Source organism: Paenibacillus sp. FW507-14B1B (genome assembly GCF_058781425.1).
The window spans coordinates 115,344-230,686 of sequence record NZ_JBYSWS010000001.1 but is presented as its reverse complement, the minus strand read 5'-3'; the positions used below and the strand labels follow the sequence as shown (position 1 = coordinate 230,686).

Annotated in this window: 96 protein-coding genes, 2 pseudogenes, 1 riboswitch and 1 other annotated feature (2 of these 100 cut by a window edge); of the genes and pseudogenes, 15 read left to right on the top strand and 83 right to left on the bottom strand. The window is 41.2% G+C overall.

Annotated elements, in window-relative coordinates; genetic code table 11:
• From treP to AC3WJJ_RS00970, 3 genes are all read right to left on the bottom strand, one after another.
• Positions 1–268 carry the start of a PTS system trehalose-specific EIIBC component gene (gene treP / locus AC3WJJ_RS00980; protein ID WP_492537195.1) on the bottom strand. The gene continues 1,772 nt to the left of window position 1, outside the view, so 268 of the gene's 2,040 nt are visible here — the first part of the coding sequence; its start codon is at positions 266–268; the stop codon falls past the left edge of the window.
• 41 nt (positions 269–309) lie between these two features.
• A complete protein-coding gene (gene treC / locus AC3WJJ_RS00975; protein ID WP_492537193.1) occupies positions 310–2,025 on the bottom strand; it encodes an alpha,alpha-phosphotrehalase in 1,716 nt (571 codons plus the stop codon).
• Between the two features lie 204 nt (positions 2,026–2,229).
• Positions 2,230–3,786 (bottom strand): ABC-F family ATP-binding cassette domain-containing protein, encoded by a 1,557-nt coding sequence (locus AC3WJJ_RS00970; RefSeq protein ID WP_492537191.1) that lies wholly within the window; start codon positions 3,784–3,786, stop codon positions 2,230–2,232.
• A gap of 234 nt (positions 3,787–4,020) precedes the next feature.
• On the opposite strand from AC3WJJ_RS00970, the gene AC3WJJ_RS00965 reads away from it, so the two are divergent.
• Both AC3WJJ_RS00965 and AC3WJJ_RS00960 read left to right on the top strand, forming a co-directional pair.
• Positions 4,021–4,455 carry a DUF6199 family natural product biosynthesis protein gene (locus AC3WJJ_RS00965; RefSeq protein WP_492537189.1) on the top strand — a complete coding sequence of 145 codons (435 nt, stop codon included), beginning with the start codon at positions 4,021–4,023 and terminating at the stop codon, positions 4,453–4,455.
• 101 nt (positions 4,456–4,556) lie between these two features.
• Positions 4,557–5,186 (top strand): type 1 glutamine amidotransferase family protein, encoded by a 630-nt coding sequence (locus tag AC3WJJ_RS00960; protein WP_492537187.1) that lies wholly within the window; start codon positions 4,557–4,559, stop codon positions 5,184–5,186.
• A gap of 85 nt (positions 5,187–5,271) precedes the next feature.
• Here the strand turns inward: AC3WJJ_RS00960 and AC3WJJ_RS00955 are convergent, their stop codons facing one another.
• The 6 genes from AC3WJJ_RS00955 to AC3WJJ_RS00930 all read right to left on the bottom strand — a co-directional run bounded on the left by AC3WJJ_RS00955 (position 5,272) and on the right by AC3WJJ_RS00930 (position 10,263).
• Entirely contained in the window at positions 5,272–6,036 is a 765-nt protein-coding gene (locus tag AC3WJJ_RS00955; protein ID WP_492537185.1) for an SDR family oxidoreductase, read from the bottom strand.
• Positions 6,037–6,198: 162 nt separating this feature from the next.
• Positions 6,199–7,326 carry an NAD(P)/FAD-dependent oxidoreductase gene (locus tag AC3WJJ_RS00950; protein ID WP_492537184.1) on the bottom strand — a complete coding sequence of 376 codons (1,128 nt, stop codon included), beginning with the start codon at positions 7,324–7,326 and terminating at the stop codon, positions 6,199–6,201.
• A 69-nt stretch (positions 7,327–7,395) separates the two neighbouring features.
• The gene (locus AC3WJJ_RS00945) at positions 7,396–8,169 is read right to left on the bottom strand and encodes a helix-turn-helix domain-containing protein (RefSeq protein ID WP_492537182.1); all 774 of its coding nucleotides are present in this window, start codon (positions 8,167–8,169) and stop codon (positions 7,396–7,398) included.
• Between the two features lie 157 nt (positions 8,170–8,326).
• Positions 8,327–9,097, bottom strand: a complete 771-nt coding sequence (locus tag AC3WJJ_RS00940) for a hypothetical protein (protein ID WP_492537180.1) — start codon at positions 9,095–9,097, stop codon at positions 8,327–8,329.
• Positions 9,090–9,641 (bottom strand): sigma-70 family RNA polymerase sigma factor, encoded by a 552-nt coding sequence (locus tag AC3WJJ_RS00935; protein WP_492537178.1) that lies wholly within the window; start codon positions 9,639–9,641, stop codon positions 9,090–9,092. The genes AC3WJJ_RS00940 and AC3WJJ_RS00935 overlap by 8 nt, the downstream gene beginning before the upstream one ends.
• A 43-nt stretch (positions 9,642–9,684) precedes the next feature.
• Positions 9,685–10,263, bottom strand: coding sequence for a YdcF family protein (locus AC3WJJ_RS00930; protein WP_492537176.1), 579 nt, complete (start codon positions 10,261–10,263; stop codon positions 9,685–9,687).
• 674 nt (positions 10,264–10,937) lie between these two features.
• Here AC3WJJ_RS00930 and AC3WJJ_RS00925 point away from each other — a divergent pair.
• Complete coding sequence (locus AC3WJJ_RS00925; RefSeq protein ID WP_492537174.1) at positions 10,938–13,646, top strand: M60 family metallopeptidase; 2,709 nt, start codon at positions 10,938–10,940, stop codon at positions 13,644–13,646.
• Between the two features lie 498 nt (positions 13,647–14,144).
• Positions 14,145–14,636: a DUF2798 domain-containing protein gene (locus AC3WJJ_RS00920; protein ID WP_492537172.1), complete on the top strand. Its 492-nt coding sequence runs from the start codon at positions 14,145–14,147 to the stop codon at positions 14,634–14,636.
• Positions 14,637–14,779: 143 nt separating this feature from the next.
• On the opposite strand, the gene AC3WJJ_RS00915 is transcribed toward AC3WJJ_RS00920, so the two are convergent.
• From AC3WJJ_RS00915 to AC3WJJ_RS00900, 4 genes are all read right to left on the bottom strand, one after another.
• Complete coding sequence (locus tag AC3WJJ_RS00915; protein WP_492537170.1) at positions 14,780–16,192, bottom strand: radical SAM protein; 1,413 nt, start codon at positions 16,190–16,192, stop codon at positions 14,780–14,782.
• A 16-nt stretch (positions 16,193–16,208) separates the two neighbouring features.
• Positions 16,209–16,994, bottom strand: coding sequence for a prolipoprotein diacylglyceryl transferase family protein (locus tag AC3WJJ_RS00910; protein ID WP_492537168.1), 786 nt, complete (start codon positions 16,992–16,994; stop codon positions 16,209–16,211).
• A gap of 74 nt (positions 16,995–17,068) precedes the next feature.
• Positions 17,069–17,254, bottom strand: a complete 186-nt coding sequence (locus AC3WJJ_RS00905; RefSeq protein ID WP_492537167.1) for a hypothetical protein — start codon at positions 17,252–17,254, stop codon at positions 17,069–17,071.
• A gap of 201 nt (positions 17,255–17,455) precedes the next feature.
• Positions 17,456–18,253, bottom strand: coding sequence for a cupin domain-containing protein (locus AC3WJJ_RS00900; protein ID WP_492537165.1), 798 nt, complete (start codon positions 18,251–18,253; stop codon positions 17,456–17,458).
• A 280-nt stretch (positions 18,254–18,533) separates the two neighbouring features.
• On the opposite strand from AC3WJJ_RS00900, the gene AC3WJJ_RS00895 reads away from it, so the two are divergent.
• Positions 18,534–18,809, top strand: a complete 276-nt coding sequence (locus AC3WJJ_RS00895) for a WXG100 family type VII secretion target (RefSeq protein WP_492537164.1) — start codon at positions 18,534–18,536, stop codon at positions 18,807–18,809.
• Between the two features lie 141 nt (positions 18,810–18,950).
• Here the strand turns inward: AC3WJJ_RS00895 and AC3WJJ_RS00890 are convergent, their stop codons facing one another.
• The 14 genes and pseudogenes from AC3WJJ_RS00890 to AC3WJJ_RS00825 form a co-directional block, all read right to left on the bottom strand.
• On the bottom strand, positions 18,951–19,202 hold the full coding sequence (locus AC3WJJ_RS00890; protein ID WP_492539526.1) for a DUF4176 domain-containing protein: 252 nt from the start codon (positions 19,200–19,202) through the stop codon (positions 18,951–18,953).
• 30 nt (positions 19,203–19,232) lie between these two features.
• Positions 19,233–19,931, bottom strand: coding sequence for a hypothetical protein (locus tag AC3WJJ_RS00885; protein WP_492537163.1), 699 nt, complete (start codon positions 19,929–19,931; stop codon positions 19,233–19,235).
• A complete protein-coding gene (locus AC3WJJ_RS00880) occupies positions 19,931–20,893 on the bottom strand; it encodes a hypothetical protein (RefSeq protein ID WP_492537162.1) in 963 nt (320 codons plus the stop codon). The genes AC3WJJ_RS00885 and AC3WJJ_RS00880 overlap by 1 nt, the downstream gene beginning before the upstream one ends.
• A gap of 32 nt (positions 20,894–20,925) precedes the next feature.
• The gene (locus tag AC3WJJ_RS00875) at positions 20,926–21,735 is read right to left on the bottom strand and encodes a hypothetical protein (protein ID WP_492537160.1); all 810 of its coding nucleotides are present in this window, start codon (positions 21,733–21,735) and stop codon (positions 20,926–20,928) included.
• 277 nt (positions 21,736–22,012) lie between these two features.
• Positions 22,013–22,774 carry a class I SAM-dependent methyltransferase gene (locus AC3WJJ_RS00870; protein WP_492537159.1) on the bottom strand — a complete coding sequence of 254 codons (762 nt, stop codon included), beginning with the start codon at positions 22,772–22,774 and terminating at the stop codon, positions 22,013–22,015.
• Between the two features lie 123 nt (positions 22,775–22,897).
• Complete coding sequence (pepF, locus tag AC3WJJ_RS00865) at positions 22,898–24,697, bottom strand: oligoendopeptidase F (RefSeq protein ID WP_492537157.1); 1,800 nt, start codon at positions 24,695–24,697, stop codon at positions 22,898–22,900.
• Positions 24,698–24,842: 145 nt separating this feature from the next.
• Positions 24,843–25,811: a hypothetical protein gene (locus AC3WJJ_RS00860; RefSeq protein WP_492537155.1), complete on the bottom strand. Its 969-nt coding sequence runs from the start codon at positions 25,809–25,811 to the stop codon at positions 24,843–24,845.
• Positions 25,769–26,383, bottom strand: coding sequence for an RNA polymerase sigma factor (locus AC3WJJ_RS00855; protein WP_492537153.1), 615 nt, complete (start codon positions 26,381–26,383; stop codon positions 25,769–25,771). The genes AC3WJJ_RS00860 and AC3WJJ_RS00855 overlap by 43 nt, the downstream gene beginning before the upstream one ends.
• 140 nt (positions 26,384–26,523) lie before the next feature.
• A complete protein-coding gene (locus tag AC3WJJ_RS00850) occupies positions 26,524–27,501 on the bottom strand; it encodes an N-acetylglucosamine kinase (RefSeq protein WP_492537151.1) in 978 nt (325 codons plus the stop codon).
• 18 nt (positions 27,502–27,519) lie between these two features.
• Positions 27,520–28,302 (bottom strand): GNAT family N-acetyltransferase, encoded by a 783-nt coding sequence (locus AC3WJJ_RS00845; RefSeq protein WP_492537149.1) that lies wholly within the window; start codon positions 28,300–28,302, stop codon positions 27,520–27,522.
• A gap of 14 nt (positions 28,303–28,316) precedes the next feature.
• Positions 28,317–28,853, bottom strand: a complete 537-nt coding sequence (locus AC3WJJ_RS00840) for a GNAT family N-acetyltransferase (RefSeq protein WP_492537147.1) — start codon at positions 28,851–28,853, stop codon at positions 28,317–28,319.
• 119 nt (positions 28,854–28,972) lie between these two features.
• Positions 28,973–32,671 (bottom strand): non-ribosomal peptide synthetase family protein, encoded by a 3,699-nt coding sequence (locus AC3WJJ_RS00835; protein ID WP_492537145.1) that lies wholly within the window; start codon positions 32,669–32,671, stop codon positions 28,973–28,975.
• A 42-nt stretch (positions 32,672–32,713) separates the two neighbouring features.
• Entirely contained in the window at positions 32,714–34,486 is a 1,773-nt protein-coding gene (locus AC3WJJ_RS00830; protein ID WP_492537143.1) for a methyl-accepting chemotaxis protein, read from the bottom strand.
• Positions 34,487–34,975: 489 nt separating this feature from the next.
• Positions 34,976–35,712: pseudogene (locus tag AC3WJJ_RS00825) on the bottom strand (aminoglycoside phosphotransferase family protein).
• 133 nt (positions 35,713–35,845) lie between these two features.
• Between AC3WJJ_RS00825 and AC3WJJ_RS00820 the strand changes: the two are divergent.
• Complete coding sequence (locus tag AC3WJJ_RS00820) at positions 35,846–37,291, top strand: DEAD/DEAH box helicase (protein WP_492537141.1); 1,446 nt, start codon at positions 35,846–35,848, stop codon at positions 37,289–37,291.
• Positions 37,292–37,357: 66 nt separating this feature from the next.
• Here AC3WJJ_RS00820 and AC3WJJ_RS00815 read toward each other — a convergent pair whose 3' ends face one another.
• Both AC3WJJ_RS00815 and AC3WJJ_RS00810 read right to left on the bottom strand, forming a co-directional pair.
• Positions 37,358–38,599, bottom strand: coding sequence for an ATP-binding protein (locus AC3WJJ_RS00815; RefSeq protein WP_492537138.1), 1,242 nt, complete (start codon positions 38,597–38,599; stop codon positions 37,358–37,360).
• Positions 38,600–38,780: 181 nt separating this feature from the next.
• Positions 38,781–39,608: a sugar phosphate isomerase/epimerase family protein gene (locus AC3WJJ_RS00810; RefSeq protein ID WP_492537136.1), complete on the bottom strand. Its 828-nt coding sequence runs from the start codon at positions 39,606–39,608 to the stop codon at positions 38,781–38,783.
• A gap of 126 nt (positions 39,609–39,734) precedes the next feature.
• Between AC3WJJ_RS00810 and AC3WJJ_RS00805 the strand changes: the two genes are divergently transcribed.
• Both AC3WJJ_RS00805 and AC3WJJ_RS00800 read left to right on the top strand, forming a co-directional pair.
• Positions 39,735–40,382, top strand: a complete 648-nt coding sequence (locus AC3WJJ_RS00805; RefSeq protein ID WP_492537134.1) for a TetR/AcrR family transcriptional regulator — start codon at positions 39,735–39,737, stop codon at positions 40,380–40,382.
• A 24-nt stretch (positions 40,383–40,406) separates the two neighbouring features.
• Complete coding sequence (locus AC3WJJ_RS00800; protein WP_492537131.1) at positions 40,407–41,609, top strand: MFS transporter; 1,203 nt, start codon at positions 40,407–40,409, stop codon at positions 41,607–41,609.
• 74 nt (positions 41,610–41,683) lie between these two features.
• On the opposite strand, the gene AC3WJJ_RS00795 is transcribed toward AC3WJJ_RS00800, so the two are convergent.
• The gene (locus tag AC3WJJ_RS00795) at positions 41,684–41,866 is read right to left on the bottom strand and encodes an H-type small acid-soluble spore protein (protein ID WP_492537130.1); all 183 of its coding nucleotides are present in this window, start codon (positions 41,864–41,866) and stop codon (positions 41,684–41,686) included.
• 233 nt (positions 41,867–42,099) lie between these two features.
• Here AC3WJJ_RS00795 and AC3WJJ_RS00790 point away from each other — a divergent pair, with 233 nt between their 5' ends.
• On the top strand, positions 42,100–43,296 hold the full coding sequence (locus tag AC3WJJ_RS00790; protein ID WP_492537128.1) for a multidrug effflux MFS transporter: 1,197 nt from the start codon (positions 42,100–42,102) through the stop codon (positions 43,294–43,296).
• An 86-nt stretch (positions 43,297–43,382) separates the two neighbouring features.
• Here AC3WJJ_RS00790 and asd read toward each other — a convergent pair whose 3' ends face one another.
• A complete protein-coding gene (gene asd, locus AC3WJJ_RS00785; RefSeq protein ID WP_492537126.1) occupies positions 43,383–44,468 on the bottom strand; it encodes an aspartate-semialdehyde dehydrogenase in 1,086 nt (361 codons plus the stop codon).
• A 198-nt stretch (positions 44,469–44,666) separates the two neighbouring features.
• Positions 44,667–44,930: a binding site (T-box leader), on the bottom strand.
• Between the two features lie 130 nt (positions 44,931–45,060).
• Between asd and AC3WJJ_RS00780 the strand changes: the two genes are divergently transcribed.
• The gene (locus tag AC3WJJ_RS00780; protein ID WP_492537124.1) at positions 45,061–45,903 is read left to right on the top strand and encodes a serine/threonine protein kinase; all 843 of its coding nucleotides are present in this window, start codon (positions 45,061–45,063) and stop codon (positions 45,901–45,903) included.
• Positions 45,904–46,301: 398 nt separating this feature from the next.
• Here the strand turns inward: AC3WJJ_RS00780 and AC3WJJ_RS00775 are convergent, their stop codons facing one another.
• From AC3WJJ_RS00775 to aroA, 4 genes are all read right to left on the bottom strand, one after another.
• Positions 46,302–47,513: an MFS transporter gene (locus AC3WJJ_RS00775; RefSeq protein WP_492537122.1), complete on the bottom strand. Its 1,212-nt coding sequence runs from the start codon at positions 47,511–47,513 to the stop codon at positions 46,302–46,304.
• 272 nt (positions 47,514–47,785) lie between these two features.
• Positions 47,786–49,186, bottom strand: a complete 1,401-nt coding sequence (gene nhaC, locus AC3WJJ_RS00770; RefSeq protein ID WP_492537120.1) for a Na+/H+ antiporter NhaC — start codon at positions 49,184–49,186, stop codon at positions 47,786–47,788.
• A 734-nt stretch (positions 49,187–49,920) separates the two neighbouring features.
• The gene (gene aroC / locus AC3WJJ_RS00765; RefSeq protein ID WP_492537118.1) at positions 49,921–50,976 is read right to left on the bottom strand and encodes a chorismate synthase; all 1,056 of its coding nucleotides are present in this window, start codon (positions 50,974–50,976) and stop codon (positions 49,921–49,923) included.
• A gap of 18 nt (positions 50,977–50,994) precedes the next feature.
• Complete coding sequence (gene aroA / locus AC3WJJ_RS00760) at positions 50,995–52,341, bottom strand: 3-phosphoshikimate 1-carboxyvinyltransferase (RefSeq protein WP_492537116.1); 1,347 nt, start codon at positions 52,339–52,341, stop codon at positions 50,995–50,997.
• Between the two features lie 103 nt (positions 52,342–52,444).
• Between aroA and AC3WJJ_RS00755 the strand changes: the two genes are divergently transcribed.
• On the top strand, positions 52,445–53,332 hold the full coding sequence (locus AC3WJJ_RS00755) for a LysR family transcriptional regulator (RefSeq protein WP_492537114.1): 888 nt from the start codon (positions 52,445–52,447) through the stop codon (positions 53,330–53,332).
• Positions 53,333–53,406: 74 nt separating this feature from the next.
• Here AC3WJJ_RS00755 and AC3WJJ_RS00750 read toward each other — a convergent pair whose 3' ends face one another.
• Entirely contained in the window at positions 53,407–55,794 is a 2,388-nt protein-coding gene (locus tag AC3WJJ_RS00750) for a polyprenyl synthetase family protein (protein WP_492537112.1), read from the bottom strand.
• 504 nt (positions 55,795–56,298) lie between these two features.
• Here AC3WJJ_RS00750 and AC3WJJ_RS00745 point away from each other — a divergent pair.
• Positions 56,299–57,765 (top strand): 4-hydroxyphenylacetate 3-hydroxylase family protein, encoded by a 1,467-nt coding sequence (locus AC3WJJ_RS00745; protein ID WP_492537110.1) that lies wholly within the window; start codon positions 56,299–56,301, stop codon positions 57,763–57,765.
• Between the two features lie 115 nt (positions 57,766–57,880).
• On the opposite strand, the pseudogene AC3WJJ_RS00740 reads toward AC3WJJ_RS00745, so the two are convergent.
• From AC3WJJ_RS00740 to AC3WJJ_RS00675, 14 genes and pseudogenes are all read right to left on the bottom strand, one after another.
• Positions 57,881–58,690 (bottom strand): annotated as a pseudogene (locus tag AC3WJJ_RS00740) (SDR family oxidoreductase); the annotation flags it as partial.
• Between the two features lie 253 nt (positions 58,691–58,943).
• The gene (gene thpD / locus AC3WJJ_RS00735) at positions 58,944–59,855 is read right to left on the bottom strand and encodes an ectoine hydroxylase (protein ID WP_492537108.1); all 912 of its coding nucleotides are present in this window, start codon (positions 59,853–59,855) and stop codon (positions 58,944–58,946) included.
• A 14-nt stretch (positions 59,856–59,869) separates the two neighbouring features.
• Positions 59,870–60,268 (bottom strand): ectoine synthase, encoded by a 399-nt coding sequence (locus AC3WJJ_RS00730; RefSeq protein ID WP_492537106.1) that lies wholly within the window; start codon positions 60,266–60,268, stop codon positions 59,870–59,872.
• Positions 60,265–61,557: a diaminobutyrate--2-oxoglutarate transaminase gene (gene ectB / locus AC3WJJ_RS00725; protein WP_492537104.1), complete on the bottom strand. Its 1,293-nt coding sequence runs from the start codon at positions 61,555–61,557 to the stop codon at positions 60,265–60,267. Before ectB ends, AC3WJJ_RS00730 begins: the two co-directional genes overlap by 4 nt.
• Positions 61,558–61,574: 17 nt before the next feature.
• A complete protein-coding gene (gene ectA / locus AC3WJJ_RS00720; RefSeq protein ID WP_492537102.1) occupies positions 61,575–62,087 on the bottom strand; it encodes a diaminobutyrate acetyltransferase in 513 nt (170 codons plus the stop codon).
• A 44-nt stretch (positions 62,088–62,131) separates the two neighbouring features.
• Positions 62,132–62,980, bottom strand: a complete 849-nt coding sequence (gene ehuA, locus AC3WJJ_RS00715; protein ID WP_492537100.1) for an ectoine/hydroxyectoine ABC transporter ATP-binding protein EhuA — start codon at positions 62,978–62,980, stop codon at positions 62,132–62,134.
• 12 nt (positions 62,981–62,992) lie between these two features.
• Positions 62,993–63,655, bottom strand: coding sequence for an ectoine/hydroxyectoine ABC transporter permease subunit EhuD (ehuD, locus tag AC3WJJ_RS00710; protein WP_492537098.1), 663 nt, complete (start codon positions 63,653–63,655; stop codon positions 62,993–62,995).
• Between the two features lie 3 nt (positions 63,656–63,658).
• Positions 63,659–64,312 carry an ectoine/hydroxyectoine ABC transporter permease subunit EhuC gene (gene ehuC / locus AC3WJJ_RS00705; RefSeq protein WP_492537096.1) on the bottom strand — a complete coding sequence of 218 codons (654 nt, stop codon included), beginning with the start codon at positions 64,310–64,312 and terminating at the stop codon, positions 63,659–63,661.
• 1 nt (position 64,313) lies between these two features.
• Positions 64,314–65,144, bottom strand: a complete 831-nt coding sequence (ehuB, locus tag AC3WJJ_RS00700; RefSeq protein ID WP_492537094.1) for an ectoine/hydroxyectoine ABC transporter substrate-binding protein EhuB — start codon at positions 65,142–65,144, stop codon at positions 64,314–64,316.
• A gap of 382 nt (positions 65,145–65,526) precedes the next feature.
• A riboswitch (cyclic di-AMP (ydaO/yuaA leader) is annotated at positions 65,527–65,670 on the bottom strand.
• A 300-nt stretch (positions 65,671–65,970) separates the two neighbouring features.
• Positions 65,971–67,194 (bottom strand): MFS transporter, encoded by a 1,224-nt coding sequence (locus AC3WJJ_RS00695; protein ID WP_492537092.1) that lies wholly within the window; start codon positions 67,192–67,194, stop codon positions 65,971–65,973.
• A gap of 18 nt (positions 67,195–67,212) precedes the next feature.
• Positions 67,213–68,241, bottom strand: coding sequence for an ROK family protein (locus tag AC3WJJ_RS00690; protein ID WP_492537090.1), 1,029 nt, complete (start codon positions 68,239–68,241; stop codon positions 67,213–67,215).
• A 143-nt stretch (positions 68,242–68,384) separates the two neighbouring features.
• On the bottom strand, positions 68,385–68,891 hold the full coding sequence (locus AC3WJJ_RS00685; protein ID WP_492537088.1) for a VanZ family protein: 507 nt from the start codon (positions 68,889–68,891) through the stop codon (positions 68,385–68,387).
• A 78-nt stretch (positions 68,892–68,969) separates the two neighbouring features.
• Entirely contained in the window at positions 68,970–69,653 is a 684-nt protein-coding gene (locus AC3WJJ_RS00680) for a serine/threonine protein kinase (protein ID WP_492537086.1), read from the bottom strand.
• Between the two features lie 370 nt (positions 69,654–70,023).
• Positions 70,024–71,559, bottom strand: coding sequence for a glycoside hydrolase family 31 protein (locus AC3WJJ_RS00675; protein WP_492537084.1), 1,536 nt, complete (start codon positions 71,557–71,559; stop codon positions 70,024–70,026).
• Positions 71,560–71,702: 143 nt separating this feature from the next.
• Between AC3WJJ_RS00675 and AC3WJJ_RS00670 the strand changes: the two genes are divergently transcribed.
• The gene (locus tag AC3WJJ_RS00670) at positions 71,703–72,602 is read left to right on the top strand and encodes a helix-turn-helix domain-containing protein (protein WP_492537082.1); all 900 of its coding nucleotides are present in this window, start codon (positions 71,703–71,705) and stop codon (positions 72,600–72,602) included.
• Between the two features lie 15 nt (positions 72,603–72,617).
• On the opposite strand, the gene gshAB is transcribed toward AC3WJJ_RS00670, so the two are convergent.
• The 24 genes from gshAB to uvrA form a co-directional block, all read right to left on the bottom strand.
• Positions 72,618–74,948: a bifunctional glutamate--cysteine ligase GshA/glutathione synthetase GshB gene (gene gshAB / locus AC3WJJ_RS00665; RefSeq protein ID WP_492537080.1), complete on the bottom strand. Its 2,331-nt coding sequence runs from the start codon at positions 74,946–74,948 to the stop codon at positions 72,618–72,620.
• Between the two features lie 19 nt (positions 74,949–74,967).
• Entirely contained in the window at positions 74,968–76,314 is a 1,347-nt protein-coding gene (locus tag AC3WJJ_RS00660; RefSeq protein WP_492537078.1) for an MATE family efflux transporter, read from the bottom strand.
• Between the two features lie 116 nt (positions 76,315–76,430).
• Positions 76,431–76,748 (bottom strand): ArsR/SmtB family transcription factor, encoded by a 318-nt coding sequence (locus AC3WJJ_RS00655; RefSeq protein WP_492537076.1) that lies wholly within the window; start codon positions 76,746–76,748, stop codon positions 76,431–76,433.
• A gap of 190 nt (positions 76,749–76,938) precedes the next feature.
• Positions 76,939–78,177 (bottom strand): alpha-L-fucosidase, encoded by a 1,239-nt coding sequence (locus tag AC3WJJ_RS00650; protein ID WP_492537074.1) that lies wholly within the window; start codon positions 78,175–78,177, stop codon positions 76,939–76,941.
• A gap of 123 nt (positions 78,178–78,300) precedes the next feature.
• The gene (locus AC3WJJ_RS00645; RefSeq protein WP_492537072.1) at positions 78,301–79,473 is read right to left on the bottom strand and encodes a glycoside hydrolase family 88 protein; all 1,173 of its coding nucleotides are present in this window, start codon (positions 79,471–79,473) and stop codon (positions 78,301–78,303) included.
• Positions 79,474–79,508: 35 nt separating this feature from the next.
• Positions 79,509–81,881, bottom strand: a complete 2,373-nt coding sequence (locus tag AC3WJJ_RS00640) for a helix-turn-helix domain-containing protein (protein WP_492537070.1) — start codon at positions 81,879–81,881, stop codon at positions 79,509–79,511.
• 95 nt (positions 81,882–81,976) lie between these two features.
• Positions 81,977–83,677: an alpha-L-fucosidase gene (locus AC3WJJ_RS00635; protein ID WP_492537068.1), complete on the bottom strand. Its 1,701-nt coding sequence runs from the start codon at positions 83,675–83,677 to the stop codon at positions 81,977–81,979.
• 10 nt (positions 83,678–83,687) lie between these two features.
• A complete protein-coding gene (locus AC3WJJ_RS00630) occupies positions 83,688–84,566 on the bottom strand; it encodes a carbohydrate ABC transporter permease (RefSeq protein ID WP_492537066.1) in 879 nt (292 codons plus the stop codon).
• A gap of 14 nt (positions 84,567–84,580) precedes the next feature.
• Positions 84,581–85,471, bottom strand: coding sequence for an ABC transporter permease (locus AC3WJJ_RS00625; RefSeq protein WP_422661478.1), 891 nt, complete (start codon positions 85,469–85,471; stop codon positions 84,581–84,583).
• Positions 85,472–85,603: 132 nt separating this feature from the next.
• Positions 85,604–87,208 carry an extracellular solute-binding protein gene (locus tag AC3WJJ_RS00620; protein WP_492537064.1) on the bottom strand — a complete coding sequence of 535 codons (1,605 nt, stop codon included), beginning with the start codon at positions 87,206–87,208 and terminating at the stop codon, positions 85,604–85,606.
• Between the two features lie 290 nt (positions 87,209–87,498).
• Positions 87,499–88,068, bottom strand: coding sequence for a helix-turn-helix domain-containing protein (locus tag AC3WJJ_RS00615; RefSeq protein ID WP_492537063.1), 570 nt, complete (start codon positions 88,066–88,068; stop codon positions 87,499–87,501).
• Positions 88,069–88,102: 34 nt separating this feature from the next.
• Positions 88,103–89,071, bottom strand: coding sequence for an NAD-dependent epimerase/dehydratase family protein (locus AC3WJJ_RS00610; protein WP_492537061.1), 969 nt, complete (start codon positions 89,069–89,071; stop codon positions 88,103–88,105).
• Positions 89,072–89,086: 15 nt separating this feature from the next.
• Complete coding sequence (locus AC3WJJ_RS00605) at positions 89,087–90,277, bottom strand: glycine C-acetyltransferase (RefSeq protein ID WP_492537059.1); 1,191 nt, start codon at positions 90,275–90,277, stop codon at positions 89,087–89,089.
• 255 nt (positions 90,278–90,532) lie between these two features.
• Positions 90,533–91,408 (bottom strand): phytanoyl-CoA dioxygenase family protein, encoded by an 876-nt coding sequence (locus AC3WJJ_RS00600; RefSeq protein WP_492537057.1) that lies wholly within the window; start codon positions 91,406–91,408, stop codon positions 90,533–90,535.
• Positions 91,409–91,519: 111 nt separating this feature from the next.
• On the bottom strand, positions 91,520–92,392 hold the full coding sequence (locus AC3WJJ_RS00595) for a helix-turn-helix domain-containing protein (protein ID WP_492537055.1): 873 nt from the start codon (positions 92,390–92,392) through the stop codon (positions 91,520–91,522).
• A 119-nt stretch (positions 92,393–92,511) separates the two neighbouring features.
• Positions 92,512–93,561, bottom strand: a complete 1,050-nt coding sequence (locus AC3WJJ_RS00590; RefSeq protein ID WP_492537053.1) for an aminoglycoside phosphotransferase family protein — start codon at positions 93,559–93,561, stop codon at positions 92,512–92,514.
• Positions 93,562–93,631: 70 nt separating this feature from the next.
• Positions 93,632–93,976, bottom strand: a complete 345-nt coding sequence (locus AC3WJJ_RS00585) for a hypothetical protein (protein WP_492537051.1) — start codon at positions 93,974–93,976, stop codon at positions 93,632–93,634.
• Positions 93,977–94,129: 153 nt separating this feature from the next.
• On the bottom strand, positions 94,130–96,418 hold the full coding sequence (gene metE, locus AC3WJJ_RS00580) for a 5-methyltetrahydropteroyltriglutamate--homocysteine S-methyltransferase (RefSeq protein ID WP_492537049.1): 2,289 nt from the start codon (positions 96,416–96,418) through the stop codon (positions 94,130–94,132).
• A 169-nt stretch (positions 96,419–96,587) separates the two neighbouring features.
• Positions 96,588–98,384: a right-handed parallel beta-helix repeat-containing protein gene (locus AC3WJJ_RS00575; protein ID WP_492537047.1), complete on the bottom strand. Its 1,797-nt coding sequence runs from the start codon at positions 98,382–98,384 to the stop codon at positions 96,588–96,590.
• Positions 98,385–98,522: 138 nt separating this feature from the next.
• Positions 98,523–99,140 carry a class F sortase gene (locus AC3WJJ_RS00570; RefSeq protein WP_492537045.1) on the bottom strand — a complete coding sequence of 206 codons (618 nt, stop codon included), beginning with the start codon at positions 99,138–99,140 and terminating at the stop codon, positions 98,523–98,525.
• Positions 99,141–99,206: 66 nt separating this feature from the next.
• The gene (locus AC3WJJ_RS00565; RefSeq protein ID WP_492537043.1) at positions 99,207–99,449 is read right to left on the bottom strand and encodes a hypothetical protein; all 243 of its coding nucleotides are present in this window, start codon (positions 99,447–99,449) and stop codon (positions 99,207–99,209) included.
• A 126-nt stretch (positions 99,450–99,575) separates the two neighbouring features.
• Positions 99,576–100,112: a hypothetical protein gene (locus AC3WJJ_RS00560; RefSeq protein WP_492537041.1), complete on the bottom strand. Its 537-nt coding sequence runs from the start codon at positions 100,110–100,112 to the stop codon at positions 99,576–99,578.
• Between the two features lie 105 nt (positions 100,113–100,217).
• Entirely contained in the window at positions 100,218–101,744 is a 1,527-nt protein-coding gene (locus AC3WJJ_RS00555; RefSeq protein WP_492537040.1) for an MDR family MFS transporter, read from the bottom strand.
• Between the two features lie 33 nt (positions 101,745–101,777).
• Positions 101,778–104,282 carry an excinuclease ABC subunit UvrA gene (gene uvrA, locus AC3WJJ_RS00550; protein WP_492537038.1) on the bottom strand — a complete coding sequence of 835 codons (2,505 nt, stop codon included), beginning with the start codon at positions 104,280–104,282 and terminating at the stop codon, positions 101,778–101,780.
• A gap of 213 nt (positions 104,283–104,495) precedes the next feature.
• On the opposite strand from uvrA, the gene AC3WJJ_RS00545 reads away from it, so the two are divergent.
• A complete protein-coding gene (locus AC3WJJ_RS00545) occupies positions 104,496–104,933 on the top strand; it encodes a MarR family winged helix-turn-helix transcriptional regulator (RefSeq protein ID WP_492539523.1) in 438 nt (145 codons plus the stop codon).
• Positions 104,934–105,019: 86 nt separating this feature from the next.
• Here AC3WJJ_RS00545 and AC3WJJ_RS00540 read toward each other — a convergent pair whose 3' ends face one another.
• From AC3WJJ_RS00540 to AC3WJJ_RS00530, 3 genes are all read right to left on the bottom strand, one after another.
• The gene (locus tag AC3WJJ_RS00540) at positions 105,020–106,504 is read right to left on the bottom strand and encodes a serine hydrolase domain-containing protein (protein ID WP_492537036.1); all 1,485 of its coding nucleotides are present in this window, start codon (positions 106,502–106,504) and stop codon (positions 105,020–105,022) included.
• Positions 106,501–106,998, bottom strand: coding sequence for a hypothetical protein (locus AC3WJJ_RS00535; protein WP_492537034.1), 498 nt, complete (start codon positions 106,996–106,998; stop codon positions 106,501–106,503). The genes AC3WJJ_RS00540 and AC3WJJ_RS00535 overlap by 4 nt, the downstream gene beginning before the upstream one ends.
• Positions 106,999–107,080: 82 nt before the next feature.
• On the bottom strand, positions 107,081–107,950 hold the full coding sequence (locus AC3WJJ_RS00530; protein ID WP_492537032.1) for a LysR family transcriptional regulator: 870 nt from the start codon (positions 107,948–107,950) through the stop codon (positions 107,081–107,083).
• A 126-nt stretch (positions 107,951–108,076) separates the two neighbouring features.
• On the opposite strand from AC3WJJ_RS00530, the gene AC3WJJ_RS00525 reads away from it, so the two are divergent.
• Positions 108,077–108,964: a DMT family transporter gene (locus AC3WJJ_RS00525; RefSeq protein ID WP_492537030.1), complete on the top strand. Its 888-nt coding sequence runs from the start codon at positions 108,077–108,079 to the stop codon at positions 108,962–108,964.
• A gap of 73 nt (positions 108,965–109,037) precedes the next feature.
• Here the strand turns inward: AC3WJJ_RS00525 and AC3WJJ_RS00520 are convergent, their stop codons facing one another.
• The 6 genes from AC3WJJ_RS00520 to AC3WJJ_RS00495 form a co-directional block, all read right to left on the bottom strand.
• Positions 109,038–109,547, bottom strand: a complete 510-nt coding sequence (locus AC3WJJ_RS00520) for a GyrI-like domain-containing protein (protein WP_492537028.1) — start codon at positions 109,545–109,547, stop codon at positions 109,038–109,040.
• 95 nt (positions 109,548–109,642) lie between these two features.
• Positions 109,643–110,815: an alanyl-tRNA editing protein gene (locus tag AC3WJJ_RS00515; protein WP_492537027.1), complete on the bottom strand. Its 1,173-nt coding sequence runs from the start codon at positions 110,813–110,815 to the stop codon at positions 109,643–109,645.
• A gap of 329 nt (positions 110,816–111,144) precedes the next feature.
• Positions 111,145–112,323 (bottom strand): GNAT family N-acetyltransferase, encoded by a 1,179-nt coding sequence (locus AC3WJJ_RS00510; protein WP_492537025.1) that lies wholly within the window; start codon positions 112,321–112,323, stop codon positions 111,145–111,147.
• Positions 112,324–112,905: 582 nt separating this feature from the next.
• The gene (locus AC3WJJ_RS00505) at positions 112,906–113,853 is read right to left on the bottom strand and encodes a carbohydrate ABC transporter permease (protein ID WP_492537023.1); all 948 of its coding nucleotides are present in this window, start codon (positions 113,851–113,853) and stop codon (positions 112,906–112,908) included.
• A gap of 42 nt (positions 113,854–113,895) precedes the next feature.
• Positions 113,896–114,780 (bottom strand): carbohydrate ABC transporter permease, encoded by an 885-nt coding sequence (locus AC3WJJ_RS00500; RefSeq protein WP_492537021.1) that lies wholly within the window; start codon positions 114,778–114,780, stop codon positions 113,896–113,898.
• Positions 114,777–115,343 carry the end of a DUF5696 domain-containing protein gene (locus AC3WJJ_RS00495; RefSeq protein ID WP_492537020.1) on the bottom strand. It continues 1,989 nt past the right edge of the window, so only the last 567 of its 2,556 coding nucleotides appear in the window; the start codon falls outside the window, past its right edge; it ends in the stop codon at positions 114,777–114,779. The genes AC3WJJ_RS00500 and AC3WJJ_RS00495 overlap by 4 nt, the downstream gene beginning before the upstream one ends.

The following is a 115,343-nucleotide window of genomic DNA, read 5'->3' as shown; positions in this document are numbered from 1 at the left end:
TACTTGCTCTAGAGCCTCCTGTTATGTCAATCATCTCATCATAGACCTGATCGACAAGTCCTGGTCCAATGACGACCTGAAACTGTCCTTGTGATGAGAACTGTCCTTTTACAAGATCATTGGCGTCCAAAGCCTGAGCATCCACCTTACTTTCATCAACAAGTGAAAATCTTAACCTGGTTACGCAATGTGTAGCAGCCTCAATATTATTCTTGCCGCCAACAGCTTCAATGATCCGTTCGACATTTTTGCGATTGATATTCGCCATAGCCATTCTCTCCTGACTCTATAGAATAAATAAGTATAATATTACGAATTCTTGATCAACCACATATAAGATCCGTACGGCTGGATATTCATTCGCTTTGAAAGCACTGGTTCTTCATCAGTATTGCCTATTAGAAGCTTCACACGACTAGCCCTTGAAACTCCTGCGGAGAACATCTCTGGAAGTTCAAAAGTTGCCTCTTCCTTACTAAAATTAGATATCACAACGATAGATTCTTCCTCATTTATTCTTGCATAGGCATAGATTTGCGGGTGACTTTCATCCAGGCGTATATACTTGCCGTCGATAAGGACCGGTAGTTCTTTTCGCAACTCAATTAGCTTTCGATAATGATGATAGATTGAATCGTTGTCCTCTACCTGCGCTTTGGCATTAATATGAGGATATCGTTCATCGATCTTTATCCATGGAGTTCCTGATGTAAATCCGGCTTGATCACTATCATCCCATAACATAGGAAGTCTTGAGTTATCCCTTGATCGGACACTGACAATGTGAGCTGCCTCCTCAGGTGTCTTACCTCTCTTCAGCAGAATATCGTACATATTCCGTGACTCGATATCTCGGAACTCGGATATATCCTTCCACTTGGGATCTGGCATACCGAGCTCTTCTCCTTGATAGACATAAGGTGTACCTTGTAAACCGTGTAGTGTTGTAGCAAGCAGCTTCGCACTTTCAACTCTGTATTCATCATCATCCGTAAAGCGGGTAAGAGCCCTTGGTTGATCATGATTGTTCCAGAACAATGCGTTCCAACCGCCACCCTCTTGCATTCCAATTTGCCAATCAGAAAGTACTGTTTTCAACTCTTCGAAATCGTAAGGCTTAAGCTCCCACTTTTGTCCATTGGGATAGTCCACCTTTAGGTGATGAAAGTTAAATGTCATAGAGAACTCGTGTTCCTCCGGATTCGAATAGCGGATGCAATGTACGAGTGTCGTGGATGACATCTCCCCTACCGTAATGATGTTGTATGGTCTGAACACTTTTTCATTCAGTTCTTTAACATATTCGTGTACTCGTGGCCCGTCGGTGTAGAATTTACGCCCATCCCCTGGTGGTATGCTGCCATCATCATTTGGGAAACACTGGTCTTTGGAGATCAAGTTAATGACATCCATTCTGAAACCGTCTACACCCTTCTTCGCCCAAAATGTCAGCAAATCCACAACTTCTTGCCTAACCTTCTCATTCTCCCAATTGAGATCTGCTTGTGTCTTATCAAAAAGCGTCAAAAAATACTGTCCTGTTCCTTCATCGAACTGCCAAGCTGGTCCACCGAATTTAGATTGCCAATTGTTTGGCGGCCCCCCATCTTCTGCTGGATCTTTCCAGATGTAATAATCACGATATGGATTATCACGCGAAGACCTCGCTTCTTTGAACCAGTGATGCTCAGTCGATGAGTGATTGACTACAATATCGATCATGAGATGCATGTTTCTCTTTTTCAGTTCATGAACAAGCTCGTCAAAATCCTCCATCGTTCCATAAGCTGGATCAATATTGTAATAATCCGCAACATCGTAACCGTTATCATTTTGCGGAGATACGTATACCGGTTGAAGCCATACGATATCAATTCCAAGCCCTTTTATATAATCAAGCTTCTCAGTTAGACCACGGATATCCCCCGTACCGCTACCCGTTGTATCATTAAAGCTCTTAGGGTACACCTGATAAACCGTTGAAGTTCTCCACCAATCTCGGGACTGGTTTCTCTGCATTTGCATGATTATTAGCCCTCCTCTTCATCTTGTATATACAAGTTGTCTATGGCAACATGGTATACCTGTATATACAGGAAGTCAACCACTTAACAATAAATACCCATTTCGGCACATATTAGACTACAATTTCGCATTATTTTTATATAAAAATAAAAAAAGCCGCATCGCTGCGGCTCTCTTGTATATTTATTAAATTCAAACTTCACTTTAAAATACTTTGGTTGTCCAGGATTCACAATTCCAAATGTCTGTTGCGATATCGTTATAAAACTCAGGTTCGTGAGAAATCATGAGAATACTGCCTTTGTAAGCTTTTAGTGCACGTTTGAGTTCATCTTTGGCATCGACATCAAGGTGGTTCGTAGGCTCGTCAAGTACAAGCAGATTTGTTTCACTATTAATCAGTTTACATAAACGAACTTTTGCTTTTTCTCCACCACTTAACACGGCGATTTTACTCTCAATATGCTTCGTTGTTAGTCCGCATTTAGCAAGAGCAGCACGTACTTCAAACTGGCTTAACGAAGGGAAGGTTTCCCATATTTCTTCAATACATGTATTGTAGTTGCCTTCCTTCATTTCTTGCTCGAAATATCCAATCTCCAGGTTGTATCCACGCTCCACGGAACCAGATATTGCTGGAATCTCACCTAGAATACTGCGCAGGAGTGTTGTCTTCCCGATCCCGTTCGCACCAACAAGCGCAATCTTCTGTCCACGCTCCATTCGCAGATCAAGCGGTCTGGAAAGAGGACTATCGTAACCAATCACCAAATCTTTAGTTTCAAAAATGTCCTTACCCGCGGTTTTACCTTCCTTGAAGTTAAACTGTGGTTTCGGCTTTTCCTTAGAAAGCTCAATAACATCCATTTTATCGAGCTTCTTCTGTCTAGACATTGCCATATTCCGAGTGGCTACACTAGCTTTGTTTCGTGCAACAAAATCTTTCAGCTCTGCGATTTCCTGCTGCTGGCGGTTATAAGCGGATTCGAGTTGTTGCTTTCTCATTTCATAAACCTGCTGGAACTGATCATAGTCACCGACATAACGAGTCAACTTCTGATTCTCCATATGATAGATCAGATTGATAACGCTGTTCAGGAACGGTATATCGTGAGAGATCAGAATAAATGCATTCTCATATTCTTGCAGGTAACGCTTAAGCCATTCGATGTGCTGTTCATCCAGATAGTTGGTAGGCTCATCGAGTAGTAGAATGTCTGGCTTCTCTAACAGAAGCTTGGCAAGTAGAATCTTCGTACGTTGTCCGCCACTTAAGTCATTCACATCACGATCAAGACCAATGTCTGTAATACCAAGTCCGCGTGCTGTCTCCTGAATCTTCGCATCAATCATGTAAAAGTCCTGGTTCGTCAGCGTATCTTGAATTGTACCGACTTCCTCCAGCAACTTCTCCAGCTCTTCCGGGGACACTTCACCCATCCGGTTATACATTTCGTTCATTTCCGTCTCAAGATCGAACAAATATTGGAACGCACCCCGAAGTACGTCTTGAATGGTCATCCCTTTCGTCAACACAGCATGCTGATCCAGATAACCTACACGAACACGCTTAGACCATTCTACCTTACCTTCATCAGGTTGAAGCTTATTCGTAACGATGTTCATAAAGGTAGATTTACCTTCTCCATTCGCCCCGATTAATCCGATATGCTCCCCTTTTAGAAGTCGGAATGAAACATCCTTAAAGATCGCTCGATCACCAAAACCATGACTTAATCCTTCAACATTTAATATGCTCATATATAGACACCTTTTTCTAATTTTATCGATCTATTATAAGCATGAAGGGGTAGAAATTTCAATAGAAGTAACAAGTAATAATGCATCAGCATGAAGTAGAAATCACTTCAATTGTCGAATTTTAAGTACCCATACAATCATCTGAACAAACTATTTCTTTTTCATTGTGTTTATATAAAGAGATCTTATACTGAGATCTTGACACCGTAATACTGAGTTAGGGGAGTTGGACACATGTTTTTTTTGTTCATTGGAATCGCGATTATAACATTCGGGGTACATCTATGCAGAGAGCCGGATTCTGACTGGGTCAGATGGTTGTCTCGAATTCCTGAGGACGTGGAACGGAATCGCAGCGAATTATTTAAAGAACAAATAGGGGGCCTCTTCAGTATCTTTCTTGGTGTGACACTCTCACTTCGAGGATTAATCACCTTTTTAGAGTCCTATTATATGTCTTCGTTTATTATTGTATCACTGCTAGGCCTTAGTATAATGATTCTCGGTATATTCTTAATTATACGCCCTAAGGTTTTGTGGAATAGTAATATATATAAAGATCAGCCTATAAGTGACTTAGAACTATGGTGTCTAAAGTTTGGCGGAAAAATAGCAATCGTACTAGGTATATTCATTATGATCCTTAGTTCACAGTATCTCTTTATATAAAATCTTATATTATTTTATCATTCTTAAAGCTTCCCTGACGGTAGATGTCAGGGAAGCTTTATTATAATAAATCTTATCAATTAGGAATGGAGCGTTGTAGAATGCAACCCAAAAAAGCTTATCTTTATGTTTTTAATACAATGTCAGATTGGGAATATGGATATTTAATCGCTGAACTAAATTCGGGAAGATATTTCAAAAAAGACATAGCGCCTTTTAAAATCGTTACCGTTGGCGCTACTAGAGAAATGATTACGACGATGGGCGGATTACGCATACAACCTGACATTTCAGTAGATACGTGTACTCTCGAGAATAGAGATCTACTGATATTACCAGGAGGCATCAACTGGGGAGAAGAATATCATCAACATATTCTAGACAAAGTTGGTGTAGCGTTAGAACAAGGTACTTTAATCGCAGCAATATGTGGAGCGACGGAAGGACTAGCAAAATGGGGATACCTCGATTCTAGAAAGCACACTAGTAATGACTTAGAATATTTAAAAATGGTCTGCCCTAACTATAAAGGTGAGCTCTATTATGAGATGGAACCTGCTGTGACAGGTGAGAATATGGTTACTGCATCTGGAGTAGCTCCGTTGGAATTTGCCAAAGAAGTGCTGAAACAATTAGATGTGATGGCACCCGCTACTCTAGACGCATGGTATAACCTCAATAAAACACAGCAACCAGAATACTTCTTTCAGTTAATGAATTCGATAAATTAATAAGGTAATAGCAAAATACAAGACTAAAGAAGTACGTTCAGTAGGTGGACGTTCTTCTTTGTGTTGAAAATCCAAAATCCATTCCTTACAAATGTGATCCCCCGCTTGCATCAATTAATTGTCCCGTTACCCAGCGACTATCCGTAGAGGCGAGAAAAGCTGCGATATCTGCCACATCCTCAGGCTCTCCCCATCTATTAAAGGTGGATAAGCCAGCAGCATATTTCTGACCATCAGGGTTATTCAATGTACCTTCATTCATTTCCGTATTAATAATTCCCGGGAGAATTGCATTTACGGTGATATTACGACCTCCAAGTTGCTTAGCCAATAAGAGGGTTAAGGTGTTTATTGCACCTTTCGAGATACTGTATGTAAAAACGCTTGGCGAGGCAGCTCGAGTCACAAATGAGGAGATATTAATGATTCGACCACTTTCTTTAAGTCGTGGAAGAGCTTGTTGAATCACAAAGAAAGGAGCTTTCACATTTAAATTCATGACCTCGTCAAAGGATTCCTCGGAAGCCTCTTCAAAAGATAGAATCTGTCCTACCCCGGCGTTATTGACTAAAATATCAAATCGATGATCTCCTATTTGTTGTTGAAGTGCTGCATCCATAGATACAAATAACTGATCAATCCCGTCAAGATCTCGGAAGTTCGCACCGATCGTGAAAGCTGATCCTCCCTGTTGAATAATCTCTTTAGCTACATTTTCTGCCTCCTCCTGCCTTCTTCCATAATGAATAGCGACTAAGGCCCCTTCCTTCGCTAGACGTAAGGCAATAGCCTTACCAATCCCCCGGCTTGCTCCGGTTACCAATGCAATTTTACCTTTCAGGTTGTTCATGAACTCATCTCCTTGTTCATCATTTCATGTTAGTTATAACACAAGGAATTATTCACTATGTTGCGCTCTCATTCGAGCTAAAACTCAAAAAGCTTTAAGCAAAAAAAGAACCGTGAGTACACGGTTCTCTTCGCTAATACATTTTCTTTTGACAAATAAGTATCAGTCTTCGTTCATTGCTGTACGAACATCATAATCTGCTACATCAATATCAAGTTCCATACCTAGTGCCATCTTTGCAAGCTGACTTCCAATAAAGGGGCCCATAGTTAGCCCGGAAGCCCCAAGTCCGTTTGCCGTAATAAGACCATCCCAGCCCGGAACAGTGCCTATAATAGGCAGGAAACCTGGAGTGAATGGACGGAACCCGACTCTTACTTCCTGAAAAGTACTATTCATTAAACCAGGTGCCAACGCTAACCCTTTGTCCAAAATTTCTTGCATTCCGCCTGCCGTCACCCGTGTATCATTACCTTCAATATCATTCTCATGAGTTGCCCCAATAACAATCTTCTGGTCGTCAAAAGAAAGCAGGTATTGATCCGAAGGCGGTATTATGACGGGCCAACTACCTGTGTCTTGATGATCATGAACCTGTAAATGCATGATTTGAGCTTTTTGGTAACTCACTTTAAAGTCAATACCCAATGGCTCTAATAGTTGATTGGCCCACGCTCCCGCACATATAATGATTTGATCTGCGTCATAGGAATCAGAACCCACGGTTACTCCAGTTACACGGCTCGACTCAAATTGAAGCTTTGCGTCTCCATTAATAAGGACAGCACCATTTCGCTGCGCGGATCGAATCAAAGCATCACGAAGTGCACGACCATCAATACGAGCAGCACCACTAATTTGGATCGAACGATATTCTTCCCTTAACAAAGGGAACCGATCATTCGTATCCTGCTCATCAAGTGGAGTAATATCCCCGATTTCAGGCGCATCCTCTCTTCGTAGTTGTGCCCTTTCTTCCATCTTGTTAAGCTTCTCTACCTCATGATGAATACTGAGCGCTCCGACTTGAGCGTATCCAGTATCGGTTTCCCCTTCACGTTCAAGTTCACGAATTAATTCAGGATAAAAGCGAGCACCCGCCTTTGCCAAACGATACCATGCCTGATTACGCCTCTGTGATAACCAGGGGCAGATGATCCCAGCAGCGGCATCCGTCGCCTGCCCTTTATCCTTGCGGTCTATAATAAGAACATCCGCACCCAATTTTGCTAATTGATAGGCTGTTGATGCCCCAAGGATTCCTGCTCCCACTACGATGACTTTCTTCATCCTTACATCCCTTTCCTAAATCACTGGTTCTATTATAGCGAATACAGGGGAAGAGTGTAATATTCGTAGTTATTGGCTTAACGAAAAATCTAAAGAAAATGAATCCGGTCTACTTACAACCCTATGCACGATTGAAAATAAACGTGTTGCAATATCACCTTTAATATTAAGTCTATATCCACCTCGAACTCTATCTACAAAACCAAGTTCAATGCATTCTATTATGACTTCATCAAAATTTATGTCCTTGGGTAACCGCGAGCGAAGAATCGAATCCTCTATTGGCGTAAAGTCCGGCTCAAAATTTTTATTATCAAGCAGTAACTCATATATAACAGTTAAAACATTAGAAGGTAAAACATTCATTGGGAATTCTACTTTTTCATGTAACGCTTCAGTAGCTTCGTTTAAGAAAAGTGAAGTAGCAATACAAACTAATCTATCTTTTGCCCACAAACCTAATCCATTTGGACCTAACTGAATTTGAGTTAGTGCAGGATTTGATGGAATTGTCGTTTCATTATGAGACAATGCTTCGATCACCTCACCAACAAAACTAACTTTCTGTTCAGGGGTCATCTGTCGTAGTTCGACTCTAATCTGAGGTAGTAGACTCTGTAAATCGCTTGTTCTGCCAAGCAAGTAGTCTATAGTACAATCAAAAACGTTTGCTAACTCCGTTAAAAGAGAAATATCAGGCAGAGAGTCTCCTTTTTCCCATTTTGAAACGGCTTGGGCAGATACATTTAGAACTAGACCTAACTGTTCTTGTGTCATCCTTTTGCTTCGTCGAAGCTGACTGATTCTTTCCCCAAAATTATTAATACCCTCTAGCATAGCCATTTACACCCCCATGGATTTATACAATGATTATAATCGTATCTAAATTTCATCGGTATTGAGGTGTACTTTACAACTAAACGACTGGTTGAATTTTTCCATCAATGGTTGAATGACAATGTATCACTTCCATACACACAATGATAATTATCAAAAATCTTTACAGTGACGTAGATAATGATTCAGCAATGTTTACTAACCATGTGCGATTACTTCGTTCAGCCAGTAATTCATATTGAAGGGGGTTGCCGGGAATTGTCTCTTCTGCCCATATCAGCTGTTGTTTTTCACCATCTGCTATATAAACAGCATCATATCCACGTATCTTTAAATGCTCAATTGTATGTTGCTCGATGTTTGGCACATGAATTCGGCTTTTAGTAGTTCCAAATATACGGAACTCAAAAGATTTCTCTTCTAGTTTGTAGTGTAGTTTCATTCCGACTAATACATTGTTAGGGCGTAAATCTTTAACGATGATGTTCTTACCTGTTTTCTGGCTCTCTATAATCATCTGATCGATTTCTTGATCTGTTAAATTATCGAATCCATAATAAACATGAATATTTAGTAGTTCGCTGTCCACTGGGAAATATAATTGCCAAGGAGTCGCTAGCTTTATCAGATCGTTAAGGTTTTGAGACCATGTTATGGCTTCATAATTGGTTTGCTGGCTCACACTTCTCTCACCTTGATCTGCCACATAGATTGCCTTACCCATGCCAGGCTTCAAATCTCGGAGGATTGTATCCAGAAGGTTTTCTTCTTGAAACGAGTCAATTCTTAGAGTTGCTATAACTTCACCTATCTCATTTTTCATATTTATTTGTTCGAATACTCTTCTTTTTAAATCATCCGGAGGATGAATAGAATTAGCCTTTGATTTCATCTTCATGATCCAAGCATCTTTATTGTTATCTTGCTCAAGCATGTTCTTCCCTCCCAATCATTTGTCTCATACGCTTTAGTGCTTGATTTAATCTAGATTTAACCGTTCCTAAAGGGATTTCTAGAATATCAGCTATCTCTTGTTGTGAAAGATCATTAACATATCGAAGAACTAGTACATGCTTCAATTTATCAGACAGAGCATTCAACCTACTGATTATCTCGTCGTTATGATCTTTATCTAACACGCTTTCTTCAATTGTGATCGGTATATGGACTTGCAGTGCATAGTCTTTTTGTACTTTTCTATGTTCTCTCCAGCGTTTACGCTTATGAGACTGAAACTGCCTCATCATAATTCCATAAATCCAACTTCGTAATGAACGATTCATTTGGAAATTACTTAAGGTCCTGTACACTTCTAAATACACATTTTGAGCGATATCCTCCGCATCTCTTTCAGAACTAGTAAGGAAGTATAATGTTCGATATGTACTAATTATCGTTTCATTATAAATTATTTCAAATGCCTCTTTTTTGCCTGCTAGTACAAGCCCCACTAGTTCCGACATTTGATCATCAGTCACGAAACTCACTCCTTTAATCATCCATTACTTTATATTGGTCTTTTTAACGTAAACCGTTCGATTTTGAATGATTAACCCATTTCGGTATTTGAAGTCTAAAATACTTCCCTACTTTTTCTAGCTCGTTCATGACTAAACTTATTTTCTTCTCATCTAGAAACCAGTTATCTTTTGTAGTTCCTGATTTATCAATTACTGGACTGACATAAAAGACAGTTTCTACAGGAAATAGAAATTGGTAAGTTAAGAGCGCTCTTCTAGCATGATAATTCTTACAAACCAAGACAATTTTCTTTGGGTCAATACTTTGTTGTTGTAATACTTCTAAAGAGTATCTGGCGTTTTCAAAGGTGTTCTTTGCGTTATCTTCTTTTAAAATAGCTTCTGGAGGAACTTCTAACGATACCCCTAATTTTTTAAGGTACTCCCATTCTGTTGTTTCTACATATGGCGTGGAACCACCTGACGGAAGTATAAAGGAAGCTAGCCCTTGATGATATAACTCAGCAGCTCTCTCCATTAATTGCGGCTGGCTCGCACCTGGAATTAATATGGCATCTGCTTGACCAAGCTCTGTTTCAAAAAACATAAAATCACTAATACAATCAAATGGATATGACATAGCAAAACCTCCAATCGTATAAAGTCATCAATTCAACAAACATTTGAATTCACCTTCACAATAAGGACATTCTACCTAGCCTGTATAGGCACCAAATACTTCATTCATCTTTGTCGAATTAATGTACCAAATTCATTCCAAATATCTTACTTATGTTCTCTTCAATTATTAATTTCTTAAATATCCATCCCACTAAGCTTTGATCTATAAGGGAATTTAGAAATGATCTTTAATTCAATCCCCAATAAAATTAACATCTCATCCCTATTTTCATTTCTTAACATGGCCCCTGTCTTTGGTATGATTTTGGTTTTTTTGAGCCAATTTTATTGTTATCGCTTTCACGGTTTAGTAAAATATGCCATACATGAGTGTCACTTCACCCAGTCACACGGTGAAAGTTTCATTCCAGTGAATCTCCCTCGGAAAGGAGGGAAATAACCTCCCCTAATTTCTAACGTCTAATCCTACTCCAAGATGAATTCATTCTTAGTGGAGTCTTCATGCATCTAACAACAATGTTAATCCGTCTCGTCTGTTGCCCCGCCTGCAGAGCTGAACAACGATGTCGGCGTACACACTGCATTTCTTTCCCCCGATTTCATACATAAGAACTCCTTACAGCATACTCTATCGGGCCATTCCATTTATCCCTAAAAGGAGAGGTTCAATTTATGAAGAAAACATTGTCTCTGGCTGCGGCCATCTGCTCTCTTACCCTTGTTGCACCTGCGTTTCAAGCCGATCATACGGCTTCTGCTGCATCCTCCAGCACGTCTGTTCCGACTGCTGAAGCAGTATCGGCTGCAAAGGCTGATCTTGCACATGATCTATCTGTATTTGGTAAAGATCTAGATGGTTTGCCACTTACTGCAGATTCATATAATGGCGGCGTCGCTCCAATTGGAAACAAAGCATTTGCTGTTATGGCTGACAAGAAATCCACTTCCCTCATGGCAGCAAGCCGTTATGGAAAGGGACGTGTAGTGGCAATTGGCGCGGAAGGTTTTTTTAATTTCAAAGAGGCAGATAAGCCGCAGAGTGCTGCTCGCGTTGCAAGGAATACCCTGATGTGGTTAACAGATGACCTCAGCCTTAGTTATGAGAAAGCGCTTACCGGAAAAGGTCGCATTCCCATTCTAACCAAAAGCGCTGATTTCTCAGCACAACCAGCTCTCCCGATTGATGTGACGAAGATTGCATCTTGGTCTGACAAAGATAAGGACGGGAAATCTATCCTTGATCCCGCTAAGTATCCGGTTGCCCACATCGATTATGCTTATATTTCGAAGGATGAAGCTTCAATTCTTTTGGACTATATAAAAAAGGGTGGCCGGCTTGCAGTTGCACTCAAGGGTTGGGTATTGGAGCAGTATCCGGATCGTGCGATTGGTAAGGACTCCGCATCCCTAGGCAGCGACTATCCGCTGCAGCAGCTTCTAAACAATGTGGGACTTTCGCTAATGAATAATATGGCTACGCAGTGGAACGGAACGGCGCCTCTCCTAACACCTGCAGAATCTGCTAATTACGAACTGGGACATCTGTTGTCCATCGCCAAAGATATTGAAGCCGGAAAGACTTCAATCGATAAAGCAGCTATCGGCTTTTCTGGCTCATCCGAGACAGAGAAGAAGTCTATTCTAACCTCTTCTCTAGTCGCTTCTCTTGGGCCGATGACTCATAGTTCTCCACTCTATAAACAGGTTTTGAAGGATTCGAATAAGCTGTCTGACATCACGCTTCCATTTGACAATTCCTCCAAACCTTATAGTGGTGCTCTCCTGCCTCTGTTGCTAGAGCGTACTTTGAATGATTCAAGCGGCGCTAAATCGCCATTTGCAGATGCTTTCCCTGGTTCAGTACCTAGTAGTGCCCAGCCCGTCGTTAACCAGAAAGTCGAAATCAATTTTGACTTCTCGACCTTCAGTTCCCTTCGTCAGCTGTACACTCCTAAAGGTTGGGTCAGCACCGGACTTTATGCCGATCCTGGAAAGACCATTACAGTGAATGTTCCGGAAGGGGTTACCGATCTGGATGTTCAGATTGGGGCTCATACGGATAGCTTAAGTAGTTTAAGCATGGATCAGTGGTCACGTGCACCTGTAGTTGTTAAACGGGAAACACTGAAGCCGGGTATTAACAAGATTACAAGTCCTTATGGTGGCCTTGTTTATCTGATTCCTACTAAAGCCACTCCTTCGAAGACAACAACGGTAACGATCGATGGTGGGTATAAAGCTCCTTACTTTGTACTAGGCGAGACAAGTGTGAGCGAATGGAAAAATACGATTCGGAATTACCCCGCGCCATGGGCTGAGCTACAATCAGATCGTATCATTATGACCGTACCGACCAGCTTCATCTGCGATCTTGATAATCCAGATGAAGTACTGAAGAAGTGGGATGAGATGTTTGCTCAGTTCGATGAGATGGTGGGACTTAAACCAGATGCGAATGAACCGCATAAAAGTGTCAATCTCCCGTTTCGCTTCGTTGGCGACAATCAGATCAGTGCGGGATTTATGCACGCGGGTTATCCGATCATGTTCTTTAGTGAATTTTCAGCCAAGGATGCAGTGACTGTTGAAGGAATTACACGGCTATCTGGCTGGGGCTGGTGGCATGAAACGGGTCATGAATACCAACAACATCCATGGACTTGGGGTCAAATTACCGAAGCGACGGTCAATCTGTTCTCATTACGTGCACAGGATCATTTCAAAAACTCATCTCGTCTCCTACTGAAACGAAACGATGGGACAACTGTTTATGATAAAGCGTTTGCCTACATAAACAAACCAGATGCCGAAAAAGACTTTAACAGTGACCAGATAGATGTGTGGTCCAGACTTGTAATGTTCCGCCAGCTGCAACTTGCATATGGATGGGACTTCTATACGGAGTTGTTTACCGCTGTGAGAGATTTGCCTGAAGCAAATATTCCTAAAGATGACCAAGGTGAGATGGATCTCTTTGTCGTTAAAGCTGCAGAAATTTCCGGTCATAATCTTCTAGAGTTTTTTGATAAATGGGGCTTGAAATATACCGATGCTGCGAAGAACAAAGTGATGGGCATGAATTTGCCTGCTCCGGACCAAAAATTATGGACACTGAAAGAAAGCAGTCTGATCACAGGACCAGAAACTACAAGCGCAGCAGCGCAGGATACGGTCAAAATTCCTTTTGAGTTAGCCAGAGAAGTGAAGGAAATCAATGTCCAGATTGATCAGACCAAAGTTGAGGGACTAATCACAGGCAACACAATAACACTTATCCCATCCAAACTTAGTCTTACCAAAGGTGAGCACCGTATATATTTGAGCGCGACGGACACGAACGGTGTCACCGAAACAGCTACGTTCTCTCTTAACGTTAAGTAATTATCTCAGTTCCAAATCGAATATAATTGACTGGTATGATCCCCTCGTGGTAGACAGTGGAAAAAGAGATCATTTTAGAATGAACTCATCACTGTAGACTTGAGGGGATTTTTCGTATGGCATGCTGGAAAGGACAAACCTTCAATCGGTGTAGTACATTATGTTTTGGATTATCGTTGTTTGAATTTACGATCGAAATTTGAGATCATCTTTTATTTTCCTTTTAGACCTAATTTGTAATGAGGTAACGTAAAAATTTGATTTCGTGTGTATGACCTAAGGTACGTATTTTGAATTTTATTTCTGTTGTGAATTTTTCATATAGTGTATTTTTCATGTTGTTGTTTGTCACAAGATAAATCTATCCAAGAATACAGCAGATCGGATCGCTGTTTCTTGTAAAGTCGCACCGCAAAAAAACATTCACATAATGTTCACTTATGAAGACCATACATCAATCTATATAATTGCAAAGGTATCAAAGAAAGGATGATGAACGTGCCCACAACGAAAAAAGAGAATTTTTATTTTGGATTAATGATGTGTGTAGGTATGGTGATCTTTATGACCTCCTACAACCTCATTACCAATGATTTGATTGGAAAGATATCTTGGAAAGGAATACTATTACAATTGATTCTAGGCTTTATCGTTGCCCTTTTACTGGAATCATTTATTGTAGGTCCAATCGCTAAGAAAATCGCCCTGTCATTACCGTTCGACAAATCTAATAAAGTTGTATTTATTCTCTCTCTCTCTTTATGTATGGTCTGCGGTATGGTAGTCTGTATGTCTCTGTTTGGACTAGTGTCTGCTTACTTGGCTAATAGCTTAGTTAGTGAACCCTTGATTAATAGCTATCTATCAATACTTTTAAAAAACTTCGTGTTCGCTTTACCCTTACAACTGCTCATCATAGGACCTGTTGTGCGGTTCTTATTTAGTAAATTCGTTAAAGGTAATGTGGTGAAGGAAGCTATACCTCAATAGAACTTATCAAATAGATTCAGACATGAATACAAGTTCTTATCTTCCTATATGATATGAACTTATATCCTTGAATTAAAAATAACCGCATATCATGCGGTTATTTTTTGAATAATCTCTTTATTTTCTTAAGTTTCGTCTCTAGTTCACTTATCCCACGCTGTGATAATCTCTTCTTTCCGTTCTTTCAGCAGTTCCTCTTTATCATCCCGATAGAAGAGATTATACGTATCAAAAGGAATCATTCGACCATCTGGATGGACGATATGTACGCATGACTTTTTGACAGATCGAACATCAAAATTGTGGGCATCTAGGAACTGCATGATGATTACTCGAAATACATTATTATAGGAAATCTGCTCCGGTACTGCAGCTAAAGGCAGACAGCAAAGCAGACTTTTTAATGAAAGTGCTGACGACTGAGGTGAATGGCCTGTAGACAACAGCTCAAACATTTTGTCTCGTATAACGGGATCTTGCTCGAATACAATTGTATTGCTATCTCCTTCAAGCAGGATTTCAGGATCGATCATTCTTGTCAGAGGGAGCACCTCACCGCCAAGCTTCAAGGCATACCCCATAGCTAAACAATCGGGATGGCAAGGAACTGGTAAAATATCTGCATCCTGAAACACTTCCGTCTGATTAATAATCATACGACGAACTTCACTTACCGTAAGCCGGTCGGTCGCTGGATCATACCCTTCTAGTCGTCCAGCAGCTTGAATCGGTTGAATGGTCACTCCGCGTACGGCTTTTTGCTGTAATCCATAGTTAATAATATCACCGATTTCACTGTCATTAAGCCCTTTCTTTACCGTAACGACTAGCGTGGTGGATATGTTAAATTCGTTCAGATGATCGATTGCCTGCTGGCGAATCCGGCGGAGATCAGCTCCCCGAAGTTCTTTAAGAACATGAGCTTCGAAGCTATCGAACTGTAGATAGATTTCAAATCCAGGCATATACTCCGATAGTCTCCGTGCAAATTCCCGATCCTGTGCAATTCGAACACCATTCGTATTCACCATAATATGCTTTATAGGACGGCTCTTGCACATATCTAGAATATCGAAAAAATCAGGATGTGTAGTCGGCTCTCCCCCACTGATCTGCACAATATCCGGCTCTCCTTCATTCTCCACAATCCGGTCGAGCATGAACTCAATCTGGGAAAGTGACCTATAAGATGTACGGTGAGGCGAGGATTCCGCGAAACAAATCGGACATTGCAGATTGCAATGATCCGTTATTTCCAGCAGTGTGAGACAGCTATGCTGCTCATGATCCGGACAAAGACCGCAATCGTAGGGGCAACCGTAACGAATCGGCGTATTCCAAACCAATGGCATTTCTGAAGGCTTAATAAACCGCCTGGTTTGATGATAGTAATCAACTTCCGTCGAGATCAGCACTTTTTCAGGGCCGTGAACAAGGCATCTTTTGAGCATATAGATCTTGCCATTCTCTTCTATAATCTTCGCTTCCACTTTCCTATAACATGTTGTACAAATACTGTTCGTCAGTTCATGGTACAGATATGGTCGGTTTGGCATGACTTAGCGCTCCTTATTAACTTGGAATTTGAGAATGCGGAATAGAGGGCCTTTGTTTATATCTATTGACAATCAGCAGAGAATAGTAGATTATACCGGCAATACAAGCAAGCTGAATATTATTCAATCCGAGATATGGATGTGGTGTAGGCTTAATCCATTCAATACATAGACGGAATAATAAATATGCTGTCATAAACGACTGAAACATTGTGCCAGATACGTATGCCCCATGTCGGTTAAGGCTACGATGACGATATATCGGTATTAAGAGAAGTGAAAGTATGATCAGGAACAGAATCTCATACAATTGTGTGGGATGACGATATACTCCATCTCCAAAATTCACACCCGTAATCCAATTTGTTGGCGTACCATACGTATGGTCATCCAATCCAGTCATGAAACAACCGATTCTGCCCAGAACTAACCCAAGAATGAGCGGATATACAAAATCATCACCGGTAGACTTCTTCCATCCGACCCAGCGTTTTGTTAGTTCTACCCCGATCAACCCTCCTAAGAGACCACCGACAATGGTTTTTCCGCCCCACAACAGATGGAATTGGCTTAGCTGCTCCCATGTGGCAGCAGGATCCTCCAGCCAGAATAAGAGCTTAGCACCAATGGCTGCCCCCGCTATTATGCCAGCGAGAATTTGAAGGCTCATCAGTTTAGACATACCACTCGGCTGACGAGTCCACAAATATACTCGAAATCCAATGAAATAGGCTAGTGATTCAAACAACACATGCGGGTGAATTCGCCATGAACCGAGATATAAGTAAATTGGAAATTCCATATATGGTGCTCCTTAAAAAATCTATACTTAATATGAAAAAAACATTGCCCCACATATCGTGATCAATAGTAATGCTAGACCTCCAAGAATGGCGAGTAAGGAGACAGCAATTGTCCAAAATGCGCTTTTGGGTTGCTTTGGACCTGATGGACCATAAGGAACAACACCACAGCTGTGCTGGCAACGTCCTGATTCTGGATCATAACATGACAGACATAAAGGCTTTCCGCAACGTGTGCACTGTGCAATCGATGTTTCATTGGGGTGATTCATACAACGATAGGCTTCCATACATCCACCTCACTTGTTAATTCATACATATATTTCATTGTAAACGTTATTATCCATTTAGGCTATGACTGATGCGTTGTACACATGCTTCAAAATAGATTAACAAATTCACACAAGAAACAAGACTGCCGAGGATCCGCAGCCTTGTTTGTAAGAGTTTTACCTTCGTATTATTCTGAAGCCATGGCAACGGCCTTTGTTGCATGAACCGTGCCACGAGCATGCTGAGGTGGTGCATAAATCACATATACTTTTAATGGCTTTCTACCTGTATTTGTTACATTATGCCAAGTTCCAGCAGGTACCATAATGGCATAACCTTCAGAGACTTTTTCTTCGAAATCCAAATTCTCCTTACTCTTTCCCATCTGAACAAGTCCGTTGCCTTCCTCAATCCGAATGAACTGATCAGTTGTTGGATGTATTTCTAAACCGATATCCTCTCCAGCTTTGATGCTCATTAATGTAACTTGTAGATGCTCCCCTGTCCAAAGAGCCGTCCGATAATTGTTGTTGTCCTCCGTAAGCTCCTCAATGTTGACTACAGCCGGATTAGGTCCTAAATCTTTAATGGTTTCTTTATTCAAATCACTTAATCTTGAAGTATGTTCCATTTCATCACAAAAAGCACGTAAAAACACATTTTGGATAACAGGATTCTGGGAAAGAGAAGAATATTGCCGATAAGCTTCATAATTTTCAATGCCAGCATCATGTGCTTTTTTCAATCCATCTTGATAATTATTACAACTTACCTCATCAATTTGATATTGAGGCTGTTTTCCTGTCAGTGAGGCGTAAAGATTAGCAAATTGATTAATTTGCCAATTTTTAGTTTCTAATACCTGAATAATATTTCTCCTATGGTTCTCATCGGGTGATAGATTGGCTAATTGATTGTAGAGAGCAATAGCAGATGCTTCACGTTTAATGCCTGCGTAAATGGCTTCAACGACTTGTTCTGTCATTTGTTGCTGGTTTCTTACTGAGTCATTTGTTGGATACATGGGCACATACCCAGGAGTAAAATACGGAGAATGTGGATACGCATTTGGAACAAAGTACATTCATGGTCATTCCCTTCATAGAACATTATGAAAACATCATATGCCCACGCCCAGAGAACGTGCCCAATAAATCTCCTTCCTAAAATGCATAACTAAAACCTTGTCCAATTTGCTTCCGATTCTATTCCATATATAATCAGTATAGTAATATTTTGAGTTGTCAGAGAGAGGAGCTAAGAAGATGGATCAACGTATCGACCTCCAACCTGAAGAATTACAGCAGATTGCAAAAGAATTCTTCCAAGCCACACAGAACGGTCATGGCATCATTCAACAGTTAAACAAGGTGATTAACGAATCAGAAGGTCAGTGGGAAGGCGAACGACAGAAGGAGTTTTACCACAGGATTCAAGAAAGTCTGTCCTCTATACAATCGTATCTAAACGGGTTGCAAGAAACCGGTACGAAGCTTCATCAGACCGCTTCACGTTTTGCAGAGGCGGATCAATCACGCTGAAGAAATCACCTATCATTAACATATTAATCTCTCGCCTTTTGTCCCCCAATTTCTCGATACTATACTGACTCCGGTAGGAAATTGGGGAACAAAGGTGAAGTTATTCATCGGAGTAATCGGTCCATCCCCTTTTCCCCATGCTTATGAATTAAGAAGTCGAGCGTTGAACTGTTCTTCCTCCTCATCTACATATCCTGTAAAAATCACTTCTTCAATATCGGTATGGTTAAAGCCATAAGTGTAATCAGGATTGATGTACCCTTCTGGATAGAGGCATCCGATATAGTCAAATGATCGAGGTGGATCGGTCAACATCGTTTGTTTTCTTCCGTAAACCACAAGCTTCTTCGTGCCTTCTCTCAGTCGTACGATTGATCCGTTGGGAAGAAACATTTCGGGATTACTCAATCTAAGATACCTCCTTTATTTACGTTGCACATGTGTTTTGTCTTGGACTCGTCTTAGCCAGTAGTAACGGTGTATCTCCAGAATAAAATGAAACACAATAAAAGCTAGCATCGCATAAACGCACATCAATACAATCGTGACCGTCTCACAATTTACGAACATCAATGAAAGATTGGCCAGCAGATACCCAAGTCCAGTGACTACAGTTAGCGATAAGGTAGACATACCGGATCGTTTTTGACGACCATCTCTAGGTTTTTTTAGCTGCTGAACATGTGATCTAATATACGAATAGAGCGCAAATCCATAAGCGGCAAAAGATCCAATGGCATACCAAGGAGTATTGAATTGAAGAACCGAATAGGCGAACTTCTGGGTCACGATTAAAAATCCTAAAGAACAGACTATGCCAAATACGCCTCGAAATAATACATAATTAAGCCGCAGCTTCTTAGGAGCAATAGTGAGTGCTAGTGCCCAGAGGTTCATTATTGCAAGAGGTGGAAGAAGAACATAGGCATAGGACGATTCGTACGGCACACTAAATACAGGAACGGCTATGAATAGGTTGAGAAAAAACATAACCAATATGCTCACATTTAATCTAATACCATCGACAGGATATAAAGAGAGGTAAGATTCGAATGCTTTTCGGTCATACTCCTTCTCTTGCCCGAATGGACTGTTCTCATGGGAAAGCTGCTGTTTCGCCATTATTTAAACCATCCCGAAACGGTAGACCATGCGCTTTTGGCACCATGCTTAATGACGTCTTTCAAAGAATCATCCTGTCCATCATGATCCAGATCCATGTCCAATTTAATGCCCTCCGCAAGATAAGTTAATCCTACCGACACGCCGAAACCTACAGCACCCACAGCAAGTACAGGCGCAGCTGCAGGCATAATAGCTGCGGTAAGGAGCGTAGCACCAACCGTAGTCGCTCCTCCAACAACAACATTCCCGATAATATCTCCAGCTATTTTGTCAGTCGATGCATGGTTGTCTATATTTTCTTTGGTATCCGTAAATACATCAATGCCTACACTCGCCCAGCCAAGCTTATCCTTTAATGCAGACTTTGCTCCATACATCGGGTCGGCCATCGCAGCGATTTCTTTAATCTTAGGGGACGCAGTTCCATTAGCTAATTTGGCTTCAATATCATGAAGATAGTAGATTTTATAATCCCTCGGCCTTCCATTCACAGTCGGATTTAATCTAACCGAGTCATAGCTATCTCGTATGAGAATTCGCGGAGTTCGTCGATCAAGCTGCTGCTTAACCATGAAACCATTATGTACTTTGTATCCCAATCGAGCTACTGCAGTAGCCCCAAGAACCGTTCCTGTAATATTACCTATTCCATCGATTGGTGCCATCGGATTAAATCCTGTAACACCTATACCTCCACCTGATTGATCCTCCTGTTCAAACTTTTCCCGTGTTGTCCGAGCAAAGGTCGCAAGTTGCTGCATGTTCTGGGATGCAGATTGGAAATTACGTTGGTGGGCTTGATATAAGCCCATAATATCCGAACGACTCGATGATTGCCATGTAGCTCTCTGTAAGGAATTTTGGAGTGTCACATCAACTTGTTGCAGATGCTGCGATACTTGCTCCAGCTGCTGAACCAGCGTATTCAGATACTCCGATTTCATGACGATTTGTGTCAATGTTTACCTTTCCTTTCTATATAAAATTCAAATCACCTGAGAGCAAATATAGATAAAGTACGTGTGGTCATTAGATAAAAACTTTGAATAAGCTCAGGCTCTGTAACTTGAAAACCCCGAATCATTACATCCTGATCCTGAATGAATATCCAATGTCCAGCAGGACTACCTATATAATACGTCTTCTGAGATTGGATATCGGTTCCGCGTATATAAAAATCCAACGCACCCCATTGATATAACGAACGACACGACTCTATTAAAGAACACATAGCTAACTCATCTGCAAGGTCATCTTTTAACAAAATGGTCTCATATACGCCACCATCCTTCAGGCCAAACTGAGTGTGAAGATCTTTAAAAGTCTGGGGTTGTAATTGAATATTATAGGAGTTATTCTCAGAGCCTGGTAGCACCATAAGTTCTCCAAGCCTAAATACCATCTCTTCAACCCCCTCCACCAAGGATGTGAAGATAACATCTCCTGTATCTGAGCTAAATCTCATTTCCACGACCTGTGAACCGGATATGAATGCATATGTTATCGAAGTTTTACTTGTAAGGTCCAGTACGTGGAATCGAGATACTACACTACTGTACTTACAAGTCTTTAGAAGCTCTAATAACTCGGATTTGATAATGATTTGCTTTCCTTCTAATTGGACTAACCCTGCCTTCTCAAGCTCTCCCATTACTTTCACTGTTGATGATTCATCTAAAATCCATTTTTCTTCCATTTCACAAAATTCTTCATACAATGACTGTCCTTCAGGAATTTCCATGAGTTGAAACAATAAGACTGCTTCGATCGCTGTTAGTCGCACAGAAATCAATGTCGACACGAACATGTCCCCTTCCACTAAGTTACACAGGACCCAATTAGAGTCGATTCAATTTATTGTATGAATAAACGGAGTCAGACTCAATCACTCAAATCTCCCATGTCAATGGCCCTATATTTTTATGACAATCTCGTATATCCAGTCCTAAAGACATCTATTATTAACACAAAAAGACTCTATAGAAGCAGCTAGTGTTATAACATAAATACTAGTACTCAATAGAGCCTTTTTGTATGAAGACCATGATTAATTCACTTGGCTGAAGTAGAAATCCTGGTTACACTTTATCCGCAATTATTGTATAGAATTCTGGATATCTTGGATCCCTGTTGCCTGGTATTTCTTCCATGATTCGAATGAATAGCCCTGCTGTCCCAATTGCTGTAATAATATCCCCCATTGTCCAGCTTCGAGTCAAAACCTTATTTAATTCAGATCGTTCTTCCTCAGGTAGTATGTTATTAAAAGCCACCTCCACTTCCTGAATACGATCATCGAAATAGTTAGCTGTAGGATTCTTAAGATTGTTCGTATGTAAGGAGGCCCTCGCAAAAGGATGGAAGTCCGTCAAGATGAAGCGGCCGTTAGTTCCTAATCTACGACGAACTACAGAGAATATAGCATTAAGATCTGTAAAATAATGCAGTACCCCAAATTCCATCAAGACGATGTCATACTCACCTAATATCTCTTCATTAGGAATATGTAAGGCGTCAGCACAAATATAATTAATATTCACACCAGCGGCGGCTGCAGTTTCCAAGGAGTACTTTCGATTTTCTTCCGAAATATCTACCACCGTAACCTCAGAACCGAGCAATGCTAAGGAGATAGCTTTTCGACCATGTGAACCTAGGAGATTTAAAATACACTTACCTGAAGGATTGCCTACGTACTTAAGCCAGTAACGTAAATGATGCATATGATTCTGCTGTAGCTCTATTGCCAATTCCTCGGGTGTACCGTAAGCTTGAACCCAAGCTTGATACGCTTTATTCTCCCAAGCAATCTTGTTCACAGTAGCTAGTTTATCTTGCATACACATACCTCCTCTTTTCAAAAGTAGATAATAGCTTATTTATAGTACCATTAAACAACAAAAACACCACATCGTTGGTGGTGTTTTTGTTCCTATGTCAATATAACAAAATAGTTAACAGACTCAGTACAACGTCTCCAATTCTTCAATTAGTGAACCTACATAGGCCGCCGCTTTACGAATAGGATCGGGCTGTGACATATCAACACCGGCTAACTTCATCAAATCAAGCGGGCTCATTGAGCCTCCGGCTTTAAGCACTTCCAGCCAGCGATCCACGGCAGGCTGACCTTCTTCACGTATGAGCTGGGCTACAGCAGTGGAAGCCGTAAGACCTGCTGCATATGTGTATGGGTACAAGCTCATATAGTAATGCGGTTGACGCATCCAAGTTAACTTCGCATCATCATCGATCACCACGTCTTCTCCCCAGAAGGATGACAAGATATCCCCTTTCAATTCACACATCTTCACAGCAGTGATTGGTACATTCTGCATCGCAAGATCATACACCCGCCGTTGAAGCTCTCCTTCAAGTAAATGCGTGACAAAGTTATGGAAGTAAGTACCTAGCAACTGGGAAATGACCCAACGCCGCATTCTTGGATCATTAGAACGTGACAGCAAATGATCGGCAAGAAGCAGTTCATTCATTGTTGAAGGTGCCTCTATGAAGTACATAGATGGTCTATTGTTCGTCAATCGCTGATATTTATCAGCCAGCATGAGATGCCCGGCGTGACCCACTTCATGAGCAAGTGTAAAGGCCCCTCTCATGTTATCTGCCCAGCTAATTAGGATATAAGAATGGACTCCTGGAATCGACATACAGAATGCACCGGTTCTCTTTCCTGCATTATCGGCATAATCAACCCAGCGATTAGTAAATGCATCCGAAACGATTTCTCCATATTCCGGGCCAAGAATGCTTAAAGCTTCCTTAATTAGCTCCCCAGCTTCTTGAAATGAGATCGTGGGACTAAACTCAGGGTCAAGCGGGGCCTTCAAATCCGCAAATGTCATTTCATCTAACTGAAGAACCCGCTTCTTAAGTGCAGCATATTTCCGCATATGTGGTGCAAGCTCTTTCTGTAAAATATCTAAAATATTATTGTACATATCAGGTGTTACTTGTTGCGGAGTCAAGAGCATATCCGTGACAGAATCATAACCTCTTAAGCGTGATTCAATCACCTGCCTCTTCACTTCAGTTCCGTAGGTTTCAGCAAATGTATTACGGTATTTATGTAGTGTGTCGCTAAAAGCTTTAAATGCATTTCGGCGAAGATTTGTATCGGGTGATTCAACATATTTATTTTCATACAATGCAAACGATACAGGGACTTCTTCTCCTTGACCATTTACAGCTGAAGGGAATGTCATATCTGCCAACTTACTTCGTTCATAAATTCGATATGGGGCACCGAGAACTTCTCCTAGAGAAGCGAGGACCTTTTCCGTTTCAGCAGATAATCGATGAGCCTTCGTCTGCAAGAGCAGTCCTAGACTTCGCTCAAACACCTGAAGTTCAGGTTGCTCTTGTATGTACTGTTCAATCGTTCCATCTGGCAATGCGATAATCTCAGATTTAATAAAAGAAAGAGCAGAGCTAACCATGGATGATAGATCTCGCGCTTTTGCCCCATTCATTTGATTCTCAGGACTAATACTGTCTCCCGATTGATGAAGATAGGCATACGCACCAACAAGATTGAGTCTGCGCTGTAAGTTCTCCTGTGCTAAAAGGCAAGCTAACAGCGTATCTGCACCTTCCGTAAGTCTGCCCTCATACTGTGTAACGGTAGAAACATCTTTCTGAACAGCGAGAAATTCCGCTTCCCAAGCTTCCTTCGTTTCAAAGATATCATTCAAATTCCATGTTGTTTCAGTAGCCACTTCAGCACGGGTGATTATTTTTGACATTCGAAGAACACCTCTCCCTTGAGATTAATTGACCAATGTATAACACCAATAAATCCCATTGTATCATAGATGAGGATGTCTTTAGTTCCCCGAATTGGCTGAATCGGAAAGTTCTTCATTTGATATGATAAAAGTGATACATTCCCTACAGTCCTTCTCTAATTAATTCCCTAGCCAATTGAATCAGCTGATCAAATGATAGTCGGTTTCCTCCATAGGTAGACACCGTATAATAAGCATCTTGCGTTTCATTATACCAATTCAGATAATGATAACTGACTGCTTCTTTTTGAACATTGTTGTAGATAATGTCCCTTCCCTCCACGGTGATTCGCTCAACATTGTTCTCTGGTTCCTGTTCAACTTGTACGTTACCTCCATCTAGTAGAATCGCAGAGATTCCGATATGCGCTTTTCCTTTTGTATATGTAGCATTTATAGCATTTGCTTTATTCCATGGAACTACCCTTGTAACTAAATCACCTTTGTCTAAATCTTTCGCTTGATTAAACAGCTCCCCCATTAGTTGCTTATAAAGACCGCTATCCTCCAAAGACTTCACTGTTGGATAACTGGGACTAACTGTCCCATGATCAAAAGAATATCCAATCACTGTTTTAGGAATCACTGGTGCGTTTGTCCTCTGCATCTCTTCAATAAAAACTGAATAATCAGATATGCGTAATGGCTTGTAAGCGAATTGTAGTTCTTTAGAAGAAACTTCAATATGCGATGCACCCTTAACATAATAAGCAATCAATTCACCTGGTTTGGCAGTATGAAGTGCCCGTCTTTCATACTTATTATTCACAGAGGTTTCATATATTTTTGGTTGTGGCTCTCCATGCTGTACTTTTACTACGCCCGATGAATTTCGAATTTGAATATACTCTGATGCTGCATATACCGTTATGGAACAAAATAATAGGGTAGCACATCCAGTAATCAGTGCTCTGCTCCATAGTCTCTTCTTCCCGAATCGCAACCCACTCGGTTGAATGTAATCGATGCGCTTCATTACCCGTTCAGTAAGATTAATTTTTGGAATTGATTCTTCAGATGCAACAGCCATCATAATATCCTCGTATTCATGATCGTTTCTTGTTCGTTGCAAGTAATCTCCTCCTTTATTGTCATCGCGACTCGTACTTTCTTTTTGATTCGATCCATGCGTTTGTGCAGAGCATTAGGGCTTATGTTAAGAATTTGACTCATTTCTACAAAAGACAACTGCTCAAATACACGCAGAACTAAAATATTTCTTTCTTCCAATGACAGTTTTTTGAGCGCTTCAGATAATGAGTAACTGTAAAGACGATCATCCAGTTCTTGTTCCGGACTTGCTGCTGCATCCTCTCGACTAAAAAAACGCATAACATGAATCTGTAAACGACGTCTTCGAATTAGATTTAGACAATGATTACAAGCAATACGATACAGCCACGCCGAGAAACTAACATCTTGCTTATACCGACATATGGACTGATAAGCTTTTACTAATACATCCTGAGCGGTATCCTCTGCATCTTGCTTATTCCTAAGCATATGGCAGCAATAACGATAGATTGGTTGTTGGAATGTTTCAACGATTTCAGCAAAACGATTCTTGTCCCCTTTTTGAACTTCAGTGATAACTACCTCAATATTCTGCCCATTCGGTATATTAAGTTGTGACGTTGTCCTCACCTCCCTTAGGTATCTATTTCTATAACACTTTGTTATTAAAAAAAGTGCCTTCAAAAATAAACACACACAAGTTTATATTGTTGCTTACATAAAAAAACCGCGATTATCGCGGTTTTTTTGCCATCCTGTTATCTATCGCTCTACCATATCGAACGAGGATGTTTCTTCATATTTTCTATCGTTATCGAATCAACCTTAATATCTAAACCCCGAAGCGCCATCAATACTGCGCCCGAGACAGCCGATAACTCTGATGGTGCAAATAGATATCGCTTATTCCTACCCAATTGCAATTTCTCGGTTAACTTAGACTTCATATATAAGCTATTAATTACACTTCCAATACCGGTTACCTTCACGCTATCGGACTCGAAGAATGCCCCGAGAATCTCTACGCCTACCATGATCTCATGTAAAGCTCTATCACATACTATCCTAGCCAACTGACTTCCCTCTTGAGCGGAGCTCGTAATAATCGGGGCCATCTGCCCAAATAACTTATTTCGTTCTTTTTCTTCCTCTATGAATCCCTTAGCTGCTAGGCTGCGAAGCTCGACCACAGACATTACATTCCAATAACGGAGAATATGCTCCACCATGGGTGCATCTGATAGATCCATATTTCCAGCCAATAATTCATAGGTTGCATTATAAGAGAGGAATCTAGCAGCACTTGCCGCATAATGATGGAAATCAATGTTACGATACTGCTTCTCCTGTTCAGTTATGGCAAGAATGATGGACCCTGTTCCTGAAACAATCACGATACCTGGCTCGCCCAAGAAGGCTCCAGCATGAGCAACAACGGAATCGTTCACATATGTTACTGGGCAATAGAGTCCATCAACTTCGGTTAAACGAGAAACCCATGGCAAGTCTAGCTCAGACTCATAACCCGCAATTCCTGCATACAACCCTTTCACTTGATCACCATGACAACCAGCTTCTTCGAGAGCCTTCTTAATCGCTTGCTGAACATTGATATGTGCATTACGATCTTTATGTATTGAGGATGCTCCACCTTCTGTATAGGACAAAATATGTCCGGTAAAATCGCTAACCATGACTCGTGTTTGCGATCCACCACCATCGATTCCAATCACGACTTCTCGAACCATTTCAAAGATCCTCCAGTCTTATCGAATCATAAATTCAACCATGTACTGTTTACGCATAACTTCGTATCCAATAGAACGATAAAGATGGACAGCACCTACATTATCCTCGAATACATTCAGGTAAACATCTGGCGACATGGCTCTTCCAGATCGTGTTAACTCTGTACAGATCTTCTTACCGTAGCCCTTCCTTCTCCAGGTAACATCTGTACCTATATTCCCCAATTCAACATAATCCTTACTGTATATGTGGTATCCTCCGATTGCAACCAAATTTTGTTCTTTCATCACACCATAGAATGGATAATTTAGCTCTTCCTTCGTAAACGCTAACGTATTCAATTCATTCATTTTCGACTCAATACACGCCGCGTGAGATGCGTCCAAGTGGATGATAGATTTGTCGAACGGTGGTAATGCATCCAGCTGGATATGTTTCATTAAAAGTAAGCATGATGGTGGTCTGACAATTTCAAGATGTGAAGCGATGTCTACCATTACCTCTTCATTAACGATAAAGCTACCAACCGTATCTTTGGGTAGATCTAGTTCTTCTTTCATATAAGAGAGTGTCGATTGAAGATCAAATGATTGATGAATTGGAAATAGCGAGAATGCATGAAATGGAAGTCCCTTTAAGTAAGCCAGTACACCAAGCAGTTCGCCTTGATCTGAATACTGTCCGAAGTGAACCGAGTTGTGCTGGCGTGATGTAAGATAAGAATAATACAAAAAATGCGCTTCTTTATCTATCGAGCTCAAAATAATATTTAAATCGGCTTGTGTTATTTCTCGAATCATAACAAAAATAACCCCTAACGATGTTTTGCTGCTGATAAGCTTGATGTGAGATCCTTTTCAAATACAGGGAAGCCCGCTACTCTTCCCGGATAATATACTTCACCTACCAAATCATAGCCTAATCCATGATATAGCTTTAATGCTGCAGCATTTTTAGAATAAGTATCAAGACGGATGCTTTTGTATCCGCCCTGAAGGGCGTACTCCTCTGCAAAAGCAACCAGTTTCCTTGCAATTCCTTGCCCCTGTGCTAGAGGGTCGACAGCGAGCCTATGCATGATCAAATGCGGCCCCTCCACCTGCTTCCAGTCGACAGTTTCAAAATGATCTTCTTGATTCTGATCCAGCACAATCATGCCAAGTATACGGCCATCGCCTATAGCAACAAACAATGCTTCGCGCTCCAAATCTTCACCAATCACATCTGGATTCGGATATTGATCGTCCCATTGATCACTTCCACCGTCTTGCATACCTTTAACACACCTTGAAATCATCTCCATAATGACATGAAGATCTTCACTGCGTCCTGTTCGAATTTCAATATTCACTTTAACACCTTCTACCTCTATTTGTTATTCGTCCAGTTTACTATCTTAAACCTGTTGCAACAACATCTCTATAATAAATTAAAGGAGCATCCATGAAGATGCCCCCTGTTTAAATCCCTTTATTCAGGTTTTTTGAAATAACCAATATGAACAGCATAATCAATCAACTTCTTAAAGAACTGCTCGTCAGCTGAAGCACACTTCACATCAGAATTCAAAAGGTATTCTACCGTTTGCGGACATGTGTAACGATAAATGGAGTTTTTCGCTCCATCTCCTTCCAATTGTGCCATGGCTAGTTCTAAGCCAGTTTGATCTTTAGACTCTTTCGGGTCCAGAAGCCATGTCTGATACGCTTTCCAATCCAAAAGTGCAATCTCATAGCCATACGCTTTGAAATACCCAACCATGTCTTCATAAGAGATCGCAACTGGATTACAAATATGAAATACACGTCCAACCGTTTCTTCCTGAAGTGCTAGAGCGGTTATTGAATCTCCTGCATAGTTAATCGGTGTGATGTCAACTTCCCAGCGTACTTTAGGTGCTTTCTTCAGAAGAAGCATCGCTTTTAGCATCCGATAAAATGCATTATTATCAATATTTTTCTGGAATAACCCATTGCCTGAATGACAAGAAAGGTTACCCACTCGATAAACGGTTGCCGCAACACCCGCTTCTTCGCCTGCTTTGATGACCAGCTTCTCCGCTTTCAGTTTACTGTTCGTGTAGACGTTCTCGACATAAGCAGCATCATAACCGGTACCTGCAATAACTGAATCCCACTGACCGTTTAAAGCCAAATCTTCCGGAATACCTAGCGTCGAAATGAAATGGAATCGCATATGAGGTTTATTCTTGGTGAATGCAAGTAATCGATTCGTGCTGTCCACGTTCACTCTAGCAAAATGTTCAGATTCTCCAAAGTGCTTCACATCTGCCCCACAGTGAATTATAGAATCGATACTCTTCTCAACCAATGTAAGAACTTCATTCGTTAAACCGAGATTCTCTTTCTCTAGATCGCCTTCAATTGCAATAACTCGGTTCTGCATGAGTTGCTTTACATTTTCTCCAAAGTATCCGAACATCGTCTGCTCCAGCCGTTCATAGGCTTCTTGAATCTCAGATGGCCGAACAAGACAGTAAATAGTAGCTTTTGACTGCTGCAAAACTGAATAAAGCAAGTGCGAACCGAGATAACCTGTGCCACCCGTCAGGAGTATATGATCTTGTGTATATACTGGACGCGTTCCATGATCTCTAATAGGGAATTGAAGTGGATATTCTGAGAGATCCTGAATTGGAAGATTTGCATCCGCCATAGGATCAACCTGATCCTCTTCTCGTGCTAATTCTTCTATTCTCTCTGATAATTTTGCAATTGTTGGATATACGAAGAAATCATTGATTTTCAACTGCGGGTAACTTGGTTTAAGGATCACCAGTATCTCCAGTATTTTCAGTGAATACCCACCGATTTCGAAGAAGTCATCGTGTATGCTGATTTTTTTCTGGCTGAGTGCTTTTTCCCAAGCTGCACTAACTTCTCTCTGTAGATCATTAACAGGAGGTTCATAGTGAGAATCATCAACCGAAGCAGATAGTTCAAACGTTCCTAGCTTCTTACGGTCAATTTTACCCGTTGGGGATGCAGGCATTTCTTCAACAAAGTTAATATATTTAGGAACCATGTAACTTGGAACCTTTTTGCTTAGAAATTGTACTAGATCCTTAGAAGGGACCGGCATACCATCGTTTGAGGTATAGAAAGCTGCGAGCATTTTCGTTCCATCACTCTCAATTACCGGAATGACTGCAATATCTTTGACTCCTTCATGTTTTGCTAAATTGTCCTCGATCTCACCTATTTCAATACGGAATCCTCTAATTTTAACCTGCGAATCTATTCTTCCTTTATACTCTACCTGCCCGCTCGGTAATAACCGAACTAAGTCACCGGAGCGATAAAACTTCTTACCGGAATTCGGTGTAATCGGATCTGTTATGAACACTTCTTTCGTCTTTTCAGGGTGATTCAAGTAGCCCTTTCCTACACCAACAGAACTTATAAGAAGTTCACCTGTTACACAAGTTGGACAAAGACCATTATTCTCGTCCACAATATATAATTCATAATTCGCTAGTGGCGTCCCGATGTAAACCGTGGCAAGATCGTCAGGTACAGGATAATCTACGATATGAGTCGTTGCTACTGCGGTAATTTCCGTAGGTCCATATACATTTACGATAGGTACTTGTAATCTTTTCTGAAACAAACGAACGGTCTCACCTGATAATGCTTCTCCCCCTACAGCCACGCTCTTAATGTTACGGTATTTGTAAGACGCATCTTCTGGTAAATAAGCAGCTAATTGTCTGAAGAATACACCAGGCAAGAATGCAATACGAGTAGCGTTCGTATCGACAACCGTCTGTGTGAATGAATCGATAGAGAAACGCTCTTCATCGGATAATAAGTGCAATCTTGAACCACTGAAAAGTGATGCAAACAAATCATATACCGATGCATCAAAGCTAAAGGTTGAATATTGGAGAATATAATCATCCTCCGTCAATTTAACATCGAGTTGCGTAGCCATTGCAAGGTTCACGACGCCTTGTTGACCGATTAAAGCACCCTTAGGTCTGCCTGTAGATCCGGAAGTATAAATGACATAGGCTAGTGCATCTTCTTCTACATGTACGCCACATGGTTCTTCCGAGTACTCCAAGCTTCCGTCGAGACTAACAAGCTCGGGTTTCTTGTCAAAATCAACGAGCCATTCTTCTAGTTTAGGTATCAAAGCTTCCTGTGTAAGGATAATCGTAGATTGTGTATCCTCGATGATATAAGCATTTCTATCATTCGGATGTGATGGATCGACGGGAACATAAGCCCCACCAGCCTTCATAATACCAAGCAAGCTTACGATCGTGTTCAGGTTTCTCTCCATGAAGATCGATACGAACTGACCTTTGCGAAGCCCTTTGGATACTAGCATATTAGCAATTTTGTTAGATTGACGATCGAGTTGTTCATAGCTCAGTTGTTCCTGAGCAGCAGAAAGCGCAATATGATTAGGGAATTTTGCAACGACCGACTCAAACATCGCTGGAATGGATGCATTTGTCGGAAGCTCTTTATAAGTATCATTTAGTGACGCATAGGCAGCTAAGTCTTCCTTAATGAGCATTGACAAACTGTTGATTGCAGAATCCATATGATTCAAAGTCGCTTTTACGATATTTTGAAAATGCTTGCCAAACTTCTGGATTGTCTCTTCTTTAAATAGATGGCGAGCATAAGTTACATGCACAGCAGTTTCTTTGCTATCTGTTTTGATCGACCAATTCAACCAACTCTGCTTATGACTATGATCGTCACCATAGATCGTATGAAAGTGAGCAGGCTGCTCTGTCATGTGCTCAACGTCCTGTAATGTCAGATCACTCTCTTGTAACCCTTCAAATTTTGACCATACCTGTTCATAGACTTGCTTGAAAGTATCCGTACCACTTATTGTGATACGCATGGGTAGAAGGTTACCCTTCTTATTGTAAACTCCGATTAATAGATCCTTGTCTTGTGTCATTCTATATAGGAACACGATATAACTAGTCAGCATCCATGCATCATTATCATATCGCTCACGGAAGATTTTTGTTTTCGTAAATTCGATATCCAAGCGCATCGTTGTACGATGCATATCTCTTTTTGTTAGGTGCGCTGTTCCATCGGTGTACAAGTTAAACCCTGGAAAAGGAAGTTGAAGCTCCTTTACCCAGTAGTCTTTATCTAATTTTGTTATGGTCATGATATTCATAGAAGCTAAATCCCTCATTCTTTTCATTTATGGTTACACGCGTAGTTTATCAACCAAAGTTTCGAGTCTTCCTGATACTTGTTTCATCTGCTCAGCTGAATCAAAGATTTTGGCAAATGAGGCTTGCTGCTTCTCCGTACTATTTCGAATTTCATCGGAGACATTAGAGTTTCGTTCTGCCAACACAGCGAGCTGTTCAATCGAAGCCGTTATTTGTTCGGTCTCGGCAACCATTTCCTGTGTCGCTGCAGATACCTCTTGAATTTGACTCGTTACCGAGTCAGTTGCGATATACATTCCTTTAAATAAAGCACCTGTTTCTTTGACGACTTCGATTCCTTTGACAACATTTCTCTCGCCTTCACTTATGGCCTGCATGGCATATGCAGTCTCATCTTGAATGTAGTGGATTAATTCAATGATTTGATCAGCTGAATTTCTAGATTCCTCTGACAGTTTCTTAACCTCATCGGCTACAACTGCAAATCCACGTCCATGCTCACCCGCTCTCGCTGCCTCAATACTAGCATTGAGAGATAACAGATTCGTTTGTGATGCAATCTCAGTGATAACTTGTACAATCTGTCCAATCTCTTGGGAACGATTTTGAAGTTTTTCAATGGTATTAACAGAGTTCTTCACCGAAGTATTAATCGAATTCATCTGCTCAATGACTTGCTCCACATTCTGATTTCCCCTCTCAGACTGCTCCTTCATCTGTAAAGAAATATCAGACAACTCTGATGTATTATCAGCGATGGTTGTAACACCCGAAGAAATCTCTTGCAATGAAATGACACTTTCTGAAATCGAAGTACTCTGCTTTGACACACTATCTGACATTTCCGCTATATTATTCGTTATAGTAGTTGAGTTATTATTGTTGGTCTCCACAGCCGAGAACAAGAACTGAGATTGCTCTGCAGACTGTTCTGATACTGACTTGATCGTTGTTACAAGTTCTTTAATCTGATTGACCATGGAATTAAATTTGGCATTCACTTGCCCAAGTTCGTCATCACTTGTTTTCAACTGCACAGTAAAGTCACCTGTACTGAGCTTTTCTAAAGCCCCCATCAAATCCTTGATTGGAGCGAATGTCCGTTTGTTTGTTATATACTGACTTGCTAGTACGATGATCAGAGTAATTACCAGTGCTATCAAAGTATACGTAATGAGCTCCTGTTGACCATGGCCAATTAAGCTGGCATCTACGTCAATACCCATATAGGCGAAGATATTGCCACTCTTGTCCTGGAATGGATAAAGCACTGTAATCCAGGTTCCGAAGTCATCGCTATACGGTTTGGTAAAAGACATTTCTTTTGTCTTAAGCATTTCTCTGACCGTGTCAGCATGATTCTTCGGTTGCTCGTAAAATTCACCGAGATTCATATTTTCTTCGAGGAATAATTCCAAAAGTCCCGTTTTTAAAGCTATGATCGATGTTTTATTGCCATCTACAAGTTCTGGACCAAAAATATATCCTTGCTCAATACTTGGATGCGTTTCTGCTAATTCATCGAATGCTGCAGATATCTGCTTCTGAATCGAGGAATTAGGATCCTTATTCAATTTCGCAGCCATAGCATCCTCTGCTGAAATATTTCCAGCGAATGCTTCCATCGTTCTTCCTGAATCCACTTGAAGCTGCTCAGTTAGCACATTACCTTGAATATAAAAGCTCGAACCGATTACAATCGCACCCGTGATAATAATATAAAAACTAGTTAATAACATATTTCTTGTAACGATGCTAAGATTCTTAAACCGCCACTTTTTAGCAGTTTGGATAAACTTGTTCATTCTGGGTGTCTCTCCTTTATTTATCTCTTATGTATCTACATTTATCTCTTATGTATCTACTAACTCTCTTTTAACTGATTTTGATTTCTCATTGTTTTCTGAAGTATTAATCGTTCACCGATCCTCATTCCCACTTATACGCTTTGTTTCTACTTTCTAAGGCGTACACTCTCTCAATTCTTAAGAACGAGAGGCATTAAAATAAAACCTAAAGATAATAAACTCGAGGTTTGTTTGCTTGTTTTGTGTACATGTAATTAATGAATAATGTTACGTCTTTAACCTCCTTCACATTTCAACATTCGACTGTTTAAAGAATTAATAGGTCATAATAACCATAATAATTCTTACGTACTATTTATAATCGGTCACGTACTTCTATTTTTTAATACTTTAGATCATTCTTTTCTAGTTCTCTCTAGCAGTGAATGCAAAAAAGCCACCGCGCACATCCTTGGATTGTGCCAAGTGACTTTATGAACTGCTTACTTAGGATAGATTTTGTTCAATAAGATAATCATCCAAAATGGTATGAATAACATATAGTGCTTCGTCGGTGACTACTTGATCTGTTCTTCTATTCCCTTCATATGTAATTAAAGCTTTCCATAAAGCCCATCCTCTTGCTCTATTCCAGGCCTCTTCGTTCATATGTAACGCTTGCTTGAATACAGCACGGCTTGATTGGTCGAAAAATGTCCACGCCATTACCGCATCACAAGCTGGATCTCCAACACCTAATATTCCAAAATCAATGACCGCACATATCTTACCGTTGTTAACAAGTATATTTCCAGGCGCCACATCACCATGAACCCATAGTGGCTTAGAATCCCAAGTAGAAGCCAATGATAGTTCCCAAATTTCGTTCAATAGCTGTGCATCTAATACATCCTTATTGTGCTCAATAGCAGATCGTGTTTCTTCATCGTATACAGATAAAGATCCACCTCTATAAAAATTATGCGCTCCAGCCAAAGGCCCGTAAGTAGCATCAACCGATTGTAGCTCAATTAAAAAGTCACCTAAATCCTTAGCAAATCCCTTCATATCATTAATATTATTATGAGATAAAGTTTCACCAATCTCACACTCATCTTATCGCCTAGATGGAAAGTTCGATTATCATGTCCATTCGGGTGAACCGGCTTGATTTCTAGATGAGACCATTGTGGAAATTGCTCCTTTACTAATCTTCGAACTAAATCGACGGTAATATGGATCATCATGTATCACTCCGTAACATCGTTTATATATTAATTATAGGTAATCAACGATTTCCACTCTAGTACTACAGAATATAGAGTATACTATATAAAGTATGTTTAGAATTCAAATACAAGGCAGAAGAGGTTGAGAATGAGTCAGAAGCATTTTACAGATTATCATTTAAGTGAAGAAATTGTTAGAGCGTTAAGTAGTTTGGGTTATGAGACTCCGACCGAAGTTCAGATAAAGGTTATCCCTGTAGCACTAGAGAATAGCGATCTTGTAGCTAAATCTCAGACAGGTAGTGGCAAAACAGCAGCCTACGGGATCCCTCTTTGTGAACAAGTGGAGTGGAACGAGAACAAACCGCAAGCATTAATCCTAACACCTACCCGTGAACTTGCTCTTCAGGTCACAGAAGATATTACAAACATCGGACGCTTTAAACGGATCAAAGCTACAGCTCTGTATGGGAAGCATCCTTTTCATATACAAAAGGCAGAACTGAAACAAAGAACACATATCGTTGTTGGTACACCGGGACGTGTACTCGATCATATTGAACGAGGCACTCTTTCCCTAGAGAAAATAGCTTATCTTGTTATTGATGAGGCAGACGAAATGCTGAATATGGGCTTTATTGAGCAAGTCCAGTCCATTATTCAAGCACTTCCACGTGAAAGATCTACGATGCTATTCTCTGCTACCTTTCCTGAAGATGTTGCGAGACTTTCACGCAAATACATGAACAATCCTGTTGAAATTGAGATTAAAGCATCCGGGTTAACCACAGCTACGATAGAACACTCCATTGTTCAGGTGATGGAGCGTGACAAGTTCTCTCTTCTACAGAATCTTCTCATCGTAGAGAATCCTGAAAGCTGCATTATATTCTGTCGTACTCAGGAACATGTAGATTCATTATTCAGATCATTGGCGGACCTTGAATACCCGTGTGATCGTATACATGGCGGTATGGAGCAGGACGAACGATTTGAGGTGATGAATGCATTTAGAAGAGGACAATTCCGTTACCTGATAGCGACGGATGTTGCTGCTAGGGGCATCGATATCACCAACATAACCCATGTTATTAACTATGATATTCCGCTGGAGAAAGAAAGTTATGTTCATCGTACGGGACGTACAGGACGTGCTGGTAAGACAGGGAAAGCCATTACCTTTGTTACACCTAAAGATAGTCATCGACTAGGAGAAATCGAAGCATATATTGGATTTGAGATCCCTGTTATCAAAGCTCCCTCAGAAGAAGCAGTTGATATGCGTAGAGAAGATTTTGAGCAGAAGCTACTCGTTAGAACGGTATTAAAAAAAGATAAACGTGAACTATTAAATCAACAGATTACGAAACTCAACTTCAACGGTGGTAAGAAGAAAAAGCTTAGAGCTGTAGACTTTGTTGGAACCATTGCTAAGCTAGACGGAGTTACAGCAGATGATATCGGAATTATTACAATTCTTGATAATGTTACAGATGTAGAAATTCTTAATGGTAAAGGCCCACTGGTGCTGGGGCTAATGAAGGATACAACAGTTAAAGGCAAGCTTTTAAAAGTCCGTATAGGAAAGAAATAGAAATTTCTTTGAACAAAGAAAGCTAGAGAAAGAGTGCAGATCATGCACCTTTCTCTAGCTGTTTTTTTATGAAGCAGGTATGGTTAACTGAAATGTTGTGCCTTGGCCTTTTTCACTATGGACTTTAATAGAACCTTTCAATTTATTAATTGTACTATATACCATAAGCATACCTAGGCCTGTTCCTTCTTCTTTCGTAGAATAGTAGGGCTTACCTACACGCGACAACTCTTCTTTCGTCATCCCAACTCCCGTATCGCAGATACGAATGACGATATTACGCTTATTCTCCAAAATTTCGATGGATAAGGTTCCCCCTCCACATTCTTTCATCGCTTCAATTCCGTTTTTATATAAATTTATTAAGCATTGCTGCATTTGGTTCCGATCATAATACGTGTTTAATGAGTTATTGAAGGTAAACTCGACCTCTACATCATGTATGGAGGCATAGGGCATGATGATATTCTTGGTATATTCCAATTCGTCACTCATGTTCGAATATACCATATTCTCTGACTGAGGCTTTGCAAAAGACAAGTAATCACTGACGATTTTCTCAGCTCGCGTTAATTCTTGGAGGGATAACTCAATAAATCTTTTTTCACGATCGGTTAAAGAATTAGACTTATTTAATAGTTGAAGAAATCCATTCGTAACCGTAAGCGGATTTCTGATTTCATGGGATACACTGGCTGCAAGCTCACTGACAACATTTAATCTTTCCGATTGAATGATGCGCTCACGATTATTGAAATTCGTTATGATTCTCTCAACCAAAATCATAATGATCAGCATTGCACCAATGTTTGTTGTTATAGCATTTATTGCAATGAGCCAGAACTCTTGGTTCAGTTGCTTAATGATTAAACTTACAGCTAGGAGATAACATCCCATCGTAAGAAAGGATAGCACACATGCACTTAAGATACGATTTCTTGAATTTAAGCTCATAAACCTGTGATGATATAATGGTATTAATAGTAGTGCAACGGTTGAGAATAACAAGGAATGTATACTCCCATCTCCTCCGACATAGAAACGCAATACATTTAATACGACATACAAAGGAAAAACATATTTGTGTCCTCCGTAAAGTGACACGATGATGAATGGAATATATCTTAAATCAAATATAAATCCGGAATCTAAATGAATAGGCATGATCATACAAAGACTCATGGACACTACTGCTAGTAATACTATGATTTTTCTACAGTACGTATAGGGTCTATTTTCGAAAAAAATGATATAGATAACGACCGGCAATAACAGAACTAGAAAATTCAGAAGCAATGTCTCAAACACAGGGTGACTTCCTTTCGACAGGTGCTGTAAATTACGTATACATGACAATACTATGTCTCTAAATAGAGATTACACTAACCTAATGTCATATGTATAGATAATTATGTTAACGATTGAGTCTATTCAAAAAAACAAGGAAGCCACCCCTGTAGATAATAATCTTTAGAGATGGCCTGGGCCGTTATGTTAAATCGTTCCCGGAAGAAATGTTCAACAAATAATTGTAACATTTCATCAATTCTCGCGCTTCGGAATAATTCGCTTCAAATAAAAAGGTACCGTTATATTCGATCTCCACAAGTGCTCGGATCACTTCGGGCCAATGGATGACGCCCTCACCAGGTATCCAGTGCTTCTCATCCACGCCGTCATTGTCTGATATATGTAGCGTTGAAATTCGGTTCCCTAATTTACGAATAAAATCCTCAGGAGACTCGAGGAACAGATGATTCACATCACAACATACGCCGCATTCTGGTGAATCTGATATCAAAGTGAGAAGCTCCTTGCTGTCGTTTGCTAAACATGTACGAGGCAAACATTCTGCAGCTAATCGAACTCCCTTTGATATAGAAAATTCACTTAGCTCACGCAGTGATTCACGACAAGCATCTATACGCGCTTCTCGTTCCTCTGATGGTATCGGCTCAAAGCTTGGGTGAATGATTGCATGTTTCGGGTGCCATTCCGCTGCTATTTCAATTAGCTTGGCAATTGCATCTACAATCAATCTTCGTTGTGATACATCGATTGTAGATATATCCCACTCCTGACCGAATGGTATGTGTACTGACCAAAGTTCCAAACCGGATTTGCGTATTTGCTCAACGACCATTTCATATTCCTGCCGAACAGACTCAACCTCCCTCGGACTTTCGCATCTAAGCGTCAACTCCACACAATCTAGGCCAGCTGATTTCAAAACGGCTAGATCAATGCCTTCAGACACATCCCAATAAGTCCCTACCTTCCAATTAGCTGGGTCTGCATTTTCGCTATGATGAGTCATTGTATTGCCTCCTCTGTCAGTCCCCACTATACCTATTTACAGTTATGGGGTAATAATAAATTTCAATATCTGCATACATGTGTACTTGGATATCATTCGCCATTAGTCACGGAATACATTTTATACTTGCACAAAAAAATTTATTTTGTTAACATAACTGACGAACGTTCGTTAAATAATGAGGTGATACAAATCAAAAGTAAAGAAATAAAGGCTATCGCTTTGAAATATTTCACGACTCACGGGTATGAAGGGGCATCTCTGTCTCAGATTGCCGATGAGGTTGGTATGAAGAAGCAGTCCTTATATGCTCATTTCAAAGGAAAAGATGATCTCTTTCTTCAAGTGCTTCAAGACGCTAAAGAGACCGAACTTACATCGAAACTACAATATTTGAGCAAACTCGATATCCATAATCCAAAGGTGGATTTACTGGGATATCTTCAATTGGTCATCGACTTGTTTCAAAAAAACGAGCAGTTAAAGTTTTGGCTTCGAGTCTCCTTTTTCCCTCCTCAGCATCTTGCACACGCCATTGATAAAGAAATTATCGATACGGAAGAGAAAATCCAAACTGTGCTCGAAGGTAAATTTCAAGAATGGATTGATGCCAAAATTATCGTGGATGATGCGGCTATCATTCCTACACTCGCTTTCCTTGGTGTCGTTGATTCGATCATGCTCGAACTTGCCTATGGGAACGATGAACAACGTTTAAACGAAAAGTTAGTAGCCTCTTGGACTGTATTCTGGAGAGGTATTTCACAGCTATGATTCTACTGAGAGAGGTATTGCTTCATGAAGAAACCATTAAAAGAACAAAAGACAGTCTTACTTATTCTACTAAGTAATATATTTATTGTATTTCTAGGCGTTGGACTAATTGTGCCCGTTATGCCTTCCTTTAAGCATGTTATGCATTTATCTGGCCAAACGATGGGTTACCTTATGGCAAGCTTTGCATTCGCACAGCTGCTTATGTCTCCGATTGCTGGAAGATGGATCGACCAATTCGGCAGAAAAAAAATGATTGTCATTGGCTTATTCTTGTTCAGTGTCTCCGAGATGATTTTTGGTCTAGGAACACATGTATCCGTCCTGTACGCTTCCAGAATTCTGGGTGGTATTTCTGGTGCATTTATTATGCCTGGTGTAACTGCCTATGTTGCAGATATTACCTCACCCAAAGAAAGACCTAAAGCGATGGGCTATGTTTCCGCCGCGATCAGTATCGGTTTTATCATTGGTCCCGGAATCGGTGGCTTTATTGCCGAGTTAGGCATACGTGCACCGTTTTATTTTGCTGCAGGCTTTGCCTTCATAACCTGTATTTCGTCCCTATTTATATTAAAAGAACCACTTACCAAAGAGCAGCTATCCGAAATTAGTCACCTGAAAAAAGACAGCAGCTTTGTAACTGACCTGAAACGCTCCTTACATCCGATGTACATTATTGCATTTATCATTGTCTTCGTACTTGCCTTTGGTCTATCCGCGTATGAAACAGTATTTAGCATGTATTCTGATGATAAGTTTGGTTTCACTCCACGAGATATTGCTACCATTATTACCATTAGCTCAATCTTCGGGGTTGTTGCTCAGGTCTTCTTGTTTGGAAAAATGGTTGATAAACTCGGTGAGAAGAAACTCATCCAGATCTGTTTGATCTTTGGTGTCATATTTGCAGTAGCATCCACCATGATCTCTACCTATTTATCTGTATTGATCGTAACTAGTATTATCTTCCTTGCCTTTGATCTATTACGACCAGCCTTAACGACCTACCTATCTAAAACGGCTGAAAAAGAACAAGGATTTGTCGCTGGAATGAACTCAACATATACAAGCTTAGGTAATATCGCAGGTCCCGCTTTAGGTGGTATATTATTTGATGTAAATATTAATTATCCTTATCTTTTTGCTGCAATTATTATATTTATTGGTCTTGTCATCACTTTTGTGTGGAAAGAAAAACAAGTGGATAATAGCTTAGTTGGATAAAAAATATAGGCAGAAAGCAAAACCCGATGGCTGTTGTAGCCATCGGGTTTTGCTTTGATTATAAGAGCCCATCATTACTCTTGTTCAGTTAACGTGTATAATGGCACTTCCCGCTCCTCCTCCGGATGGCTAAGGGCATAGATTCGAGCTGTCTCCTTCTGCTCATTCACATGCTGAATATAGACCGGTGTCCCATCGCACAGCACATTTGCCATGACAGGTGATGATGCAATTTGTTGTGCCCTTTGAATGTTCAAGTTCTAGTCCTCCTTCTATACAGTGTTCGTCTTTACTATTCACCAGGGACATAAGGGATATGTATATCATGGTGTATTTATCAAATTCTTGTTATAATGCTTGATATAAATCCCCCTAATTATGTTAAAGGTGAACAAGATGAACTCATTTACTAGACTAACTAAATGTAAGCCCCCTATCCCGTAAATTCTTTCACTTTAATTGAGATTTAATTTTTTAGGGGGCAATAAAAGTGAAACGACAAAAAATCTCAACATTATCATTATTTTTATTAATTATTCTTGTAGGATTTCCACAAATAAGTGAAACGATATACACTCCTTCTTTACCGGATATCGCAAGCCAATTGCACGTAACTAGTAACAAGATTCAACTAACACTCAGTATCTATTTCCTAGGTTTCGCTCTAGGCGTTTTTTTCTGGGGAAGGCTTTCTGACCGGATCGGACGCCGTCCTGCATTGCTCTGGGGTATCTTCGTATATGGAATAGGAAGCTTGGGATGTTATCTATCTCATTCCGTTGAATGGCTGCTCGTTAGTCGTTGTATCCAGGCATTTGGTGCAAGCACCGGTTCAGTGGTTACGCAGACCATTCTGCGTGAGAGCGTTGACGGAGCGAAACGACATGCGATGTTTGCTCAAATATCAGCGGCTCTAGCCTTCACACCGGCAATTGGACCTTTAATTGGAGGCTGGGTAGATCAATCCCTTGGCTTTAGAGCAGTTTTCCTCATTCTAGTTATGATGAGCATCGGAATTTTCATTTACACGATGGTATCTTTACCCGAAACAAGAGTCTTTGTGAAATCACAGATTACCACAAGATCGATTGCTAAACGAATGCTTCATGACAGAAGAATTTGGGCATTTGGTTTTCTTATTGGAGCAACGAATGGAATATTGTTTAGTTACTATGCAGAAGCACCCTTCATTTTTATGGAGTTTTTTCATATGTCTCCGGGAGTATTTGGCTTTTTCGGTATTTTTGTAGCTTTAGCTTCCGTATTCGGTGCGATGTTATCCAAAAGAATGATCTCAACATTTAGAGCGGAGCAAATCATTCTAATTGGCTCTATGGTAACTGCTCTGGGCTCCTTATTTCTTACTGGTTTCACCCTTATTGGGATGAATTCATCTGTTCTCTCATTAGTTCTAATGGTAATATGCATCTTCATCCTGCTGCTAGGGATTGGAATGGCCATTCCCAACTGTCTAAGCTTAGCGCTTATCCATTATGGAGATGTGCTTGGGACAGCAGGTGCCATTCTTGGATTTTGCTACTATATTGTAGTGAGCTTGATTACGAGCGGGATGAGTTATCTTCATAACGGTTCATTGATCACCATGCCTCTGTACTTCTTCGTACTGTCTATAGCTATGGTATTGGTAAGCAACAAGATTATCGTTAATCAAAAAACAGGTTCATAACCTAACCATACAAAAAGCCGATTTTCTCGAAACAGAAAATCGGCTTTTTGCCTATAATAAAACAAATATTAGAATGAATGACGATCTTACTTCGCTTGAATATATCCTTCAGCTTTTAGAAGCTCTGCAATCAAGACAGCTCCACCCGCTGCACCACGCAGTGTATTGTGGGAAAGTCCAACAAATTTAAAATCATAAATTGAATCTTCACGTAATCTACCAACAGATACACCCATACCATTCTCGATATCACGATCTAATTTGGTCTGAGGTCTATTCTCTTCTTCGAAATAAGTGATGAACTGCTTTGGTGCACTTGGGAGATCAAGCTCTTGTGGTCTGCCCATAAATTCACGCCAGCGGCTAATAATTTCCTCTTTCGAAGGCTTGTTCTCAAATGATACAAATACTGTAGCTAGGTGACCATCGGTTACAGGTACTCGAATACACTGTGTTGTAATCAATGGAGCGCTTGCTTTAACGATCTCACCATCAACTACGCTACCCCAGATCCGAAGCGGCTCCTGCTCACTTTTCTCTTCTTCTCCACCAATATACGGGATGACATTGTCCAGCATTTCTGGCCAATCCGTAAAGTTCTTACCAGCACCTGAAATCGCTTGATACGTCGATGCAACTACTTTCGTTGGTTTGAAATCAAGTAATGCATGTAGTGCAGGAACATAACTTTGAATTGAGCAGTTCGGCTTAACGGCAATAAACCCTTTCGTCGTTCCCAGGCGTTTACGCTGTGCAGCGATGACTTCGATATGCTCTGGATTAATCTCTGGTGTTACCATGGGTACATCTGGTGTCCAGCGGTGTGCCGAGTTATTGGAGATAACCGGTGTTTCTGTTTTTGCATATGCTTCCTCTAATGCTTTGATTTCATCTTTCTTCATATCCACAGCACAGAAGATAAAGTCAACGCCTGCAGCTACCTCTTCCACATTTGAAGCATCCTGAACGATAATACTCTTTACATTTTCAGGAATCGGGTTAGGCATTTTCCAACGGCCCTTTACGGACTCTTCATATGTTTTGCCTGAGGAGTTCTTGCTTGCTGCAATCACAGTAACTTCAAACCATGGATGGCCATCCAATAACTGAACAAAACGCTGACCTACCATACCTGTACCACCAACAATACCAACTTTAAGCTTCTCTGACATTCGTTATTCAATCCTTTCGATTATGGCTCAAGCTATCCAAACATTAACCTTCATTCAATCCAGAGTCTGGGGAAGTTGATGAAATATGCTTCTTCTAGATAACTATTCAGGCCGATTTAAATGTGTGTTGTTTTCAATCATTTCGATATGTTTACTTAAGATGAAGCAATAAAAAAATCCCACCCCCAAGACCGCAGTCTTAGGGACGAGATTGTAATACTCGTGGTACCACCCCAAATTTGCTAATATGTCGCCATATTAGCCTCATCAAGTACGGCATTATCAAGAATGCATATACTTTAGCTCTGTAACAGGAGCTCCTGTCACACCATCCACTTGTAAAAACGTTTCCGATGTGCTGCTCAGAGGCTTTGTTCGATAAGGGACTCTTCACTCCTTCTCAACTACCGGAGCTCTCTGTACAAGAAATCAACTATCTACTCTTCTCTTCATCGCATTTATTAGTACCATTATATATAAAACCTTTACAAGGATAAAGAGTTTTCTAAAATTTTCTGTATTCTGCTGATCAACTCGTTCTATAATGACGGTAACAGGATCGTCAATACAATGCACCCTAAAGGAGTCTCCTATGTCTAATATACATCTACGCTCACGCATAAGTTCTTTTATTGCAGCTTGGCGAGACTACCCCGTTGAAGCAAATACGCAGATCGGTAATCGGTATTTGGTTCACGAAATGATTGGTGAAGGTAGTTATGGAATGACCTATAAATGCACGGATCAGAACACTGGAGATCTTGTAGCAGTCAAACAAGCAAGACCCAGCAAAGGTGATCATGCAAGATTGCTACTAGAGCGAGAAGCAGACGTCTTAACATCGCTCCATCATCCCCAAATCCCGGTCTTCTATGATCTTTTTACGAATAAGAGTCAAATGTATTTGGTTATGTCTTATGTAAGTGGGGATACGCTAGAGGATTTAATATTTGAACAGGCTCGAACATTCAATGAACAGGAATGTGTGCGAATCACGCTTCAACTGCTCAACATCGTTATATTCATACATGAGCAAGGCTTTGTACATCTGGATTTACGGATTCCTAACGTACTGTTTAAAGACGACTTAATATATCTGATTGATTTCGGATTGGCGAGAAAAATCGGCGAGCCTCCTCCTCGGTTGAAGTCAAGACGTGCATGGTTGAGGCTGCATAGCACTTCTTCTTCAAGTGATTATAAAATTGCTGAGGAACAAGCGGACCTCCAGGACATCGGGCATTTCATGCTCTTCATGTTATATTCTGCTTATGAACCTGATTACAAACAGAAACAATCCTTAGAGCGAAGCTGGCGAGAAGAACTGCAACTCTCTAAGGAGTTAAAAGAGGTAATTGAGCACTTATTAGGACTCCGCAGGCCTTACACAGGCTCTTCTCAATTCATGATGGAATTAAAGAAACTTGAAAATTGATATAGCCCTTGCGTTTATGTTACGATCCGTTAGAAACGTCAAGAATTGATCAATTACTAGAAAGGAGGAAGTTTATAATGCTTCGAAAATTAATGAATAAATTTCTTCACTCTTCAACCCACAGCCTAAGCCAAAGGCGTCATAGTAGTTCTGCACAACAATATAAACGAAGATCTAGTAGTGATTATAAATATTCACGGCGCAAAGGTTCCTCATCTGGATACAAACATAGGCATGGTAATCAAGGGCATGGGTATTACAAAAACAGAAAACACAGCTCCAGCTAATTACAAGTTTAGACACTGTTCCCCATATGAACGGTAATCTTAAAGATGACTTAGTAGAAACCATCTTTAAGATTACCGTTATTTTTATGGCTAACCATTAAATCGTTCATTTTAACTTGGCTTTATAGGGACAGCGAGATTGTGATCTCTACTTCTCTTGTTCACCCGATATAACATGTAGCCACATAAACCGAGCAACAGCGCAGCTACAATGTTCAAAGCTGTATTCCCCATGATGGATAGCAAGGTAAAACCTAGAAACGGACCAAGAGCCGCTCCTATATCAATAGTCATAGAATAAGCGGACACAATGTAATGTTTATTCGATGAATCCGATGCATACTGTGCTGCATCAGCATCTAAGAGAGTCGTTACGATTGATGACAATAGAAGTAAACCAATTAGGGTAGCCATCCAGAAAAATGTATGTATATGGAATGCGATAATGACAAACAGAATGCCTCCGAGCATCGTGCTTACCGTTAACCATTCGGTTCTCGATTGTGATTTATCGCTAAGCTTTCCAGCAAAATAACCAAGGAAAGGTTCGGCACCCCATTTGATGGCAAGCAAGATCCCTGTTAACGTCGCTGCACTTATTGAACTTAATAACGCAGAAGCGGATAGATCCCGCATATCCACCCAATAACTTAATGTAGATTTCATATACCCTTGAAATAATAGTGAGCTTACGAATCCAGTAGATAACAATATAATTAGACGTTGATCCCATATCACTTGTATAGGTGCTTTCATCTTTGCATTATGCATTTGAATAGAACCTTGACGATCTGTTTGAATGAGGAGCAACAACGGAAAAGTCATCACGCTAAGAATCGAAAACCCAATCAGTACTGCTGAGGCACTAAAGACTTCAGATAATAGGGATCCTATCACCATGCCTACAACACCGCCAGAGCCCGCAATCCCATTAAACAATCCGGTAAATCTACCTGGCTCTTTTGTTTCTGTGATTGCTTCGACCACTAATAGCTGCCCTGCTTGTTTAATAAATGCCCAGGCAACTCCCCAAATACACCTAGCAATGAATAGCATCACGAATCCATTAAATAAACCGTAGGACGCAGTCGAAATAACTGTTAAGCCAACCGCAATCAATAACCCATTACGTATTCGATAACGAGTGTAGAACCAGCCGATAAGCGGATGGATTGGAATTCGGACAAACCGATTAATGGAAAGTAAAATTCCAATTTGCCATAATGCATTCAAACCGAATTCTTGGCTGGAAATAGGTAGTACCGCGTATAACATCGCATCGCCTAATAGACTAACTGCGGTGATCAAGGCAGTAATCAGCATATTTTTTTGAGCTCTGGTATAGAACCGACTTTTTATCATCCCTCAACATTGATTTCAGGTTGTTTCCCCATTAATATCTTCACACACATCAGAAACCATCCTTTCCCTCATGAATTATGAAGTTATCATACCAGAGTCATTAGGATTTGTGTGGAATCTTATGTTTTTATTGAATTTTTATGAAGTAATCTTATAAGAATACATCTATGTAATATAAAAAAAGAACATGTGCCTAGAGAAATAGGAAACATGTTCTTCGTTTGTGTATTGTATTAAGCTTCTTTACTGTCACTAATATCATGATTATTGCCTAGCGAGTTACGCTGAAGCCTTGGAATTAAGGCATAAGCAAACGTAAATAAAGGACATAGCCATAGAAATACGGCATACGGCGCAAATGCAAGAACGGGTACTCCAAGGGTAACGGCAAAGAAAGCACCGCTAACCCCCCACGGTATTAAAGGATTAATAAGCGTCCCACAATCTTCCAACGTACGGGATAACGTCTTGGCCGGAATATTCCGTCGTGTATACTCATCCTTGAACATTTGTCCAGGTAGGAGAATCGATAAATACTGCTCACCAGTCATCCCATTGACGGCAATGGAAGATGCGCCAGTCATGAGGACAATACTACTACTGCGCTTGAGCGGTTGAATCATCTTACGGAAGAACGCTTCGATTACACCGCAATGCTGTAATAGCCCACCCAAGGATAACGCGATTAAGATTAGAGAAACCGACCCCATCATCGATTGTAATCCCCCACGATTAACGATGGAAGCAACGGTTTCATTCGTGATCGTGCTTGAGTAGCCGTTCTGCATTGCACCAAACCAGACATCAATTGCAGTCTGATGCTGAACCAATGCGGTCACAAGAAGTCCTGAGACGATCCCGATGACTAGCGTTGGTAAGATTGGGATCTTCTTCATAGAGCATCCGATAACGGCAAGAGGAGATAACAATGTCAGCCAGTGGATATTGAATCCATCTCCTAATGCCAGCTTTATCTCATGAATGGAAGAGAGATCGAATGAATTGGTCTTTGGAGCTAATAAGAAGAAAATAGTTGCAACTACAAGAGCTGGAATCGTTGTATACATCATATTACGAATATGGGTATATAACGAAATGCCTGCTACAGCAGGTGCGAAATTCGTAGTATCGGACAAAGGCGACATTTTGTCTCCAAAACAAGCACCACTGATGATCGCTCCAGCAGCGAGTGTAGGAGATATCCCCGTAGTTAACGCAATCCCCATAAGAGCCACACCAACCGTACTTACGGTTGTAAATGAACTACCTGTGAACATCGACACGATGATAGTGACATATAGCGCACTGACCGCAAAATAATGAGGTTCAATATAATCCATACCATAATATAAAATCGTAGGAACGGTTCCACTCATCATCCATACAGCGATTAGAACACCAATAAGGGAAAGAATGAGAATCGGCATAATTGCCGTCTGAATACCTTGAATAAGTGCGGACTCTATTTTTTTCCAAGGAACCTTGAACAACCATAATAATGTCGCTGTCCCTACGGTTGTTGCTAAAAGAGGAATATGCGGTTCCGCTTTTAATAGAAAGATTGAGACAAATAGTAGTGCGAGAATAAATAAAATAATAAAAATACTTTTAGAGAAACTGAGCTGTCGGTCCATGGTGAAAAAGCTCCTTATACTTATAATCTTAGAGATATCTTCTTTGCTTTGATGCTTTTTTGCTTCTTTGCTTTGTGGCTTTTTCGCATTGAAGTACAGAGGTAATAGTAACGAACAATATACGGAGAGTCAATGTTATAGTCATACAAAATAGGTTATATTTGCTGCATCTCATGATCACGAATATATCATGCATATCTTTTACCCATGTCATATAAATCGTTAAATTCTAAGGGATAGCTTCTCTTTGCAAACAAGGCGCTCCACGAACGAAACGTTCCTCCCCTCGCTCTTGCCCCCGAATTTCTTGGAATTTTTCTAGCAAGGGTGAATTTCGGGGGCAAAGGCGATCGCTGCCGCTGCTCCGGAATCGTTTCGTTCTCTCCGCTACTTCGTGCTTAGACATCTATTTGTTACACATTACACAAAGAAACCAGCTAATACATGTACTGTTTTTATCATGGTGAAATCGATCATGAACTCACATACTGGTTCCTAGGTAACATGAATAATCCTTCCAATGCACGCTGAAGCCTCAATGATCCTCGTATTTTTAATCCGTTTACTCGTCAATGCCTTGCTGAAAAAGGTAGCAATAGACCAAACAAAAAAAAATAGCGACGCAGGGTTGTTCCCTTGTATCGCTATTTTTGTTTTTATGCATCTTTTCATAATTAAGCTGTCTCGTTAAATATAATCAACCTACTATTGGGACAACTTTTTTCTTCTATTAATTATCCATGCATCGCAGCTTGTCGCTTGAACTGGTCTTCTAAGACCAAGCAAGCCATCGCTTCAACAACAGGTACAATTCTCGGACAAATACAAGGGTCATGTCTACCAATGGTTTTAATCTCTTGTTCTTCTCCATGGATATTGATTGTATTTTGAGGAAGAGAAATCGATGAAGTCGGTTTAACACTGATCCGGAACACGATGTCCTGCCCTGTGCTAATTCCACCGATGATTCCACCCGAATGATTACTCAGAAACCCATCTTTGCTCATTTCATCGTTGTGTTCACTTCCAAGCATCGAAGCCGCTTCGAATCCAGCTCCAAATTCAATTCCCTTTACTGCACCAATCGAGAGCATCGCTTTTGCTAATTCAGCATCCAACTTATCGAACGCTGGCTCGCCTAGTCCTGGAGCTACTCCACGTATGCGACATTCCACGATCCCTCCACAGCTATTCCCCTCTAGTGCCAACTTCTCGATTTTTTCGATCATTAATTTCGCTGCTTCAGGATCACAAGCTCGAACGGCATTCTGTTCAATGACCTCTTCATCAATAGTCTGACATGCGATACCGCCAATCTCTTTCGTGAAAGCGACAACCTCTACCCCTCTTCGTTCTAACAATTTTCGTGCTATTGCCCCTCCGGCAACTCTTGCTGCTGTTTCTCTACCCGACGCTCGACCGCTTCCACGAGGATCTCGAATTCCATATTTCTGTAGATACGTGAAATCAGCATGACCTGGACGGAACGAATTCTGAATATCATTGTAAGCTTCAGGTCTCATATCATGATTATAAAGAATGACCGATAGTGGTGTTCCCGTCGTTTTCCCTTCATATATACCCGAGATGATTTGAACAATATCATATTCTTTTCGTGGTGTAGTAACCGATGATTGACCAGGCTTTCTCCGGTCCATTTGTTTTTGTATATAAGCCTCGTCAATTTCAACCCCAGGTGTCACACCATCTACAATTACACCGACTGCGACTCCATGGGATTCCCCAAAGGTTGTTATTTTGAACATTTCACCAAATGAATTTCCTGCCATTATGATAAACCTCCCTGTTTAATAGCTAACTTCGACTCCAAGTGTAGACAGTTGCTCGAAATAATGAGGACATGTCTTGGATACACAGCCTGGGTCCATAATACGAATATTCGGCACTTTGAGACCAATTAATGAGAGTGCCATTGCCATACGATGATCATCATGCGAATTTAATAAAGCTGGGATGGGTTGTCCGGGATACACAGTTAATCCATCTTCATGCTCAACTACGCGTATTCCCAGCTTGCTTAGTTCTTCACATATCGCGGAAATACGATCACATTCGTGATGTCTAATATGAGCTGCATCCGTTAAGGTAATAGGTCCATCCGTAAAAGCAGCCATCGCTGCAATCGTTAATGTCTGATCCGACCACTTCTTCATGTTGATCGTATAGCCACCTTTTAACTCTTTCACACCTTGTACTTCGATATAGTTGTCACCTCGGATTACCTTACACCCCATGAGTTCCAAAACATCTAGTATTTCGATATCAGGCTGGCTCGTGCGAGCAGCATCTATTCCTTCTATACGAACCACACCGGACGTAAGCGCTGCAAGAGCCCAAAAATAACAGCAAGTTGATACATCCGGTTCGAGCTGAACCTCTTGGGCTTGATAAATTCCGATAGGTATTTGAATGGTCTGCCCATCAATGGTTGCTTCAGGCGTCACCCCGAAGGAAGACATCATATCGAGAGTCATTTGAACATAATCCCTTTGTACAACTTCTCCGTCAATCTGCAGCGTGACATCTTGATCTGCATAAGGGGCAGATATTAAGAGGCCACTTATGAATTGACTAGACGTTGAACCTGGTAATGTCACCTCTCCGCCTTTTAAGCCACTCGCCTTTAGCGTAAATGGCAGACATGCTTCTATCTCTTTATATTCAAACTCCGTGCCTTGTTCTGTTAACGCATTTAGAAGAGGTGCTAATGGTCTCTCTCGCATTCGCTTACTTCCTGTCACGCTCCAAGCTCCATTACTTATAGCAAGGGCTCCTGGTAAGAAGCGTGCTACCGTACCTGCACTTCCCACATACAATTCCCCTGAAGAGTTTGGCCATTTACCTCCACAACCTTCAATAGTAACCGTATCCCCTTCGATCTCAACGGACACACCTAGTTTCTGTAATGTATCAATGCACCAATATGAATCATCACTTTTTAATATACCTGTTAATTGAGATTTACCATTCGCTAATGCGGCAATGATTAACGCTCGATTCGTGAGACTTTTGCTTCCGGGTATTTGAATGATTCCATTCACTGCCCTCTTAGGCGGACTAATTACAACTTCTTGTTTATCATTATTCGTAGACCAGGGAGAACGAGCTTCCCAAACAGGTTGAACGGTCACCATATCGACCAGCTCCTTGGATTATAGATATAACCTGATTATAATGAGATTAATGAAATAAGTGAAATTGGATTATTAGCATTTTGTCATAGAAGGAGTCTATATCATGATGAATTTAGAATGGTACCGTATATTTCTTGTCACTGCACGCTTTCTGAATTTAACGAAAGCTGCTAAAGAGCTTCATATCACTCAGCCATCTGTTAGTTATGCGATCAAGCAGATGGAAGAAGCTTTAGAACTTAAACTATTTCATCGGCTATCAAAAGGCGTCGAATTAACTGAAGAAGGACACGCGCTTTTTGAATATGTAGATAAGTCTTTTGCCATGCTCGACTCTGCCCAGAAGCATCTTCAGAATTTGAGACGATTAAATGAAGGAGAAATTCGAATTGGCGCAAGTGATTCCCTCATTAAGCATTTACTACTCCCTTACTTAAATGAGTTTCATAAAGAATACCCTGGTATTCGAATCCGCCTCTCCCATGGAAAAACACCTGAGATCACACAGCGTCTAAAAGAAGGTGCGATTGACTGCGCTGTTTTACATATGCCTGTAAACGACCCACATCTGAATATTCAAACACTTGCCGTTTTGGAGGACTGTTTCGTTGTGGGTAAGGACTATAAAGAGATGGCGAATCGCTCGCTCACAGCGGAAGAACTCGCTAAGTTTCCATTAATACTACTCTCACAAGGAAGCAGCACCCGAATTTTTGTAGAACAATGGTTTGCAACCAAAGGGTTAATGGTGAAACCTGATATGGAATTAGGAAGCATCGACCTGCTAGCGGAATTTGCGAGGTTAGGTTACGGTGCGGCTTTTATTAGTCGTTCTTTTGTTCAAGAGGAACTTAACCATGGAAAGTTATTTGAGCTGCGTTTGGATGATCCTCTTCCTCCGAGAAATATAGGATTCGCCATCCGCCGAGATATGCACTTATCTGTTGCCGCTGAAGCATTTGTCCGAATGCTTGATGTAGGGAAGAATTAACTTTTGACCGAGCATATAAAAAAAAGAAATGCTGGCAAAGATCGCTCAGCATTTCTTCTAGTGTATATAATAGATTATGAATCTCGATTGATTAGATAATTTAATAAGTATTTCAAAAATTGATTACTCGCAAGCATCCCCTTTAAAGCTTCCATAGCAAGACAATAATGATCCCACATTTCCTTGCTTGCTCCCTCTCGTCCAAGAACGGTCACAAACGAAGAAGTATTGTTCTCCACATCTTGACCCGTGGGTTTACCGAGTAATTGAAGATCTCCTTCTACATCGAGCAAATCATCTTTAATCTGAAAAGCTATACCTGCATGGTAAGCGAATCTCTTCAGAATCGTAATATTTTCTTCCGGAGCACTTGCAAGTATGGCAGGCATCACGATCGAGGCTTCAAAGGCAATACCTGTTTTGTAATAACAGATCATGTTCAGCTCTTCCAGTGTCAATGCTTTGCCTTTGGAATGCAAATCCATGGCTTGCCCCATACACATCTCCCCCGCCTTTTGAGAAGAGTATTGCATCAGAGAAACGACCGCTTCTGCCTTAAAACCTTGCAGAGAGGATTGCTCCTCCATCGCCTTCTGAATGAGATACAGGCCCGTCAATTCTGCGGTAGAACTACTATGTATTTGATGAAGCGTTGGTCGACCTCTTCGTGTTGACGCATTGTCTTGGGATGGAAGATCATCATAGATTAAAGAAGCGGTATGCATATACTCCAGCGACCTTAAAAGCGGTGCAATGGCTGAAGCTTTCAGCCCATAACCGTGTACACCCATAACCCAAGTTAAGATCGGCCTTAGTCGTTTGCCATCTCCCTCGAGACTGTAATTAGCAGCATCGATAAGCGGCTCTTTCATAGGAGATATACCATCTTCTTTAGGTATATGCAGTAAGTTATTAATCTGCGCTCGGACTTCTTTAACCGTTTCAGAGAAGTATTCCTTCTCCTTTTGTTCATTTTGTAAAGAGGTTACCATCTGATCCCGCAGTAATTTATCAAAGAAATCAACATGTTCAGCCTTACTAACCATGCGCTGGATAAGGCGATTAAACGCAGGATCCCCAGAAGCGAACACAGTCATTATTTCATTATATTGCTCTGATGTGACGCGTTCCTTACAGCGTTTAAGACTGTTAATAGCGCGATCCAGTATAACTTCTCTAGCTTTTGAATTCGAGTGATACAAGTTGTGAATTAAATGAGAGATGACCGCCCAGTATAATTCAAAAGGATTGATAAGATCCGAGCGCTGCTCACGGTATTGCAAGTAATACGTATACGGTGTTACTGCACCGTCTCTCAAATCATCATACATATCCGCAAAATCATCCGCGAGTTGATTATAAATACCATAACAAAAAGTTCGATGATCGAAGTCCTCATTCTCTGGGGCGTGAATCACCGAGCGAACAATCAGACGAGAAGAAGAAGATTTTAGAATAATGGGTAGATAGAGCTCTTCATTCGTGTAATTGGCATTCGAAAGATCTTTGATCCGGTCCTGATCTTGAGATTGAAAAAATATAAAAGATTGCTCAAAGAAATTATGCTGTGTGTCTGGTCTCTGCTGCTGTTTAATATATTCAAAAGCTTCTCGCAGCTCCGTATACACGAATTGAATGAGTTCTTTATTACTACCCGTCCACGTTGAGTAGTGAGGAACCGTTCCGGTCAGTAAGGCAGTTCGTATGAAATCAGAATACTCTACCTTCTCTTGCGAATTTAATACTCCTGAGTCAAGAAGATCATCAATAAATGGGTAAGTCAAACCATACGAATAACCGAGTCTAATCGCTTCATCAAGTCGCAAGGAACGTTCCTGCGGTGAAACATCTTCATCCATCTCTTCTATAACATGGAGAACAACCCCGATGATGATCTTGATCAATTTTCGCTTAGCATGTTCAACACTCATCTCTTTCGGGATATGCTGTGATACCCCCTTCAACTTTCCAATGACCCAGATCGCAGCAGTTTCAACGCGCTCTTTCTGAGCCCACCGGTAAAACCCGGCCAAACTCATGTCATCTAGTTGACCAGACTCTGACTTTCCTGTCGAGGATATCAATTGCTCCTTAAGTGCTTGCGTTAAACGCTGAATGTTCGTCTGTGTTGTGACTGAATCGAGGTCTTTACCGAGATCCCTCATATACATATAAGTAACACTGCGATCTAAATAATCGTCTAATTTCCCAGTGTAGTTCAGCCAACTGATATATTTATGATAATCCCTTGATTCTGGTCTATTCTTCCTTCGTTTCGAGAACAACGAGAACCAAGAATAGCGACGTATATGATCCTTTTTCCATACATGAATATCATCTGTCAGGACGGGCACGTATAATTTCTCCCTAACACTCTGCTGCAACGATGCGAAATACGCAGTAGCCTTCTGTTCAGCTTGCCTATAACTTGCATCCGCTTGTTCCGTAAATTCCACATTCATAGATGAATTACCTCGACTTTTGTTTTTGTTAAACATGTATGCACTACTTTATAAAAAGAGAATCCTCTAATTTCATGACATCGGATCATGTTCATATCTATATACGTCAAATCAATCAAGTCGTTTCTTGAAAAAGAAGGATAAATCACAAAAGGACCAGAAGCGGTGATAGGAGCACCGCTCTGGTCCTTTTTCATTGTGTGGCCAGGACGTTACCCGTACGTTTACTGGCCAATAAGGAGAAGAAGAAAAGGTTACGAAGATCGTGCCTTAACCTCTAGAAATATAGTATAGCGTGCCCATCACTCTACTACATCAAGTAAGTTATGGTAACGATCTCTTATCTTGGGTATGAATCATTAAAATCCCTTTTTATTGCTTATAAGGTACAACCACACATTTTTCAACATACCCTATGGACAAAGTACTGAGGGTCATTAGCATACGTACATTAAGATTAACAGAGCACAGGTTTGAACATGATTCTACAAAGAGGTGAAGATCGTGCCTATGAAAACAGGTAAGCAATATATCGAACGGATAGATCGACAAAACATCAACATATGGTATAAAGGTGAACGCATCACCGGTCCATTGTCTCAGCATCCTGCATTTCAAGGCCTCATGCAAACACAGGCCGATCTTTATGATATGCAATGTGATGAACAATATGTGAAGCAGATGACCTATCCATCACCAGATACGGGTGAGCTGGTTGGGTTATCTTTTCTCCCGCCAAAAACCACACAGGATCTAGAAAGACGCAGAATTATGATGGAATTATGGTCAACGAAGCATCATGGCTTTTTAGGACGCTCACCAGATTATATGAATACTGCGATCATGTCTCTATACACTGCTGCAGATATTCTTGAAGAACATAACCCTGATTACGCGAAAAACCTTCGAAATTATTATGCCTATTGTCGAGATCATGACATCACACTATCACATGCATTTATCCAGCCTTACGCAAGTAAAGTATCAGGTCATGTTGATTCAACTGAGGATTCCATTGCAGCCAAAGTCATCGAAATAAATGATGAAGGGATGGTGGTCTCTGGTGCTTTTATGATGGCTACCCAGGGAGCTACTTGTGAAGAAATGTTAGTATTTCCGACTCCTTCACCTGCCATCTTTGAAGATGAAAACCCATTCGCATTTGCATTTGCAGTGCCGAATGATCTTGAGGGAATGACCTTTATATGCCGTGAAAGTTACGGAGCTTCTTCTCCATACGATCATCCATTAAGTGCAAAATACGAGGAGATGGATACACTCGTCATATTTGATCGTGTTCTTGTTCCGCATGATCGGATATTTTATTATGGGGATGAATCGTATTGCAGTCGATTATTTACGGAAAGCCATTTCCACACACATATTGCCCACCAAATTACAACTCGATATATCGCAAAAACCGAATTCTTGCTCGGATTAATGGAGTCCTTAGCAGACGAGCAGAATATTGCATTAGATCCCCAAATCATTGCAAACATTTCTAAAATCATCTCCTATCTAGAGACATTTAAAGCACTAAGACTCGCATCCGAGAATGCAGCATTTCAAGATGAGTTTGGGTATCTCGTACCTGCTTCTAGCCCCTTATTAGCATCAAGCATTCTCTTTCCTAAACTATATCCTGAGATGGTTGAAATGATTACGATTCTTGGGTCAAGTGGACTCATTATGATCCCTTCAGAATTTGATTTCATTTCGCAAACAGGACCCTACCTGAAGCAGTATTTAAAAGGAACAGACTCGGAAGCATGGGATCGAGTTGCTTTGTTCAGACTAGCCTGGGAACTTGGAGCAAGCGCATTTGGCGGTCGACAAACCCAATTCGAACGTTTCTTCTTCGGAAATGCGCAGACGACGGCTACCCGAATGTATTACAGCTATAAAGATCACGAACAACTTCGGGCAAGAATCAGTGAGTTCATAGAAACAACCAGTCAAACCTTAACGTGATAGAGCTTGGAAGGAGAAGAATGAGGATACGAAAAAACAAGCGATGCAGATCGTTACATCGCTTGTTCACTATTATTTTGATAAACGAGCTGCGAGACCATCATAGATCAGTATACTAAGGTGTCGGGGTACCCCCATTAGCGTTAAGGGTTTCTCCACTAATATAACTTGATTCCTGACTAGCTAAGAAGACATATGCTGGAGCCATCTCCACAGGCTGACCTGAACGACCAAGTGGGGTATTCGAGCCAAATTCCGCAAGCTTTTCCGTTGGCTGTCCACCCGCCACTTGTAGCGGGGTCCACACCGGACCAGGTGCCACAATATTTACTCGAATACCTTTGCTAGCAACTTGCTGTGCCAGTGCTTTGCTAAAGGTATTAATCGCCGCTTTCGTTGTTGCATAGTCCAGAAGGATTGGCGAAGGCTTGTAAGCCTGGAAGGATGAAGTATTAATGATCGAGCTTCCTGGCTTCATATGCTTCACAGCAGCCTTACATAACCAGAACATAGAATACACATTCGATTTGAACGTTGAATCGAACTGTTCTGTCGTTAGATCAGCGATATCCTCTACATACTGCTGCTTCCCGGCAACGTTCGCAAGAATATCAATTCCGCCTAGCTTCTCTACAGCAGATGTAATCAACTGTTCACAGTATTGCTCATCTTGTAAATCGCCTGGCATCGCAATAGCTTTTCGTCCTGTTTCTTCTATAAGCTTGACTACTTCCTTGGCATCTGCCTCTTCCTCCGGAAGATAGGAGAGCAGAATATCAGCACCTTCACGGGCATAAGCAATGGCTACAGCACGTCCAATTCCACTATCAGCCCCTGTAACAACGGCTTTGCGTCCAGCAAGACGCCCCGATCCATGATAGCTTGTCTCCCCAGAATCGGGCACAGGCATCATTTCCTTCTGTAATCATGGCTCTGGCTGCTTCTGTTTCCATTCATTCGTTGCTTTGGGATATTGCGACACTGGATCTTGCATCGTGTATTGATCATGATCTTTCATCGTGAATACCTCCGTCTCGTTGTGTTAGTGAATAGGTGAATCTTAACCTACCTAATACAGTAGCTCTTCTCTTTGTAACCTCGTATGAAGATATTTAAACGAGCATAAGCTGTGCTAAAAAAAGGTAGATCTCTTAATTAAGAGACCTACCTTGGAATTTCTATTTTTTTGCATCACGATTTGCAATATAATCAGGTCTTGGTTGTTGACCAGAATAGGGATGCACTAGTTGATTCTCCACACTGTTATATACCATAAATATATTACTTCGGGGCATTGGCGTAATATTGCTGTTTGAGCCATGCATAATATTACAATCAAATATTACGATGGAGCCCGCTTTACCTACCGGTGTATCTATTCCACCTTCTATCACCATACGAGTGAGATTTTCATGATCTGGAACTCCATATTCTTGCTTGCGCAAGGAGTCTTTAAAATGGTTGTCAGGTGTCTTACCTACACAAGCAATATACTCTTTGTGTGACCCAGGCACTACCATTAGTGGTCCGTTATAATGAAAATTATCTTCCAGAGCGATGGAACAACTTAAAGCTCTCATTCGAGGCATACCATCCTCTACATGCCAAGTTTCAAAGTCTGAATGCCAGTAGAACTCCTTGCCAGTGAAACCAGGCTTATAATTAATCCGGGATTGATGAATGTAAGTCTCGCTCCCAAGCAAATACTCTATGATTCTGAGCAGTTTCGGATCTTGCGATAGTTTGTTAAATATACGATTCGATTCATGAATTGCAAAAACGGAACGAACCTCACTGCCCCCGGGCTCCCTAATAATTCGATCACTCTGAGATTCCCTAGCCGTAATTTGTAAATCTCTAGCTTCTTTCTGATAATGGTTAAGCTCTTCTTGATTGAAGAAACCTTCTAAGAATAAGTATCCCTTCTGCTCATAGAAATCAGATTGTTCTTTCGTTAAGGATGCATTTTCAGTCCATTCTGAATGAACAACTGGATCCTGTCTTTTCAGTATTTCTGGTTTCGCATGAATTCTTGAAGGATAGACGTCTACCTCTTTTTCTTGAAGTACGGATACATGATTCTTACTCATCTTCATCTCCCCTTTTACTCTGATATAGAAATCGGATTAAGTATTGGATAAGTTCCCTCTTCATCATGCACCTCAGCACCCGTAAGCGGTGGATTAAACACACATACCATTCGCATTTGAGAGCGGGCTCTAAGATAGTGCTTTTCATGTCCATCTAGGGCATACATCATTCCAGGAGATATCTGATATGTCTCACCACCAACAATTTCGATTTCTCCTTCTCCTTCAATGCAATACACAGCCTCTACATGGTTCTTATACCAGATTAGTGTTTCTGTTCCGGCTTTGATTAGCGTGTCGTTCAAGGAGAATCCCATCCCATCCTTTGTCAGCAGCAATCTTCTAGAGTTCCATGTCTTTGTATCGATATCATCTTTCGTATGAACAATTTCTTCTAAATGTTTAACAATCATAATCCTCTCTCCTCTGCAGATAATTGTTCTAGACTACGCTTCAATATGCCAAGACCATCTGTTAAAGTATCTATTTCTATCGTCAGGGGTGGCATGATTTTGGCTACTTCACTATGTGGACCTGATGTTTCCATAATCAGCCCGTGATCAAAAGCGATTTCTGAGAGTCTTCCAGCGAGTTCCGGTTTTTCAAAAGCAAATCCCTGAATTAGACCCCTGCCGCGAACCTCACCCCTGAACTGTGGGTAATTCACCGATATATTGTCTAGAAATTTGCGAATATGCTTCGCTCTAATTTCCACATCCTTTTGGAGATCCTCGGTCTTCCAGTAATTTAGGGCCTCAGCAGCAGCGACAAATCCTAGATTATTACCTCGAAAAGTTCCATTATGCTCCCCGGGTTCCCAAATATCGATCTCTGGCTTCAATAGTGTAATCGCCAGGGGAAGTCCAAAGCCTCCAATAGACTTGGATAGACAGATAATATCAGGTTCAATATCTGCATCATCAAAGCTAAAGAACGGCCCTGTTCTACCACACCCCATCTGGATATCATCCAAAATAAGCAAAATCTCTCTTTCCTTACAGAGTTGTTCAAGGCCCTTAAGCCAATCTAGCCGTGCAGCATTCAAGCCCCCCTCACCTTGCACAGCTTCAACAATAACAGCTGCCGGTATAGGGACTCCGCTTCCAGGATCATCAAGGAGTTTCTTGATAAGTGGAAGTGTATCTACCTGGTTACCATAATAGCCATCATAAGGCATGAACACAGAATGACTTAGTGCAATACCTGCACCTTCGCGCTTGAAAGAATTCCCGGTCACAGCAAGTGATCCAAGCGACATCCCATGAAATGCATTGGTGAACGAGAGAATGGTTGAACGCCCCGTTACTTTTCTTGCAATCTTTAAAGCTGCTTCTACAGCATTGGTACCCGTAGGTCCAGGGAACATCACTTTATGGTTCCAACCACGCGGCTTTAAGATCACTTCTTGAAATTGAGTTAGAAATGTTTCTTTCGCATCGGTTGCCATATCCAGACTATGAGTAACGCCGTCTTGCATCATATAATCCACTAACTTCCCACGTATCTTCTCATTATTGTGACCGTAGTTCACTGCACCTGCTCCAGCGAAGAAATCAATGTATTCATTTCCATTTCGGTCCCACAGCTTCGCATTTTTCGCCTTTTCAAATACCGTCTGAAAGCTTCTGCAGTAACTTCTAACTTCGGATTCAAGATCGTTAAACACTGTAAGTTCCGGCATTTCCAAAAGTTGATTATTCATACTATCCCTCCATTGAATTACATTTGGTTAAAGAATGGTCCTATGACAAACCGTGGTTCATCTTCATGACTCGTATCGTCTGGGAACAGTTCCGCTCCATAGCCCACTGTAACAGTGCTTGGTATGGATTTATCTTCAGCAAAGCTTAGAAACAATCGGCGGGAAGCCATATTCGAAGGTGAAATGGTTGCTTCAATAAAACGCACACCATGACATGCTTTTTGCTTCAAGAGACATGTCAGCATCGTACTAGCTATTCCTTTACGTCGATGTGTACCTGCTACGGCAACCTGCCACACAAATAATGTGTCTGGATTACGCGGAGAACGAAATGCAGAAATATATCCAATGATCTCTCCCCCTTGCTCAGCAATGATGCAGGTATCACAGAAGTAGTCCCCAAGTAACATGTAACAATAGGGAGAGTTGAGATCGAGTGTCCCCGTATCACGTATTAGCTCCCATACGCGTGTACCGTCTTTTGCCTCCGGTTTACGGTAGGTGATTTCAGTTCCTGTATTCACTGTCATCCATGTAGCCACCTTTCTATGAACGAACGAGATCTATGTTCATACTAGTTCCCTGAAGCACGGAAACGCTGCAGAAAACTCTGAAGCCTATCACTTTGTGGGTTATCAAAAATCTCCTCTGGTGTTCCCTGTTCCACAATTTTCCCTTCAGCACCAAATATGACGCGATCAGCAATTTCTTTAGCAAAATCCATCTCATGCGTAATCAACATCATCGCCATCTCCCCTTCTTCGGCAATTTCGCGAATGACCTCTAGTACCTCACCCACGAGCTCTGGATCAAGAGCCGATGTCACTTCATCAAATACCATGACCTTTGGTCGCATCACCAGCGCTCTAGCAATAGCAACACGTTGCTTTTGCCCACCAGATAGCTTCGAGGGGAACATCTTGAGCTTATCTGCCAGACCAACCTTCGTAAGTATGGTGACTGCACGTTCATCAGCTTCTTCTTTGCTTAAGCCAAGCACTTTGCGTGGAGCCTCAGTCACGTTGCGCATGACATTCATATGGGGAAAAAGATTAAAATGCTGAAACACCATCCCGACATTACAACGCATCCGGTGCAGATGCTTCTCATTAGCTCGAACAAGTTCTCCTTTATGCTCCATATGCCACAGAAGTTCCCCATCCACTTCAATCGTTCCACTAGATGGTTCTTCAAGTGTCATCAACATGCGTCCCATCGTTGTTTTACCTGAACCACTTGGGCCGATAACAGCAACCTTTTCTCCAGGCTGCATCTCCAGATCAATACCTTTCAATACTTCCACACTTCCAAAAGTCTTGGTTACACCTGTATATTTCACGATAGGTGATGTATCTGATATTGCTTCTTTCTCATGCTGCAGAACTGAAGTTTCCGTCTCCTCTCGTTCAAATACTGAGTTCATATACATCCCTCCTTATCTTCCTCTTTGTACATTCATTCGCTTCTCTAACTGTTGTACGAGTAATGAAGCGATATAACTGATGATAAAGAACAATATGCCAACGAGTGTATACGGTTCAAAGGCCCGAAAAGATAACGACACAATATTCTTAGCAGTCAGCATAAGCTCAACTAACGTAATGGCACAAAGAATCGGTGTCTCTTTGAACATAACAATAAGATAATTCCCAAGCACCGGCACGATCGGTGGAATCGCCTGAGGTAATATAATGGTCTTCCAAGTTTGAGCTTTCGTATAATTCAGTGCTTTCGCAGCTTCCCATTGCCCCTGCGGGACTGCTTCAATGCCAGAACGATATACCTCTGAAAGATATGTGCTGTAATGAAGACCGAGGGCAATGACTCCCGTATAAAACGCAGGAATCGAAATGCCAGTCAATAGCGGCATGCTGTAATACAGAAAGAACACTTGAACTAGCAGTGGTGTATTTCGGATAAACTCGATGATTCCTTTCGTTACTAGCGATAGGATCTTAATCGGGCTTCGCGCCAAAAGTGCGAGCAGCAATCCAACGATTAATGCAAGCACGAAGGCACAGAGCGTAATCCAGACCGTCATCTTTAATGCACTTAGTAACTGCGGCAAAATATCAAAAACATATTCCCAATTCCACATTTGCTATAGCCTCCCCGATGTCAATTTCCGTTCAAGCAAACGAACAGCTATTGAAACAAGCGTAGCTATCACAAAGTACATCACCAGTAGCAGCACTAAGATCTCGGTGGTAAAAGAGATATAATTATTTCGAAGCACCATCGCCTGATAAGTGAGATCGGCCATCGTAATGAAATAGACAAGTGAAGTTGATTTAATCAACTCCACCAGCTGATTACCGAACGAGGGAAGCATTTGGAGGGTAGCTTGAGGCAAGACGATATGCCACAATCTTTGCCAAGGCTTCATATTCAGGGCAATGGCCGCTTCAGTCTGTCCTTTAGGAACGGCAAGCACTGCACTTCGAACAATTTCCGAGCCATACGCCCCAAAATTAAGTCCAATGGCTAGAATTGCTGCTAACATTTTGGGGAGCTCAATACCAATAAACGGAAGTGCAAAGTATAACCAAAATAACTGAACCAATAGCGAAGTCCCGCGAAAGACCTCTACATAAACAGCAGAAAGTGTGCGTAATATCCAGAGCTTAGATAACCGGAGTAAACCCGCTATAAATGACACGATGATTGCTAAAATGGATGAGAAAAAAGCAACCAACACGGTGATTTCCGCTCCTTTCAACAACGAAGGCAGAAAATCAATCCATGAATTCGGCATGTTATTCTCCGCAGAGCATTGCTGCTGTCATATCGCCTGGAAGCTCATCCTCTGTAAATCCGAACTTTTGCAATATTTCGAGCAACTCGCCTGATTCTTTCATTTTTTGAAGCTCCGCATTATATTTCTCCTGAAATTCTGTATCTGCTTGTCGGAATGCTGTCGCACCATAACCACGTACACTTTTACCATCAACACTAGGCTGCTTAAAATCTGCGACACGCTCTATTTTTTTATCATTGGCTGAATCAAGCATCGCTTGTAGTGAAGGGCCGGTCATGGTAATGGCCTGCACTCTATCCGCTTGCAGTGCGCTTATAGCTGAAGCTTGATCTGGTACTTGGATAATACGATCAGCCGGGATACCCGATTTTTCTAAGTATTCAATTTCAACGGCACCCGTCATTACGGCAACTTTTGCATCCCCGTTATTAGCGACGTCCTCATAACTGGCGAGTTGATGGGGGTTCCCTTCCTTCACTGCAAGCGCCTCTCCGATGCTATACTCTGGATTTGCGAATAAAACAGCGGAACAACGGTTCGGATTAACAAACATCCCCGCGGTTATTAGGTCAAAGCGTTCAGCCTGCAAACCCGCAACTAAAGATCCAAATTCAGTTAACTCTCCTCTCATTTCCTCCACACCTAGACGCTCAAGAATAACCCGTGCAATTTCTACAGCTTCGCCAGTCAGCGTCCCATCAGCTTCTTTGTATGCATAAGGTTTCTCATTCGCAAACCCTACGGTGATGTATCCTTTCTTAACAGCTTCATCCAGTGTGCTCCCTTTCTCACCACAAGCCGCTAGGGATATCGTTAATACCAAAGACATAACAAGAACAACAACTTTCTTCAAAACACTTCACTACCTTTCCCTTTTTCTTTAAAATTCTCAAAAATGGCACAGCTAATAATCCTAGTATTTCAATAATTTAACTAGGATTTAAATTTTGAGGATGTCCTGAACCGATAGCTTGGATCAGAAAACTCCATGCCGTAGATTCATCCGTCTTCCTCCTTCCAACCCACTGCATTTTTAATTCTCAAAGATGTGCAATACTTATGCGGAAGTACACATACCAGTCTTTTGGAACAGAAAAAGACCTCCAAACAGGGGATCAAGACATAGCTCCGCCAGCAGGGGGTCAAATTAAAGACAAAGGCCCCTATCGTAAATGAATACAGGGCCTTTGTTATGAAAATTCATTATGTATAAAAGACCCATCCACTGCTGACGAGGTTAGCTGACGGACTCGGGTAAGATGGTACCCTACACATGGATTCATGTGACTCGCCCCTAAAAAACTGGTTCCCCCGCTTTCCAGATATTTCATCTGAAAACTAAGCGTGAGTCCATAATAAAGGCATCGTTTTGAAATGTCAAACGCATACATGCGATTATTTTGGTGATTTCTATGTAAATATGACTGAATTAACGACTTTAAATAGATTGGCTTTTTTTGTCTGTGACTGGAACAGAGTGTTGTCCAATAGCTCATATAAACCGCGTGTTTTTCGCTATATAGCAGGCATTAAACGGGTATGTTTAAAGTATTGAAACAGAGCTGATACAAATGTCGAAAAATGACAAAGGCTAAGTTACACAAGAGCGTGCAACTTAGCCTGTAACTTTTTTTTATTATCCCCAAATAAGTTGTTCAATTGTGACTAAATCCATTCGATATGTCTTGTCTAGACCGTCGGTTCATAATCCGATTGACACGTTCGGAACCAAATAACATAAACAGGATATATATAGCTATAAACGATGGCAAGATTGCGATCGTTGTCAGCGCTGCAATCCATCCAAGCAAGGAAGGTAGAATTGTTGTTCCGGTATAAGCAACCGCCATCTGATAACCCATAAGCTTCTGTGTCTGCACCTTACCAAAACGAGCCGGAGTTTCATGTAGCATACAAGGATAGATAGGTGCGAAGCCTAAGCCAATCAACATAAATCCAATAAGCGAAAATAAGGTTGGAACAGGCAAAATAAGTAGTAATCCTCCAGCCAGAGCAATTAGCAGTCCACTACGAATTAGAACACGGTTACTCACTTTTAAAGTAACAAATCCTGTAATAAAACGCCCCACTGTTATGCCACCATAATACATAGATATCCATTGCGCGGCCACTCCTGCTGGTAAATCCTTTATGTTTACAAGAAAACTGCTCCCCCATAGCCCCACTGTTGCTTCTGCACCGGAATAGAAGAGGAATGTCATTAAAGTTAGCTTAACACCTTTCATTCGCAAGGGTCGTTCAGAAGAGTTAACGTCATGTGGATGATCTGAAATCCCTATTTCATCAACAGCTTTCTGACCCTGAACTTTCTCCATGCGTTTCCATAAAGGTAGTGTAATAAACAGTAGTACCACCAAAGCCAACTGAATTAGTGCGACCGTTAAATACCCACTACGCCATAAGTTATCTTCACGAATAAATCCTGCCATAATGATAGGTCCTAAAGTTGCCCCTACGCCCCAGAAGCAATGTAACCAACTCATGTGATGCGCTTTGTAATGAACAGCGACATAGTTATTCAGTGCTGCATCAACAGATCCTGCTCCAAGTCCAAGCGGCAATGCAAGCACCATTAACCATATAATAGAAGGAGCATAATAAAATCCTAGCAATGCTAATGCTGTCAGCATACAGCTTACCAAGGTGATCTGACCTGTTCCTACTCGTTTCATGAGCGTACCGCTGGCTAAACTTGATATAATCGTTCCGACTGCAATAATAATGGACAGTACACCCGCAACACCAAACGGTGCTCCAAAATCTGCTTGCATAACCGGCCAAGCTGCTCCAAGTAACGAATCAGGAAGCCCTAAACTAATAAAAGACAAATATATAATTATCAAAAACAATGTTGCCACGCTCTGCTGCCTCCTAGTCTATTCGTTTCTAGATAACACGATGTTTGGTTCTAACGTGGCTAACGTCAGTTCGATCAGGCCCATTAAGTAATCCAATGTAAAATCTTCCGATACTATGATTTCAGGTACCGCACTCTCCGGTAGCTCTTTACTACACAGCTCTGCAATTCGCCTTCCATTCGCCTGCGTTATAAAGTTGCCATACAGAACGACGCAATCTGGATTAAGAACAGCACAAATCGAGATGACCAATTGTACAATGGCACGCTCTATCTCCTCTGGAGATGACATGAAGCTGCTCTCTCCCCATGGAATGCCAAACGGCATGCTCCCAACTTCACCAGCAAAATTTCTTCTGCCTTTAAACAGATTTCCATTGATGTATATCCCTGCTCCCGGTGGAAAACGATCTGGAAAATAGATATATACAACCGCTGTATCTTTACGAACTTGATTCCGCTCGCAATAACCAACGACTGCTGAATTCACATCATTTTCAATGATTACAGGGATCCCGTATCTCTTCATGAAGTATTCCACAATAGAAATACCGATCAGCTCTTTATAGTCCGAGACAATGATCCTTCCATTATACTCAGCTACAGGTAAACCAAATCCAATGGAACGAATCTCAGGATATGAAGCTATTAAAGAATCGATTATCGTTTCAAAACATGATAGATCTATTTGATCAATCTTTTCTTGTTGTTCGAATACTATGTCGCCAACCAGATTAACAACTGCACTTCGAATGACAATTTCTCCCGCTAATTCATAAGGAAACATCGTCAATACATAGGCGTAGTCTCCATTATATTTAAAACACTGAGCCGGCCTACCTCCTCCAGAAGCACGAGGATCACCTTCGATAACTTCTTTAGTTTTTAGTAATTGCTGCAATATCGTGCCGACCGTAACTACACTTAGTCCCGTTATTTTGGCAATCTGTTGCTTCGTCCCTTCTCCTTCTGTCTTTAATGCATTTCGGACGAGATTTACATTGACCTCTTTCATAACCAATGCATTGCCACCAATGCTTTTGATCATAACCACCTCTTTAAATAAATTACTTTATAAAAGTGTTTTATTAAGTCTGTATAATGTATTTAATTTTATATATTTTGTCAATCACAATCATTATAATTAGCATGAAAAAGCAGCAAATCTTCATCGATTTACTGCTTCACCATCTACATATTCACAATTGTCAGCAAGCTTAGAAGGGCGACCATAAAAAATGTACCAATTAACGCTAATGTATTGAAAATCGTTATGGTCTTCTCTTTGAATACGATGGATAAGAGTCCAAATATTGCAATCCCAATCGCTCCACCTAGGGTATTACCAATCAAATCCGTGATATCACTTGCACCAATTCCAAAAATAAACTGAAGGATTTCAAAACCAAAACTTACACCAAATATTAGAATCAGTTTCCTTCCAAAGCTCCACTCTTCTTGTAACATGCTTAGATATATTCCAAATGGAACAAAAGCAACTACATTCAAAATAATCTCTGAGGTATCAACTTGCCCATTAACGATCACAGAACCAGCAAAAGGAATGAGATTGATACTTCTAAGATTCATTTGTCCAAGTAATGAAAAATCTAACTCCATTTTCAGCAATATAATCCACGTTAGCACAATTAGATAGATGCAAAGTAATACTAAAGTAAAGTTTTTTTGTTTCTTCATGTCCATTCTATGATGTCTTCCTTCCAAATCACTTCAAAATTATAGAAGATACTTCACTATTTATTTAGCTTCTAGTTACTATCTTTTTTTCCTCGTGAACAACCTTGACATTCGATTCGCAAAATCAACCAAACTTCCGCTATTCGGATCCTGGCGATAGTACCTCTTTTTCACAGCTTCAAGGACCGACACAGGGACTTTCTTCCCCTCAAAGAGCGGATAGAAGTTATTATAAGCCCAAGCGAGATGTTCCCATCTCTTGTCGTTCCCATCCTGCACATATTCCGATACATCTAGTACCTTACCTCGGCCATTCTGCTGCAAAATATTTTTCAAGTGAATATCACGCGGGTTTAATCCTTTTTCCCTAACGAACTGTCGTGCATCTTCAACATCATCAATCACTTGTCTAGGAACGGATACGCCGTTTATTAGACAGTCGTAAAGTGTCATTCCACTTTCGTTACTGATCACGATATAACGCTCTCCATCGCCATAATAAACAGGGAAATATGGACTTCCATCCAAAGCCTGATAAACGTCAATCTCGGCTTGTTTTTTCGAAAGCGCCTCTTGCGTATATAGCTTGAAAGCATAAGATGGGAAAGGTGTATATACAAAAACCGCAGCATCGGTTCCGATCCCGACACATTGTAAATCGCTCGATTCTCCTGTAATTGTAACGGGCTCATTCTCACCTTGCTTTAGAACCGTTATTAGCGATAGAGCCGGATCCGCCTGTTTCCAATCTTCTTCTTTCATGCGCCACCTCATCATGTTTGTTACTAGTATTGAATGGTATGATCGTATCATAATCTTCACCCAAAAGATAATTACGCTAATCATCTAACGTTTTATCCTCGAGTTAAGTTGTTTAATCATATGAACATTTCTTGACATTAATAAATTTAAAAGAAAGTAATCTAGTACTTAGTGAATAGTATATTCATTCAAATCCAATGTATACGGAGGAAATATCCCAATAGTTTTATATTTTATTTCTCGGGTAATCGCAAAATAATCACGGATTCGACATGTCTTATTCATATCGAATTTCACCTTACTTAATGTTGTCCATAAAAAAATCAAACCGACTGCCATCTGCAGTCGGTTTGATTCAGCTTACCATATTCTATGTCAACGTATACCAAGGCAAGCGAGACAATGGAGCATCGACTTCTTTTACACATGGCCCCACGACCACGCTCTCATCATCTCCTTGCCAAGAACCTTCAGGGAACACAATCTTGCGCGTTGTTGCCCCCTTCTCCACGACCGGAGCCACTAGAATCGTATCACCTAGCATAAACTGGTCATTAATTTGTTCATATCCACCTTCTTGGAACACATAAGCCATATGCCGAATAATCGGTTCCCCCGTCTGTGCAGCATGACGTGCAAGCTTCATAATCATAGACCCAAAAGATTCATGCAATTTAGCGGCTTGTACACAATATTCCAAATGCTCTTCATCGAGCACACGCCACGGTGCAGTCGAAAATTGCATCATCGGGAACAATGCTGAGCTTTGAGCATAACGAACAAATAACTCTTGATCCAGCTTGAAATTCGGATTATTCTCAATATCTGCAATTTGTCCACCGCCAATCATATCCGGACATGTAAATGCATAACCTGCAAGCCCTTGTGCCAATCCATTTGGGATCAATGAAGCTAGGCCATCCGTTTTCCAGCTATGACTCTTGTCTGAAAGTCGTTGAACAAGCGCGAGTCCTCCACTCTTCCAACAAGCCCGGTATTCGTTCAGTGGATAGTTTAGTCCGACTCTCGCCCATGCTTCACAATGTCCGTTCGGATGCATCTGGATCGCGCTTTGATCTGTTTCACGATAAAACTGCGGATCGCCAGCATCAAATTTAAATCCATCAATTCCGAATTCATCCATTAACTTTCTTAATTCCCCTTCGTACCATGCGACGGCTGCGACATTCGTGCAATCTAGAACGGCGCTATAGCCATTCCACCAACGACGTATCGCCGTTTCACCGTGTTCATCCTTCAGCAGATACCCTTCCCGCTCCAGATAGCGGAAATTAACTGGATTATCTGGACTAATGAACGGACATGTCCACAACATCACTTTAAAACCAAGCTCATGCAATTCATCTGTCATCGCTTTCGGGTCTGGGAATCGATCCTTTCGGAACGTTAACACGCCGTAATCTTCCATCCAGTTATCATCGATCATGATCACTCCTGGTGGCATACCATGTTCGAGTACACTCTTCGCATAGGCTAATGTCTTTTCTTGAGTTGGTTCATATTGAAGTTCAATCCATAAATTATACTGAGGCATCGTAAAAAACAGCTCCTCTGGCAAAGAACCTGAAGCTGGAAAATGCAGTCTTGCCGCTGCGAGAAATGTATCTCGCAGATTACCATTCTGCTCACTAATCATGAGCTCTCCTGATTGCGCTTCTACGGTAAGGGAGCCATCTGCGAATGAAAAACGAAACGGTTCCTCTGACCAAATATAACGACCTTTATTCGAGATTAGAAATGGAACAGCTTGATTCGTTCTTCCTTCGGTAAACAGATTCTTTTCATGTACCAACTTTCCGAAAGGCATACGAACCCCGTCATCTATATCGCCGCCCCACCAACATTCATCCTTATATATCTCAATCTCAAGTCGATTCTGTGCCATTATGTAAAAGCAACTCCCTTCATCATATGAAATATCGATTAAACGCTTCATTTCTTAACCATGATAGTATAAAATCGGAATGAAAATATACCGCATTTCTTGCTGAATTATTAAACAATCTTGCGGTTTGGAGGACGCGATCATTGAATACCATAATATCTAACCAATACATGATGATGCTCAGCGATATTTACCCATTCAATATGTTCGTTCCTGAAAGGATGGGTAAGACATTATTCCCTCCCCATTGGCATGATGAATGTATTGAGATCATCCTGTTTATAGAAGGAAATGCTGAACTCCACATCGGAGGTGAGTCTTACCTTGCTACAACAGGGGACCTATTCTTAATTGGTGAAGGTCTGATACATAGTGGATATATCGTGGATGAGATGCCTCGTTATTATACGATCTTGCTTGATCGACATCGATTAGTGGGATCTGACTTAAATAGTGTCGATTACGGAGCTCTGCTCACTGGTAAGCTTAATCTACCTATGCTTGTCCAATCGAACCATCCGCACTATGATAAACTTCTACAAATTGTTAATACTGTTATTTATGAATTCCTTCATCGAGATCTCGGTTTTGAAGCTGCTGTTAAATCCAATCTGCAAATACTGTTGATATTGTTCTCTCGCTTATTTCGCTCATCTACAGACGATAATGCCTTGAAGCAGGAAGCTTATCGCCGTAAAGTGGAACGGCTGAAAGATGTCATATCCTTCGTAGAGCACAACTATCAAGACAAAATTACCGTTTCACAAGCAGCTGAGATTGCAAGTATTAGTCCTTATCATTTTTGCAGAGTGTTTAAAGATGCCGTTGGTCGTACATTCAACGAATACGTGCAATTGTATCGAATTGGCAGAGCTGAGAAGTTAATTAAAGAGACAGACCTGCCTATTACAAGAGTTGCCGAGCTTGCGGGCTTTAGAACGATACACTATTTGGACGAACTATTTAAACGACATCGTGGCTGTACACCCCTTCAATTCAGAAAACAATCGCTTTCTAACAGAAAACCCGATGGAGCTATTTAAACTCCATCGGGTTTTTTATTCCTTAAATAGCAAGTCCAAAATCTTCTCTGCTGCCATTCGATTTTTACCTTTATAAGGGTAGCAGTGAATATGGATCGCTGGATTAAAGTTAATCTCAATAACACTATAATTATCCTCTGCTGCTTCTTCTGAGATATGATCGATCATCATATCAACTCCGCAGATTGTAGCCCCAGCAGCCTTAGCAGATTGAACAGCAATTCGTTTATAGCTATGAGGAATTTCATCTGTGTAATCAAGACTGTCTCCACCCGTACTAATATTCGAATTCTCGCGCAGATAAATGATCTCACCAGCCTGAGGTATATCGTACCAAGTGTGACTATGGTTCTTCAGGAACATCGTTTCCGCTTCTCCGAGTTGAATCTGTTCAAGAGGTGTCTTATATCCACGTCCCCGAAGAGGATCTTTATTCTTCTCATGCACAAGCTGTTCAATGGTGTGAACACCATCGCCAATTACATTCGCAGGGACTCGGTGTAATACTCCGACTACTTCATCTCCCATGACTAAAAAGCGATATTCCTTTCCGCTCACGAACTCTTCCAAAAGAACGGTCCGATCATGCTTGAACGCCATTTCGAATGCCTTCTCATAATCGTCTTTCGAATACTCACGATTAAAGATCGTAATGCCTAAGCCGAAATTTGTTGACTTGGGTTTAATAACAATCGGTTTATCCCTGTACTTCAGGTACTTGGACATAGCCTCATCAAGACTCCGGAATACTTCCCCTGCTGGTACACGTATTCCTTCCTGCTTGAGCACTTCTTTTGTTACGACTTTATTCTCCATTATTAGCACTGTGCTATAAGAATCGAGTGATGTTTTTGTCGCTTGCTTCACATATTCCGTATGATCACCTTTAGTAAGCCGTACGAAATTCTCGTCTCGATCCACCAAGTCAAATCGAATGCCTCGTTTCACCGCTGCCTTTAACAATAGCTGCGTGGACAACTCTAAATCTTCATATCCTGTAAATCGATACCCGTTCTGAATACTCTCCTCAGCATACTGCTTCGCTTTATTCAGATGATAATGTAGATAGGAAGAATGAAGTATCTCCGATTTGACGATTGCTGCAGAGCTACGTTCTGGATTCACAATGATCCTCTTTGCTTTGTCTAACAATTCGAATAACTGCTCATCATCAGGCTTTAGTAGCTGTACCATTTTCATCATCTCTTGAATACAAGTCAATGCAATCTCTTCCAGGGACTTCTCAGTACTCTCTTGATGATGTGCCTCATTCTTTATCCCATGCATGATTAAAAGATCATGATTATAATCAGCTAGTCTCTGATCTTCAAGACTGAAAGACTCGTCTTCTTTAAGCAGCATAAAAATAATAAACAGATGAACAAGCTTCATCGTTTGCAGACTAATCCCAATTTTGAACAGAGGATTCAAGTCAATAAAACGAAGCTCTAAATAGGCTATTCCATCCTCCAGGAGTTCTTCTAAGGGGGCTTCCCCTCTCGCTGTCTTCAATCTGACGGGACTGTAGTATTCCTTAACGGTCAATAGCTCTCCAGATTCAATCAACTGTTTCAAATCAAGTACATATTCATCTACTGAATTTAACGATACATATAGCGGCCTTTCATTTCGATATCCACATTCGCTATTCCGAAGTGAGTTCATGTTGGATACATAGTAGCTTTTCTTGTCCAAGGTTTCTCCACGCGCGACACATTGTTCCATGTACGTCTTATCAAAGACTGGGCTTGCTCCGGTTAAATAGATCAGAAGCCAGCGATATCTGAGCAGATTACGGGTAACCCGAAGATAGATTTGATCCTTAAAATCTTTGTATTGCTCCTCACGATCTTCAGCCTCATAGAACCTTCTCAAAAACTCCTCTTTAAAGGAAAAATTATAGTGAATTCCACTTAAAAGTTGTCTTTTACGCCCGTACTTGTCGGCAAGTTGATGTCGATATTGATCCGCGGACGGATCATTCATCTGTGCAATCGGAATCTTCTGTTCATCAGGTAATGCTGGTGGATTACTGCTAGGCCACAAATATTCATCCGTCAGTTCAAGTGACACAATATCATGTAGTGCTTCCATGAAGCCAATTGTTTCTTCAATAGAGTCAAAAGATGGAGTTATCATCTCCACTTGACTCTCGGAGAAATCAGTCTGGATATACGGATTTTCTAACTTTTGTCCGAATGCCTTAGGATGCGGAGTTAGCGCAAGTTTGCCATGCTGATCCACTCTCACATTTTCTTTTTCCAATCCAAAACGTCCATGAAAGAGTTCGTCAGATATCTGTTGATTGATTAAAAGCTGGATTAGTTTATGATTTAACTCTACCATTATGATTGCCACCTTATTATCAAAGTATTGTCTTAGCTGTTCCCTTCATTCTAAGCAGCGATCGATTGAACCAGAAGACGAGAACTATTCCCTTGAATACACTAGTAAGCGAGATCGCCATCCACACACCATTTAATCCAAAAGGCCCCGACAATAGAATGGCGAGTGGAATTCTTAAAGCCGTAAGTGTGATGCTGAACATCGGAGGTATATGAGTCTTCCCTAACCCGTTAAAAGCGCCTACTGTCATGAGCTCCAAACACATAAACAACTGGGAGTAACCGATAATTCGCATGTAATTCGTACCCAGCTCTAAACTGGATGCATCAGCAAGGAAAATGGAGAAGAGCTGAGCTGGAAATAAGATGAATATAAATGAAATAAGGATGCCAAATACGGTGGTAAGGAGCAAGGATTTACGATACCCCTGTTGAATTCGATCCAATCGACGAGCTCCGTAATTTTGCCCAAAAAAAGCAGCAATAGCTCCTTGTAATCCACCAATTGTCATGTATGATATCGATTCAATCTGAATCCCGACTTTTTGGACAGCAATCGCATCCGCTCCAAAACGAACAATGATCTTCGCGATAATGATCGAAATGATCGTAAAAGTGACTCTTTGGATTGTAATGGGAAGCCCCATTTGAATAACCTCTGACATTTGTCTGAGATTCCATTTCGATGAAGTACGGAATAAATCGCCATTCCTAGTCTGCCAGATAAAGACACTCGTCACGATTAGATTTGCAGTTACCGTTGCCAGTGCAGCTCCTGAAACGCCCCAACCTTCAAAACTCCCAATACCAAAAATGAATAAAGGATCAAGGACAATATTAACGACCAGACCAATCGTAAAAATCCGGAACGGCTGCTTGCTATTCCCCATCGAATTTAAGATTGTAGCGTATAGCATATTTACAATTGTAAATATTGTGCCCATCATTGATATCACTAAGAAGTCAGAAGACATCTTCTCAACTTCAACACTTCCTAGATCAAAGAATCCAATAAGCTTTTGATTCGCTGCGAATACAAATGCCATATACAGAATTCCTATTAAAATCGACATAACAAATCCATTTTTCACGTATGACTTAGCTCTGTCTTGATCTCCTGCGCCCATACAGTGTGAAACTTTAATGCCCGTACCGATCGTGGTCATTGTCGATAATGCGATGGCTAAGTTTATAAAAAAACTAGCTGTGCCGATCGCAGCTACAGGACCACTTCCGAGCCTTCCTATCCAGATCATATCAACCAGACCATATGTAGTGGATATAAAATTCGTCGCAATAATCGGTAATGCCAATTTCATTAAGCTAGGCATAATCGGCCCTTGGGTTAAATCAATATTGCCCTTCATGTGTGTAAACCCCATCCTTCTACAACTCAGTTAAGAACCGACCACAAGGGCCGGTTCTACTCTTCAATCATTGTCTCTATTCTTATCCTCATCATAAATCACAATACTCATGTATGTTAGTCACACGTTAAGACATTTATTTTGTCTTGGATTTCTCTACTCAGAGGTGGTAAGTATTGAAATGCTTCTTTTAAATGCGGCTTATCTTCCACATAGAGAGAGTAATAAATCCATTGACCTCTTCGTTCCTCTTGAACCAAACCTGCATCCTTTAATTTACGAAGATGCTGACTAATATTCGGTTGAGTTGTCTGAAGTAACTCCACCAAATGACACACACACATCTCTTGCTGGTTTAGAATGGAGACCAGTGTTAAACGGGTCTTATCACCTAGCAGTTTAAACTGATCTGCCATCTCTTCCATCGAGATCATGGTATTAAATCCTCCCTACTTCGTTGTAATATAATTATCTTATATCTCACAAATTATATAATCAAGTAATTATATGATATAGTCATAATATTGACGTACGATTTATTTAATATCATTAACAATACAAAAGCACTCCATTACAGCTTAAATATGCTGTACGGAGTGCCCTAAATTTCACTTTGTTAACATTTTAAGAAACGACTGCAATCCTTACAACCAGATTATCGCCATACGGATATCCAGTAGCATGGAAGCATAATAGGCCAGACTCAGGATCATGTGTAAAAGATAATTCTTCATCATTATCAAGCCAACGTACACTAGATACAGGACGGTGAACTCCACTAAACGCTTTAGGCCCAGTACCACCGCCATCAATCGTTACATTGGCATGACCATCGATAGCTAAATGATGGATGAATAAATAAGCGATTCCGTCCTCTGTCTCTAATGCAAAATTATCACCGACACCTTTAATCTGACTCGGTTTGCCTTCATAAATCGGTTTCTCGTGTAAACGAACCCAATCCCCAATAACTTCAAGTGTTGCTTCCTGAAGCTTCGGAATTTGTCCTCCTGCTGTCGGCCCCACATTGAGAAGGTAGTTAGCCCCTACTTTTCGGCATGCCGAAAGACTCTCAATTAACTCACCTGTCGATTTATTAGAGAAATCATTCGTGCCAATTCCCCAATGTCCATTGATCGTCTGACACATCTCTGCTGCTACATATTTACTCATGCCTTGCCTGTTCATGGCTGACGGACGCCCTTGCTCAAAGGTTACACTATCTAGCTCCGGATGACCAATTTCACCCCGATGATCAAGTCCTGTATTATTAATAATCATCGCTTCAGGCTGTAAGCGGCGAATCGTACCATACAACTCGTCAAGCTTCCAATCGGCGTTAGGCTTACTCCAGTTACCATCGAACCATAACCCACCAATGGGTCCGTAATATGTACATAGAACTTCAACAGATGCACGTAAATACTCTAAATAGGCATCAAAATCATTCTGGAAGCTTGGCTGGTACCAGTCCAGTGTCGTATGATAAAAGAAAGGGGTAATTCCCGCTTTTCTACAGCCTTCTACGAATTCAGCGATCAGATCACGTCCAGCCGGGCTGTGCGGTGCGTCGAAATCAGATAATCCGCGTGTATCATATAAAGAGAATCCGTCATGATGCCGAGTTGTTAGTACAATATATTTCATACCCGCGTTTTTGGCTGTCATTGCAATTCGATCTGCATCAAATTGATCTGCGTAAAAGGTATCTTTCAACAAAGCATATTCTTCCATTGGAATTCCCTTAATATGCTGAGCCCACTCCCCCTGCCCTAGCTGTGAATAGAGTCCCCAATGAATGAACATACCGAAAGCTTGTTTCTCAAAATTCGCGATTCTCGGTAATGGCACCGGGATCGTCATGTTGCATCTACCTTCTCTCGTGATTTACTAAGCGTTCACGCTTGTGCTTCCTATTGTAGGACGTTCGGAAACCGCTTACAACCATTTTTAATATAATCATGTATTGTATTTCCTAGACTTTTTTCACCAATACATTTCCCAGTTTTTTAAAACCCTTACCAGAGCCTCCAAATAGTAATAATCACCCCAGATACAGCATTCATTTACTCCGTTGCCAAGCGGCTTTCCATATACAGCATGCTTTAGTATCCCGTTGGAATGAGGTAAGGATTTAGTTGTATAATTTTCAGTCAAAGAATCCAGTATCCTTAGTGCCGCATTCTCATAAATTCGTCGATTCGAATGAGAGAACGGCAGATGTTTGGCAAGTTCCAGCATACCGCATACCGATATCGCAGCTGCTGAACTATCCCTCTCTTCTTCACCCTCGGTGAATATCAAATCCCAATAGCAGACATAATCCTCAGGCAATCGATTCAGGTAATAATTCGTGACGCGTACAGCATCATGAAGTAAATAACTATCCTTTGTATAAACATAACTGAGCGGAAGGCCATACATAGCCCAAGTCTGACCACGGGACCAACAAGAGTCATCCGCATAACCTTGAGCTGTTCGACCGTATAAAGGCTCACCACTTTCAACATCCATATAATACGTATGAAAAGTGGATGTATCTTCTCGAATTAAATATTTGGCAGATTGTCTTGCATGGCTCTGTGCTGCATGATAATACTTAGAATCTCCGGTTTCCTCCGATGCCCAATATAGTAAAGGTAAATTCATGCAGCAATCAACAATCATCCGTCCGCGCTGAGATGGATTATCCAGCTTACCCCAAGCTTGAATAATACCTGCTTTCTCAAAATACCGCTCCATCAACAAATCAGCAGCTGCTATTGCTGTCTGTTTAGCCTCTTCATTCCCAGTTAGCTTATAACTAGCTATACAGGATAGGGAGTACAAGAATCCAAGATCATGTGTTTCTGTTGCAATTCGCTGGTCTACTCGCTTCTTATAACTCTTGAGCTGCTTCTCCGCTGCCATTTGGTATTTTTCATCCCCTGACACTTCATAAGCAAGCCATAGCATTCCTGTCCAGAAGGACGAGGTCCATTCGGTGTTTCCAATGGGTTCATAAATATTACCTCGGCTTGCAGGAGCGGGGAATTTTAAAGAGAACGTCTCAAGATTTTGATCAATGCGTTCAAGGACAAATTCTATTGCTGATTCAACCTTTTGTTTCGTCCAGACTGTAATTTCATCATATTTCAAAGGTTCCCATATTTGTTCCATCATTCTATATGATACTCCTCTCTCTCGATCGCAAATTATTCGCCACTTGCACTCATCCGATATTTACCTGGCGTTACACCCTCAAGTTTCTTAAATGCTCGAATGAACACAACATCGTTTGTGTAACCCACCATTTGGGCAAGCTGTGTATTTGTCATATCCGAGTTCTCCATCAATCGCTTGGCAGTATTAATTCGTTCACGAGTAATGTGGTCGGTGATATTGAAATTGTTTATCTTCTTAAAGAATGATGAGATGTATTGAGGTGTCATACCGAAATGGTCTGCAATCATGGTTAGCCCAAGACCAGGGTCTGTTAAATGGTGATCGATAAATACCATAATGTCCTCTGACAGTTGCTTGCTATGATTGCTGTGTTCCGTTCGAAACAGACGTGTCAGTTGATCGTATAACCGCTTGGTTTCAGCATGCATCTGATCCGCTGTTGTACAAGAGAATATATGCTTTACAGGATCAAAGCTAGGTCCGAGCAAGCGTTCATGGTCGGTGTTGGTCAAATTCATGATTTTCAGAAAAGTACTTATTATATTGAAAAAGAGACATCTGCCTAGTTCTGGTGTTAAGCCTGCAGAACTGAAATTCATCGCATATATTTTATCCAGCAGCTTCCCGACATTTTCGGTGTCACCGCTCTTCACATGGTTAACGAGTTGGATCTCGAAATCGATAGGATAGTAGTAATGATGTTTAAAATCCCGTATAGCTCCGAAATGAGTAATGGTTTCTTTCCCACTGAACATCTCATAATCGAGTGCAGCCACCGCTTCCAAATATGCGCCTCCGATCTCGCTTTTTCCTTGATGAACACAACTTACCCCAATCGTAACCGAAAGACGAAAGCGTTCCACAAGTATATCCTGAAGTTTTCTAGCCATATCTTGCAGGAAGCAATCAGTCTCTGAACGATCTATTTCATCAAAATTGACCAAGATCGCAACCTGATCACGTTCCAACTCGACCGAAAAGCCCTGATGAATCGTACTAGCCATATCTGAGCCAATATTCGAGATGATAAATCGAATATTGGTCCAGTCTTGCTCCGATTGCTCCGGAAACAGCTGGCTGATATCTGCTGCTCGAACCAGAATCACTGCAAATGTGTCAGATATGAAATGAATTCCCATCAAGGAGAGGGAAGACTCTTCTTTCTTCCTTACTTCATCAAGATCGATATATCCACGAATGAGCTTCTGTAAGAAGTTGGCACGAACAACCGGTGTTTGCTGAAACAGTCGTTCACTTAAATGTCGTTCGTTAAGAAAAGAACCCTCAATGGTCTGCAGTATGAAATCATATTCGTTAGCGTCTGGTTTACTTTGCACTTGTTTCCCGCGCAAAATCGTATCCACAACCAGCTTCAACGGGCTATATTGACGATATGCGAACCAACATGCGATGAGTCCCCCTATAACAAGGGATATGATGAACATCAACAAAGCCATGTTCTTAATTTGTGTCACTCGTTGCATGAAACTGTCCATAGGCATCACCGATACATAATACCAGCCCGCCTCTTTGGATTCGGTGAATGTCACCATACGATCCGTATCGTTTAACGTTTCTTTAAACAATCCCGAGGTGCTTGTCAGCCTCGATGTGATCTGACTAGATAATTCTGAAACCGATCTTGAACTTGCTATAACTTTGTTGTTCCGATCGATAATATAAAGTTCACTATCATAAGCGGTTTCGATCTGCTGGAACATCTCTTGGATCTGCTCGCCATCGATCAATATAACGAGGGAGCCCCTTATTGCAGAAACTTCATGAATCGGAAGGGTCTGTACGTACGTGATTACTTCTGTCGGATGGCCATCTCCATTATTAGGATCCTGAAGCAACACCTCTGATGGTAGATATGACCCGTTATAATAAGTGCCAAGAATCTCTTTTTTCCATGTCTCAATATTCATATTTTTAAATCTGTAGTATTTATCGTAGAATGACTGTGAATCGGTCCGTAAACCGGGTTTTAGAATCACTTCTCCTGCTTGCAAATGAATGTAAAAGTCATATATGAATCCGCTTACAAACGATTGGTAACGACTAAGATAATCACGGATGAACTCCACCTGTTTATAAGATTCTGAAGAATCATTGCGATTGAGATTAAGCAGATAAGCCAATTTGGAATTAAATACAATCTGCTTGGCCAGTATATCTACTTCTTTAAGCTTACTGTCCATGGAAAGACGAAGTTGTTCCAGCATCGCCGAATTCGAACGTTCCGCATTATTTTCCATCACGTTCTCCACCTGCTCATATAGGAAGAACCCTACAATCATAGGCAGCAAAAGGACAAACATATACGAAACGATCATCGTTTTTAAGACACGTCTCCGGCTAATTTTTCGCTTACCGTTCAGAAGGCGGGATATAGAGATCATGAAGCACTCCTCCAAGAAAATAAATGGAAACCTATCATCTTGAATCCTTCGCCAAGCTGCCTCCCCATCCCTTTAAATCATGAATACAATGTACTTTAAAGTTGAATTAATCGAACAGAACGAAGCTTGACTGCTGCCGCTTGCCATATTTCCGGCCCTTTCGCTTTAGGCTTCACATGTTTGCTCGATAGCATTAACTCATAAGATCCCGGTGTATCGATCACAATTCGCCCAAGTGTAGAACGAACCTCGGTATAAGGGTGTTGACAAGATATGGATTCAATGACAATCAAATCTTCCTTCGGTATAGTGGCCAATCTCTGATCAGCTGCTTGAATGATCACCTCATGATCATATTCTTTAGCCCAATCTGTGCCTGTTCTGACGAAATTGATAAGCTCAACTTCAAATACACCTGATCCTGCCACCTTAAATGTCCACCTTGCAACGTTCATTTCATCGCCCTCAGTGATATCAGATAACACCAAATCGAGCTTAACTGAGCCCTTCGCCTGTTGTATAAAACTTGAATCCACTTGGATTTCACCTTCAACATCGAGCGCTATAACTGATACGTATTGTTCTGATGTAAGTTCGGGTAGTTCTACTCGCATCACATGCTGATCTGTCTCAGGGCAAAAGTGCTGCTTCACTACCAGCGGATGACGAGTCTGGTCAGACAATACAAAAGCTCTGTTTACCTTAGACTTCAGTCCATTAAGTACTAAGCCCTCAATAGGCCATTCAGAATGATATACATGCAGGAATATTGTCTTTTTTTTCACAGTAATGGCTCCCCATTCGAACTCATACGGAAACGGACTTGCACTTGTGCCGTATACCGCCTCACCATTACGATCAAGCCAAGCGCCTATTTCTTCCAAACGATCAATGGAATTCACAGGAATTACTCCTGTGTCCGTTGGCCCTACATTTAACAGAAGATTCCCCCCCTTACTTACGATATGAACCAGTTTACGAATGAGGGAGGCTGTAGATTTCCATACTTGATCCTTCATGCTATAGCCCCAAGATTGGTTCAGGGTCATCGGTGTCTCCCATTCACGAGTTTCTTCACCATTCATCGGGATTTCATTATCCCCTTTTGATTGATAATCACCAAAATCTGGCCAATGACTTACCCGGCTGTTAATTAAGCAGTTCGGCTGAAGCTCCCGGATCATGTTGACGATGGCTTCGCTCTCTTTCCTCGATAAGCCCCCTGACGTATCGAACCAGAGGAGACCAACAGGGCCATATTCGGTAAGCAATTCACGTATTTGTCCTTTCGCTTTGTTATTCCAATAACTAAAGAAAGCCTTTTTCTCCAATTCATAATCCCATAAATTATTATACGTATCATGTAGGGCATGAGGATGATGCCAATCAATGACATGGGAGTAATAGAAGCATAGTACTATTCCCTCCTCACGACATGCTTCGGACAGTTCTTTCAGCGGATCTCGCCCAAACGCAGATGCATCCACGATATTGAATGGATCCGAATGTGAATGGTACATGGCGAATCCATCATGATGTTTCGCTGTAATGACGATATATTTCATGCCGGCTCTTTTGGCACATGCTACCCACTCTTTGGCGTTAAATTGATGCGGATCGAACTTTGCAGCAACTGATTCATACTCCTGAACAGGGATTTTAGAGGCATACATGACCCATTCCCCTTTTCCAAGCACGGAATACACGCCCCAGTGAATAAACATGCCAAATTTAGCATCCTTCCACCACTCCATTCGACTACTTCGTTCTAATGAAGATTCCAAAGAATTAACCATGATCACCCTCCTATTCTTTAATGGCACCAATCAATACACCCTTAACAAAATATTTCTGCAGAAATGGATACAGAATCAAAATGGGAAGTGTAGATACGATGATCGTCGCATATTTGATCGTGTCTGCGATGGCAATCTTATCCCCTGATGCTTCAGTCATCATACTATCCGTTGTATTCGTGATCAGAATCTCGCGAAGCACCAATTGAAGCGGGAACAGCTCCCGATCTCTCAGATAAATCAGCGCTCCGAAATACGAATTCCAGTGTCCGACAGCGTACCATAATATCATGACCGCAATAACGGGCATCGACAGTGGAATGATAATTCGAAACAGGATGATCAAGTCATTAGCGCCATCAATCTTGGCGGATTCCTCTAAACTCGCTGGAACGGACTGAAAAGCAGTCCGCATAATGATCATATTGAATGTGCCAATCATGCCAGGAATCAGCATTGCCCAAATGGTATTCAACATGCCTAAGTTATTAATTAAGAGATAAGTCGGAATAAGCCCTCCGCCGAAGAACATCGTGATTACGATAAGCATCACCAGTATATTCTTGAAATACAAGTCTCTACGCGACAGCACATAAGCACCTATAGCTGTAGCAATCAGGTTGATAATCGTACCTGCCACAACATAGATGAGCGTGTTACGGTACCCTGTCGTGATCATCGGATTTTCAAACACTGCTTTATAAGCACCAAAATCAATATCTAGCGGCGCGAGCAGCAAGCCGCGATGCTGCGCTAATGCGCTAGGATCGCTCATCGAAGCGAAAGCAACATACAAGAACGGGTATAAGGTAAGGAAACAGAGACCGATCATGATCAACACGTTCATACACGAGAATATTTTTTCTCCGGTGGATAATTTATTTACCATTCGATTCGGCCCTCCTACCACAGTTTATGGGTACTGACCCGCTTGCTGATCGAATTCGCCAGGACAAGTAAGATAAAGCTAACAACGGAGTTGAACAAACCAACAGCGGTTGTAAATCCATAATCCGTCTCCAGAACCCCACGCCGATAGACAAACGTAGAGATAACATCCGCGGTTTCATAGGTAAGCGGGCTGTACATCAGCAGTACCTTCTCACTACCTACACTGAGCATAGAACCCATATTGAGAATGAATATGATAATGATGGTTGGTAACATACCCGGTAACGTAATGTGAAGCATCTGTTTCCAGCGTCCTGCACCGTCCATCTTGGCTGCTTCGTATAATGTTGGGTCAATCGTGGCGATCGCTGCTAAATAAATAATGGACCCCCATCCAACACCCTGCCATATACCAGAGCCAACAAATAAAGTACGGAACCACCCCGGTTCACTCATGAACGGAATCGATTCTATACCGAAAAAACCTAATAGCTGATTAATCAAACCATCTCTTGAGAGAAAATCAAACATAATACCAGTCACGACAACAATGGAGATGAAGTGAGGAAGATAGGTGATCGTCTGGACTGCCCGCTTAAATAAACGGCTGCGGATTTCATTGAGAAGAAGTGCGAGAATAATTGGAGCGGGAAACGCAAAGATGAGCTCATAAATATTGATCAGTATGGTGTTGCGGAGAAGACGGTCGAAATAATAGCTCTGAAAGAAGTTACGAAAATGATCAAATCCGACCCATTTACTCCCCCAGATCCCATCGGCAACACTGAAATCCTTGAAAGCCATCAGTAGACCATACATCGGTCCATAATGAAAAATACCGTAGTACAAAATAACAGGAAGCGCCAATATATAAACATATTTGTTACGTCTAAGGTCCTTCATTATCGTTGTCCATTTTCCTTTACGCTGCCTAAGGGAATGGTTCTGTACACTAGACAAATTGCTTCCTCCCTTCCAGAAAAATAGTTCGCTCAAGAGCGGGTGAGACAATCATTTCTCCCGCTCCCATTTAGATTACCTTTTTGCGTAACGCTCTAAAGCTTTTTGCTGAATATTTAGCGCTTCTTCCAAACCCATGCTTTGAATCGTCTTAACATATTTATCAAAGTTATCCAAAGACTCTGCACCCATGACAAACTTCAAGTACATCTCGTCCTTGTAAGTGTTTATATCCGTCATAATGGATGCATAGCGACTACTCTCCGATTGTGTCGGAGTCGTTCGCGGCATCTTTTTCTCCATGGTTGGCTCTGCCCATATGATCTTGGATTCCAATTGATCTGGCTCCGTTGTATATTGTTCATCAAACCGTATATCAAGCATAAACGGTCCACTGAAGGTAGCGCGGTTGTGCTTAGACATCGATTGAATCAGCGGTAGTCCAGATGGATCATTCTTCACTTCGGGCTTAAATACGGGCTTCCCGTCTTCCATCGTGTAGCTAACGCCCTCTTTACCAAAATTGAATAACAACGTGCCTTCCTCAGAGTATGCATAATCAAGCCATTTGACGGTTTCGATCGGGTTTTTATTACTCGTCGTAACCGCTGCTCCAATGCCAGTATATGCTGGATCCTTGTAACCCCAAATCTGCTTGTCACCTTTGTTCATGACAGGATACGGAGCGGCGATCAGCCTAAAGTCTTTATCCTTTTCTTTCATCAGCGTACCGTACTTGCCAATCCCACTACCTGTATAAAGAACAGCAGACCCAATCTGTCCACCCGTGATTTTTGCCTCAAGCATTTTGTCATCAGTCGTCGCAAAATCTTGATCGATCAATCCTTCCTTATACCACGCATTCATAAGTGTCAGAAACTCTTTGAACTTTGGATCTATTGGGCCGTATTTCACTTGTCCAGCCTCTTGATAATATCCAGCATTAATCCCCCATGCACCAAGAAATGCAGTGGTGGTGTCAACATCCCCTTTTGCCAAGTACAGCGGTATCTCATCTGGCTTTCCGTTACCGTTCGGATCCTTCTGTTTAAACGCTTTCAAAACGGCGTACCATTCATCTATGGTTGTAGGCATTTGAAGTCCTAGCTTATCAAGCCAATCCTGGCGAATTGTAGGTCCCAGAAACACTTTAAGTTTGTCGTCAGTACGAAGGAACGGGAACGCATATATGCTGCCGTCATCAGTCATGATCTCCTTCTTCCATTCAGGATGTTCCTCTAGGACCTTCTTAAAATTTGGAGCATGCTTATCAATTAAATCATTGAGTCTAATGATTTTCCCGTCTTTGATTGCCTTTTCAGGACCACCTGGATACCCAACCCATGAATATTCGATTACATCGGGGAGCTTATTCGATGTCATCATTAGATTGAATTGCTCTGTTGCCTGTTGACCCTGTGGTGGATGCTGGAAATCCACCTTCACGCCAGTTACGTTCTCTAGCTCTTTGTATGCTTCGATGTCATTGTAACTTTTCATAGTCGCTGATACTTGAGTAACCATTTGAACCCAATAGGTTAAATTCGTCAGCGCAGACGGAGATTCAGAATCTTCCGCTGTCTTTGGTTTTTCTCCTGATGAACCATTACAGCCTGCTGCAGTCATGACCATGACAACCGTAAGCATAACGATCCAAAATGGCTTAAACTTTTGCTTCATAAACATCATTCGCCTCCCTTTTCATTTTCGTTACTTTAAATCTTGATTTGATTGTTTGTTATTCACCTACTTTACAGATGATTTTGATGCTTGAACACTGCTGTGTTTTCTGATTGTGCAGTATAAACTTAAGCTGACCTACTGATTAAACTTAATATTTGTCTGACTTTATTTAAGATAGAACAGCCGCCCGTAACACAATACAGCCGACTGATCACATCGGGCTCTATTGTATTACGGGCGGCATCAATTCTGTTTATCCAATTAGAAATAACGAGTTCATAAAGTGTTTACCCGCGAGCAGCGGCATCTGCATAATAAATGACGGTATAGAATTTCGTTATCTCTTTACCCGGATTGCGGTAGCGGTGTGGACGGTTTGCAGCAAAATGAACGGAATTCCCTGCTGGAACGATATAGCTCTCGTCATGAACCCACAATTCAAGCTCCCCCTGATGCACAAAGATATATTCTTCAACTCCCTCATTATGCGCTTCCGATCCATAATCACAGTTCGGTTCCATGACAACCATATAAGATTCGAATTTCGTTCTTAAGTTATAAGCGAACAAAGGATAGGAACGGTAAGCTCCTTCTTCCTCTAGAAAAGGCTCGATATCGTCTGGTGATACAACATCTACATCGACCTCTGCCTCTTCAATAAGAGCTGTAAAAGAAATACTCAGCCCATTAACGATCCGCCACAATACCGAAATTGTTGGATTCGAATCCCCACGTTCGATTTGTCCAAGCATCGCTTTACTTACACCTGTTAATCCAGCAACGTTATCCAGGCTTAAGCCTCTTGATTTACGGATCGCTTGTAGATTTTTTCCTACTTTTTTATGAATCGGTTCCAATCGATCAACTGCCTCCTTCTAATACCCGCTGCTATTAACTGATCTTCGTCTGACCTGTTTGCAGCTTCTGCGTAAGCTTTGATACCATATCATCGGTCATATGGTCTAAATCATATTGTACATCAAAGCCCCATTCTTCGCGCGATGCTGTTGTATCGATGGAATCCGGCCACTCTTCCGCAATCTTCTGACGGATCGGGTCCACTTCATAGCGTAGAACAAAATCCGGTATATGTCTGCGAATGCTCGCTGCTATCGTCTCTGGATCAACACTCATTGCGGTCACATTAAAAGCATTACGATTCTTCAGTTTGGTTGAATCTGCTTCCATTAAAGTGATGATTGACCGGACCGCATCCGGCATATACATCATATCAAGGAACGTTCCCTCCTTAATATAAGAAGTATATCTTCCAGCACTGACAGCCGCTCTATAGATGTCAACCGCATAATCGGTTGTTCCACCTCCAGGGGGCGCCGAGTGAGATATGAGTCCTGGGAAACGAAGACCGCGAGTATCTACCCCATACTTATAGAAATAGTAGTCGCACAACAGTTCTCCAGCCACTTTACTAACTCCATACATGGTATGAGGACGTTGAAGCGTGTTTTGCGGCGTTCCTTTCTTCGGTGTATCCGAACCAAATGCAGCAATAGAACTTGGAGTAAAAAATTGGCAGGAAAGTTCTCGCGCGGTTTCAAGACCACTAAGTAATCCTCCCATATTTAAGCGCCATGCCAGGGCAGGATCATGCTCTGCTTTTGCAGATAGAAGGGCAGCAAGATGGATGATGGTGTCTGCTCGATGTTCACTTGCTGTCTCATAAAATGAAGTATTATTTGTTACATCTAGTATTTTAAAGGGACCCGATTGACAGGCATCGTTATCTGTCATTCGAATATCAGTGGCAAGAACGGCTTCGTCACCGTAAATCTGTCTGAGCTTCGTTACCAAGTCACACCCAATCTGACCTAATGCACCTGTTATCATAATTCTTTTCATAGCAGACTCCCCCTGTTATATCAGACCTAATTCGCGTCCAATCGTTTCGTATGCGGTAAGTGCGCGATCCAGCATCTCTTGGGTATGAATTGCCGTTGGCATGTTGCGGACGCGGCCCGTACCCTTAGGTACGGTTGGGAAAACAATCGATTTAGCATAAATACCTTCTTCATACAGCCGCTGACTGAATTTCTGAGTTGCTGCTTCATCTCCAATAATACATGGTGTGATCGGAGTCTCTGTTTTGCCAATGGAAAAGCCTAGATTTCGTAGCCCTTCTTGCAAATATTTCGTATTCTTCCATAGTTGCTCCTGGAGATCTTTACTATCCTGCAAAATATGCACCGCTTCAATACATGCAGCCACCGCTCCTGGAGGGAGTGCTGTTGAGAACAAGAATGGTCTGCTTCGTACCTTGAGCCAATCAATTAATTCACGTGAACCTGCTACATATCCGCCAACAACACCGATAGCTTTCGATAGCGTTCCAATTTGGAAGTCGATCTTGTCAGATAGCCCAAAATGCTTCACTGTCCCGGCACCACCACCCAGTACTCCTGAACCATGCGCATCGTCGACATATGTGATAAGATCAAATTCATCCGCAATGGAAACGATTTCAGGAAGGTTTGCAATATCTCCATCCATTGAGAATACACCGTCTGTAATGACCATGATCTTCTCATATTGACCAGACTCCCTTGCAGCCTTAGCTTTATTACGCAGATCTTCCATATCTGAATGATTGAAGCGAATAACTTTTGCTTTCGTAAGACGGCATCCATCAATGATGGAAGCATGATTGAGCTCATCTGAGAGGATTGCATCCCCTGCACCCATAACGGCAGATATAGCAGCCATATTACAATTAAATCCAGACTGATAAGCTAGAACAGCTTCCGTTCCTTTAAATTGTGCTAGCTTCTCCTCAAGTTCTGTATGGATCTGAAGTGTACCGTTAATACTGCGCACTGCTCCACTACCTGTACCGTATTGTCTAGTTGCCTTTATTGCAGCTTCCTTCAACCGATCATCATTCGCCAATCCTAAATAATTATTGGAGGATAGATTCACGAATTCGCGGCCCCCTATTTGTATCAATGGACCATTCGGACTTTCAAGAGGCTGGATTGTATTATAAAGACCTTGATTTTTTAATTCCTCGAGATTGTGTTGTAAATAAGAGGTTAATGATTGACTAGCCATATGAAATTCCTCCCACTTTATAAATTTTGGTGGACCTATTCCCTGTTATTGTATGCAATAACATTCAAAAATGCAATATGACATACAAAAAAATGTTATATTGCACACTACACACCAAAGAGTAAACAATGCGTCTTCGATATTGCAGCTGGTGCGGTTAAGCGCTCATAATAGAAAAAGCTGCTTGTCAGGTATGAACCTGCAAGCAGCTTTATTATGATCATTTGATGTTACACCTTTAAGTTTAAGCTCATATCATACACGATGCAGTTTTTGACCTGTGTTGGTAGACAGAGCTTCTTTCCACATCTCACACCACTGCTTATAATCATTTAATACGCTATCTGGATTCGCTTCGCTGCGAACGACAAAATCGGGATGGGATGGTCGGCCTGTTGGTTCCCCTGTTCTTTGGTAACGCAGATCAATGCTCCATCTCACGATATCAGATACATTCCACGTTCCACGATGAGGTGTATACTTGTTCATTATGACAATTCCACCTTTTAAGCACGGTACAAGTACAGGATTAGCTTTTGGCATTTGTTCAGGTACAATCGTAGTCCCACCATTGGAATAGTGTTTCAATTCACCTTGCTTCCATACGTCAGGGATTACTTCCATACAGCCTGTTTCGGCAACTGCGTCAACAAGAGGGAGCCAAAACGTAATAATATCGGATTGATCTGCTTCTTCAGTCGTAACGGCAGCATCCTGATGCCATGGAACATTTAAAGAGCTTGGTCCGCTATGAATCTCTGCAGGCACTTTACCTCGTATATGTTGAATTGGGTTACACGTAATCTCCTTGCCGAGAAGACTCTCAACTACATCAAGCAAGTTGTCGTTACGGAGAAAATTGAACATCGGTTCTAATCGTGCCTCCATGATATCTAAACCGTACTGAATTTCTTGACTTTCGGCAAAAAGCTTAGCGAACCGTCTTTCAAATGGTTCGTCCTCGAAGAGATTCTTAATCTTCCCTTCCGCCTTCAACTCTTGTGCTCGGCGATCGATAAACTCAGCATAAGCTGAAATAACCGGTGCCAAATCTTCTTCAGTTAACACATTTTGAACAACGACATAACCGTTAATATGATACTGATCAATTTGTTCTTGAGACAATAACATCTCTTCAAGCCTCCTCATAACAAGGGTCTTAGGTAAGCCCTTTCATGAGTTCAGTATAAAGCGAGTTGGATGATGATAGAATGATCGATCTTATCTTGAACTTGAATTATATTATCCTTCAAGCTGCCTCCCCTGCTTCCGATACTCGGAAGGTGACATACCCGTTTTAGCTCGGAATAATCGCGTAAAATAAGTCGCATTTTCAAAACCCAAATGATCAGCAACCAAATATATCGGTAAATCGGTGTAAAGCATCTGTTTCATCGCTTCCTCCATCTTCATTTGCAAGAAAAACTGCTGTGGTGGCATCCCTGTCTCACGTTTGAATAAGCGGCACAAGTAATTGGGAGACAGGTGAACAAACTGAGACATCTCCTGCAGTGAAACATTACGGTGTACATTTGCTTGGAAAAGCTGCTTCAGTCGGGCTACAACATGGAAAGCTTTCTCACCTCTATCGGCATCGCTCCCGCCGCGCATCCTCAGAAGCACATCTATCGTTCGAAACATGAGATCTATCAATGTTATTACCCTTCTGTTTAACGAATCTTTCGACTTTTGTGCATCGATAACATTTTGAAAGCCATCCACAAGAAGAGGCTGAAGCGTTACCGGGATATGCAGTGGAATAGGCTGTTTAACAAACTCTTCATCAAGTGTAATTAGTTCTGTAAAGCTCATTGTTAATGGTTCTCCGATTTCATCAAGCAACAAAAAGGTGGATTCATAATTTGAAAGTGGTTGGTCCTCACTAGCATAAAACTGATGTGGTACATTCGGATCGATGACATAAAGCATTCCTTCCTTCGCTTCCGTAAACGTCTCGCCAACTTGAAAACGTCCCTCACCTTCGGTGATAAACATGAGATGAAAGACCGGGTGGCTGTGTAAACCGGTGATCCTTCCTTTTCTACCGCTAATATGACGGGTGCTAATAAAATCAACAGCAATATTGTGATTGCCTGCTTTTAGCCTAAGATCCATTGTTGAGTTCCTCCTGCCTAACTCCCTGCTTACATAGGTACAACAAGTCACTATTAGTTTACATAATTTTCTTTATGTTGATTTCTTAGCTTTTACAATCAGAAAATGAGGATTCGTCATTAACCTCTCATACCACTTTCGTCTATACCTCCAATCCATTCTATACACTGAGGAATGATATCAGCATAGTCATTTAGTGTTTGAATAGTCTTTATCACTTCTCTTGTTCCAAGTTGTTGTTCCGAGTCATCCGTGCTTTCCAGCCCAAGAGAACGCCTCATGTTATACGCTAGCCATTCTAGTTTCCCTTGGAAACCACAATTCAGAACAGCCAGCCAGTTATCCGAAGCTTTCCCTCCATGATTCAGATAGGTGCGAATGACACAGCAGAATGCATCTTCACTTAGATTTCCGGATTCAAAACCTGACCAATATAATGCCACGTCAATCAGTTCCAATGTTGGATTGGTTAGTCCTGCTGATTCCCAGTCAATAATCGAAGGCCCCTTGTTTTTGTCCCATAACACATTCTTTTGATCTAAATCTCGATGACTGATAACACGATTGTTCATTAGTAATTTAGCTGAGGCGTCAGCTAGCTTATCCCAGTAGTAAAGCTTATCTAGATGATCTAACAACAAAGATGACCATTCTAGATTATCGCTATTTCCTTTTAGGGCATATTCATTCCAATCAACACGATCTGTATCTGTAACTGGTTTATTATCATCTAGACTGCAAATTAAGAGCTGCGAAAAATCGAATTTATGAATCTTCGCCAGTGTTTCTCCTATCGCTATGCAACAATCCATGTCAACGTTCCCCGTAGGTAATGTCTTGCCTTGAATCCATGGAAACAGCAAATAGTATTGCCCCTCAACTTCATGAATACAACTGCCTTTAGAGATGATAGCCGGAAGAGCATTTATTCCATTTTGGAGCGCCAAATTAGCAACCTTTTCCGAAAAAATATAGTTATTCATGGCTGTTTCACGCTTCATAATCTGTGGATTAAGAGCCTTCACAGCATATTCGACTTTATCGGTTTTCAATTGATACATTCTATGTAAAAAACCGCCGTGTACTTGTTCTGGTTCAGTTGTTAACTGTCCAAGATTGTACTTTTCACAAAGCTTACTAAAATTTATACGATAAGATGAATTGTCCATCGTTGAATCATCCTCTTGGTTGTATGACATTAATACTAGGTTAACTCATTCAATGCTGCTATTAAATCTATTAAAATATAAAGATTAAAATATAGACGATACCTACAATTAGCGTAATTAGCGAAGCGATATGTTCGTTGGACTCCCTGATAAATTTCCAGTAGAGAAACGAATTATATCCGAACCCAATAACGATTATAATTAACCACAACCATTTCATATTATCGTTATCAGTAATATCAATGGTAAATATAGCCGTGAATGCAATTGCTGAGATAATAATACCTCCAGCATAATATAATTTTACTCCATCCGTATCAGAAATCTTATCAGCATCTTTGGGTACAATCTTTACACGAAGTATCCACTGAATGACAATAATTACGAATGGAAATATCGTAATTTCTGGACTCATACGATACACCTCCTTGGTTAAATACACCTCTAATTATAGTAAACACCCGAACCTTGGCAGAAGTTAGGGTTTCATTCAGATTACATCTTGGGAAACATAAAATAAGCAGACTACCTTAGTAGCCTGCTCATCTCCAATATATGAGTTATCTAATTATACCTTCAGCCCATGTTTCGACCTAGCAATCTCAGTCGCTTTAACCATGTTACGTAGAGCATCAACCGTTTCTTCGAGTCCACGTGTCTTCAGTCCGCAATCCGGATTAATCCAGAATAGCTTCGGATCAAGTACTCGAAGGGCACGTTCGATCATACTTGTCATTTCTTCGACTCTAGGAACACGAGGACTATGGATATCGTATACACCGAGTCCAATACCAAGCTTGTAAGTGTTCACTTCGAAGCTATGAATCAACTCACCATGGCTACGCGAAGTTTCTATCGATATGACATCAGCATCCATCGCCTCGATGGAGTCAATCATGTCATGAAACTCACAGTAACACATATGGGTGTGAATTTGTGTCGTGTCTTGTACCGTACAAGTGGTCATACGGAATGCCTTCACAGCCCACGCCAAGTATTCAGCTTGCTCCTCTTCTTTTAATGGCAATCCTTCACGAACTGCAGGTTCATCAACCTGAATCATGCCAATACCAGCACTTTCAAGTGCCTCTACTTCTTGTCTAAGTGCATAGGCCAATTGATAAGCAATTTGCTCGCGTGAAATATCATCGCGGACGAAGGACCAGTTCATAATGGTGATTGGGCCTGTAAGCATTCCTTTGACCGGGTGCTTGGTCTGCGATTGAGCATATTTGGTTTCTTTAACCGTCATCGCTTCATCAAATGCTACATCTCCAAAAATAATTGGTGGTTTCACGCAACGAGAACCGTATGATTGCACCCAGCCGAACTGTGTGAATGCGAAACCTTCAAGCTTCTCACCGAAAAATTCAACCATATCTGTACGCTCGAACTCACCATGAACTAGTACATCGATCCCAATCTCTTCTTGTAATTTGATCCAAATATCGATCTGTTCATTAATAAATCCTTCATACTGCTCATGATTCCATTCGCCCTTACGCCAGAGTTGACGTGCCTTACGCACCTCAGCTGATTGTGGGAAGCTACCGATTGTCGTTGTAGGTAGAATCGGTAATTGCCATTTCTTCTGTTGAGCGATGTGACGCTCAGCGAAAGGACGGGAACGTTTCGGGTCCTGAATACTTATCACAGCAACAGCTTCTTGAACATCATTACGATTGCGAGCTCCTGATTGCTTCAGTTTCTCAAGAGCCTGATCGCACTGTTCTAATTCTACAGCAATTGAACTTACACCTGTAGAGACTGCTTTTGTCAAAAGGATAATTTCATCCAGCTTCTCATCAGCAAATGCGAGTGCACCCTTCAATTCAGGCAAGAGCTTCGCCTCATTACGAACGGTTACCGGAACATGAAGTAAACTACATGAAGATTGAACAATCAGTCGGTCTGGCGTTACGAATCCCGATAGTTGTTCAAGTATCGTTAATTTCTCACGAAGAGATGCTTTCCAAATGCCACGTCCATCAATGATCCCTGCACCCAAGACTTTGTCAGACGGAAAACCTTGTGCTTGGATTGATGAAATATTACCTGATAAGCCATGGACGAAATCTAACCCGATCCCTTTTACAGGGAGGTTAATGACGTCACTGTAATTCTCAACCGATTCGAAGTAAGTTTGCAACATGATGTTCAGCGAAGGAGCTGCTGCAGCAAACGTATCATATACTTTCTTGAGTGCATTTAGATCCTCATCACTCAATTTGGTTACAAGAATAGGCTCATCGATCTGTACCCACTGAACTCCTTCCTGTTCCAATTCTTGAAGAATCTGTACATAGAGAGGTAATAGATGATCAATCCAAGCTGCTGTCTCGGATGGTTCGTATCCTTTGGACAATTTCAAAAATGTCAACGGTCCAACAAGAACGGGCTTTCCCTCAATACCTAGTTCTTCCTTCGCTTCTCTATAAGCTGCAAGGGGTCTATTCTCTGTAAGAACAGGAGTCGCCCCATCTAACTCAGGTACAATATAGTGATAATTAGTGTTGAACCACTTGGTCATCTCACTCGCTGTTGCTTCCTTGGTTCCTCGGGCGATCCCGTAATATATAGACAATGGAACACGCCCACCTTCATAAGCAAAACGCTTAGGGACAATTCCAAACATAGTAGCTGTATCAAGAATATGATCATAATAGCTAAAATCATTGACGGCGATCAGATCAATGCCTTTCTTCTGTTGCTTACGTAAATGATTAAGCCGAATCTCCTTCAGCTTCTCATGTAACACAGATTCTTCAATCTTTCCAGACCAAAATGCTTCAAGCGCCTTCTTCCATTCACGCTCCGCTCCGATACGCGGATATCCCAAAACACTGCTCTTTACCATCCTCGAACACTCCCATACGAATTGTTACAAGAAAGATATCATGAACAGCTTGGTATAGGGTAACTCGAATAAACTATATCTAGTTATAGCCAACAGCTATAACTAACCCAAAACTTGCTTCTCTATACGAAAAAACAACTCAAATCATTGAGTTGTTTTTCATGAACTATTATTTTCTTCTCAATATTTCGTCCTTTTGGACTACAACCCATTGCTGTTCAGGTGATATTTCGATGGTATCCATGGATGCCACGTCGAGTTGAATGATACGATTGACACCTTCTCCTTCGAACATATTCCCTCGAATCACAACATCCTGACTTTGAGTCAAACTTATGGCATGATGCTCATTAGCACTAGATAAGTTGTTCACCCTAACGATCTTGTTATCTACAAACTGTATCCCTTGTGTATCCTTCACATCAAACAGCGTATTGTCTAACATCAGAAACGAATTCCCTTCAATCCTAATGTTACGATGAACAGGACCAGCATACTCCGTGTTCTCCGGGGCAATGTAGATAACAGGCCCTCCGTTCTCAATGAACCGATTATTCTTAATACTTACATCCGTAACCATCCCAGATTCATACCAGCTTTGGGCATCGTCCGCAATTAGAATTGCGCTCATATGCATTTTGTTAAACGTATTGTTCTCAATCCGAACAGTTCCACGTGTAGAAACCAACACCCCCCTGGTTGGGACTGACTCAAAGGTACATCCGGAAATCTTCACATTAGGTGTCCATGTTACATTTTCTACAACATCATGATTAAGTTTAATCGAGTTAGGAGCTTCTTTATCCATTGTAATAAGAATATCTGTATCGTTGATTCGGCTCACTCCTGTAATTGTAGCGCTTTCATAAGGAAGCAAGGTTGAACCTTGGATAAAATCAATTTTATCTTCTACTAAGAAAGCATCAAACCCCCAGCTCTCGGAATGCATAAATCGAACTTTAATCTGATTAGCGGCTGGCTTTTCAATAATTCTTAGATGTGTACCATGAATATTAATCGGGTCGTCATGTGCACCAAAAAAATTAGAATCCGTGACATAAATATCACCTTTGCACCCCGAAAACTGCATAAAATCAGCCATTGAGGCATTCGTTCGCCCGCTTCCTTCTCGGGGGCTGAAATTTAATCTCACAAATTCGAGATTCTCACTATACTGACTAACGATGCCTAATCCCGGGGCTGCATAGACATTAACATCTGTCCATCTTACATCCTTGCATCGATGTATATAAGCACCTTGTTCAAAACGTATTGTGTTACGGATCTGATAAACTTGTCCAACTTGAGCACTGTGATCTGGACTTCCTACGTAATTTAAACGTATTGTTCTATTTCCAAGATCCTCTACAATAGTAGCATTTGAAACCGGATTCCAACTCCGCCAAGTTCTCTTGTTAGCCGGGTTATACTGTTGTGCCATACTTGCAGATGTCTGACTGTGACTCCAACCATTCTCACCGATCCAAGTTAATCTACCGTCGCTTATCGTATACCAGGAATCAGGATGAACGGATGCTTCAATATAATCATCACCAATAGCGGTTACAGTGATCTCCGACATCACGGGACGGTTAAAGTCAATATTGATATTATGTAGATGAACACTAGTGACATGATCAAATGCGATAGGTGTCATCAGGCCATGAAACATTAGCGTTGAGCCATTTCCTTGAATCATGATATTATCCATATCCTTAAACAATAATCCGATTGTTCGAAGTGCTTCTGGCGTATCCGCCCGTGATGTCGTATTCGAAATATAATAAGGCAATCTTTCGGCGGTTATAGACTGAAAATCATATATCCCATTCGGAATATTTAATATTACAGGCTTCACAGCTTGTTTAGCGTCATCTATTGCTTGCCTAAAAGCTTGGCTGGCATCCATTCCTGAATTTGCAATTGCTCCATAATCTGAGATGTCGATAATGGTTCCTCTGCTCATGTATCACCCTCCTATCGTTGCATTCCAAAAGATTGTTACATTACTATTTAAAATAGCATTTATAAGTTTGGAATGGAATGACAAAATTGATCTAGAGTCGAACATGAATATAAGCGAAATATCATGCGTTTATCTAAATTATTTCATCAAGCGTGTGTATACCACTAATCTTTTATTATGCTCACGCTTATTACGATCAAACTTCCCTGCACAGGTAATTAAATTCAATTGCTCAAGATTAGTATCCCCAAATATTTTATCTAAAGGCGCTTCAGAAGTAAGATAACTTTCAACAGCAACCACCCTGAATACAAGATATTTCCCGTCCTCATTAGATATTACTACTGGATCACCTGGTTTAACTCGTTTAAGAGGGTGAAATATTGCAGGTCCTGTATAACTGTCTAAATGCCCTGCCATAAGAGCATTCCCTTGTTCGCCTGGCATAACTCCATTAACAAATACACCTGCTATATTACTTGACTTAGGTACATCCATTTGACCATTATCTAGCAGTCCGACAGGCTCTACAGGAGCCTTAATTCCAACAGATGGAATCCATACTTGATTAGGAATGATGGGTTCAGGTCGAGGTAAATCATGTGTAGGTTCTGAAATCTTTTTAACTGGTTCTTTATCCCCATCATCTTCCTTAACTTGAAGTATGGGATTCATATCATGAGAAGATTTATGCTGACAACCACACAGCAATAGGAGGATAATTACAAAGTTGATTATGAGTTGTCGTCGTTTCATATGAGCATCACCTTTTCTATAAATCGAAAAGAGGAAAAATTAATTTTCCTCTTTTCATGTAATTTTCTACTCGCTTACGCCACCATATCCACTTTTCGGAAGTGCTTTTGGTTTAATACTTTTGGAGTGCAGTTTGTGTTCCTTTGCTTTTTTCATATGCATTTTGTGCGCTTTAGCTTTATGCTCTTTCATGTGCATTTTGTGCTCTTTAGCGTGCGTTTTGTGTTCAACTGGTGCTGCACCTGCTACTGTTGCTGATGCCGTAAGAATCATACACGCGGACAATACTGAGAACACTATTTTTTTCATTTTTCTATTCCTCCTCTGTTGTTTTTCCCCAGACCTTAATATCTGCTTTTTCCTCTGGAGTATTTGTGGAAATTAATTCTGAGCATAAAAAAAGCTGCATATCATGCGACACAAAGAAAAATCGATTTAATCATATCCACCTTCTGCAACAGGAAGAGATCGGTATGCTTCTTTTTGCTCGACTATTTGCATGATGTATTCTCGTAGTGCGAGTAACTGATTCGCATCACTTGTTGTTTCACAGTGTTTATCCGACCAATTGATAATTTTAAAGTTACCATCAACCGTAATGCGCCACTCGTCTACATTAAAGGGAGTTTTAGTACAATTTTGTTGGGAAGAGATTAAGTCTTGCGTACCCATCACATTAATTTCACTCATTTTATTGTAAATTTTACGTTTCTCCTCGGGATCAAGAGTAATATTTGCCGTTACAGTTCCGTTTACAATCAAATCTTTTGTTACGGTCCCATCGTATGTATTAATTTCATTTTTATTCATTTCACCGTATCCGAAGCTAACAGTAAAATTGAAATCCTCCGGCATGGTTTCAGGCATTATAAGTTCATATTGTTGAACAGAACCTTCCCTTTTTTGTGAATTCGGTTGACAGCCAGTGATAACAATCAGTATCGTAAATAGCACAATAAATAACTTCTGCAACTCAACCATCTCCTATCGGCTTATTCAACATATATATTGATTTTAACATATTTTTCAAATTTTCTATAAAAAAAAGTCCCGCTACGAGTAGCAGGTCTTCAAAGATTAGTGTGAAACTGTATATTCTTCCAGTTCAGAGGCTGGATCAAATTTTTCTTTGCTCATAGCAAAAGCAGCCAACAAAGCAATGACAGCCGGAATAATCGCCCAAGCGAAGGTTTGAACAAGTGATGAGGACAATCCTTCTGTGATTTTATCTAGAATTGGCGTAGGAATTTGTCCCCTACTATCCGGTGTCAATATTTTACTTGGATCGCTTAGATCTACCCCATCCGGCACTGGACGGCCACTGCTAAACATAGACGATAATTTATTCGTAAACAGATGACTTTGAATAATACCGAATACGGTAATTCCAAGCGTCATACCAAGCTCACGCGTAAAACTAAGTGTTGAACTTGCTGATCCGCGCTGTTTTGCCGAGAATCCATGAATGGCAGCGTTACTAAGTACTGAGAAAGAGGACCCTATTCCAAGACCGACTAGAATCATAAAGATTGTTACCATAAAACGTGAGGAATCCGTCCTTAACGTACTGAGCATTGCCATACCGAGAACCAATAATACCAACGTCGATATCATGATAGAACGATAATTAAATCGATTAAGTAGGAACCCACCACCCGCTGCCGTAACCACGGATCCGAGCATCATCGGAAGGAGAACAAGCCCCGAACTTGTAGCAGAGCCTCCAAATACACCTTGTATATAGATTGGAATATAGACAGATGCTGTAATAAAAGCCGCACCGCTAAAAATGGCCATTACATTACTAGAGGAGTAGAGGCGATTCTTGAACATGCCGAAGGTAATAATAGGTTCTTCCACTCGGCGCTCAATGAACACAAAAGCAACGATGAACACTACAAAAGCTGAGAACAATCCAATAATCATACTGGAATTCCAAGCATATTCTTTACCACCTAGTTCAATCGCAAACATCAAACAAAGGATCGAAGCCACTAGTGTAAATGCACCCAAATAGTCGATTTTTTCCTTGGAGTGCTCTACAGACTCTTTGTAAAAGAAAGCGATCATAACGAATGCAATAAGACCTACCGGCAAATTGATATAGAATATCCACTTCCAATGGATATAATCCGTTATATAAGCTCCAATAAGAGGGCCAAAAATACTAGATATTCCATATGCAGCACCGAATAATCCGCCGATCTTCCCCCGTTTCTCGGGAGCTACTACATCGAACATGATGGTAAAGGCTATTGGAACAAGTGCTCCGCCACCAATACCTTGAATTGCACGATAAATACTCAACTGTACAATGGACTCTGCTGTTCCACATAGCGCAGAACCGATCATAAATACGATGATCCCGAATATAAAGAAGCGTTTACGACCATACATATCGGATAATTTACCGAAAATCGGCATACCAGCCATTTCTGCTACCATATATGCAGACGTTACCCACATAAGTTTATCGAAACCGCCCAAGTCTCCAACAATCGTGCCAATCGCTGTTGCTGTAATGGTGTTATCCATCGAAGCCATTAACGTAGCTAGCAGCAGCGCAGCAATTATAATACCTATGTTATTTTCCTTTACCTTCACTTAGTTGTTTCCCCCACATCAATCAATTGATTTCTATAGCCCTTCTGCTAAAATTCTTCTCAAAAACTTGCCTGTATAGGAAGCTGATACTTGTGCTACATCTTCTGGTGTCCCCACAGCTACAAGATTACCTCCTGCTGCTCCGCCTTCAGGACCGATATCAATGACCCAATCAGATTCTCGAATCAGTTCTAGACTATGCTCGACAACCATAACGGTATTTCCCGAATCGACCAGCTTATTGAGTAAAATATGAAGTTGCTTGATATCAGATGGATGAAGTCCCGTTGTAGGCTCATCTAATAGATAAAGTGTATGGTTTTTGGATGGTTTACTCAGCTCTTTAGCGAGGTGAATACGCTGTCCTTCCCCACCAGATAAGGTTTTGACCGATTGACCCCACTGAAGATAACCAAGCCCAACCTCACATAACATTTCGATAATACCTGCGATTTTGGACTCTGACTTGAGGACATCAAAACTTTCCTGCACCGACATATTCAGCAGATCTGAAATGGAATATCCTTGGAACTTCACTTGCAAGACCTCATCCGTAAACCTTCTGCCTCTGCAATCGTGACACTTCACCTCCAGATCAGGCATGAAGTTCATATCGACAGATAATACGCCGAGTCCTTGACATGTTTCACAGCGGCCACCTGGTGTGTTGAATGAGAAATATTTAGCTGTAAGCTTTCTTTTCTTAGCTTCAGGTAACCCAGCAAATAGTTGTCTCAGATGTGTAAATACATCTGTATATGTCGCAACATTAGAGCGCTGAATTCTTCCTATTGGCGATTGATCGAAGATCACAATATTTCCTACTTGATCTAAACCCGTAATCTCCTTACAACCCAGCTGCTCTTGTCCATGCGAGATCCCTTTGGCTAGAACATCGAATACTAACGTAGATTTTCCTGAACCTGAAACTCCTGTTACGGATACGAGACAGCCTAACGGAATTGATAGTGTATGAATATTAACATTCCGAATATGTGCTTCGTGAATCGTAATAAACTGTCCGTTGCCTTTTCTACGAATGCGGGCGGGAACTGACATATTCTCTTCTCTCAGATATGCACCCGTTATGGAAAGCTCACTCGCCATCAGGTCTTCCAAGCATCCTTCACCCACAACAGTTCCTCCATTTAATCCAGCACCTGGTCCCATGTCGATTACATGATCAGCAGCACGCATCATTTCGATATCATGCTCGATGACAAGCACCGTATTTCCCATATCACGTAATTCCTTGAGTACTCGTATGAGGCCAACAGTATCCCGCGGATGTAGCCCCGTTGTAGGTTCATCAAGAATATAAAGAACACCCGTCAAGCCAGAACCAAGCAGTGATGCAAGACGTAAGCGCTGTGCTTCTCCACCAGACAGTGATACTGTCTGCCTATTCATGGATAGATAACCAAGTCCCACATCAATAATCCGTTTTAGACGTTCAGGCATGTCATCAAGAATCGGTCGAAGTAAATGTAACCCTCCTGGCGGCAACATGGATTCTAAGCTTTGGGTCCACCTGTATACGTCGCTCAGTGACCAGTCACATACTTCAATGATGGATGCACCAGCTACCTGTACAAGTCGCACCTCATTCTTCAAGCGTGTTCCGAGACACTCCGGACATAACTGTTCACGGAAGAAGCCCCCGTCCTTCTCTTGAGCTGAACTCTCGCCTTCCTTCTCTTTGTAGCGCCGCCACAAACCAGGAATGACCCCTTCGAACTTCGTTCCTTGAATAGGTCTGATATCAGGATAATGGCTCTTGAATACTTCACTCTCCACACCGTAGTACAACAAATCACGCTGCACCTGACCGAAATCTTTCAAGGGCTGATCTGGATCGAATTCGAAACCAAAATGCTTTCCAGCCGCTGCTAGAATACGAATTTGGATATCACGATGGACCCCATTCAGGGAAGCAACTCCCCCTTCCTTCAAGCTCAGCTCATGATTGAAGACCGCATCTTCATTAATTGTTGCCAGATGACCTAGACCACTACAAGATTCACAAGCTCCTTCCGGTTTATTGAAAGAAAAATGTGACATCCCTAATTGCTCTAGTTCTGCCCCACAATGCGGACAGCCTATTGTCTGAAACTCGAATTCTTCATCGTCGTCAATTAATGCACCCGCTGGTTCATATGTTGGTTGAATACTCTCCTTACAGTATGGGCAAGTCCGCTCCCCCAGTCTCGAATAAATAAACCGAACAAAAGTATAAATATCTGTCACGGTCCCGACTGTAGACCGCGGATTACGGTTAGTGACATGCTGTCCAACACTAATTGAAGGAGATAGTCCTTGAATGGAATCAAGCTTCGGTTTTCCGATAGTATCGGATGACATTCTCATGGAATCCATATACTGTCTCTGACATTCCCGCTGAAGTGTGTCCATAGCCAGCGTCGATTTACCCGATCCAGATGGGCCTGTTAGAACAACAAGCTTATACTTAGGAATCGAAAGGGAGACATTTTTCAAATTGTTCTCACGTGCACCCTTAATAACAATGCTCTCATTCATGAACCATATCCTCCTCGCCTAAAACTCCAGCTAATTCTTGTCTTTACGTCGTGGTTTCGATACAATAAATCAGACGATAATTTGATAACAAAGTATCTTTTTATTCAAATATCTCGATGATCAAGATATTAAATAGCTTAGAAGGAGGTTACCCTTTTGTCAAGCAATGAAAAAAATCACACTACAGACCAACAAGAACAATTTGTTTCACTAATGCGTGGCTTAGGTACTCGAATTATCTTACATCAGCAAAATGTAGCTGCCTCTCTCGGGTTATACAATAATGACTTGATCTCGGTAGATATTCTACGCGAGACTGGTCCAATTACTGCCGGAGAACTTTCGAAACATACCGGACTTGCTACAGGTAGCGTTACTGCATTAGTTGATCGACTAGAGAAAAATGGTTATGTTCGTAGAGAGAACGATCCGAGTGACCGCCGCAGGGTTATTATCGTTCCTCAATATGAAGAAAAAGAAGAAATCATAAATACGTACGTACCGCTGCATAATGCAATGGTAAATCTGATTTCCTCATATTCGCCTGAAGAGCTCGATCTTATAACACAATTTTTGGGGAAAGCTGGTTCAGTTTTGGAAGATCAGATTCAACATTTAAGTTCTACGGCACAGAGCAAGCCCTCCACCTGATTATTAGTAAAAATAAAAAAGGACGGCATCTGTTGAGTCAATGACTCGACGGATGCCATCTCTTTTATTCTTATTCCCTTAATACACTAATTCTTATATAAACTGCTTAGGTATTGTTTCATATAGAACATATTAAATATACCGATCAAGATCAGGATAAATGGAATGCATAACATGGCATGACCGATTCCCGGCATATAACGAACAATCGTTCCCCAAGGAGCACCAAGCAATTGGGGAAGCATTAATATAAACCCTGTAGGCACAACAATATAACTAGTAAAGTATAGTAAAAAAAGCATGATGAAGTGGTGACTTCCTCTAAGATTAACTTTTCTTTTTTTATATAAGTTAAGTTTGTACAATGACCAGATTATCCAGATAACCAACAAGGTTAACACAACTAATAAGTGTTTTTCTATGTTATTAACGGTTGGAGAAGGAGTACTACCTGAATAAATTGCACCGTTAGAAACAATGTTCATAATGTTCATGGAAAGAAGCGAATACACATTACCATAAAATGTCGTTGTTAGAGCATCATTTGTATTCATAAGTATAACTAATCCCATTCCCCGTTCAGGTAGTATTATCATGTCAGAGTGAAAGTTCTCAGCATCTCCGCTGTGGGATAAATATTTGTAATCTGTAAACCATCCCATTCCATAGGGGAAGACAGATGAACTGAGGTGCATTTGCTTTATACCTTTTGAGGATAACAAGGAATGCTTCTTATATTGTCCGTCGTTTAATTGAGCAATAAGATAATGAGACATATCTTCAGCGGAAGAGATTAAGTATCCAGCCGGTATTAAAGAACGATTCACTTGTGGATCCGTAATTTTTCTTACGCCAAAAATTGATTGATATCCGCTAGCAAGCCCTTTGTTCTTCGCATCTTTTTTAAAGATGTAACTGTTATACATTTCTAAAGGGGTATATATGTAATTTTTTATATAATCACTATAACTTAGCCCTGAGACTCGCTCTACGATCTCTCCTAAAATCATATAATTCAAATTCGAATATTGAAACGTTGTCCCTACCGGCTTAGTCCGTTTCAGACTATTATTTTTTTGTACAAACTCTTGAAGTGTAATGTCATCGTCATCTATCATTCTTCGACCTTCATAGGTAGGTATACCACTTGTCTGATTAAGTAGATGACGAACAGTAACTGCCCGTTCCCCTTCAGGTTGTTCTAACTTTAACCAGGGTAAATAAGTTTCAGCAGGTCGATCTAAATCTATTTCACCTTGCTCTACTAACTGCATAATTGCAAGTGCGGTAAATGATTTACTAAGTGACCCAAGAATAAAAGGTGTTTGAGGCGCAACTCGATTTCCAGCATTATCTGCTAAGCCATAACCTTTAAGATAAATGATTTGACGATTCTTTATGATGCCGAGTGAAAGTCCTGGAATATTGTATTTTTCCATTTCTTTGGTAATCAATTGATCGACTTTATTTGTATCAATACCACTAGCAGCAACTTTAACAATTGTTGAAGGAAAGAGAAGGATTAACATAATAACAATAATATGTAGTAGAGCTATAAATCTCTTTTTCATTTGAATATTGATAATTGAGCTACCAGGATCATCGTGATCTTATTATCATCGAGTACGAATTCAATTATCCGATCATTCTCCTTATCAATATATCCTTTTATACCTAAATCATCTTGCTGACGAGTATAAAAATGAAGTCCATATTCCTCATATATTCTTTCCTCTCGGTCACCGATTTTCAATTCCTTAGATGTCAAACTCCCAGCTTTCAAAGTATAGGAAGTAACCTTATCACTTAGCAAAACATATTGATAATCAGCATATTCTAATATTGTTTCTCCAGTGACAAGTTTGCCTTTGCTCTGAGGTTCACCTCGCTCCTTAACCACTTCATTTATCGGTGAATTCAACACCTTAAGTCCTCCTGTTTCATTACTAAGGTCTGTACTCTGTACGCGATCGATGAAATCTAAAGGTGACGATGTTGTGGCTGGCTTTGTACTGCAAGATACTAGAATTATTAACATACAAAGGATCACAAATAACATTTTCATTGTTCCATCCTCCTCAAGTAACTGTCCCTTAACCTTAATTGGTCCAAAACTTGAAAAAGGTTCTGTACATCCATGTAGTTTTTTACAACTTCGGATAATTCTTAACATAATTCAAAAATCGTTTAGTGGCTGGCGACATCTGGCGCATAGAATTCACCGCAATCCCAAGAGAACGCAGACAAGGCTCTTTTAAGGGTAACAATTGAATTTTTCGCTTCTGACCTCGAAGCACCAATTCTGGAAGAATACTAATCCCCAGTCCTTTCTCTACCATAGCCATAATCGCATAGTCATCACCCACCGTATATTTAATATCCGGTTTAATCTGCATATTCTCCAAGATCCGATTCACATCATCATCTGAGCCCTTACTCGGCATTATAAAAGGTTCATTCGCAATCTGAGATAAGTCGATAACCGTTTGAGAGCTAAGCTTATGATCTAATGGTAATAGAACTAACATAGGGTCCTGATGAAGAGGAATAACATCGAATGTTTCCCAAGTCGGAAGTGATAGAAAGCCACAATCGATTTTCCCTTCGGCAATCCACTGCTCAATCTCCCTATAATCTCCCTCATCCAATCGAATTTCGATCTGGGGATAATCCTTTTGAAAATCTTGAATGATTCCTGGTAACCAGTGAACACCGACACTTGTAAAAGTTCCAATATGTACGGTTCCTAGCTCAATTCCATGAATAGAAGCGACCTGCTGTTCCAAATGCTCATTCCACTTCAATATTTCACGAACTGTCTTAAGCACTTCTTCCCCATTGGTCGTTAGTTGAACTCCGGAACGGCTTCGAGTGAGCAATAGAAATCCGAATTCTTCTTCAAGACTATTCATGATATGGCTAACACCAGACTGCGTAAATCCCATGACTTCAGCAGCCTTGGTTAAACTTCGAAGCTCTACAACCTTCATGAACACTTTGTATTTATTAATACTCAAACTGTGATCCTCCCTCACAACATTTACATTAGTTTTTCTCATGTATATTATTACAAACATTCGTTTTACTTGAATATTGTACGTGAGTATACTGATCTAGTTCAATCATCTGAAGGAGGATTTTCATTGAAACCGCTCAAGGCCGATCTACTTATTTTTTTCGTCACTATATGTTGGGGCTCATCATACCTATTCATGAAAATGGGACTTGGAACACTAGGTGAATTTAATTTAGTTGCCCTACGCTTTGGATTGGCTTTTATCGTTGCAGCAGCATTATTTCACCGTCGTTTACGGAACTTAAATAGAAAGACATTCTATTATGCTATGTTACTAGGCCTTCTCTTGTTTCTTGTATTCACCGCGATTACGTTCGGTCTGAAGACAACATCCACTTCCAACGCAGGCTTTTTGGTTAGCCTAACTGTTGTATTTGTTCCACTGATCAGTAGCTTTATTTATAAGAAGAAAATAGAAAACAAAATCTTTATCAGCATCCTGCTCGCCTTACTTGGCATAGCCTTTCTAACCATTAAGCTTCCATTCACGTTTGCAATTGGAGATTTACTATGCATGGCTGCAGCCTGCTTTTACGCTATACATATTCTTGTTGTAGGTTCAGCAGCTCAGAAGGTTGATACGTTAAACCTTGGTATTTTGCAATTGGGATTCGCTGGGTTGTATGGTCTGATCTTCTCTATCATCTTCGAGACGCCTGTTTTCCCGAGTACGACAGACGGGTGGGTTGCGATCCTTGCTTTAAGCTTGGTATGCAGTGCGTTAGGTTTCATCATACAAGTCGTTGCTCAGAAATACACGTCACCAACGAAGACCGGGCTGATCTTCTCTATGGAACCGGTATTTGCCGCCATGTTTGGCTATTGGTTTGCTGATGAAATTATGGATTCTAATGCTCTTATTGGTGCAGCACTAGTGCTCCTAAGTATTGTTGTCGCTACTGTTAATGTAAATATATCTAGACGATCAAGAGTTAAGACTACTCCTACTAGTTAGAACTGATTCTTCTTTGGCACAGCAAAGAACCCCCAGCCGTGATTAAGCGGTCAGGGGTTCTTCTTCGTCTGCATTACTTAACATATACGCCATAATCCAAAATAACATTTCCTTTTTCATCAGGGGAAGAGAAACGGACTTGATCGTAACGCTCGAAACACCAGGTGTTATCTTGTAGTTGCCATCCCTCTTCGGCTATCTTCGCCATGCACATATTGTGAGGCAGGGTACCGTACAGCTCACCATTATCGTCTCTACCATAGATCCAACAAGTAGCAACTTCACCTGCAGCGATATCAACATAGCTGTAGCCTTCAGGCACTTCCGTATTTTCGCTGAACAACATACCTATCCAATATTCAAGTTGGTTCCCGTTCATTCTCATCATCCCGTACGCTGCACCGTAAGACTCAGGCAACACACTCAGACCGCCAATTTCTTCAAACCAACCATTATGGATCCATTCATCCCACTTGTCAGCAAAACTCCCAACAGCATTTCGATCTTTATCGGAATACATCTTACCAATCAATCGTAGTTTAGGAAGATGCTCTCGATATACTTTGATCACTTCTGCAGCCATTATCCCTTACACCTCCAGAATATCACTAATATTACCCGTAATAATTCGTTGATAATCTTTTGGACTCCTGCTTCATTTAGATATTGTTTATTTGATTACGCTTGGAGATGAGTAACTGCAAATTCATAGAAAGCATGTGCTTCTTCCCAAAAAGGGAATGCCGCCTGAGCCATCTTTTCACTGCCGCCACCTTTTCCGCCATAGGGAGTCAGATGTGATTTGAAGAACGCACCGCAAGACTGTCTTGAACTGTTGTTATGCGCTAATACAACCTTGTTCTCAAGTGAAGACGCCAGAAGCACATACGATTCGCTTTTTGAGGTAATCATACTTGCCAAAGACTGAAGTTCTTTAAGTGATTTGTCGTCAAAAATATATGTGACTACATCATGATCACTTCCATCTAACAACTGCTCAGCAATAAACTCATTGTTTTGTTCCTTCAGAATAGCAACTTCAGCTTGAAGCTCTTTTTGCTCCTGTTCCCATTTCGCAATCCGTTCCATAATCTCGTCTTTACCAGTTTTAAACTTTGTTGTCAGAGCTCCCAATATCCGCTGGCTATCATTAAACTCCGCTAACGCACGGAATCCACATTTAAAATAAATACGAATGTTTCCTTTTTGCTTCTCTGTTTTGAGAAGTTTAATCATTCCGATCTCACCCGTTGCAGATACATGTGTTCCCCCGCAGGCGTTATACTCCACTTCTTTAATTTCAACTATGCGAATATGATCCGTCACTTTAGGCTGTTTCACAAGGTTTAAAGACTTCATCTCTTCTTCACTAACCCAATAGCTAAGAATAGGATGATTCTGATAGATACGAAGATTCACTTCACGTTCAATCGCATCTAATTCAATCGCACTTAGCTCTTTAGCTTCAACATCAATCGTGCAGTAGTCGGTTCCTAAATGAAAGCTTAGCGTCGTCGCTTGGTATAAATCCAAACAAACCGCTGACAACAAATGCTGTCCGCTATGCTGCTGCATATGATCAAATCTTCGGTTCCAGTCAATCTCACAGGTTACTTCTTTCGCTTCTGGAATCGATTCTATCTTATGTAATATCAGATTGTCTTCCTTGATGACATCAAGAACGGGGACTCCTTCAATATAACCTAGATCACAAGGTTGTCCCCCTCCATGCGGATAAAAAGCCGTCTCTTCTAAAATGACATAATGCCCGTCCGGCTCCTCTATGGTCTTAATAACGGTGGTCTTCCATTGCTTTAGATATGCAGAATCGTAATATAATTTTTGTGTCATCTCTATAATCCTCTCCATTAAGTACATTATGTTTATATTATAATTGTTTGAATGTCCAGTCAAAATCTGAGCTCATCGCTTTGAGTTCCTTTTAAACTGATTTTGTGGTTAGGTAAAGTGTGAATTTTGCATAATTTCGTATGAACTAAAGAGAGTATGAATGATTTTAATCCTATTATGAATTTTTCATATGTTGTAATTTTCACTTTATTTATACTGCGTATTTTGAGTTTATTTTACAAATGAGCATGAAAAAAGAAGGAGATTTAACTCCTTCTTCGTTATCGTTGAGATTCAAGTTATGAGTTGTCTGCAAACTTACAGTGCTTTTAAAAGTGATCTAAAAGAAGCGTTTGTTCCTTCGGAATCAATGATTCTAACTGTGTCACTTTCAATGGATCACCGTGAAGGCGTCTCATCTTATTTAACTCACACGGGCGTTTGAAACCCATGAACAGAGCAGATAGGGTCTGGATATCCGCCGACAAATCTGTCTGAATATCTTCTTGGTCCCCAAGATATGTAACCTCGGCTTTACCATTTTCTTGGATGCATAGCTTCCAACAACCTGAATTCCAGTCTGCTGTAGCATCCGACACTCGAATGGTGAATTGTACTTCATTCTCTCGATTCCCCTCAAACGAATACTGCTCTACGAAGGACTTGAGATCTACAATGCGAGCCATAAAATAGGGAACTATTTCTTGAGCAATACGCGGGTCGGGTAACATGTATGGCAATTGATCGTCACTTGGAACCATAGACAACTTCACTTTATCGATACGAGAATCATGATTCGAGAAAAAAGTCCATAGTGCACTGCGAGCATCTTCATTCAAATAGACAAATTCATTACAAGTAAGCTCTTTACCATGTATCTCATACAACACATACCCCTGCGGCTCCTGACTAGCTGAATAATAAACTGCGCGGAACTTCTCTTCCCTTAACACGGATTCTCTCCACCACGCATCATCACGCGCGAGAGTTCCGTTATATCTTTTAACAAATGATTGATAGAGTGAATTAAATACCGAAATATCCGATACGTCTCTCACTATAGTTCCTGGTATGACTATTTTGGGTGGGAACTGCTCCACCGGGATAGTGTATCTCTTAAACTCCGTAAATAGCTCCCAACCAAATTTACGATAAAAAGGAAATGAGAAAGGGTGTAACATGGAAACGGTCTGACCTTGGCTTTTCATAAGCTTGAGGGTGTTCTTCAGCAGCGAAGCCACATGACCCTTACGCCGATTCTCTGGCCAAGTAGCAACACCTGCAATCCCTCCCATTTCAATCATTCTGCCTTGCAGATAAATCTGGAACGGAATTAAAGTCAATTTAGCTTGTAGTGCTTCTCCTTCAAAGATTCCCCAGTATTGTTCTGGTTTAAAAAGCTTCTTCCCTCTCTCCATATCTTCTGGCGTGAATGAGAAATGAAAAGCATACTCTGATAATTTCATACTTGCTTCATATTCATTGGGATGTAGCTGTCTAAGCTCCATGGACTCACCTCTCTAATCAGATTGTTAAACATATGTAGATGCTACTACAGAATATAATATATCACCTTCGAATCCATAATATTGTTTTAAGATCTAAATTAATCCTTCAGACATCCATCTCGTAAATATTAATAGTATGCTTGATCAAATGCTTGCATGAAGTGGTGTACTGAAAACGTGACTCTATGTTATTAAATAAGCTCTTCTTTCGCTCACTCTGTTAAATATCATCGATCCATTCCACGATTGTTGTTCTCATATCATAAAACGGCACAACGAATAATCAATTGAGTAACAGCAGCAATGCGCCATTCCTGATTACTAGCCACTCAAATATGTATTGGTCTCTCCTAATGGCGCGGATTCCAGGTTCTGCTGGTTGTGTGATATTTCTGCAAGGAAGCGTGCGATACGTTTTAAACTTTTGCCCTTTTTCTGCCATGAAAAATACACCCCAAAATGTCCATTAGTTTACCCGAGGGTTTTCTAATGGACATTTTAAGGGGTGCACTTCAGCAAGATCGGGGTGGTTTCTTGTAATACTTCAATACAATACATCATGATCCATCTTTGAGATCGCCGTTACCCAACAATCCCCGTACGTTCCACACTCTCAACGAAATAGCGCTGTAGGATAACAAAGAGCACGATAATCGGCGCGATGAACAGCAGCTCGCCCGCGTTTTTAATCATGTATGCATATAATCCGTCTTCGAACTGTGTCGCCGTCCACATCGTTGGGAGCATCGTCGACAAGACTTTAATCCGCGTCAATAGCAAGGACACGTAGTAATTGTCGTTCCACATCCAAACGAAGGAAAACAACGAGACGGTGACGATCGCCGTTATCGCGTTCGGCAGCATCACGCGATAGAACGTCTGGAGAATACCGCAGCCATCCATATAAGCGGCTTCTTCAAGTTCCTTCGGAATGCCGCGGAAGAACTGCCGGAAGATGAAGATGAACAAGCTGCTCTTAATCCCCATCCCCAACGCCGATTGCAGGATGAATGGCCAGTAGCTATCCAGCAAGTTAATGCCGTTGCCGCCTGTGAATAAGCTAATGAGACCAGCTAGATCGAAGAAACGATAATTCAAGTACGTCGGAATCATCAAGGTCTGAGAAGGCACGATAATTGTGAAGACGGCCAGTGCGAACAGAATCCCGCTTCCCTTGAATTTCAGCCTCGCAAACCCAAATGCAGCAAGCGAGCATGAAATGACCTGCAAGACGGTCGTCATCACCGAGATTAAGAGCGAATTGAAGAACGTATCCGCATAGTGCAGCGTATTTGCCGCAAATTTGAAATTTTCGAGTGTAAAATGCTTAGGCAGCCAGAGGACGGTCGGATCCAACATATCCACCCGATCCTTGAAGGCGATCGATATTTTGAAGAACAACGGGTAGATAATAACGAAGCATAGCCCGATGATGAGTATCGCCCGAACAAGGATCCACGCCCAGTTCTGCATTATAAGGAGCGGCTGTTTCTCACGGGCTAACCGGACAAACGCTGCTCTCTTGTTCATAACCACTTGTTTCAGAACAATCCCCCCCCTTAAATTTCCAGACTAATCATGATAGAACACCTTCGTCGACACGACGCGGATTAAGATGAGAAGAATAATGGATGTGATGATAAAATACACCCACGACATCGCTGCGCTAAGACTGAAGTTCAGCGCCTTAAAGGCGGTATCGTTGATCAGCAAGCTTAACTTGTTATAGTTGTACGAGTCGATGACCGTATAGACAATGTTCGTGAGAATGAGCGGACTTACCATAGGGAACGTAATTTTCCAAAAAGCTTCATAGCCTGTTGCCCCTTCGATCTTCGCCGCCTCGTATAGTGACGGTGATACGGACTGAAGACCGGCTAGGAAGACAAGAATTTGCACGCCTGAATGGCTGATAATTTCATAAATTCGATCCACGGAGCTTGTAATATACGACGTCAATTCGCTGCCGAAGCCGGACTGCAGCATTAAGGTCTCCAGCTCTGAGCTCGTGAACCCTGTTCCATCCACTCCGCCGGTAACCGTCTGTGCCACACTGGCCAAATCGCTGCTCTGCTCAATCGAGAGCAAATTTGTCGCAAGAAGGACCGGCAGAAAGAAGATCGCCCGTGCGACTACCCTGCCGCGGAATTTCTGATTCAGCAGGGAGGCGGCGAATAGACTAAAGATGATGATCGAAGGAATATTAACGAGCAGGCTCGTAATCGAATCCATTAATACACGATTGAAGGTAGGATGCTTGTAGAATATTTCTTGATAGAACTTAAAGCCTGCGAACTTCGTATCGAAGCCATTTAACGCGACCGTTAGATTGTTGAAGCTGTACACGAATGACTCGTATAGTGGAATCGCGAACAAGAATACAAACCCGAGGAACCACGGCACGACGAACATGACACCGATCCACGATTTTTTCTGCGACATCGTTAGTTTCTTCATCGCCCTCCTCCCCCTACCAAGTAACCTTCAGCCGCGATGCTGGTACCGTTCACAATCACGTCCGTCTGATTATAGTTCACCGTAATCGATGTCCCGCTCTCATACGTCGTGCGATACACATGATCTGCGAGCTTCTCATGATTGACGATCGTCTGCGTACGTAGTCCTCTCATCACATCGTTTGTCTCCCGGTAATACTGAACCGCTTCATCGAGCCAGTTCGAGTAACTCGCCGAATATAAGTCGTTAAATTCCGTATTTCGCACAGCAGAAGGCTTCTCATAGAACCATTGATAATACACGTTGGATCCGGTCTCTAGCGTCTTCAGCACATTCGATTTATAGCTCTGGTCCGGGCTCATATTGATCGGCGATCCCGCATAATCTATATATCCATGCAACACGAGTTGATAGAATGGGATTTCTTCATCCGCAATATTGAGCGTACTGCTCTTTAATGGCGCATCGACAATTGTCTTCACATAAGGCAGAACGTTTGCATTGCCACCGCTCACCATCGTGTTTCCTACTTTTTCTTGAAGCAGCTTTACGCTATCCGCGAT

Coding starts and splice junctions, on each gene's coding strand:
- treC (WP_492537193.1), bottom strand. CDS start 2,025: ATGCAAATGCAGAGAAACCAGTCCCGAGATTGGTGGAGAACTTCAACG.
- AC3WJJ_RS00970 (WP_492537191.1), bottom strand. CDS start 3,786: ATGAGCATATTAAATGTTGAAGGATTAAGTCATGGTTTTGGTGATCGA.
- AC3WJJ_RS00965 (WP_492537189.1), top strand. CDS start 4,021: ATGTTTTTTTTGTTCATTGGAATCGCGATTATAACATTCGGGGTACAT.
- AC3WJJ_RS00960 (WP_492537187.1), top strand. CDS start 4,557: ATGCAACCCAAAAAAGCTTATCTTTATGTTTTTAATACAATGTCAGAT.
- AC3WJJ_RS00955 (WP_492537185.1), bottom strand. CDS start 6,036: ATGAACAACCTGAAAGGTAAAATTGCATTGGTAACCGGAGCAAGCCGG.
- AC3WJJ_RS00950 (WP_492537184.1), bottom strand. CDS start 7,326: ATGAAGAAAGTCATCGTAGTGGGAGCAGGAATCCTTGGGGCATCAACA.
- AC3WJJ_RS00945 (WP_492537182.1), bottom strand. CDS start 8,169: ATGGCTATGCTAGAGGGTATTAATAATTTTGGGGAAAGAATCAGTCAG.
- AC3WJJ_RS00940 (WP_492537180.1), bottom strand. CDS start 9,097: ATGCTTGAGCAAGATAACAATAAAGATGCTTGGATCATGAAGATGAAA.
- AC3WJJ_RS00930 (WP_492537176.1), bottom strand. CDS start 10,263: ATGTCATATCCATTTGATTGTATTAGTGATTTTATGTTTTTTGAAACA.
- AC3WJJ_RS00925 (WP_492537174.1), top strand. CDS start 10,938: ATGAAGAAAACATTGTCTCTGGCTGCGGCCATCTGCTCTCTTACCCTT.
- AC3WJJ_RS00915 (WP_492537170.1), bottom strand. CDS start 16,192: ATGCCAAACCGACCATATCTGTACCATGAACTGACGAACAGTATTTGT.
- AC3WJJ_RS00910 (WP_492537168.1), bottom strand. CDS start 16,994: ATGGAATTTCCAATTTACTTATATCTCGGTTCATGGCGAATTCACCCG.
- AC3WJJ_RS00905 (WP_492537167.1), bottom strand. CDS start 17,254: ATGAAACATCGATTGCACAGTGCACACGTTGCGGAAAGCCTTTATGTC.
- AC3WJJ_RS00900 (WP_492537165.1), bottom strand. CDS start 18,253: ATGACAGAACAAGTCGTTGAAGCCATTTACGCAGGCATTAAACGTGAA.
- AC3WJJ_RS00895 (WP_492537164.1), top strand. CDS start 18,534: ATGGATCAACGTATCGACCTCCAACCTGAAGAATTACAGCAGATTGCA.
- AC3WJJ_RS00890 (WP_492539526.1), bottom strand. CDS start 19,202: ATGTTTCTTCCCAACGGATCAATCGTACGACTGAGAGAAGGCACGAAG.
- AC3WJJ_RS00885 (WP_492537163.1), bottom strand. CDS start 19,931: ATGGCGAAACAGCAGCTTTCCCATGAGAACAGTCCATTCGGGCAAGAG.
- AC3WJJ_RS00870 (WP_492537159.1), bottom strand. CDS start 22,774: ATGCAAGATAAACTAGCTACTGTGAACAAGATTGCTTGGGAGAATAAA.
- pepF (WP_492537157.1), bottom strand. CDS start 24,697: ATGTCAAAAATAATCACCCGTGCTGAAGTGGCTACTGAAACAACATGG.
- AC3WJJ_RS00850 (WP_492537151.1), bottom strand. CDS start 27,501: ATGGTTCGAGAAGTCGTGATTGGAATCGATGGTGGTGGATCGCAAACA.
- AC3WJJ_RS00845 (WP_492537149.1), bottom strand. CDS start 28,302: ATGATTCGAGAAATAACACAAGCCGATTTAAATATTATTTTGAGCTCG.
- AC3WJJ_RS00835 (WP_492537145.1), bottom strand. CDS start 32,671: ATGACCATAACAAAATTAGATAAAGACTACTGGGTAAAGGAGCTTCAA.
- AC3WJJ_RS00830 (WP_492537143.1), bottom strand. CDS start 34,486: ATGAACAAGTTTATCCAAACTGCTAAAAAGTGGCGGTTTAAGAATCTT.
- AC3WJJ_RS00820 (WP_492537141.1), top strand. CDS start 35,846: ATGAGTCAGAAGCATTTTACAGATTATCATTTAAGTGAAGAAATTGTT.
- AC3WJJ_RS00810 (WP_492537136.1), bottom strand. CDS start 39,608: ATGACTCATCATAGCGAAAATGCAGACCCAGCTAATTGGAAGGTAGGG.
- AC3WJJ_RS00800 (WP_492537131.1), top strand. CDS start 40,407: ATGAAGAAACCATTAAAAGAACAAAAGACAGTCTTACTTATTCTACTA.
- asd (WP_492537126.1), bottom strand. CDS start 44,468: ATGTCAGAGAAGCTTAAAGTTGGTATTGTTGGTGGTACAGGTATGGTA.
- AC3WJJ_RS00780 (WP_492537124.1), top strand. CDS start 45,061: ATGTCTAATATACATCTACGCTCACGCATAAGTTCTTTTATTGCAGCT.
- AC3WJJ_RS00775 (WP_492537122.1), bottom strand. CDS start 47,513: ATGCTGATTACTGCCTTGATCACCGCAGTTAGTCTATTAGGCGATGCG.
- nhaC (WP_492537120.1), bottom strand. CDS start 49,186: ATGGACCGACAGCTCAGTTTCTCTAAAAGTATTTTTATTATTTTATTT.
- aroC (WP_492537118.1), bottom strand. CDS start 50,976: ATGGCAGGAAATTCATTTGGTGAAATGTTCAAAATAACAACCTTTGGG.
- aroA (WP_492537116.1), bottom strand. CDS start 52,341: ATGGTGACCGTTCAACCTGTTTGGGAAGCTCGTTCTCCCTGGTCTACG.
- AC3WJJ_RS00755 (WP_492537114.1), top strand. CDS start 52,445: ATGATGAATTTAGAATGGTACCGTATATTTCTTGTCACTGCACGCTTT.
- AC3WJJ_RS00750 (WP_492537112.1), bottom strand. CDS start 55,794: ATGAATGTGGAATTTACGGAACAAGCGGATGCAAGTTATAGGCAAGCT.
- thpD (WP_492537108.1), bottom strand. CDS start 59,855: ATGAGTAAGAATCATGTATCCGTACTTCAAGAAAAAGAGGTAGACGTC.
- AC3WJJ_RS00730 (WP_492537106.1), bottom strand. CDS start 60,268: ATGATTGTTAAACATTTAGAAGAAATTGTTCATACGAAAGATGATATC.
- ectB (WP_492537104.1), bottom strand. CDS start 61,557: ATGAATAATCAACTTTTGGAAATGCCGGAACTTACAGTGTTTAACGAT.
- ectA (WP_492537102.1), bottom strand. CDS start 62,087: ATGACAGTGAATACAGGAACTGAAATCACCTACCGTAAACCGGAGGCA.
- ehuA (WP_492537100.1), bottom strand. CDS start 62,980: ATGAACTCAGTATTTGAACGAGAGGAGACGGAAACTTCAGTTCTGCAG.
- ehuD (WP_492537098.1), bottom strand. CDS start 63,655: ATGTGGAATTGGGAATATGTTTTTGATATTTTGCCGCAGTTACTAAGT.
- ehuC (WP_492537096.1), bottom strand. CDS start 64,312: ATGCCGAATTCATGGATTGATTTTCTGCCTTCGTTGTTGAAAGGAGCG.
- ehuB (WP_492537094.1), bottom strand. CDS start 65,144: ATGTCTTTGGTATTAACGATATCCCTAGCGGCTTGTGGTGAGAAAGGG.
- AC3WJJ_RS00690 (WP_492537090.1), bottom strand. CDS start 68,241: ATGATCAAAAGCATTGGTGGCAATGCATTGGTTATGAAAGAGGTCAAT.
- AC3WJJ_RS00685 (WP_492537088.1), bottom strand. CDS start 68,891: ATGAAGAAACAAAAAAACTTTACTTTAGTATTACTTTGCATCTATCTA.
- AC3WJJ_RS00680 (WP_492537086.1), bottom strand. CDS start 69,653: ATGAAAGAAGAAGATTGGAAACAGGCGGATCCGGCTCTATCGCTAATA.
- AC3WJJ_RS00675 (WP_492537084.1), bottom strand. CDS start 71,559: ATGGCACAGAATCGACTTGAGATTGAGATATATAAGGATGAATGTTGG.
- gshAB (WP_492537080.1), bottom strand. CDS start 74,948: ATGGTAGAGTTAAATCATAAACTAATCCAGCTTTTAATCAATCAACAG.
- AC3WJJ_RS00660 (WP_492537078.1), bottom strand. CDS start 76,314: ATGAAGGGCAATATTGATTTAACCCAAGGGCCGATTATGCCTAGCTTA.
- AC3WJJ_RS00655 (WP_492537076.1), bottom strand. CDS start 76,748: ATGATCTCGATGGAAGAGATGGCAGATCAGTTTAAACTGCTAGGTGAT.
- AC3WJJ_RS00650 (WP_492537074.1), bottom strand. CDS start 78,177: ATGACGATCCCGGTGCCATTACCGAGAATCGCGAATTTTGAGAAACAA.
- AC3WJJ_RS00645 (WP_492537072.1), bottom strand. CDS start 79,473: ATGGAACAAATATGGGAACCTTTGAAATATGATGAAATTACAGTCTGG.
- AC3WJJ_RS00640 (WP_492537070.1), bottom strand. CDS start 81,881: ATGATCTCTATATCCCGCCTTCTGAACGGTAAGCGAAAAATTAGCCGG.
- AC3WJJ_RS00635 (WP_492537068.1), bottom strand. CDS start 83,677: ATGGTTAATTCTTTGGAATCTTCATTAGAACGAAGTAGTCGAATGGAG.
- AC3WJJ_RS00630 (WP_492537066.1), bottom strand. CDS start 84,566: ATGGTAAATAAATTATCCACCGGAGAAAAAATATTCTCGTGTATGAAC.
- AC3WJJ_RS00625 (WP_422661478.1), bottom strand. CDS start 85,471: ATGAAGGACCTTAGACGTAACAAATATGTTTATATATTGGCGCTTCCT.
- AC3WJJ_RS00620 (WP_492537064.1), bottom strand. CDS start 87,208: ATGAAGCAAAAGTTTAAGCCATTTTGGATCGTTATGCTTACGGTTGTC.
- AC3WJJ_RS00610 (WP_492537061.1), bottom strand. CDS start 89,071: ATGAAAAGAATTATGATAACAGGTGCATTAGGTCAGATTGGGTGTGAC.
- AC3WJJ_RS00605 (WP_492537059.1), bottom strand. CDS start 90,277: ATGGCTAGTCAATCATTAACCTCTTATTTACAACACAATCTCGAGGAA.
- AC3WJJ_RS00600 (WP_492537057.1), bottom strand. CDS start 91,408: ATGTTATTGTCTCAAGAACAAATTGATCAGTATCATATTAACGGTTAT.
- AC3WJJ_RS00595 (WP_492537055.1), bottom strand. CDS start 92,392: ATGGATCTTAGGCTAAAAGCAGGCAATCACAATATTGCTGTTGATTTT.
- AC3WJJ_RS00590 (WP_492537053.1), bottom strand. CDS start 93,561: ATGGACAATTCATCTTATCGTATAAATTTTAGTAAGCTTTGTGAAAAG.
- AC3WJJ_RS00585 (WP_492537051.1), bottom strand. CDS start 93,976: ATGAGTCCAGAAATTACGATATTTCCATTCGTAATTATTGTCATTCAG.
- metE (WP_492537049.1), bottom strand. CDS start 96,418: ATGGTAAAGAGCAGTGTTTTGGGATATCCGCGTATCGGAGCGGAGCGT.
- AC3WJJ_RS00575 (WP_492537047.1), bottom strand. CDS start 98,384: ATGAGCAGAGGAACCATTATCGACATCTCAGATTATGGAGCAATTGCA.
- AC3WJJ_RS00570 (WP_492537045.1), bottom strand. CDS start 99,140: ATGAAACGACGACAACTCATAATCAACTTTGTAATTATCCTCCTATTG.
- AC3WJJ_RS00565 (WP_492537043.1), bottom strand. CDS start 99,449: ATGAAAAAAATAGTGTTCTCAGTATTGTCCGCGTGTATGATTCTTACG.
- uvrA (WP_492537038.1), bottom strand. CDS start 104,282: ATGAATGAGAGCATTGTTATTAAGGGTGCACGTGAGAACAATTTGAAA.
- AC3WJJ_RS00545 (WP_492539523.1), top strand. CDS start 104,496: ATGCGTGGCTTAGGTACTCGAATTATCTTACATCAGCAAAATGTAGCT.
- AC3WJJ_RS00540 (WP_492537036.1), bottom strand. CDS start 106,504: ATGAAAAAGAGATTTATAGCTCTACTACATATTATTGTTATTATGTTA.
- AC3WJJ_RS00535 (WP_492537034.1), bottom strand. CDS start 106,998: ATGAAAATGTTATTTGTGATCCTTTGTATGTTAATAATTCTAGTATCT.
- AC3WJJ_RS00520 (WP_492537028.1), bottom strand. CDS start 109,547: ATGGCTGCAGAAGTGATCAAAGTATATCGAGAGCATCTTCCTAAACTA.
- AC3WJJ_RS00515 (WP_492537027.1), bottom strand. CDS start 110,815: ATGACACAAAAATTATATTACGATTCTGCATATCTAAAGCAATGGAAG.
- AC3WJJ_RS00510 (WP_492537025.1), bottom strand. CDS start 112,323: ATGGAGCTTAGACAGCTACATCCCAATGAATATGAAGCAAGTATGAAA.
- AC3WJJ_RS00505 (WP_492537023.1), bottom strand. CDS start 113,853: ATGAACAAGAGAGCAGCGTTTGTCCGGTTAGCCCGTGAGAAACAGCCG.
- AC3WJJ_RS00500 (WP_492537021.1), bottom strand. CDS start 114,780: ATGAAGAAACTAACGATGTCGCAGAAAAAATCGTGGATCGGTGTCATG.